General features: G+C 70.5%; 101 protein-coding genes, 8 pseudogenes and 1 riboswitch. Of the genes and pseudogenes, 55 read left to right on the top strand and 54 right to left on the bottom strand.

The genetic code is table 11. The features are described from left to right. The first annotated feature begins 184 nt into the window (after window positions 1–184). Window positions 185–391 (top strand): hypothetical protein, encoded by a 207-nt coding sequence (locus ACFWA7_RS06895; protein WP_385542118.1) that lies wholly within the window; start codon window positions 185–187, stop codon window positions 389–391. Between the two features lie 57 nt (window positions 392–448). Here ACFWA7_RS06895 and ACFWA7_RS06890 read toward each other — a convergent pair whose 3' ends face one another. The 3 genes from ACFWA7_RS06890 to ACFWA7_RS06880 all read right to left on the bottom strand — a co-directional run bounded on the left by ACFWA7_RS06890 (window position 449) and on the right by ACFWA7_RS06880 (window position 3,029). After that, window positions 449–1,609, bottom strand: a complete 1,161-nt coding sequence (locus ACFWA7_RS06890) for an oxygenase MpaB family protein (RefSeq protein ID WP_385542116.1) — start codon at window positions 1,607–1,609, stop codon at window positions 449–451. A 96-nt stretch (window positions 1,610–1,705) separates the two neighbouring features. Continuing rightward, window positions 1,706–2,761: a polyprenyl synthetase family protein gene (locus ACFWA7_RS06885; RefSeq protein ID WP_385542114.1), complete on the bottom strand. Its 1,056-nt coding sequence runs from the start codon at window positions 2,759–2,761 to the stop codon at window positions 1,706–1,708. Beyond that, on the bottom strand, window positions 2,751–3,029 hold the full coding sequence (locus ACFWA7_RS06880) for a polyprenyl synthetase (RefSeq protein ID WP_385821463.1): 279 nt from the start codon (window positions 3,027–3,029) through the stop codon (window positions 2,751–2,753). The genes ACFWA7_RS06885 and ACFWA7_RS06880 overlap by 11 nt, the downstream gene beginning before the upstream one ends. A 397-nt stretch (window positions 3,030–3,426) precedes the next feature. Between ACFWA7_RS06880 and ACFWA7_RS06875 the strand changes: the two are divergent. The 4 genes and pseudogenes from ACFWA7_RS06875 to ACFWA7_RS06860 form a co-directional block, all read left to right on the top strand. Beyond that, window positions 3,427–3,572, top strand: a pseudogene (locus ACFWA7_RS06875) (dienelactone hydrolase family protein); the annotation flags it as partial. 262 nt (window positions 3,573–3,834) lie between these two features. Beyond that, complete coding sequence (locus ACFWA7_RS06870) at window positions 3,835–4,209, top strand: PadR family transcriptional regulator (protein ID WP_037696304.1); 375 nt, start codon at window positions 3,835–3,837, stop codon at window positions 4,207–4,209. Continuing rightward, window positions 4,206–4,802, top strand: a complete 597-nt coding sequence (locus tag ACFWA7_RS06865) for an HAAS signaling domain-containing protein (RefSeq protein WP_385821461.1) — start codon at window positions 4,206–4,208, stop codon at window positions 4,800–4,802. The genes ACFWA7_RS06870 and ACFWA7_RS06865 overlap by 4 nt, the downstream gene beginning before the upstream one ends. Window positions 4,803–5,509: 707 nt before the next feature. Next, window positions 5,510–6,283, top strand: coding sequence for a polysaccharide deacetylase family protein (locus tag ACFWA7_RS06860; protein WP_385821459.1), 774 nt, complete (start codon window positions 5,510–5,512; stop codon window positions 6,281–6,283). A 202-nt stretch (window positions 6,284–6,485) separates the two neighbouring features. On the opposite strand, the gene ACFWA7_RS06855 is transcribed toward ACFWA7_RS06860, so the two are convergent. The 3 genes from ACFWA7_RS06855 to ACFWA7_RS06845 form a co-directional block, all read right to left on the bottom strand. Then, window positions 6,486–7,367: a hypothetical protein gene (locus ACFWA7_RS06855; RefSeq protein ID WP_385821457.1), complete on the bottom strand. Its 882-nt coding sequence runs from the start codon at window positions 7,365–7,367 to the stop codon at window positions 6,486–6,488. Between the two features lie 10 nt (window positions 7,368–7,377). Beyond that, window positions 7,378–7,827 (bottom strand): papain-like cysteine protease family protein, encoded by a 450-nt coding sequence (locus tag ACFWA7_RS06850; protein WP_385542104.1) that lies wholly within the window; start codon window positions 7,825–7,827, stop codon window positions 7,378–7,380. A gap of 349 nt (window positions 7,828–8,176) precedes the next feature. Beyond that, on the bottom strand, window positions 8,177–8,635 hold the full coding sequence (locus ACFWA7_RS06845) for a MarR family winged helix-turn-helix transcriptional regulator (protein WP_385821455.1): 459 nt from the start codon (window positions 8,633–8,635) through the stop codon (window positions 8,177–8,179). Window positions 8,636–8,721: 86 nt separating this feature from the next. Here ACFWA7_RS06845 and ACFWA7_RS06840 point away from each other — a divergent pair, with 86 nt between their 5' ends. After that, window positions 8,722–9,099: a VOC family protein gene (locus ACFWA7_RS06840; RefSeq protein WP_385542100.1), complete on the top strand. Its 378-nt coding sequence runs from the start codon at window positions 8,722–8,724 to the stop codon at window positions 9,097–9,099. A 2-nt stretch (window positions 9,100–9,101) separates the two neighbouring features. After that, the gene (locus tag ACFWA7_RS06835) at window positions 9,102–10,043 is read left to right on the top strand and encodes a DNA-3-methyladenine glycosylase family protein (protein WP_385821453.1); all 942 of its coding nucleotides are present in this window, start codon (window positions 9,102–9,104) and stop codon (window positions 10,041–10,043) included. A gap of 295 nt (window positions 10,044–10,338) precedes the next feature. Here ACFWA7_RS06835 and ACFWA7_RS06830 read toward each other — a convergent pair whose 3' ends face one another. After that, window positions 10,339–10,731: a hypothetical protein gene (locus ACFWA7_RS06830; protein ID WP_385542097.1), complete on the bottom strand. Its 393-nt coding sequence runs from the start codon at window positions 10,729–10,731 to the stop codon at window positions 10,339–10,341. Between the two features lie 497 nt (window positions 10,732–11,228). Between ACFWA7_RS06830 and ACFWA7_RS06825 the strand changes: the two genes are divergently transcribed. Next, window positions 11,229–12,680 (top strand): amidase, encoded by a 1,452-nt coding sequence (locus tag ACFWA7_RS06825; protein WP_385821471.1) that lies wholly within the window; start codon window positions 11,229–11,231, stop codon window positions 12,678–12,680. Window positions 12,681–13,047: 367 nt separating this feature from the next. Here the strand turns inward: ACFWA7_RS06825 and ACFWA7_RS06820 are convergent, their stop codons facing one another. The 3 genes and pseudogenes from ACFWA7_RS06820 to ACFWA7_RS06810 form a co-directional block, all read right to left on the bottom strand. Beyond that, the gene (locus ACFWA7_RS06820) at window positions 13,048–13,596 is read right to left on the bottom strand and encodes a DUF1062 domain-containing protein (protein WP_385821451.1); all 549 of its coding nucleotides are present in this window, start codon (window positions 13,594–13,596) and stop codon (window positions 13,048–13,050) included. 211 nt (window positions 13,597–13,807) lie between these two features. Beyond that, window positions 13,808–14,156 (bottom strand): annotated as a pseudogene (locus tag ACFWA7_RS06815) (IS5/IS1182 family transposase); the annotation flags it as partial. A 234-nt stretch (window positions 14,157–14,390) separates the two neighbouring features. Next, a complete protein-coding gene (locus ACFWA7_RS06810; protein WP_385542094.1) occupies window positions 14,391–15,284 on the bottom strand; it encodes an NADP-dependent oxidoreductase in 894 nt (297 codons plus the stop codon). A 69-nt stretch (window positions 15,285–15,353) separates the two neighbouring features. On the opposite strand from ACFWA7_RS06810, the gene ACFWA7_RS06805 reads away from it, so the two are divergent. Continuing rightward, entirely contained in the window at window positions 15,354–15,941 is a 588-nt protein-coding gene (locus ACFWA7_RS06805) for a TetR/AcrR family transcriptional regulator (protein ID WP_385821449.1), read from the top strand. Here the strand turns inward: ACFWA7_RS06805 and ACFWA7_RS06800 are convergent. The 4 genes and pseudogenes from ACFWA7_RS06800 to ACFWA7_RS06785 form a co-directional block, all read right to left on the bottom strand. Further along, window positions 15,916–16,128 carry a hypothetical protein gene (locus tag ACFWA7_RS06800; RefSeq protein ID WP_385821447.1) on the bottom strand — a complete coding sequence of 71 codons (213 nt, stop codon included), beginning with the start codon at window positions 16,126–16,128 and terminating at the stop codon, window positions 15,916–15,918. The genes ACFWA7_RS06805 and ACFWA7_RS06800 overlap by 26 nt on opposite strands. A 483-nt stretch (window positions 16,129–16,611) precedes the next feature. Continuing rightward, entirely contained in the window at window positions 16,612–17,244 is a 633-nt protein-coding gene (locus tag ACFWA7_RS06795) for a DUF6629 family protein (protein ID WP_385821445.1), read from the bottom strand. Between the two features lie 10 nt (window positions 17,245–17,254). Next, window positions 17,255–17,854, bottom strand: a complete 600-nt coding sequence (locus ACFWA7_RS06790) for a maleylpyruvate isomerase N-terminal domain-containing protein (RefSeq protein WP_385821469.1) — start codon at window positions 17,852–17,854, stop codon at window positions 17,255–17,257. Continuing rightward, a pseudogene (locus ACFWA7_RS06785) lies at window positions 17,828–17,986 on the bottom strand (Tn3 family transposase); the annotation flags it as partial. The gene ACFWA7_RS06790 and the pseudogene ACFWA7_RS06785, both read right to left, overlap by 27 nt. A gap of 328 nt (window positions 17,987–18,314) precedes the next feature. Between ACFWA7_RS06785 and ACFWA7_RS06780 the strand changes: the two are divergent. After that, complete coding sequence (locus tag ACFWA7_RS06780) at window positions 18,315–19,211, top strand: LysR family transcriptional regulator (RefSeq protein WP_385821443.1); 897 nt, start codon at window positions 18,315–18,317, stop codon at window positions 19,209–19,211. Between the two features lie 69 nt (window positions 19,212–19,280). Here the strand turns inward: ACFWA7_RS06780 and ACFWA7_RS06775 are convergent, their stop codons facing one another. Then, the gene (locus ACFWA7_RS06775; RefSeq protein WP_385821441.1) at window positions 19,281–20,051 is read right to left on the bottom strand and encodes an oxidoreductase; all 771 of its coding nucleotides are present in this window, start codon (window positions 20,049–20,051) and stop codon (window positions 19,281–19,283) included. Between the two features lie 285 nt (window positions 20,052–20,336). Between ACFWA7_RS06775 and ACFWA7_RS06770 the strand changes: the two are divergent. Next, window positions 20,337–20,648: pseudogene (locus ACFWA7_RS06770) on the top strand (hypothetical protein); the annotation flags it as partial. Between the two features lie 53 nt (window positions 20,649–20,701). On the opposite strand, the gene ACFWA7_RS06765 reads toward ACFWA7_RS06770, so the two are convergent. From ACFWA7_RS06765 to ACFWA7_RS06755, 3 genes are all read right to left on the bottom strand, one after another. Beyond that, window positions 20,702–23,080 (bottom strand): tetratricopeptide repeat protein, encoded by a 2,379-nt coding sequence (locus tag ACFWA7_RS06765; protein WP_385821439.1) that lies wholly within the window; start codon window positions 23,078–23,080, stop codon window positions 20,702–20,704. A gap of 40 nt (window positions 23,081–23,120) precedes the next feature. Continuing rightward, a complete protein-coding gene (locus ACFWA7_RS06760) occupies window positions 23,121–23,402 on the bottom strand; it encodes a hypothetical protein (protein ID WP_385821437.1) in 282 nt (93 codons plus the stop codon). 358 nt (window positions 23,403–23,760) lie between these two features. Continuing rightward, window positions 23,761–24,789, bottom strand: coding sequence for an NlpC/P60 family protein (locus ACFWA7_RS06755; protein WP_385542086.1), 1,029 nt, complete (start codon window positions 24,787–24,789; stop codon window positions 23,761–23,763). A gap of 443 nt (window positions 24,790–25,232) precedes the next feature. On the opposite strand from ACFWA7_RS06755, the gene ACFWA7_RS06750 reads away from it, so the two are divergent. The 3 genes from ACFWA7_RS06750 to gap all read left to right on the top strand — a co-directional run bounded on the left by ACFWA7_RS06750 (window position 25,233) and on the right by gap (window position 29,083). Beyond that, window positions 25,233–26,564: a DUF6236 family protein gene (locus ACFWA7_RS06750; protein ID WP_385821435.1), complete on the top strand. Its 1,332-nt coding sequence runs from the start codon at window positions 25,233–25,235 to the stop codon at window positions 26,562–26,564. 372 nt (window positions 26,565–26,936) lie between these two features. Next, the gene (locus ACFWA7_RS06745) at window positions 26,937–27,896 is read left to right on the top strand and encodes a GlxA family transcriptional regulator (protein ID WP_385542082.1); all 960 of its coding nucleotides are present in this window, start codon (window positions 26,937–26,939) and stop codon (window positions 27,894–27,896) included. A 188-nt stretch (window positions 27,897–28,084) separates the two neighbouring features. Further along, window positions 28,085–29,083, top strand: a complete 999-nt coding sequence (gap, locus tag ACFWA7_RS06740) for a type I glyceraldehyde-3-phosphate dehydrogenase (RefSeq protein ID WP_371656551.1) — start codon at window positions 28,085–28,087, stop codon at window positions 29,081–29,083. A gap of 327 nt (window positions 29,084–29,410) precedes the next feature. Here the strand turns inward: gap and ACFWA7_RS06735 are convergent, their stop codons facing one another. From ACFWA7_RS06735 to ACFWA7_RS06725, 3 genes are all read right to left on the bottom strand, one after another. Then, window positions 29,411–29,644, bottom strand: a complete 234-nt coding sequence (locus ACFWA7_RS06735; RefSeq protein ID WP_385542079.1) for a hypothetical protein — start codon at window positions 29,642–29,644, stop codon at window positions 29,411–29,413. A gap of 152 nt (window positions 29,645–29,796) precedes the next feature. Next, entirely contained in the window at window positions 29,797–30,183 is a 387-nt protein-coding gene (locus ACFWA7_RS06730) for a (2Fe-2S) ferredoxin domain-containing protein (protein ID WP_385542120.1), read from the bottom strand. A gap of 39 nt (window positions 30,184–30,222) precedes the next feature. Further along, a riboswitch (cobalamin riboswitch) is annotated at window positions 30,223–30,422 on the bottom strand. 331 nt (window positions 30,423–30,753) lie between these two features. Then, complete coding sequence (locus tag ACFWA7_RS06725; protein WP_385821433.1) at window positions 30,754–32,022, bottom strand: MFS transporter; 1,269 nt, start codon at window positions 32,020–32,022, stop codon at window positions 30,754–30,756. 134 nt (window positions 32,023–32,156) lie between these two features. On the opposite strand from ACFWA7_RS06725, the gene ACFWA7_RS06720 reads away from it, so the two are divergent. Continuing rightward, window positions 32,157–33,092 carry a LysR family transcriptional regulator gene (locus ACFWA7_RS06720; RefSeq protein ID WP_385542075.1) on the top strand — a complete coding sequence of 312 codons (936 nt, stop codon included), beginning with the start codon at window positions 32,157–32,159 and terminating at the stop codon, window positions 33,090–33,092. A 136-nt stretch (window positions 33,093–33,228) separates the two neighbouring features. Here ACFWA7_RS06720 and ACFWA7_RS06715 read toward each other — a convergent pair whose 3' ends face one another. From ACFWA7_RS06715 to ACFWA7_RS06700, 4 genes and pseudogenes are all read right to left on the bottom strand, one after another. Next, complete coding sequence (locus ACFWA7_RS06715) at window positions 33,229–33,405, bottom strand: hypothetical protein (protein ID WP_385542124.1); 177 nt, start codon at window positions 33,403–33,405, stop codon at window positions 33,229–33,231. A 189-nt stretch (window positions 33,406–33,594) separates the two neighbouring features. After that, window positions 33,595–33,720: pseudogene (locus tag ACFWA7_RS06710) on the bottom strand (LysR family transcriptional regulator); the annotation flags it as partial. A gap of 414 nt (window positions 33,721–34,134) precedes the next feature. Next, on the bottom strand, window positions 34,135–35,850 hold the full coding sequence (locus tag ACFWA7_RS06705; protein ID WP_385821431.1) for an RICIN domain-containing protein: 1,716 nt from the start codon (window positions 35,848–35,850) through the stop codon (window positions 34,135–34,137). A gap of 629 nt (window positions 35,851–36,479) precedes the next feature. Next, the gene (locus ACFWA7_RS06700) at window positions 36,480–37,616 is read right to left on the bottom strand and encodes an alkene reductase (protein WP_385821429.1); all 1,137 of its coding nucleotides are present in this window, start codon (window positions 37,614–37,616) and stop codon (window positions 36,480–36,482) included. 74 nt (window positions 37,617–37,690) lie between these two features. Between ACFWA7_RS06700 and ACFWA7_RS06695 the strand changes: the two genes are divergently transcribed. The 8 genes from ACFWA7_RS06695 (at window position 37,691) to ACFWA7_RS06660 (ending at window position 46,481) form a co-directional block, all read left to right on the top strand. Continuing rightward, window positions 37,691–38,071: a MerR family transcriptional regulator gene (locus tag ACFWA7_RS06695; protein ID WP_385542067.1), complete on the top strand. Its 381-nt coding sequence runs from the start codon at window positions 37,691–37,693 to the stop codon at window positions 38,069–38,071. 288 nt (window positions 38,072–38,359) lie between these two features. Beyond that, window positions 38,360–38,548 (top strand): hypothetical protein, encoded by a 189-nt coding sequence (locus ACFWA7_RS06690; protein WP_385542065.1) that lies wholly within the window; start codon window positions 38,360–38,362, stop codon window positions 38,546–38,548. A 383-nt stretch (window positions 38,549–38,931) separates the two neighbouring features. After that, window positions 38,932–39,135 carry a cold-shock protein gene (locus tag ACFWA7_RS06685; RefSeq protein WP_032791721.1) on the top strand — a complete coding sequence of 68 codons (204 nt, stop codon included), beginning with the start codon at window positions 38,932–38,934 and terminating at the stop codon, window positions 39,133–39,135. Between the two features lie 366 nt (window positions 39,136–39,501). Next, the gene (locus ACFWA7_RS06680) at window positions 39,502–40,089 is read left to right on the top strand and encodes a hypothetical protein (protein WP_385821426.1); all 588 of its coding nucleotides are present in this window, start codon (window positions 39,502–39,504) and stop codon (window positions 40,087–40,089) included. Between the two features lie 312 nt (window positions 40,090–40,401). Beyond that, the gene (locus ACFWA7_RS06675) at window positions 40,402–41,082 is read left to right on the top strand and encodes a HEAT repeat domain-containing protein (RefSeq protein ID WP_385821424.1); all 681 of its coding nucleotides are present in this window, start codon (window positions 40,402–40,404) and stop codon (window positions 41,080–41,082) included. Beyond that, complete coding sequence (locus tag ACFWA7_RS06670; RefSeq protein WP_385821422.1) at window positions 41,076–42,083, top strand: MerR family transcriptional regulator; 1,008 nt, start codon at window positions 41,076–41,078, stop codon at window positions 42,081–42,083. The genes ACFWA7_RS06675 and ACFWA7_RS06670 overlap by 7 nt, the downstream gene beginning before the upstream one ends. A gap of 704 nt (window positions 42,084–42,787) precedes the next feature. Beyond that, window positions 42,788–43,915, top strand: coding sequence for a glutamate--cysteine ligase (locus tag ACFWA7_RS06665; RefSeq protein ID WP_385821420.1), 1,128 nt, complete (start codon window positions 42,788–42,790; stop codon window positions 43,913–43,915). 283 nt (window positions 43,916–44,198) lie between these two features. Then, window positions 44,199–46,481, top strand: a complete 2,283-nt coding sequence (locus ACFWA7_RS06660; RefSeq protein WP_385821418.1) for a catalase — start codon at window positions 44,199–44,201, stop codon at window positions 46,479–46,481. Between the two features lie 248 nt (window positions 46,482–46,729). Here ACFWA7_RS06660 and ACFWA7_RS06655 read toward each other — a convergent pair whose 3' ends face one another. Then, on the bottom strand, window positions 46,730–47,203 hold the full coding sequence (locus tag ACFWA7_RS06655; RefSeq protein WP_385537332.1) for an SRPBCC family protein: 474 nt from the start codon (window positions 47,201–47,203) through the stop codon (window positions 46,730–46,732). Between the two features lie 554 nt (window positions 47,204–47,757). Between ACFWA7_RS06655 and ACFWA7_RS06650 the strand changes: the two genes are divergently transcribed. The 7 genes and pseudogenes from ACFWA7_RS06650 to ACFWA7_RS06620 all read left to right on the top strand — a co-directional run. Further along, entirely contained in the window at window positions 47,758–49,095 is a 1,338-nt protein-coding gene (locus ACFWA7_RS06650; RefSeq protein ID WP_385821416.1) for an MFS transporter, read from the top strand. A 119-nt stretch (window positions 49,096–49,214) separates the two neighbouring features. After that, on the top strand, window positions 49,215–50,510 hold the full coding sequence (locus tag ACFWA7_RS06645; RefSeq protein WP_385821414.1) for a non-ribosomal peptide synthetase: 1,296 nt from the start codon (window positions 49,215–49,217) through the stop codon (window positions 50,508–50,510). 184 nt (window positions 50,511–50,694) lie between these two features. Next, complete coding sequence (locus tag ACFWA7_RS06640; protein WP_385821412.1) at window positions 50,695–53,847, top strand: amino acid adenylation domain-containing protein; 3,153 nt, start codon at window positions 50,695–50,697, stop codon at window positions 53,845–53,847. After that, entirely contained in the window at window positions 53,847–55,724 is a 1,878-nt protein-coding gene (locus ACFWA7_RS06635) for a non-ribosomal peptide synthetase (RefSeq protein ID WP_385821410.1), read from the top strand. The genes ACFWA7_RS06640 and ACFWA7_RS06635 overlap by 1 nt, the downstream gene beginning before the upstream one ends. Before the next feature lies 1 nt (window position 55,725). Continuing rightward, window positions 55,726–57,585 (top strand): amino acid adenylation domain-containing protein, encoded by a 1,860-nt coding sequence (locus tag ACFWA7_RS06630; protein ID WP_385821407.1) that lies wholly within the window; start codon window positions 55,726–55,728, stop codon window positions 57,583–57,585. Then, the gene (locus ACFWA7_RS06625) at window positions 57,575–60,646 is read left to right on the top strand and encodes a condensation domain-containing protein (RefSeq protein ID WP_385821404.1); all 3,072 of its coding nucleotides are present in this window, start codon (window positions 57,575–57,577) and stop codon (window positions 60,644–60,646) included. Before ACFWA7_RS06630 ends, ACFWA7_RS06625 begins: the two co-directional genes overlap by 11 nt. A 174-nt stretch (window positions 60,647–60,820) precedes the next feature. Continuing rightward, a pseudogene (locus ACFWA7_RS06620) lies at window positions 60,821–60,978 on the top strand (pyridoxamine 5'-phosphate oxidase family protein); the annotation flags it as partial. Window positions 60,979–61,007: 29 nt separating this feature from the next. Here ACFWA7_RS06620 and ACFWA7_RS06615 read toward each other — a convergent pair. The 5 genes from ACFWA7_RS06615 to ACFWA7_RS06595 all read right to left on the bottom strand — a co-directional run bounded on the left by ACFWA7_RS06615 (window position 61,008) and on the right by ACFWA7_RS06595 (window position 66,766). Beyond that, window positions 61,008–61,256, bottom strand: coding sequence for a hypothetical protein (locus tag ACFWA7_RS06615; protein ID WP_385821402.1), 249 nt, complete (start codon window positions 61,254–61,256; stop codon window positions 61,008–61,010). A 5-nt stretch (window positions 61,257–61,261) separates the two neighbouring features. Next, entirely contained in the window at window positions 61,262–61,837 is a 576-nt protein-coding gene (locus ACFWA7_RS06610; RefSeq protein WP_385821400.1) for a DUF5994 family protein, read from the bottom strand. A gap of 578 nt (window positions 61,838–62,415) precedes the next feature. Continuing rightward, on the bottom strand, window positions 62,416–63,528 hold the full coding sequence (locus ACFWA7_RS06605; protein ID WP_385821398.1) for an ABC transporter substrate-binding protein: 1,113 nt from the start codon (window positions 63,526–63,528) through the stop codon (window positions 62,416–62,418). Window positions 63,529–63,787: 259 nt separating this feature from the next. Beyond that, complete coding sequence (lanL, locus tag ACFWA7_RS06600) at window positions 63,788–66,490, bottom strand: class IV lanthionine synthetase LanL (RefSeq protein ID WP_385821395.1); 2,703 nt, start codon at window positions 66,488–66,490, stop codon at window positions 63,788–63,790. 114 nt (window positions 66,491–66,604) lie between these two features. Further along, entirely contained in the window at window positions 66,605–66,766 is a 162-nt protein-coding gene (locus tag ACFWA7_RS06595; protein ID WP_371656518.1) for an SflA family class IV lanthipeptide, read from the bottom strand. A 676-nt stretch (window positions 66,767–67,442) separates the two neighbouring features. Between ACFWA7_RS06595 and ACFWA7_RS06590 the strand changes: the two genes are divergently transcribed. Beyond that, a complete protein-coding gene (locus ACFWA7_RS06590) occupies window positions 67,443–68,342 on the top strand; it encodes an NAD-dependent protein deacetylase (protein ID WP_385821393.1) in 900 nt (299 codons plus the stop codon). 73 nt (window positions 68,343–68,415) lie between these two features. Here the strand turns inward: ACFWA7_RS06590 and ACFWA7_RS06585 are convergent, their stop codons facing one another. Next, the gene (locus ACFWA7_RS06585) at window positions 68,416–69,333 is read right to left on the bottom strand and encodes an endo-beta-N-acetylglucosaminidase H (RefSeq protein ID WP_385537364.1); all 918 of its coding nucleotides are present in this window, start codon (window positions 69,331–69,333) and stop codon (window positions 68,416–68,418) included. A 536-nt stretch (window positions 69,334–69,869) separates the two neighbouring features. On the opposite strand from ACFWA7_RS06585, the gene fabV reads away from it, so the two are divergent. The 3 genes and pseudogenes from fabV to ACFWA7_RS06570 form a co-directional block, all read left to right on the top strand. Beyond that, entirely contained in the window at window positions 69,870–71,078 is a 1,209-nt protein-coding gene (fabV, locus tag ACFWA7_RS06580) for an enoyl-[acyl-carrier-protein] reductase FabV (RefSeq protein WP_385821391.1), read from the top strand. A 133-nt stretch (window positions 71,079–71,211) separates the two neighbouring features. Further along, window positions 71,212–71,556: a hypothetical protein gene (locus tag ACFWA7_RS06575; RefSeq protein WP_385821389.1), complete on the top strand. Its 345-nt coding sequence runs from the start codon at window positions 71,212–71,214 to the stop codon at window positions 71,554–71,556. Between the two features lie 41 nt (window positions 71,557–71,597). Next, a pseudogene (locus ACFWA7_RS06570) lies at window positions 71,598–72,039 on the top strand (IS5/IS1182 family transposase); the annotation flags it as partial. 19 nt (window positions 72,040–72,058) lie between these two features. Here ACFWA7_RS06570 and ACFWA7_RS06565 read toward each other — a convergent pair. The 7 genes from ACFWA7_RS06565 to ACFWA7_RS06535 all read right to left on the bottom strand — a co-directional run bounded on the left by ACFWA7_RS06565 (window position 72,059) and on the right by ACFWA7_RS06535 (window position 78,492). Beyond that, entirely contained in the window at window positions 72,059–72,445 is a 387-nt protein-coding gene (locus ACFWA7_RS06565) for a hypothetical protein (protein WP_385537532.1), read from the bottom strand. A gap of 251 nt (window positions 72,446–72,696) precedes the next feature. Beyond that, window positions 72,697–73,233 (bottom strand): hypothetical protein, encoded by a 537-nt coding sequence (locus ACFWA7_RS06560; RefSeq protein ID WP_385537369.1) that lies wholly within the window; start codon window positions 73,231–73,233, stop codon window positions 72,697–72,699. 151 nt (window positions 73,234–73,384) lie between these two features. Further along, complete coding sequence (locus ACFWA7_RS06555; RefSeq protein ID WP_385821387.1) at window positions 73,385–73,570, bottom strand: hypothetical protein; 186 nt, start codon at window positions 73,568–73,570, stop codon at window positions 73,385–73,387. Between the two features lie 221 nt (window positions 73,571–73,791). Beyond that, the gene (locus tag ACFWA7_RS06550; protein ID WP_385537374.1) at window positions 73,792–75,621 is read right to left on the bottom strand and encodes an alpha/beta hydrolase; all 1,830 of its coding nucleotides are present in this window, start codon (window positions 75,619–75,621) and stop codon (window positions 73,792–73,794) included. A 9-nt stretch (window positions 75,622–75,630) separates the two neighbouring features. Further along, complete coding sequence (locus ACFWA7_RS06545; RefSeq protein WP_385537377.1) at window positions 75,631–76,089, bottom strand: hypothetical protein; 459 nt, start codon at window positions 76,087–76,089, stop codon at window positions 75,631–75,633. A 411-nt stretch (window positions 76,090–76,500) separates the two neighbouring features. Beyond that, window positions 76,501–77,784: an NAD(P)/FAD-dependent oxidoreductase gene (locus ACFWA7_RS06540; protein WP_385821385.1), complete on the bottom strand. Its 1,284-nt coding sequence runs from the start codon at window positions 77,782–77,784 to the stop codon at window positions 76,501–76,503. A 159-nt stretch (window positions 77,785–77,943) separates the two neighbouring features. Further along, window positions 77,944–78,492 carry a GNAT family N-acetyltransferase gene (locus ACFWA7_RS06535; protein WP_385537383.1) on the bottom strand — a complete coding sequence of 183 codons (549 nt, stop codon included), beginning with the start codon at window positions 78,490–78,492 and terminating at the stop codon, window positions 77,944–77,946. 753 nt (window positions 78,493–79,245) lie between these two features. Between ACFWA7_RS06535 and ACFWA7_RS06530 the strand changes: the two genes are divergently transcribed. After that, window positions 79,246–80,007 (top strand): metallophosphoesterase family protein, encoded by a 762-nt coding sequence (locus ACFWA7_RS06530; protein WP_385821383.1) that lies wholly within the window; start codon window positions 79,246–79,248, stop codon window positions 80,005–80,007. Window positions 80,008–80,205: 198 nt separating this feature from the next. Next, a complete protein-coding gene (locus ACFWA7_RS06525; RefSeq protein ID WP_385821381.1) occupies window positions 80,206–80,508 on the top strand; it encodes a hypothetical protein in 303 nt (100 codons plus the stop codon). 525 nt (window positions 80,509–81,033) lie between these two features. Here ACFWA7_RS06525 and ACFWA7_RS06520 read toward each other — a convergent pair. The 4 genes from ACFWA7_RS06520 to ACFWA7_RS06505 form a co-directional block, all read right to left on the bottom strand. After that, entirely contained in the window at window positions 81,034–81,381 is a 348-nt protein-coding gene (locus ACFWA7_RS06520) for a DoxX family protein (RefSeq protein ID WP_385537390.1), read from the bottom strand. Window positions 81,382–81,794: 413 nt separating this feature from the next. Further along, on the bottom strand, window positions 81,795–82,148 hold the full coding sequence (locus ACFWA7_RS06515) for a VOC family protein (protein WP_385537393.1): 354 nt from the start codon (window positions 82,146–82,148) through the stop codon (window positions 81,795–81,797). A 283-nt stretch (window positions 82,149–82,431) separates the two neighbouring features. Further along, on the bottom strand, window positions 82,432–84,726 hold the full coding sequence (locus ACFWA7_RS06510; RefSeq protein ID WP_385821379.1) for a hypothetical protein: 2,295 nt from the start codon (window positions 84,724–84,726) through the stop codon (window positions 82,432–82,434). A 185-nt stretch (window positions 84,727–84,911) separates the two neighbouring features. Further along, entirely contained in the window at window positions 84,912–85,421 is a 510-nt protein-coding gene (locus tag ACFWA7_RS06505) for an RICIN domain-containing protein (RefSeq protein WP_385537399.1), read from the bottom strand. Window positions 85,422–86,289: 868 nt separating this feature from the next. Between ACFWA7_RS06505 and ACFWA7_RS06500 the strand changes: the two genes are divergently transcribed. Further along, a complete protein-coding gene (locus tag ACFWA7_RS06500) occupies window positions 86,290–86,496 on the top strand; it encodes a hypothetical protein (protein ID WP_385821377.1) in 207 nt (68 codons plus the stop codon). Window positions 86,497–86,565: 69 nt separating this feature from the next. On the opposite strand, the gene ACFWA7_RS06495 is transcribed toward ACFWA7_RS06500, so the two are convergent. Then, window positions 86,566–87,222, bottom strand: coding sequence for an NAD(P)H oxidoreductase (locus ACFWA7_RS06495; protein WP_385821375.1), 657 nt, complete (start codon window positions 87,220–87,222; stop codon window positions 86,566–86,568). Further along, the gene (locus tag ACFWA7_RS06490) at window positions 87,219–88,256 is read right to left on the bottom strand and encodes an NADP-dependent oxidoreductase (protein ID WP_385821373.1); all 1,038 of its coding nucleotides are present in this window, start codon (window positions 88,254–88,256) and stop codon (window positions 87,219–87,221) included. Before ACFWA7_RS06490 ends, ACFWA7_RS06495 begins: the two co-directional genes overlap by 4 nt. Here ACFWA7_RS06490 and ACFWA7_RS06485 point away from each other — a divergent pair. After that, window positions 88,231–88,491 (top strand): hypothetical protein, encoded by a 261-nt coding sequence (locus ACFWA7_RS06485; RefSeq protein ID WP_385821371.1) that lies wholly within the window; start codon window positions 88,231–88,233, stop codon window positions 88,489–88,491. The two genes, ACFWA7_RS06490 and ACFWA7_RS06485, sit on opposite strands and share 26 nt — an antisense overlap. 4 nt (window positions 88,492–88,495) lie before the next feature. Then, a complete protein-coding gene (locus ACFWA7_RS06480) occupies window positions 88,496–91,780 on the top strand; it encodes a BTAD domain-containing putative transcriptional regulator (RefSeq protein WP_385821369.1) in 3,285 nt (1,094 codons plus the stop codon). Window positions 91,781–92,141: 361 nt separating this feature from the next. Here ACFWA7_RS06480 and ACFWA7_RS06475 read toward each other — a convergent pair whose 3' ends face one another. Further along, complete coding sequence (locus ACFWA7_RS06475; protein WP_385821367.1) at window positions 92,142–92,369, bottom strand: hypothetical protein; 228 nt, start codon at window positions 92,367–92,369, stop codon at window positions 92,142–92,144. A gap of 70 nt (window positions 92,370–92,439) precedes the next feature. On the opposite strand from ACFWA7_RS06475, the gene ACFWA7_RS06470 reads away from it, so the two are divergent. Together ACFWA7_RS06470 and ACFWA7_RS06465 are read left to right on the top strand one after the other, a co-directional pair. Continuing rightward, window positions 92,440–93,372 carry an alpha/beta hydrolase gene (locus ACFWA7_RS06470; protein ID WP_385537419.1) on the top strand — a complete coding sequence of 311 codons (933 nt, stop codon included), beginning with the start codon at window positions 92,440–92,442 and terminating at the stop codon, window positions 93,370–93,372. A gap of 16 nt (window positions 93,373–93,388) precedes the next feature. Next, window positions 93,389–94,108: a helix-turn-helix transcriptional regulator gene (locus ACFWA7_RS06465; RefSeq protein WP_385537421.1), complete on the top strand. Its 720-nt coding sequence runs from the start codon at window positions 93,389–93,391 to the stop codon at window positions 94,106–94,108. Between the two features lie 445 nt (window positions 94,109–94,553). On the opposite strand, the gene ACFWA7_RS06460 is transcribed toward ACFWA7_RS06465, so the two are convergent. Further along, window positions 94,554–95,600, bottom strand: coding sequence for an ETX/MTX2 family pore-forming toxin (locus ACFWA7_RS06460; protein WP_385821365.1), 1,047 nt, complete (start codon window positions 95,598–95,600; stop codon window positions 94,554–94,556). Continuing rightward, window positions 95,587–96,003, bottom strand: a complete 417-nt coding sequence (locus ACFWA7_RS06455; protein ID WP_385821363.1) for a hypothetical protein — start codon at window positions 96,001–96,003, stop codon at window positions 95,587–95,589. Before ACFWA7_RS06455 ends, ACFWA7_RS06460 begins: the two co-directional genes overlap by 14 nt. 191 nt (window positions 96,004–96,194) lie before the next feature. Here ACFWA7_RS06455 and ACFWA7_RS06450 point away from each other — a divergent pair, with 191 nt between their 5' ends. After that, window positions 96,195–96,641 carry a nuclear transport factor 2 family protein gene (locus ACFWA7_RS06450; RefSeq protein ID WP_385821361.1) on the top strand — a complete coding sequence of 149 codons (447 nt, stop codon included), beginning with the start codon at window positions 96,195–96,197 and terminating at the stop codon, window positions 96,639–96,641. Window positions 96,642–96,813: 172 nt separating this feature from the next. After that, window positions 96,814–96,939, top strand: coding sequence for a hypothetical protein (locus ACFWA7_RS06445; RefSeq protein ID WP_385537432.1), 126 nt, complete (start codon window positions 96,814–96,816; stop codon window positions 96,937–96,939). 1 nt (window position 96,940) lies between these two features. Here ACFWA7_RS06445 and ACFWA7_RS06440 read toward each other — a convergent pair whose 3' ends face one another. Continuing rightward, a complete protein-coding gene (locus ACFWA7_RS06440; RefSeq protein ID WP_385537435.1) occupies window positions 96,941–97,594 on the bottom strand; it encodes a DinB family protein in 654 nt (217 codons plus the stop codon). Between the two features lie 523 nt (window positions 97,595–98,117). Between ACFWA7_RS06440 and ACFWA7_RS06435 the strand changes: the two genes are divergently transcribed. Beyond that, complete coding sequence (locus ACFWA7_RS06435; protein WP_385821360.1) at window positions 98,118–99,518, top strand: condensation domain-containing protein; 1,401 nt, start codon at window positions 98,118–98,120, stop codon at window positions 99,516–99,518. Between the two features lie 55 nt (window positions 99,519–99,573). Next, a complete protein-coding gene (locus ACFWA7_RS06430; protein ID WP_385821358.1) occupies window positions 99,574–101,013 on the top strand; it encodes a condensation domain-containing protein in 1,440 nt (479 codons plus the stop codon). 421 nt (window positions 101,014–101,434) lie between these two features. Here ACFWA7_RS06430 and ACFWA7_RS06425 read toward each other — a convergent pair whose 3' ends face one another. Continuing rightward, window positions 101,435–101,695 (bottom strand): hypothetical protein, encoded by a 261-nt coding sequence (locus ACFWA7_RS06425; RefSeq protein ID WP_385537444.1) that lies wholly within the window; start codon window positions 101,693–101,695, stop codon window positions 101,435–101,437. 35 nt (window positions 101,696–101,730) lie between these two features. Here ACFWA7_RS06425 and ACFWA7_RS06420 point away from each other — a divergent pair, with 35 nt between their 5' ends. Then, window positions 101,731–102,063 (top strand): GNAT family N-acetyltransferase, encoded by a 333-nt coding sequence (locus ACFWA7_RS06420; protein WP_385537527.1) that lies wholly within the window; start codon window positions 101,731–101,733, stop codon window positions 102,061–102,063. A gap of 59 nt (window positions 102,064–102,122) precedes the next feature. Here the strand turns inward: ACFWA7_RS06420 and ACFWA7_RS06415 are convergent, their stop codons facing one another. Next, window positions 102,123–102,773: a TetR/AcrR family transcriptional regulator C-terminal domain-containing protein gene (locus ACFWA7_RS06415; protein WP_385821356.1), complete on the bottom strand. Its 651-nt coding sequence runs from the start codon at window positions 102,771–102,773 to the stop codon at window positions 102,123–102,125. Between the two features lie 92 nt (window positions 102,774–102,865). Here ACFWA7_RS06415 and ACFWA7_RS06410 point away from each other — a divergent pair, with 92 nt between their 5' ends. The 4 genes from ACFWA7_RS06410 to ACFWA7_RS06395 all read left to right on the top strand — a co-directional run bounded on the left by ACFWA7_RS06410 (window position 102,866) and on the right by ACFWA7_RS06395 (window position 105,263). Next, window positions 102,866–103,558, top strand: a complete 693-nt coding sequence (locus ACFWA7_RS06410) for a DUF4386 domain-containing protein (protein ID WP_385821354.1) — start codon at window positions 102,866–102,868, stop codon at window positions 103,556–103,558. 127 nt (window positions 103,559–103,685) lie between these two features. Continuing rightward, window positions 103,686–104,048 (top strand): DUF1304 domain-containing protein, encoded by a 363-nt coding sequence (locus ACFWA7_RS06405; protein ID WP_385537452.1) that lies wholly within the window; start codon window positions 103,686–103,688, stop codon window positions 104,046–104,048. Between the two features lie 5 nt (window positions 104,049–104,053). Further along, window positions 104,054–104,611 carry a TetR/AcrR family transcriptional regulator gene (locus ACFWA7_RS06400; RefSeq protein ID WP_385537455.1) on the top strand — a complete coding sequence of 186 codons (558 nt, stop codon included), beginning with the start codon at window positions 104,054–104,056 and terminating at the stop codon, window positions 104,609–104,611. Between the two features lie 193 nt (window positions 104,612–104,804). Further along, the gene (locus ACFWA7_RS06395; protein WP_385537457.1) at window positions 104,805–105,263 is read left to right on the top strand and encodes a TIGR03618 family F420-dependent PPOX class oxidoreductase; all 459 of its coding nucleotides are present in this window, start codon (window positions 104,805–104,807) and stop codon (window positions 105,261–105,263) included. Between the two features lie 269 nt (window positions 105,264–105,532). Here ACFWA7_RS06395 and ACFWA7_RS06390 read toward each other — a convergent pair whose 3' ends face one another. Next, a complete protein-coding gene (locus ACFWA7_RS06390; RefSeq protein WP_385821352.1) occupies window positions 105,533–106,210 on the bottom strand; it encodes a transcriptional regulator in 678 nt (225 codons plus the stop codon). 67 nt (window positions 106,211–106,277) lie between these two features. Beyond that, a pseudogene (locus ACFWA7_RS06385) lies at window positions 106,278–106,508 on the bottom strand (XRE family transcriptional regulator); the annotation flags it as partial. Between the two features lie 365 nt (window positions 106,509–106,873). Between ACFWA7_RS06385 and ACFWA7_RS06380 the strand changes: the two are divergent. The 5 genes from ACFWA7_RS06380 to ACFWA7_RS06360 all read left to right on the top strand — a co-directional run bounded on the left by ACFWA7_RS06380 (window position 106,874) and on the right by ACFWA7_RS06360 (window position 111,413). Next, on the top strand, window positions 106,874–107,044 hold the full coding sequence (locus ACFWA7_RS06380; RefSeq protein ID WP_358833204.1) for a hypothetical protein: 171 nt from the start codon (window positions 106,874–106,876) through the stop codon (window positions 107,042–107,044). Between the two features lie 92 nt (window positions 107,045–107,136). After that, window positions 107,137–108,270, top strand: a complete 1,134-nt coding sequence (locus ACFWA7_RS06375; protein ID WP_385821350.1) for a hypothetical protein — start codon at window positions 107,137–107,139, stop codon at window positions 108,268–108,270. Window positions 108,271–108,305: 35 nt separating this feature from the next. Continuing rightward, window positions 108,306–109,556, top strand: coding sequence for an MFS transporter (locus ACFWA7_RS06370; protein WP_385537466.1), 1,251 nt, complete (start codon window positions 108,306–108,308; stop codon window positions 109,554–109,556). Beyond that, entirely contained in the window at window positions 109,534–110,490 is a 957-nt protein-coding gene (locus ACFWA7_RS06365; protein ID WP_385821347.1) for a JmjC domain-containing protein, read from the top strand. The genes ACFWA7_RS06370 and ACFWA7_RS06365 overlap by 23 nt, the downstream gene beginning before the upstream one ends. A 53-nt stretch (window positions 110,491–110,543) precedes the next feature. Further along, complete coding sequence (locus ACFWA7_RS06360; protein WP_385821345.1) at window positions 110,544–111,413, top strand: aKG-HExxH-type peptide beta-hydroxylase; 870 nt, start codon at window positions 110,544–110,546, stop codon at window positions 111,411–111,413. Window positions 111,414–111,823: 410 nt separating this feature from the next. Here the strand turns inward: ACFWA7_RS06360 and ACFWA7_RS06355 are convergent, their stop codons facing one another. Then, a complete protein-coding gene (locus tag ACFWA7_RS06355; protein WP_385821342.1) occupies window positions 111,824–112,123 on the bottom strand; it encodes a hypothetical protein in 300 nt (99 codons plus the stop codon). Between the last annotated feature and the right edge of the window lie 388 nt (window positions 112,124–112,511).

Genomic DNA, 112,511 nt, shown 5'->3' with positions numbered 1-112,511 from the left:
CGTCTGCGCCGGGCCGGCGGTCGTCAGCGTCCTGCACTGCTCACGAGCCGTCGCCGGGACTGAAGACGCAGGCGCCGCTCGCCGACCGGTGCCCATCGGTTCCGCTCGTGGTCAGCCGGCTCGGTGGCCTCAACTGGATGCAGCCATCGAGCTGGTCCGGGGCGCCCCGAACATGTACCCGGAAATGTCCACGGCCGACATCGTCTTCGCGGTCCGGCTGGCCATCGCGGAGATCCCGGACCGGGCCCTGTTCGGCTCGCACGCCCCGTACGGCGACCTGGTCCCGGCTCGGGCGAGGGGTGACCACGAGGGCAAGGTGGACCGGGTCACGAGTCCGGGCGAGGTACGCGACCGGGTGCTCGGCGGGACGATCGCCGAGCTGGCGGGCTGAACCGAGGCGGGCCGGACGTCCCCGGGCGCGACCCCGACGGATTGAGCGTGCGGATCGTCAAGAGACGGTGGCGGCCGGTGGGGTCCACCGGTGGGTGCGCGGTACCGCGCTGGCGATGCCGTAGTCCTTCTTGAGTGTTTCGGGGATGGCGTAGTGCATGACGCGTCCTCGGGTCAGGGAGGACAGTTCCAGGACGCTGGTGAGGTGGCCGAGGCGGTCCAGGGCCCAGGCGCCGAGCGGGGAGCGGTCCTCGATGGTCTCCAGAACGCCCAGGAGGTGGGGCACGGCCTTGACGACGGTGTCCCACGGTGTGCTCGGCACCTGGAGCCAGTCGGCACAGGTGTCGCCGACCAGGTAGCGGATGAGGGCGGAGACGATGGGGTCGAAGAAGGTTCCCGGCACCACTTCCTCGTACAGGTCGATCAGCTGCCGGGTCAGGTGCGCTCCCTCCCCGGAAGGCGCCATGTGCCGGATCATGTACAGGTCGAGGAACTGGCGTGCCTCGTCGAGGGTCTTGGGGACGGCGTCCTGGTCGACGCCGAGCATGGCGCCGACGACGCGCCAGGCGTAGTAGTAGGCTTCCGCCCCCTCCGTCGACATGTGGATACCCAGGCGATGCAGGCTGTCCAGCACGAGCATGGAGAAGAACATCTGCCCGCCGATCATGTCCTCCTGGCAGATCGGCGTCCCGTAGGTTTCGGCGTCCCAGCGGCCCTCACGGGTGAGGTGGTGGCGGATGGAGGCGTGCAGGAGGCGGACCTTCTGCGCGGCGGGGATGAAGCGGCTGCCGGCCTCGAAGGCGTCGGGCTGCATCAGGTAGACGGTGAACTGGCCGGTCTCCGCCATCCGTTTGGAGGGGTACTTCAGCCCGTGGGTGGCCGACAGCAGCTTCGCCACGTGTGGAACGACGTAGCAGGCGGGCATGGAGGCGAAGGACAGCGCGGTGGAGATGTGCACGTTGTTGTCGATGAAGAACAGCCGGGCTTTCTCCATCTCCGACCAGTCCACCCAGGCCGGCGGGGTGCGGGTGGCCTCAAGGTACTCGCGCGCGACGTCGGGCAGCCCGTCCGGCAGCGGAGCGCCTGCGGTGGAGACGTAGCGCATCAGGGTGTTGAGCTTGCCCACCTCCCCGCGTTCGAAGAGTGTGGCGACGGTGGCGTCGGCGAGTTCGTCACCGGCGTCCCGCAGAGCGTCCATCGATGCCTCGGTGTAGGTCATGGCAGGGTTCCTCGTCTTCCACGGGGTCGTTCACGGCCGGCGGGAGGGTCCAGTTGCCCAGGGACGCACGGATTCCGCGCCACCTGGGTACGAGAGTCAGAACAGGCGGACCGCCGCCGAATGCGCCAGCGTGGTCAGGGCAGCGGCGGCGTGCGCCGCCGCGTCCAGCTCGTGGAGGGCATCGAGAGCCTCCTCGACCCGTGCCCTGATCATGTCCTCGATGCGGTCGGGCGCTCTGAGCCCGCGCATCACCTCGCGCACGGCGTCCAGCCCCTCCCCGTCCAGGTCACCCCGCCCCAGCAAGGCCCGCAGCAGTTCCCGCTCGCCGTCGCCGGCCAGGCGCCATGTCTCCGCCAGCAGCGCCGTGGGCCGCTGGCCTCGCACATCGTCGGCGTTGGCCTTGCCGGTGCGTTCCGGGTCTCCGAACAGGCCGAGCAGGTCGTCCCGCAACTGGAACGCCTCGCCCAGCGGCAGCCCGTACGCGGAGTAGCCCTCGCGCAGCCGCGCGCCCGCCCCGGCCAGGGCGCCACCGATCAACAGGGGCTGCTCGACGGTGTACTTGGCGGTCTTGTACCGGATCACCTTCAACGACGCCTCGGTGTCCGGACCGGCTCCGGTGCGCAGGATCTCCAGGCACTCCCCCGCGATCAGCTCACGGGCCATCACCGACCACAACGGACGGGCCCGGACGAGATACGCGGCGGGCAGCCCGCTGGTGGCGAACAACTGCCCGGCCAGCGCCATCAGCAGGTCACCCACCAGCATCGCCAGCGAACACGCGGCGGCATCGGCGTCCGGGCAGTGCCCCACGGCGCCGCGCAGGGCGACCTGGGCCGTGGGCCGCCCGTGCCGCAGCGGGCTGTCGTCGATGAGGTCGTCGTGCACGACCGCGGCGGCGTGCACCAGCTCCATGGAGGCCGCCGCCCGCACCAGCGCGTCGCTGTCCGGCTGTCCCACTGCACGCCAGCCCCAGTAACAGAACGCCGCCCGTAGCCGCTTGCCCTCCGTGACCGCCGCTTCCAGCCTCGCGGCCACCGACCCCAGGGCCGGATCGATCGCCTCGAACTCCTCGGCCTCCTGGGCGACGAACCGGCGCAGCACGTCGTCGACGCGTGCCTTGAACGCGTCCGGATCCCACCGGTCAGACGTCATCGACGGCCCTGCGAGCCAGGGCGTGCCGGGCGAGGACCTCCAAGTGGGCCGGGGGCGCGGCCGCGTAGCGGTCCAGCAGCAGGCGCCCACGTGCCATGAGGTCGTGCTCGGCCTCCGACGCCAGCTCCGCGGCGTCCGAGCGGCGCAGCAAACCCCGCACCGTTCCCAGGGCCGAGCCCAGCGTGCTCACCGCCAGATCAGCCAGCCCGGCTGCCAGTAACAGCGCCTGGCCGTCCAAGCTCTTGCATCGTCCCGATTCCTGCGTCATGTCATCTCCCCCACCCGCTGCCCGTCCGGACGGCGCCGGTCACGCGCCCTCCTTCCAAGCATCGGGGCACACCGGGCGCGAGAGCGGAAGAACTCACGATCGAGTGATCACATCGGTCGACCGTACGGATACGGCGAGGTGGATCTTCTCCCGCTGGACGAGTTCGGCCACCTGCCAGGGTCAGTTGAAGTCGGCTCGGCGCAGCCGCCCAAAGCCGCCCTGGCCAAGCCCCGTTCGTACGGAAGACCACCCTGTCGATCTCCCCATAGGACCGGACCGCTGCCCTGCACGGTTCGCCTGCGTCCCTCACCGACGCGGAGCTCATCACGATGCGCGCTGTTCCGCCGAGGGTGAAGACCGGCCCGACCGGGCTCGACGATCAATACGGTCCAGTGTCATGACGACGGTCACCACGCGCACGGTCGAGTGCCCGGCTGACGGCTGGCGATGATCGGGCACCTCGCACTCCCCGCCGGTGTCGACCGCCGGCCCGCGGTCCTGATCGTGCCTGAGGGGCCGGGCCTGAACGACTTCCAGCGCCGTATTGGGCTGCTTGAACAGCCGGAAACATCCGCCTCCAGCTGGGCAGTCCGGCCCCTATAACCAAACCCACCCGGCCGGGCCCAGGACGACCACCCGGCTCGGAGAACCGCCACCCCGCCACCCGCTACGACATGGGCAGGACCGCCGAACGCCCTGCGACACTCACCGCCCTGCGTGATGGCCAATGTTCAGGAACAAGCAAGCCAAGGGGATCCGCGCGCCCGCTTCCCATACACTTGCTCCACCAGGTATCTTGCATCGCATGGAACCAGGTGATTCGACCAAGCAGGCCCGGGCAGCCGCCCAACTGCGCAAGGGGGTCCTGGAGTACTGCGTACTCGCCCTGATGCGGGACCGCCCCCGCTACGGCGTGGAACTCCTCCACGCCCTGGAGGACTCCGGTGCCCTGGCCACCAGCCAGGGCACGGTCTACCCGTTGCTCTCCCGGCTCCGCCGCGACGACCTGGTCACCACCACCTGGCAGGAGTCCGCCTCCGGACCACCCCGTCGCTACTACGCGCTCACCGACAGCGGCCGGGCAGCACTCGACGAGTTCACCCGCGTCTGGCCCGGCTTCCGCAACGCCGTCGACGCCTTCCTGACCACCCCCCACCCCTCCACCGGAGACCTCGCATGAAGACCTCTACCGACCTTGTACGCGACTACCTCTCCGCCGTCGAACGCGAAGCCTCCGCGCTCCCCGCCGACCGCCGCCAGGAACTCCTCGCCGACCTCACCGAACACATCGAGGTGACGCGCGCCGAACGCCCCGATGCCGCGATCGGCGAGGTCCTGGCAGAGCTGGGGGACCCCCGTACGATCGCGGCGACCGCGCTGACCGAGGCGGAAAACGGGGCCGCTGGGGCCCCGGCCCGGAGCGTTGTCGGCGCACCCGCCCGGCGCGGCAAGGTGCACCCCCTGGTCCCGCTCCTGATGCTCACCTTCTCGCTGCCCTTCATCATGATCTTCCCCGGCCACTCCGGACCGCTGATCGGCGTCCTGTTCCGCATCACCGGCGCGGTACTTCTCTGCACCTCAGTGCACTGGACCGCCGTCCAGAAGACCACTGGCGTAATGCTCACCGCCGTCCTGCCAACTGCCGTCGTGACCGCCTGGAACCAGTCCAGCGGCGGCCTGGCGGGCGACACCCCGGCCCTCCTGGCCAACCTGGCGACGGTCGCTCTGCTGGCCGGCACGGCAACCTGGCTCTGGCGGGTCCGCCGCGCCTGAGCGCGGCCACCGCACGGCATCGAGCGGCAGTTCGGCGGCATGGACGCACAGCAGCCGCTCGAAGAGGCCATCCACGCCTTTGACTTCCACAAGGGCTGCCCGCCATGAGCGACGTCAGCGCCCGGTCTTGAGGAGCCGGCGGCCAGAGCGTCTCGTCGCGTGCGGGCATATCCCGCCGGTGCCCTGCGGGAGCAGGACGGTGGTACAGGCGGCCGGGGCGACAGTGTCGACGGCCCGATCGTGCCCGGTGCGTAACCATCACGTACTCACCTGCTCCTGGGCCCGTGGACTTGGCCTGACCGTCAAGACCATCGCCAGGCCGACCCCAAGGGCGCGACCGACTTCGTGCTCGTGCCGCGGCGGTGCACCGTGGAGCGGTCGGGCCAACCCGCGCAATGTGCCGACCTGCCGAAAAGCGGCCGTCGTCAGGTGACGATCCCGCGTCGAGGTACGGAGATTCCCGGTGAACCGCCGTACGCCGACGTAGTCGGTACGGGTGGCCGCGGCCGGTGCGCGCCGGTGCCGGAGGAGGCGCGATCGAGTCAACCGGTGCGGTCCCGGCCGCTGTTCGTGGAGAGTTGTCCGCGAACTCTCCCGGAATTGTCCGTGATCGGTAACAGACGCATCCCCCGGCCGCCGTGCCTCGTCCTGCCAGGTGGTCGCAAGGTGACCGGGATCGGCGAGGGACTGCGCGAAAAGGGGCGGACATGGCACGGCATGGCGGCGGGCGGGGCTGGTACGGCAAGGTGGCCGGGGCGGCGCTCGGGGTGACGATGCTCGCCACCGGCGCCTCGCTGTGGACCGCCCAGGCCGGTACCGCGGGCAACTCGACACCAGAAGCGACCGCGCCGGCCACGCCGAGCAGTGACGTCAAGCCGGTCGCAGCGACCATCGCGCACGCCTCGGAGGCGGGGGCGCGCGGCATCAACATCACCATCGACGACGGCCCCGACCCCGTGTGGACCCCTCAAGTGCTCGACCTGCTGCGCGAGTACGGCGTGAAGGCCACGTTCTGCATGGTGGGTACGCAGGCGCAGGCCCACCCGGACCTCGTGAAGAAAGTGGTCGCGGCCGGACACCGGCTGTGCGACCACTCGGTGTCGCACAACACCGCCATGGACAAACAGCCCCAGGCCTACCAGTCACAGCAGATACTCGACGCCGAACGCATGATCACCAAAGCGTCCGGGGGCGTACGCCCGATGTACTACCGGGCACCCGGCGGGGCCTTCACCCCCTACAGCCGCAACCTCGCCGCTTCCCGGGGCATGCGCCCGCTGGGCTGGAACGTGGACAGCAAGGACTTCGAGCGTCCGGGCACGGACGCCATCGTCGCCACCGTCGAGCGAGAGCTACACAACGGACCGACACTCCTCTTCCACGACGCGGGCGGCGACCGCACCCAGACCGTCCAGGCCCTGCGCCGCCTCCTCCCCCGGCTCAAGGAACAGGGCTACTCCTTCGGCTTCCCGGTCCACTGAGCCCCGGCCATGGCCGGTCCCGGCGTTCGAGGCGCCGGCCCCGGGTCAGCCGTGGGAATGTGCCGACCAGCTGACAAGCGGCCGTCGCCAGTTCCGTGCGTGGGGGAAATCCCTGGTCGAGCGGCGGCGGGTCGGCCGTATGCCCCCTTGCTCCGCCCCGGCTGGCTGCCGTGGCGGAGCAAGGGGGCGTACGGGGTCGGGCTCAGCAGATGCTTGCGCGCCGACGCCGGCGGAGCACGGCGGCCCCACCCGCGAGGACGAGTGCCGCGCCGGAACCGCCGGCGATCAGCGGGATGGAGGACGAGGCGTCGTCCGCCTTGTGCTGGGGGCTGTAGCCGCTGGAATACCCCTTGGTGTCGTACTCCGAGCCGGGCAGCTTGTCGGCGTAGCGGGCCTTGACCAGTTTCTGATAGTCGCTGAGCGACACCGACGCCTGGCCGCCCAGTCCTTGCCGGGCCTGGTCGTTGAGTGGCTCGACGGTGGTGAGCTTGAGCTGGTACCAGCCGCGGATCTGCGGCTCGGTGAAGACCAGCGTGCCCACGGTGGCCTTGGCGGCGTATGCGGCGTCGCTGTCACCGTCGCGCACGGCCGCCAGGTGCCAGCCGCCGCCCTGGGTGGGGGCGAGCATGACGGTGGCGTTGCGGCCGTTGACGGTGGTGTTCAGCGAGGAGACAAGCTGCGTCAGCTTGACCGCCTCGGTGGGCAGTGGCTGGGAGGTGCCCGCGACGAACCCGGGGGTGATCTCGTTCAGCGCCAACGGGTCCTTGATCGTGAAGGCCGGGAGGCCCCGGCACGGCTCGGCCGTCTCGGGGATCGTCTGCACCGGCCCGCCGGTACCGCCGCTGGGCACCGGGGTGCTCAGGAAGCGGCAGACGGCGTTGCGGACGTCGGCGGACTTCACCGCGTTGAGGGCGGCCTGGTAGTCGGGGATATCGGCCGGGAGAGGGTCCTTGGCCGGGGCCGCGTGGGCCGGACCGACGACGGACAGTAATGCGGATGCGCTCAGTGCGAAGACGATGGACAGGCGGGAGAAGCGAGAGTCCACCCGCTTGCTGGACGTTCTGGTGCCGCTGGTGTCGCGCATGTCGCCTGCCTTAGCGGGAGATGCCGATGCGGGAGTGGGTCCACTTGGACGAGCTGTTGCTTACGTAGTCGTTGTAGTTCCACCAGGTGTACGTGGCGGTGTCCGGCCACGGGTCGGCCACAGCGATCGTGGTGTTCGACGTGTCGAAGCCGTAGACCACGTTCATGTGGCCGCCACCGGACGTCCACCCGATGCGGGCACCGATCGGCCGGGCCGCCTTGACGTCGGTGTACACCTGGTTGAACGTGGCCGCGCTGCTCAGGCCCGAGCCGGAGCGGGCCATGCCGAGGCTGCTCCAGCCCCTGGCCATGTCGTCGAGCGTGGCGGGCTGGTTGTTGCAGCCGTAGGCGGGCTGGGCCCGGCTGCAGAAGTCCGTCTGTGTGGAGCCGAACCCCTGGAACTTGGCGATGGTCAGCCCGGAGGCGGCCCAGCACCACTGGGTCTTCTCCTGCTTCAGCATGCCGATGGTGTCCTGACCCGCTTCCGCGTGAGCCGTGCCTCCCGCGGCCGCAAGCGATCCCAAGGCGGCCAGCACGATGGCCGACGCCGTGGTTCCGTACCTGAATCTCCCCATGTTCCTGCCTTCCCCTGATGGGTGCGACGAGATGAGCGGGGCAATCTGACACGAATATGACAGCGCAACATGTCCAAGCTATATAGGGTACTTGCGGAAATTTCACCCCTACTGATTATTTGTCGGTTAATCGCGTAACTTGGGTGGTGGTCCTGGCTGGGAAGGCTGTTCCATCAGCTGGGCGGTGACCAACCCGGGTCCACCAACGCGCCCGCCCATCGAGCTGTAGACCCGTTCACCCACCGAGTGTCTCCGCCATGCGGTCCAGGTCGGCGAGAAGGGCGGCGAGGCGTTTCGGCGGGACGGCGTCGGTCATCTGCTGGTCGATGGCGTAGACGGCAGAGCGTGCCGCGGCGAGGCGGCGATGGCCCTCCTCGGTGAGGTGGGCGGGCAGGGCGCGGCCGTGGTCGGTGGTGGTCGCGCGGATGATCAGGCCGGCGTCCTGCAGTCCGCGCAGGACGACGTTCATGGACTGCCGGGTGACGAAGGCGCCGCGGGCCAGTTCGGCGTTGGACAGCCCGGGTTGCTGGTCGAGTAGTTCGAGGCAGGCGTACTGCGGCACGGTCAGTCCGTACTCGCGCAGGGCCCTGTCCATCGCGCCGCGTAGGGCGGCCGCGGCGCGTTTGAGGCGGTAGCCCAGCCGCTCGGTCACGTCGGTGGTCGGGATCGGGCCGGTGGTTGTCCCATCGCTCATGTCAGGAGTTTGACATACATGAGCGAAGACACCTACCTTCGCGAATGTCAAAGTCCTGACATCGAGCAAGTCTGAGGAGCACCCCCATGACCACCGCCGTTTCCGTCACCGGGCCCGACTTCATCGCACTACAGGTGCGTGACGTCGAGACGGCCGCCGCCTTCTTCGAAACGCAGCTCGGGCTGCGCCGGGCCCCCGCCTCGCCCCCCGGCGCCGTGGTGTTCACCACCGAGCCGGTCGCGTTCGCCGTCCGCGAGCCCCTGCCGGGGGTGGACCTCGACAGCGTGGAGCGGCCCGGCCTCGGCGTCGCCCTGTGGTTCAGGACCAGCGACGCCCAGGCCCTCCACGACCGCCTCCAGGCCGCCGGGACCCCCATCGTCAAGGCACCGCAGGACGGCCCGTTCGGCACGATGTTCACCTTCCTCGGCCCCGAGGGCTACGCCATCACCGCCCACGGGAACTGACCGTGCACGCCTTCACCATCACCCCGCAAGGACCCTTCTCCCTCGCAGCCGCTCTCGGCTTCCTGAAGGGATTCACCCCCGCCAGGTATCACGACACCGCACAAGACCAGGTGCTGCGCCTGGCATTCCCCGCCGACGACGGCCACTCGACCGTCGGCGTCGAAGTGAGGCAGGTGGACGGCCCCCAGGGCATCGTGGAGGCGCAAGCCATCGTGGACACCGGCCTGCCCGGCGAGGGGCGGGCCGGGACGGCCACAGAAACCGAGCCTCCCCCCGGGATGGATACGGTGCGGCAGCAGCTGGCGCGGATCCTGTCACTCGACGTCGACGGCAGCGGCTTTCCCCAACTCGCCAAGGGCGATCCCGTCGTAGCCGAGCTCATCTCGGCATACCCGGGACTGCGGCCGGTGTGCTTCCACTCCCCGTACGAAGCAGCGGCCTGGGCGGTCATCGGCCACCGCATCCGCATCGTCCAGGCCGCCGCTGTCAAGGCCCGCATCGCCGAACACCACGGCCAGCACGTCACCGTCGCCGGCCGCGCCCTGCACGCCTTCCCCACCCCACTGGTCCTGCGCCAACTCGACCGCGTCCCCGGGCTGCCCGACACCAAGGCCGAGCGCCTGCGCCACCTCGCGGACGCGGCCCTCGCCGGCGACCTCAACGCCGGCCGGCTGCGGGCGATGCCGGCCCGGGATGCCCTCGCCCACCTTCAGGCCTTGCCCGGCATTGGCCCGTTCTCCGCCGAGCTGATCCTCATCCGCGGCGCCGGACACCCCGATGTCTTCCCACGCCACGAACCCCGACTGCACGCCGCGATGGCGCGCGCCTACGGCTTGAGCAATCAGGACGCCTCCGACACGAACCGCCTCGCCGACATCAGCAACCACTGGGCGCCCTACCGCAGCTGGGTCGCCCTCCTGTTGCGCACGCACAGTGGGACGTAACCATGCGCCGTCTGGAATCGCCCGACCAGCCGCATCCCCTTCGCGACCCGTGCGGCGCCCGGTTCGAAACAGCCACACGATCGGTTGCCGGGTCTTTCGCCGTCTGCCACAGCCGCGCCAGGTCTTGGCGCATTGGCCACAGCCGCCGTCCCTGAAGTCAGCGCAGCACCCGGGCCGGTGCTCACCTCCCGCCCGGGCGGGAGGTCGCGCCGGGGTGACCGGGCCACGACCCGTGACGTGAGCGCCTGAGCGCCTCGGGTCACAGGTCGCAGCTCACAGGTCACGGGTGTTGAGGCTAGAGGACAGAGATCCAATCGCTGCAGAACCACCAGGCAGGACCGCCTGACTGCTCCGAACACACCTGGTAGGCGGAGACGGGCTGGGGTGTCCACACCTGACCGCCGACGCCCCCGTTGCCATCGGGGTCCTTGATGTAGTCCACTACGCCGTTGATCATCCGGTAGTTCGTCCGGAAGCCGGCGTCGTCGGAGCGCTGGTCATAGGCGAACACCCTCCTGTTGTTGTCGGCCACACCACCATGCCCGCAGTTTTGGTTACGGAGGACGCCGCATCGATTGACATGGGTGTTGCCGTCCCACGCGGACGCAGTCGGGGCCAGCGCCACCCCCGCGAGGCTGAGGCTCAGTGCTACTCCGGCCAGCGTCCCTATTCGCATCTTCTTCTTCATGGGGAACTCCCTTGTTCCTGTGGTCGGGGCGTCGGGGAGCGGCATGCTCCCGCCGCTGAAGCCACTATGGGGACCGGATCAATTGGCCACCCGGCCTTGAAGGGAAACTGCAGATCAGCGGACCGGAGATCGCGGACAACGCGGATTGTCCGCGGACAACGCGGGGCATCGGCCGTCGGACGGGCAGGCGTGATGGCCGGTGAGCCCACACCCCGGCCGTGATCCCCTCCCCGGCGGGCCGCCTGCTTCGCGCGCAGGCCGGTCAACTCCCCGGGCAACTCCCCGGGCGACGCGGTCGGCTTGTCGACGGGAGTCCACGGCGCTCGCGCCGAAGGTCTCCTGAACTCTCCGGCCGAACACCGACCCGCCGCCCGCCATCGGCGGCCGTCGGATCAATGTCCGTGCCCGGAAAGGAACATGATGAGTATTCAGGCATCCATCCCGTTGCGCAAAGCGGCGTTTCATGCCCTGTCCCAGCGGCCCGTACGGTCGGATTCATGGAGTGGAATTTTCAGACGGCCGAACAACTCGCGGCTGCCTTGCGCGCCGGTGAGGTGAGCTCGGCGGAGCTGACCGACCAGGCGATCGCCCGTATCGAGCGGGACGACAAGGCGATCAACGCGATCTGTGTACCGGACTTCGACCGTGCGCGGGCCGCCGCGCGCAGTGCCGACCAGGCGCGCGCCCGCGGTGAGGACCAGCCGCTGCTCGGCATTCCGGTGACGGTCAAAGAGTCCTACAACATCGCCGGCCTGCCCACGAACTGGGGCATGCCGCAACACCGGGACTTCATGCCGGCCGAGGACGCGGTGCAGGTGTCGCGGCTCAAGGCCGCAGGCGCGGTGGTGCTCGGCAAGACCAACGTGCCCGTCGGGCTGCAAGACGTGCAGAGCTTCAACGAGATCTACGGCACCACCAACAACCCGTGGGATCACGGTCGCACGCCGGGTGGGTCCTCCGGCGGATCAGCGGCCGCCCTGGCGTCCGGATTCGGCGCGCTGTCCATCGGCTCCGACATCGCCGGTTCGTTGCGCACCCCCGCACATTTCTGCGGCATCTACGCACACAAGCCGACACTCGGGCTCGCGGCGAACCGCGGTATGGTCCCGCCGGACACGCCGGCATTGCCGGTCGACCTTGACCTCGCCGTGGTCGGTCCGATGGCGCGCACCGCCCGCGACCTCACGCTCCTGCTCGACGTCATGGCCGGACCCGACCCGCTGACGCTCGGTATGGCGCACCACTTGACGCTGCCGCCCGCGCGCCATGAGCGGCTCAGCGACTTCCGGGTCCTGATCCTCGATGAGCATCCCCTCATACCAACCGGGTCCGCCGTGCGGGCAGGCCTGAACCGGGTGGCCGACGCGCTCGTCGACGCCGGCGCCCGCGTGGAGCGGCACAGTCCACTGCTGCCCGACCTGACCGAAGCCGGCATGCTCTACACGCAGTTGCTGTTCTCCAGCGCCGTTGCGCGCTTTCCCGTCGAAGCGTACGAGCAGCTGCGGACCCTCGCCGCCCAACTGAGCGCAGACGACCAGAGCCTCGATGCGGTGCGGCTGCGCGCCATGGTCTTCAGCCACCACGACTGGATCGAGGCGAACAGTCGTCGCGAGCTCCACCGCCACGGCTGGCGGCAGCTCTTCGCCGAGTTCGACGCCGTGGTGTGTCCCATCACGCCCACTCCCGCGTTCCCGCACGACCACAACCCCGATCCACGGCAACGCCGCCTCGACATCGACGGCGTCGAATACCCGTACTTCGACCTGCTCGTCTGGGCCGGTCTGCCCACCATGCCCGGCCTACCCGCCACCGCCATACCAACAGGCTGCTCCCCCGAGGGCCTGCCGGTGGGAGTACAGCTCATCGGTCCGATGTTCGAGGACCGCACCCCGCTGCGGCTGGCCGAACTGCTTGAGCAGGAGATCGGCGGCTTCCAGGTACCGAAGTAGGGCGTACGACCGGGTGTCCGTCGCAGTGCCCGGCCCGGCAGGGTCGGGCACTGCGTCGGTCTAGTGGGGCGAACCGGGCCAGCGGTCGGCGCTCGGCGCTCGGCCGGAGGCTGCGGAGCGTTTCGGAGCGACACGGTTTCCGTCGATGCCGACGAGGGCTACGGGCGGGTGCAGGGGGCTGCGGCGCCCGGGGGCTCAACGCGAGGGACGGCTGGCGGTCGCTCGTCTCAAAGACCATGACGGCCCACCACCGCTGGCCGTCCTCCGCCGTGTCGATGCCGCACGCCGCCACCGGAGGGCGGTCGGCCACCGTGGCCAGGGACTGTCCGGGGGATCGTGCCGGACAGTCCCTGGCCCCGAGGAGGACTCAGCGCTTGAGCGTGAAGGTGAAGTCACCGGAGAGCTTGCCGCTCAGCCGGATTGCCGAAACGAGTTTCCCCTCCGTGATCAGTCTCCCGACCTCAGCACGCGAAAGACCGCAACCTTCAGCGATCAGCCGCACCGGCCGGACGGGGATCCGCGCCGCAAAGCGAACCGAGACATCGATCACCTCGCGGTCCAGGTGATCCGATCCGCCGGTGTCGAGGCGCCAGGCGTTGTCCCAGTCGAGGGCGATGCGATTGCGGCGCCGAACGACCGGATCCTGGAGCAGCTCAGCTGCCAGGCCGGCGTCGTTGTCATGCAGCCGGTCCAGCAGCTCAGGTCGTACGGAGCGCACGTTCATCCGCTCCAGGACCGTGAGCTTTGCCGTGTCCCCGCAAGCGGTACAGAGCGCGAGGAGCCAGGCGTCGATGAGCTTGTGGTTTGCGTTGACGCGAAATTTGCCGTTTGCCCGGAAGCGCTCGGACGCGCAGGCGTGGCAACGGCGGAGAACGGTGGGCAGGCAGGTGGGCATGACCACCCAGTCATTGAGCACAGAAGTACACCGGTTTCAGTGAGAAGTCCGCAGCAAAAAGGAGCGCGGCGCACATGCGCGACGCGCGACACATCAGCTCTCGGGAGGTCTCACAGGGTGTACAACGGGACGTCCTTGCCTGGATGAATTGGATCGGCAGCACGGTAAGGCAGCACAGCGGCGCTGTTCCACTGGTTTTCGAGCGCCTCATCGCCAGGTCCTGTCCGGCGGGTCATGGACAGAGCCAGAGCCGGACCGCGGCGACAGTGACGGTGCCGTGCGAGGCACAGGCCTGCCCGCTTGTCGTACCTCGTGGCCACGGCCCGGAGGTTCTTGAACCTGTTGACCGTCCGCTCGACCTTGCTCGTACGCTCGCAGATCGTCTTGTCGAAGCCGGCGGGCCGGCCCCCGTTGGCGCCCCGGGGCTTGCGGTTGGCCCGCTGGTCCTTCGGCGCGGGATGGTGTGCTCGATGTGGCATCTGCGCGGGTGGCGACGGTTACGGCGGGAGCTGGACTCCTTGTCGCCGAGGTGATCGGGGATCGGGGCGGGTGCGGGGATGCCCGCCGCCCCGGCGGGCAACCCCGTACGTCCCGCTCCCACCCCCGGGTACCGACGCGCGCCAGGACCGCTGGTCGTCCAGGTCGCGGAAGCACGGGCTGAAGTTGTATCCCAGGATCTTGAACAGGCCGAACACTCACGGAGTACCCGGGTGCGGGCCTGAGTGGTAACGGACCCTGGTGGCGGGAGGACGAGAAGCCTCACCGCCGCCAGGGAATTCAGCTTGCCGGTGCAGTGCAACTGCGCGGGGAACGGCTCAGACGACCATGACCCGGCGCCCGCGCGTGTGTCCGGCGTGGCTGTCGATGTGCGCCGCCGCGGCCTCGGCGAGCGTGTACGACTTCTCGACCGGGATGTGGAGCTTCCCCCGCGATATGAGGCCGGCGGCCTCGGCGAGTGCTTGCGGCATGCTCCCGGCCACGCCGGAGAACCGGACACCGAGCTCCGGCGCAGCGAGATCGGCGATGGAGATCACCTTCTGCGGATCCCCGGTCAGCTCGACGAGCTCGCGGATCACGCCCGAGCCGGCCAGATCGAGAGCCGCGTCGACATGGCCGAGCTGCCGCACCCGCTCGACCCAGCCCTCGCCGTACGTCGTGGCGACGGCACCCAGGCTACGCAGATAGTCCTGGTTCGCGGCCCCTGCCGTGCCGATCACCGTGATGCCGCGGTCGCGGGCGATCTGCAGCACCGCCGATCCGACTCCACCGGACGCACCGCTGGCAAGCAACGTCTGTCCGGACCGCACACCGACCTGGCGGATGATGCGCAGCGCGGTCTCCACCACAGAGGGGTACCCGGCAGCCTCTTCGAACGTCAGGCCCTCGGGCATACGGGCCCAGGCCGACAAGACGGCGAACTCGGCGTAGGTGCTTGAGCCTTCGCCGAAGACGTGGTCGCCGACCTCGACCCCTTCGACACCCTGACCGACCTCGTCCACCACCCCGGAGGCGTCCTGCCCGACTCCGGCGGGCAACTCGATCGGATGGACCTTCTGGAACTGGCCTTCACGGATCCTCCAGTCGACGGGGTTCACGCCCGCCGCCCGCACGGCGATGCGTACCTGGCCGGGGCCCGCGTGGGGCTCCTCGGCATCTATGAGTTGCAGAACGTCCGGACCGCCGAACTCGGCGAAGCTCACTTTCTTCATGCGGCGACCGTAACACTAACCGTTAGGGTTTAAAAACGGTTTCGCTTTTGTATCTGGTAGTGTCATGGCATGACCGTGCCGTCCGGACGCCGTGAGCGCAAGAAAGCCGCGACCCGCCAGAAGATCGCCGACACCGCCCTGCGGCTCTTCCTTGAACGCGGGTACGACGCGGTGGGCATCCGAGACGTGGCCGCTGAGGCCGACGTAGCCGTCACCACGCTCTTCTCCCACTTCGCCTCCAAAGAGGCCCTGGTGTTCGAGCAGGACGACGACTTCGAGCAACGCCTCACGCGGGCGGCCACCGACCGGGCACCGCACGAGCCGCTCATCCCCGCACTGCGCCGCGAGATCCAGGCCCTGGTGCAACATTGCACGGCGGACAGCGCCGCCCCGGCCTGGCGCATGATCGACGAATCGTCTGCCCTGCGGGAGTACGAGGAGTCGATGAGGCTGCGTCATGCGGAGTCGCTGGCAACGGCCATCGCCGCCGATCTCGACCTGTCAAGGACCACAACGGCCTGCCGAACGATCGCGAGGTTCGTGATCGACGCCTATTCGCTGGCCCGTGAGGCGGCCGACCCGGAGGCCGCGGTGGACGAGATCTTCCGGATGATCGAGGCGGCCTGGGAAGTCACCTGCCCTTCTCGACCTGCGTGAGGAACTGTTCTTCCAGGTAGAGCAGGAGCCGGTCGGGGACGAGGAGCTTCAGCTTGCCTGTCGGGACGGTCTTGACTTCCCAGACACGGCGCTCGGCGCGCTTGCCCGGGGACCAGCTCCAGCAGCAGTCCGTCGCGCTCTGCTCAGCCTTGGGAAGCCACTCTCCACTGGCGCCTGCCCGACGCACGAGACGAGCCAGCCCGCAGAGTGAAGAGCTGCGAGAGCAACTCGGAAGCGCCACACAGGAAACGACGGCCCGCAGCGGACGCCGCTCGGCCAACCTCTCGAAACCGTGCAACCGTCCGGGCGACACCGTGAACGCCGATCCCGGCCTGTGCCGCTGCCGCGTATGCCACGCGAAATGGCGTTCGGGCCCCACCGCTCCCGTCGCGGTCCCGGCCAGTTCGCCCAGCGGCACCATGACATCCGCCCAGCCGGCCCGCCAGACCGCCACCCACCGTGCGGCCCACTCCGGCTGCGGCTCCGGCTCCTGTTCACCCAGCACCTTCGGAAGCGCCCAGTTCGGGGATGCGGTGCTGGGGCCCTGCCTGGAGCACCGTGCCGACTCTGCGCTCGCTGGCGCTCCTACACCGCCCTTGTGCGGGCTGGCCAAAGAAGGTGCGGACAGAGCCCGATCGGACCGCCGCCGCCTTCACAGTTCGAGACGGCCTCACGGCCGCCGTGGAATTGGCGGACGACGCCTTCCGACCCAGAGCAACAGGACCACCGAACACACCGCGGCGAACGCGCACCACGTCGAGATGTACTCCTGCCGCCACAGGGCGAAGGACGCCGCGGCCCCAACGGCAACCAGGACACCGAACAGGACGAGGCCCCGGTCGCCGGACAGGAGCAGGGAGCCGATGGTGGCGAAGAGGTAGCCGATGACGGTCAGCTCCGCCTGCGGCAGCCCCAGGAAGTACCCGACGGTGTGCCCACGGATCTCGGCCGTCACAGTGCGGGTCGCCAGCGCGTAGGTGAGCGCCGCCGCCGTCGCGGCTCCCACCGCCAGGGGAATGAGCAGGCGGCGACGGGCGCCCGGCGGCGCGGCGCACAGCACGGCCGCCGGTACCCACAGCACCAGCAGCGGGAGCGCGATGACCGCCCAGGCGACAGTGGCGGGCCCGGTGCCCCCGTCGTGGTGCCAGACCGCGGCCTCGATGATCTGATGGCCCCCCAGGAGGAGAGGCAGCGCGGCCAGCGGCAGGTCGCGGGGGCGTCGGGTCGCCAAGGTCACCGAGGCGGCCACCACCGCCATAATGCCCACGCCCGCAACGAGGTCGGCCGTCGCGCTCCAGCACATACCAGCAACGCTACGGCCGCCCTGGTGAGGGAGCGCGCCGGACACTCCTTCGGGGCTCACCGGCCGTGCCCCGAGCGGAGGCGTCGGCCGCGTCCGGGTCCTCGCCGGCAGCGGGGGCGGGCCTCGGGCCGGGCGCGGGGATGCGGGTGGTCCGTGCGCCGTCAGCGGAGAGCGAGAGGCGCCAGGAGCGGCCCTCGGTGGCATGGAAGTCGACGAAAGCGGCCTCGTGCGGCCAGGCGCTCGTCGTTGCGACGCAGGTGGACAGGAAAACCTCGACACCGTCGAGTGCCACCTCGTCCGGCAGCGGCTGCGCGGCACCCAGCGCCAGTTGGGCGTCGTAGGTGTGCACCGCTATCTCCTGGAGCTGGTGCCGGGCGACGGCACCGCAGGTCGGCGGCGACTGCGACGCACCCCACCACGTCCAACAACCGCGCTCCGGGCCGGCCTCCCGCAGCGCGTCCAGCAGCTCCTGCGTCGATGCGGCCAACCAGGCCAGCAGGGCCTCGCGCTCCCGAGGTGCGGCAGGGTCGCCCGATGGCGCGGTGTTCTCATTCTGAGAATAGAGGCATCCGCTGCGGGGCACGGAGTTCGCGCTGTTCCAGTTCTCCACGACCTGGAGCCCGGAGTGGATCTCGCGGCGCAGGTCAGGGCCGGTGAGGTAGTCGCACGCGAAGATCGTGCGCACGGCGCCGCCGAGCTGTTCGAGCGCGGCGTAGGTGGGCTGCTTGGGACCGCCGCGGGTGGCGCCGCGGGTGGCGCCGCGAGCAGCGTGATGCGTACGTCGTCGGCGGTGTCGCGGAAGTCCGAGGGGTACATCTTGATCGCTCGCGCCCCGCCACGCGGCTCCCAGAATCTGCGATCAGTCCGCGAACAGCCCCTCGGGCGGCCCGAGTTTACTCACGTCGTTCAGCTTGCTGATCTCCGTCAGCATGGGCATCCAGGCCGACCGCGCCCGGGTCCCGCTTGAGCAGCACCAACAGCGCGGCGCCGCCCTCGCTCTACTCATTCGACGACGATTACAAGATTACAATGGGGCGATCGCAGTCCAACGCAGGGAGGGACGGGAGTCGATGAGCCTTCGTCAGTTCGAGTACGCCCTGGCTGTTGCCGAGGAGGGTTCGGTGACGGCGGCGGCGGAGCAGCTGCACGTCGCTCAGCCGTCGGTGTCCCAGCAGATCCGCGGCCTGGAGCGGGAACTCGGTGTGAAACTGTTCACCCGCACGCCGACCGGACTGGTGCCCACCGTGGTCGGCCGCGCGTTCCTGCGGGAGGCGGAGGTCGCGGTCAGCGCGTCGCGGCGGGCGAGGGCGACGGCGCGGGCCGGTGCCGATGAGCTGGTGGGCGAGCTGGTGGTCGCGGTGCAGATGGGCTTTGGCACACGGCAGCTGCCGGGCGCGCTGGGCACGCTGCGCCGCCGCTTCCCGCGGTTGGAGGTCACCGTCTTCGAGGAACCGAGCTCCGCCGAGCTGGAGCGGCTGTGCCGCCGGGGCGTGTTGAACCTTGCCCTGATGGCGGCGTGCGAGCGAAGCCCCGCCGACGCCCACCACCTCGGCGACGAGGAGTTCGTCGTGGTGCTGGGTGCCGGGCACCGGCTGCTCGCCGCTGACCGGGTCGAGCTGCGCGAGCTGGAGGGGGAGCCGTGGGTGAGGTTCGACCGCGACAGCGCGCTCGACGGCGTGCTGCTGAACGCGCTGCGGGACAACGATCTGGCCCCGACCACGGTCGCCCGCGTCTCCCAGACGGCGACGGCCGTGCGCTGGGCCGACCACGGGCTGGGGGTGACGCTCGTCCCGGCCTCCGCGGTGCCCCACGGTTACGAGCACCTTGTGCGCCCGGTGTTCCCGGTCATGTCCCAGCCCGTCATTGCCGTGGTCCGGCACGGCGCGGGCCCGGCGGAGGCGGCCCTGCTCGACCTCCTGCGTCAGGAGACCTGGTCCGAGTCCGCTTCCTTCTCACCGGTGTCCTGACGGGCGAGAAGGAAGCGGGCGCCGCTCAATTCCTTGTGTCGAAACTGGTGTTCCGGAATGCCGTCGGTGTCAACCCCTGGGGAATTCACCGCCGTCCACGACGAGATTGCTCCCGGTCAGCCAGCTCGCCCGGTCGGACACGAGGAACATCACCGCGTGGGCGATGTCGTCGGGCTGACCATCTCGCCCCAGCGGCACGGTGGTGTTGTCCTGGCCCGGCCCCGGGGCCAGGCGCGCCCACTGCTCCCGCGTTGCTTCGCCGCCGGGGGTGGCGACTCTGCCGGGAGTCACGGTGTTGACCCGGATTCCGAACGGGGCCAGCTCCAGGGCCAGTCCCCGGCTGTAGTTCTCCAGCGCCGCCTTCGCCGCCGTGTAGTGCAGGAACGGAGGTGGCGTGAGGGGGACCGCGGCCGAGGAGACGTGCACGACCACCCCCGAACGCCGTTCCCGCATCCCCGGTGTCAGCAGCGAGTCCAGCCGCACCGAGGCCAGGTAGTTCAGGTCCAGTTGGTCCTGCCACTCCTCGTCGGGGATGGCCGAGGCGTCCTGGTACGGTCGCGCCCCACCCGCGTTGTCGACCAGGATGTCCACCCCGCCGAGCACCTCCTGCGCGGCCGTGGCGAGCGCCTCCGCTCCAGCCCGTGTCCGTACATCGGCCGCCACGAAGGTGGCCCCCTCCGGCACCGTGCTCGTCGCCGACCTGGCGGTCGTGAGCACCTCGGCGCCCGCGTACAGGAGTTGGCGCACGATGGCCGCTCCTATCCCCCGAGAACCACCTGTGACCAGGGCCCGCTTTCCCGCGAGTTCTCGCGTTCCCGAGCCGTTTTCGATCGTGGTCATGCCACCGGTCCCCTCGATCACGAATTCGTCCGCTCGACGTAAGGAGAATCGACGTGCGCAGAGCGCGAATCTTCGGAGAAATCGCGGTGAGCACCTCGTCGAGCTGTTTGACGGTACGTCCGGAAAAGAATGAGAGGCAAAGACGAAATGTCAGCAGGTGCTATAGGGAATTCCTATGGCACCCCGGTCCCTCGTCCGTGACCGGCGCGGCAGCGGCCCTCGCGAAGGTGGAATTCACACCGTCGCTGAGCGAGGTCGCCGCCCCGTGGGGCGGCGCTCCGGTGCCCGGACCGGCCCTGTCAGGTCAAGGAACCCGGGACGCGGGACTGGGAACGCACGGCCACCCGCTGGCTGCGCGACCTGCTGCCGGCCCGCTACGCCGGCTACTCACCGCTCACCCGCCACCACGTCATCCTCGCCCGGCACGCACAGCTCCAGCTCCAGCACGAGATGCGCGCGGTCCGGGTGGCCCTGCAGACCAGCCGGGCCGAGCTGCCCACACCGGGCGTGGCGGAAGCGGTCATCGAGAACACCATCCGGATGTACGCGACGGAGCTGGACCAGCTGGGCCGCCTCGCGCGCGGAGTCCGCCGGTGACGGACGCGCTGATGGGCGACCACCCGTACCCGGTGCAGCGGCGGCTGACGACATCACGGTAGCGAGCCGGGCGAAGTGTGCCTGTCACCCCGGGAGTTCCACTCCGCGGCTCCGGCCGCGTCGTCTTGGTCGGCGAGGCACTCCGCGTAGCGCCTCAGGATGCGCACGTGCCGCTGCACGCCGGGTTCGCCGTAGGAGGCCCTCAGCGAATGCCGGCTGCGGGTGAGGAGGGCGTCGGCCGACTCGGCGGCCGTGCGGCGCCAGAACAGAGCGAGGGACGGCTCTCCGCGGCCGATTTCGATGTCCGCGAGCGCCGCCGCGGCTCGTGGGTCCCCGCGGTCGGCGGTCTCGTGGAACCAGACTTCGGCCTGCTCTGTCCTGCCCGCCTCCAGCAACATGCGGGCGAGCCCGAGGACTGTATCGGACACTCCATGGTCCTGGGCCTCGCCCGGCCAGGGCCGGTACGCGGCTGGGGAGTCCTGCATGAGTGTCCGCGCACGCTCGGCTCCGCGCCGGTACCACCGCAGGGCCTCGCCCGTGTCCCCACGGTTCTTCAGCAGGTGCGCCAGGTTCTCGATGGCCCCGGGGTGACCGACAACGGCCCCCTGCCGGTTCCAGTGCTCTGCCTGGGTGAGGTCCCCGCGTTGTTCCCACAGGTACCCGAGGTTGGCCATGGCCACCGCCTCACCGAGTCCCGCGGCCCGGCGCAACCAGGTCTCGGCCTCGTCCTGCCGGCCCATGGCGGAAAGGGCGACGCCTAGATCCACCATGGCGGACGCATCCCCCAGGGATGCGGCCTCGCGCAACCAGCGCTCCTCCCCCGCGAAATCTCCCGACCCGTGCAAGCAGCGTGCGAGAGCCCACATCGCGGTGTTGTCGCCCAGGTCGATCGCACGGCGGAACCAGCTCGCGCCCTCAGCGTGGTCCCCGCTACGGGTACAGGACCTGCCGAGCCAGTGCATCGCCCGCAGGTCTCCGGCGTCAGCGGCCCTGCGCCATGCTCGCCGTGCCAGTTCGGTCCTGCCCTCGGCGTCCGCGACGAGCCCGATGTCGCTCCCGGCGTACGGCGAGGCGTGCGCCAGGAGCGTGCTCCACGTGCCTTCGTCGTCAAGCATGGGATGCACGATGCTCCGGGCCGCCGAGTAGGAGTGCTGGAGAAGGATGTCGGAGACCTTGAAGCCCTCCACGACACCCGGTGAGGTCGCCGATCTGCGGAGCGCGCTGATCCTTCCCTCGATCGGGTTCTCGGCCCACGCGATCGCACCGGCCAGCCACTGAGCCGACAGCGGGACACGCGCCTGCGCCGACAGCGCCCTCATGGCCAGTGCTTCCAGCACCTCCATCGGCACGACTTCGGGATGACCGCACCGACGGGCGACGACAGCGGCCGTGATGACGGCTTGGCCGTGGCGGTCGCCCGAATCGAGCGTCCAGCGTTCGATCAGCTCCGGGGCGCCCGCCAGGGTCGCGGTGATCCGCTCGTCCTCCGCGCCGCGCAGCGCGACCTCGATACGAGGGTCGATCGCGGCCAGCGCCTGGGCCCGGGTCCGCTCCTCGGCAGAAAGGCTGCTGTCGACGTGGAAGCGCATGGCGCGTTCCGTCGCCTCACCGCGCGGGGACCAGCGCGCCAGCATTTTGATCACCTCACGGGCGTGACGGCGGCCGATCGCGTCCGAGCCCTCGGGAGCGTCGGTCGACGGCTCGGTGGAGTGCAGCAATCTGTCCAACTCCTCGGTGCGGATGGTGGCCGCCATCAGAACGGGGCCGTGCCGACCCGCAACCAACTGCCGTACCGCCGGGGCCGTCAGCGCCTCGTCACCGAAGAAGTTCTGGAACTCGTCGAGCCAGACGACGGACTGCGGCAGACCGACGCCCTCCCGGACCAGGGCGTTGAGCTGCGCACCCGTCTCTATATGGGGCAACCCCCAGAGGGGGACCTCGGCGCACAGCGCCTCGTACAGGCAACGGGTCTTGCCCGCCGCCGCCTCACCCACCAGCACCACGAGCCCGCCGGTCCGGGTGTGTGCCCTGATCCATGCACGGATGTCGGAGTCGATCCGGCGCGGAATGTATTCCGGCAGGCTGCTCGACAACCCCGGATCGGCGTCGCCAGGCAGGGGGATCGCCGTGTGAATGCTCAACGCCATGCGCTCACGGGAGTCGACGACCCGTTGTGCCGGGCCGAGGAGCGCGTTCCGCGCGGCGGAGCGGCGTACGACTCGTTCGACGGGCTCGGCCAGCCGTGTTCCCAGAGCTTCCACGGCCCTTTTCCCGGTGATGGCCGCACACGCGACGAACGCACCCACGGTGGCCGCTGCCCAGGTCGGCCCCGGGGCCCGCCCGGCGGCGAGCACCACCGAGGTCGCTGCCAGTACGGCGCCCGCAGCGACCGCCCCGGCCGCCGTCCACAGGTCGAATCGCCGATCCCCCATAGAGCGAGGATGCCGCACTTGGGGCCCGGCTGTGGCCGGCTCAGGCGAGTGCCGCTCCCAGGGCCACGAATCCGCAGATCAGCACGAACAGGAGGGCGAGCGCGGGGAGACGAAGTCCCCGCGGCAGCCGACGCCAGGGCGTGTGCTCGTCGGCGGGGAGCACTTGCAGGTTGCCCGCCTCGCACAGCGGGTCCAGGAACGCGAACAGCTCCTCGGGTCGCTTGTCCATGTGCGCCGTGGCCTCCAGAACCACCGGGTCGGCGACCGGCACGGCCGTGCCCGCGCCCGGCAGTTGGAAGCACACGACAGCCGTACGCGTCATGCAGGCGCAATGGGTACCGGTGCAGCCCGCCCGCGGCCGCGACGGCACTCAGCCCACCGTCCTCCTGGTGCTCGGGGCCGGGCACGCGCATGACGGTGCCGCCTGTCCGGGGCCCCTCAACTCGCTCTCACCACCAGCCGTTTCCCCCGTCCCCGGTTCCTGCCCCACGGCGGATCCCGTGCTCGCACCGGCCTCGGCGAGCACGTCGCGGATCACGTGGCGGACGTCGCCTGAACATCCCCGGCAGGATGCAGCCGACCCGTCGAACGGGCCGCAAGCAGGAGGGCCTGGCACACGCAACCGTGGGCTGCCCGTCTGCCGACCGGCTGCCTTACGACGGCCGGGGGCGGGTAGGGGGTCAGATTCTCCGGGCGCCGTAGAAGCTGCCGAGGTAGCTCATCTTCTCGTAGCGGACAAAGGCACCGGGCTTCGGAGCGTGCAGCACCATGCCGTTGCCCGCGTAGATGCCGACGTGCAGAAGGTTGTTGAAGAAGACCAGGTCGCCGGGGGCGAGCTCGTTGAAACTGACCGGGCTGCCGTCGTTGATCTGCGTGTACGTGACCCGCGATATGTGGACGTTCACCTGGGCGAAGGCCCACTGGGTCAGACCCGAGCAGTCGTAGGAGTCGGGGCCTTCGTGGCCGGACTGGTACGGCTTGCCGATCTGCGTCGCGGCGGCCTGCAGTGCGGCGTAGCCGCGCCCGGACCCCGGCTTCTCGTGGCCCAGGTCCACGCGCTCGCCGGCGCCGCGGCTGGCGCGGTTGTCGTCCTGCTTGAGCTTGGCGCGCTCGGCGGCGGTGAGGGTGTTCAGGAGCTCCCGCGCCTCGGCGAGCTTGCCCTGGAATGCCTTCTTCCTCTCACCGGCCGTCTTGCGGACGTCCGCGAGGTCGGCGAGCTTGCGGGCGGCCTCGGCACGCTTCTGCGCCAGGGCCCGCTGCTTGGACTGGATGGTCTCAAGGGCCTGCGCCTGCCTGGCGCCCAACTGGTCGACCGCGGACGCCTTGTCGAGGTAGCTGTCCGGGTCGGCGGAGAGGAAGAGCGAAATGGACGGGTCCAGGCCGCCGGAGCGGTACTGGGCGCTGGCGAGCGAACCGATGCCGTTTCGCAGGACGTTGAGCTCGGCCTGCCCGCGGGCCACCTGGTCCTGGAGGGCCGTCACCTCCTTCTGGAGGGCGGTCTGCTTTTCGTTGGCCCCGTTGTACTCCTCGGTGGCCTTCTCCGCCTGGTGGTAGAGCTCGTCGACCTTCGACTTCACCTCGTCCTTGCTCGGCTTGGCAGGCGCGGCGTTGGCGGCCTGGGAGCTGAGGGCGACGGCTGCAGCGGCGGTCGCCGTGAACACGGTGACACGGGCGCGGCTCGGATGCTTGGGACGACGGTGGGACCCCACGGAAGGCAGCTCCTTCTTCCTGAGAGCCGCCGAACTACGCAGACATGGCGGCCCCTTCGCCGACACCCCGAATGGGTGATCCATCGCGCGAAGGTTCGAGACCTGACCTTAGTGACCAAGTTGTGATCGGTTCAAATCCTCGTGAGAAAAATCTGCCTCATGAAGCACAGTTTTTACACACATCGCACACGTGGTACGCGGGGTCAACGGCATTGCTCACTCCGGGGTGTGGCGGGGCACCAGCGCGTGACGACTCGGGAGGCAACACACTGCCACCGCGGGCAGGCCGCGGTCCGCTGGTCAGCAGTGGACGCCGCCTCGCCCGACTTCCCGGGTAGGGTCAGGATCCTTCAACCACTGCGTGATCTGCGGACGGGCAGGGTTGGCGAGAGCGGGGGCCGACGTCTTTCGCCACTGGGCGGGCACAGGGCATCGTGTTGCCCGTGAGCGACATTGCCCTCTACTTCCCGTACGCCAACCTGCCCGGCGACGCGTGGGTCAAGGCCGCGGCCCTGCACTGGCCGCAGCTCGGGCGCATCCTTCCGGTGGGGTACCGGGGCCTGCGGGACTCGGACACGGTCAAGCGGCTTCGGGACGAGCTCGACTTCCTCGTGGAGGTGAGGCCCGACCGGGGACGGATCCGCGGGTCCTGGGTGAGTGGCGACATCTTGACGAGAGTGGACCCGGGCTTCCTCCCGCGAGATCCATGGCCAAGTACCGAGGATCAAATAGACGCGCTGTTCTTCGACTTCCTCAACCGGTACCAGGATGAACTCATCCCGCGGTACGGCGCCCACGCACTCGGGATCGAGCCCCTGGGCACCCGGGACGTGCACGACGAACTCCTGCCGGTCGACAGCCGGTTGGAGGAGGTGCATCCGACGAAGCTCTCCTATGACCTGACGGTACGGCTGGCGGACGCCGGGCTGCTGGTTTCACAGAACTACCAGTGGCGCCGCGCAGACGACGGAAGAGTCCTCGACGTACACACCTTTGCGATGCACCGAAGCCTGGCCCGCGTCTACTTGACGATCCTGGCGGACGTGGTGGCGAGGGAGAACGGGATGACCCCGGTGACCGACCAGGCGCTGAGCTGTGCCGCCACCTCGGGCTGGACGATCGACGCCATGGCGCACGCCCTGCTCGCCGACGAGACCGGGACGACGGCCGAGGGGCGAATCGACGCCCATCGGACGTTCGCCGTGCTGGCCCTGCAGTCCGTCCTCCCCCGCGATATCGCCGAGGTCCCGGTAGAGCGGATCATCGAAGCACGGCGACGCCTGCTGCCGGAGCTGATGCGGTTCCGCGCGTTCCTCGACTCCCTCGCGCCGGACTTCGTCGAGATCAGCGGGGTGCGGGATGCCGAGGTGAGAGCGGCCAGGCTGCGCAACCATGTGGAGAGGAACATCGCGCAACCGATCGAGACGATGGAGCGTGAACTCGGGCGGCTCGGCATGCAACCCGCCCGGGCAGTGCTGAGCCTTCAAACGCTCGTGCCTCCAACGGCGCTGGGTGTACTGGCCAACACCGTGAACCTGCCGTCCGCCGTCACCGGGGCGGGTGTGGTCGCCGGGTGCCTCGTCGGAGCGACGAAGGGCGCACTCGACCAGCGCAGACAGGCCCTCGCGGGCCACCCCGCCGGATATCTGCTGAACCTGCGCCACGAACTGGGCCCCTCGGAGACCGTCGCGCAGATCCGCTCCGCCATGCGACGGGCCGCACCCCGGCGGCGACGCGGACGGCGGGCCGGACTCCGCGGGCGCCTCGGGCGCTGAACACCGAGTGCGCCGTACGGGACGTACGTCGTACGGGACGGTGGTGCGGCCGTTGCGACGCCGTACGGCTGCTGCTCCGCCTCGACGGCGCCGCTATGCCTCTCGGAGGTGCTGCCGCTCGGGGCCCGGTCCGGCGTCCTGCCTGGCGGAGCACGGCGCCCGCCTCGGCGGGCAGGCTGCCGAGCGCGCCGCTCCACGCCCGCGAACGCCTCCCGGAGGGTGTCAGCGGCCATGCGCCCGGACGGGGTGGGCTCGATGAGCACCGCCCGGCGGTCCCCCGGCAGGGCACCACGGGTGATGTGATCAAGCTGGGCCCCTACGAACCGGGCGGCGCCGGCCGGAAGCATCCCACCGTCCTCGTACGCTTGCCCCGTGCCAGCCTCAACCCCTCTGCGACGCGTCGCCGTCCTCGTGCTCGAAGGCGCGAAGCCGCTCGACGTCGGCATTCCCGCGCAGGTGTTCACGACCCGCGCGAGCATGCCGTACGAGGTACGGGTCTGCGGGGCGGAGCCCGGACTCGTGACCGGTGGTGACGGCCTGTCATACGCCGTCGCCCATGGCCTCGACGCGCTCGCGTGGGCCGACCTCGTATTCGTCCCCGGCTACCGCTTCCCGGGCCGCGAGGACCCGCCGAGGGCCGTCCTCGACGCGCTGGTCGCCGCCCACGGCCGGGGCGCGCGGCTCGCCGCGATCTCCACGGGTGCCTTCGCGCTCGCCGCCACGGGCCTGCTCGACGGCAGGCGCGCGACCACGCACTGGCACTACACGCGGGCACTCGCCGAAAAACACCCCCGCGTACGGGTGGACGCGAACGTCCTGTTCGTGGACGAGGGCAGTGTGCTGACCTCCGCCGGTGCCGCCTCCGGAATCGACCTGTGCCTGCACATCCTGCGCGGCGACCTGGGTGTGGCCGCGTCCAACCACGCGGCCCGGCGCCTGGTCGCGGCGCCCTACCGCAGCGGTGGGCAAGCACAGTACGTGCCGCGCAGCGTGCCCGAACCGCTGGGCGAACGGTTCGCCGCCACCCGCGAGTGGGCACTGCACCGCCTCGACGAACCCCTCACCCTGGAGGCGCTGGCCCGGCACGCGGCGGTGTCCGCGCGCACCTTCTCACGGCGCTTCGTCGAGGACACCGGGTACACGCCGATGCAGTGGGTCATGCGCGCCCGTATCGACATGGCCCGTGAGCTGCTGGAGCGTTCGGAGCGGAGTGTGGAGCAGATCGCGACGGATGTGGGACTGGGGACGGGGGCGAATCTGCGGCTGCATTTCCAGCGGGTACTGGGGACGACGCCGACGGAGTACCGGCGGACGTTCGCGCGAGGGGAGTGAACCCCGGGGGCCTCGATACAGGGCACTCGGCGCAGGGCACTCGGCGCCGGGCTGCGGGGCGACTCGCGCCCCTGCCGCAGTGCCCCGGCCCCTTGGCGAGATCCTTTCGAACCATGGCGCTCACGCCTCTGCCGCTCTCGGGCGTCCCACGCGAGTCTGGAGGCGAACCGAAGGGACGGACATCACCCATGACTCGCATCGCCATCAACGGATTCGGCCGCATCGGACGCAACGTGCTGCGCGCGCTGCTCGAACGAGACAGTGATCTGGAGGTCGTCGCCGTGAACGACCTCACCGAGCCCGCCGCCCTCGCGCGGCTGCTCGCCTTCGACTCGACGGCGGGCCGGCTCGGGCGGCCCGTGACCGTGGACGGGGACACGCTCGTCGTCGACGGCCGCCGCATCAAGGTGCTCGCCGAGCGCGACCCGGCCGACCTGCCGTGGGCCGAGCTGGGCGTCGACCTCGTCCTGGAGGCGACGGGCCGCTTCACCTCGGCGAAGGCCGCCCGCGCCCACCTGGACGCGGGAGCGAAGAAGGTCCTGGTCAGCGCGCCGTCGGAGGGCGCCGACGTCACCCTCGCGTTCGGGGTCAACAACGACGCGTACGACCACGAGGCGCACACGATCGTCTCGAACGCCTCCTGCACCACGAACGCGCTCGCGCCGCTGGCCTCGGTGCTCGACGAACTCGCCGGGATCGAGCACGGGTTCATGACGACCGTGCACGCGTACACCCAGGAGCAGAACCTCCAGGACGGCCCGCACCGCGACCCCCGCCGCGCCCGCGCCGCCGGGGTCAACATCGTGCCGACCACGACGGGCGCGGCCAAGGCGATCGGCCACGTCCTGCCGAACCTCGACGGCAAGCTGTCCGGCGACTCGATCCGGGTGCCCGTGCCGGTGGGCTCGATCGTCGAGCTCAACACCACCGTCGAGCGTGACGTGACGCTCGACGACGTGCTGGCCGCCTACCGCGCGGCGGCGCAGGGGCCGCTCGCGGGCGTGCTGGAGTACTCGGAGGACGCGCTGGTGTCCTCCGACATCACGGGCAACCCGGCCTCGTCCATCTTCGACTCGGCCCTCACCCGGGTGGACGGCCGCCATGTCAAGGTGGTCGCCTGGTACGACAACGAGTGGGGTTTCTCCAACCGGGTGATCGACACACTGGAGCTGCTCGCCGGGCGGTGACAGCCGGGCGTCGGGGCGGTCCGAGCCGCGACATCGGGCACGGGCCGCACGTCGCCACCGCCGCGTGCGGGCTGGTCACCCGCCTCACCCAGCTGGAAACCGGCGTCCCACAACGCCGGACACATACCGAGACCGAAAGCTACGCGGGAGACGTCGTCGTCCAAGCGGAGCGGGCAGCGCCCGCACAGCGGATCGCAGGGGCCGGCGTACGACCAGCTCTACGCCGAGGCCCAGCACCGTAGCGTCCACGGCCCGTCCAGCATGGACACAAGGCGGAGCTGAAGCGGGTGCTGGGCGGAGGTTGACGCACGGGTCCCAGACGCGGCGTCACCCCTGGCTCTTCTCCACCTTGTACAGCTTCAGACTCTTGTTCGCGAACAGGAGCACATAGCCGCAGCTCCAGCAGATCAGCCCGGTTGCCGACTCGTTCGCCCAGCCGAGGTTCATGAACTCCGCCCCGGAGCTGTTGAGTTTCACCTCGCGGTCCCGGAAAACATCGCCCTGGCAGAAGCTGCACCTGATCCAGGTGTCCCCTATCGCGGCACGTACAGGCTTGGCCACGGTCCCCGCTCCCCCTGATTTCGCTGAGTGGCGAACCCCCGTTCGCACACCGTTTGGTGATCAGCGTAGTGGACCACCAAGCGGGCTCCGGTACACGTTTTGGACCAGCCGCCGTTCAGGGACGGGCGCCGGGGCCGGACGGCCAAGCGTGCTCATCGAGCCCTTCGGCGGGGGGTGAAGGCGTAGAGGTCGAGGATGTCGGGGCAGGGCGCGATGCCGGGGCCGCCGGCCTGGACCCAGGCGGCGATGTCGTCCGTGGCGTCGGGATCGTTGACCAAACCGAGCCAGACCGGGCGGGCACCGGCGACGCGTGCGGCACGAGAGGGCTGGACGACGATCACGTTGGCCTGTTCGCAGACGTCGAGGCAGGCGGAGACACGTACGGGCGCGTTCTCGGCAAGGCGCTCTCTCTGCTGCGCGTGGTCGACTCCGGGCACCTTCGCGCTCCCGCAGCAGCAGTCCCTGCACACCACGATCCGGCACGGGGCCGAGTCGGCTGGGGTGCGTCCGGCGCCATCTTCTGGTTGCCGCTCCGGCATACCGCTCACGCTCCTCCTCCGGGGAGATCCGCCCCGGCTTCGTCAAGGAGGCGACGACGTGAGTCTCCTGGCTCTCGGGTCGCCGCTCGCCCCGTCCTTCCCGCCCGTGTCCGGGCAGTGGTCTGTTCGGGGTTCGCTCGCCGATCACAGTGGCGGGACCGCGCCGGAATTCCACCGGCTTCCTCGTTCCGCGTCGCCTTGTCGTCGGGCATCGTCGCACGTCGGGCGGCGGCGCGTCACCACCGTCGCGCGGGGGTGGGCGCTCCGGACGCACTGGCGTTCGCCGCCGGAGAGGGCGCGCCAGGACTGGCTGGCCAAGTCATGCGATCGGTGACGGGGTAGGGGATGAAGGTGGTGGTGTTCTGGCCGATCCGCAGGGAGCGCCCGAGGGGGTGGTGCGGCGCTCTGGGGGGCAGTTGAGGCGTTCGCAGGCGCGGCAGCCATGCTGAGGGATTGGCCGTCGAAGGGCCGGTCAGGGTGAAGCCGTCGGAGCAGACGAGCCGATGAGCGCGTGGCGGGTCTCGCAACAGAGGCCGATGACCAACGAGCGGTGACGGCCGTGGCGGCCCGTCAGGTGCGGCTCGGCGCCGGCTCCGGCTCGGAGAAATGCGCTGCCGCGCGGCGAGGGAGCAGCAGCGGTGTTGCCAGCAGGAGCACGCCGGCCAGGCCGATGGCCGTACGTGGGCCGAGCAGGCTGCCCAGTACGCCCCAGACGGCCGTCAGGAGCGCGGTCGTGGCTTTGGTCGTCACCGCCCAGGCGGACAGGGTGCGGGCGACGCGGTCGGTCGCGGTGCGTTCGAGGCGGTAGGTGGCGTGGACGGGGTTGAAGACCCCGCAGCAGAAGATGAGCCCGAGCTCGACGCCGATCACCAGCAGCAGCCCTGCGGTGCCCGAGCCCAGAAAGGCCAGGCCGACGGGCCAGATCGCGCGCAGCGCCCCGACCACGACCAGGACCTGGTGCTGCCCGAACCGGGTGACGAGCGGTCGGGCCAGCCGTGAACCGAGCAGTCCGGCGATTGAGGGCGCGGCGAAGGCGAGGCCGTACTGCCACGGCGCGAAGCCGAGTCGGCCGAGCATCAGGACGGCCAGCAGCGGCTGGACGGCCATCACCAGGCCGTTGAACAAGGCGGTGTTGAAGAGCAGCGGACGCAGTGTCGTGTCGGCGAGGATGTACCGCCAGCCGTCGAGCAGGTCCCCGGCCCGCAGGCGCGGGCCCTCCGGGCGCTCGGGCCGCGGCTCGTGCCCGCCTGTCGCGCGGATGCCCAGCGCCGAGAGCAGGTAGCTGACCGCGTCGGCCACCACCGTCGCCACCGGACCGAGGAGCCCGATCGCGGCGCCGCCCAGCGGCGGTCCGATGATCGTGGTCGTCCAGGCCGTGGACTCGAATCGGGCGTTGGCGACGAGCAGGTCCTCGGCCGGCAGCAGCGTCTTCAGGTATGCGCCGGAGGCGGCGCGGAAGGTGATGTCGGCTGCTGCTACGACGATGGAGACCAGCAGGAGCTGGAGGAAGGTGAGCATGCCGAGCGCGTACGCGGCGGGGATCGTCAGCAGCGCCGCGAACCGCACCAGGTCCATCGCGATCAGCACCGGCCGCTTGCGGCGGAACTCCACCCACGGGCCGAGCGGCACCGCCACGGCCGCGCCCACCGCAGCCCCCACGGAGGAGAGCGCGGCGACCTCGGCCGGTCCGGCGTGCAGCACCTGGATGGCGATCAGCGGGAACGCGCCGAAGGCGAGCCATGTGCCGAGCGCGCTGGTCCCGTACGCTCCCCAGAGCCAGCCGAACCGCCGCCCCAGCCGATGTCCGCGCAGATGTCCCAGCCGGTGCCCGATTCTCATGCCCGCCACCCCTCGTCACTCACCCGCACAACCGATCCGCGATCGGAAGCATCAAAGCGAGCGCCTCAGCCGGGGGTCAAACAACCGCAGGACCGTCGGGCCACAACCAACGGTTGTACCCGTAAGGTGTCGGCATGGACCTCGACACCGTCCGGACCTTCGTCGCCGCCGCTGACGCAAGGCAGTTCCAGGAGGCCGCCGCCGAGCTGGCGGTCACCCAGCAAGCTGTCTCCAAGCGCATCGCCGCGCTGGAGCGCGACCTCGGGGTACGGCTGTTCACCCGCACCGCGCGCGGCGCCGAGCTCACCATCGACGGGCAGGCGTTCCTGCCCCACGCGCGCGAGCTGCTGCGCGTCGCCGATCGCGCGGTCACCTCCGTGCGCCCCGGCCGCCGTCCGCTGCGCGTAGACGTGATCGCCTCGCGCGTCGCGCCGTCAGGTCTGATGCGCGGCTTCCACCACGCGTACCCCGAGATCGAGCTCGACGTGGTGATGCTGTTCGACATCGAGACGGCCATCGCCGCCGTCCGGTCCGGTGCGATCGACGCGTCCTTCCGCGCCCTCGCCGCGCCCGGCCGGCCCCTTCCCGAGGACATCGAGTCCGTCCGGGTGCTCGACGAGCCGCTCCAACTCCTCACCGGCCCCGCCCACGCGCTGGCGGGCGCCCGGTCGGTGCCCCTCGCCCAGCTCGCCGGGCACCGGATCTGGATGCCCGGCCTCGTCCCCGGTACCGAGTGGAGCGCCTACTACGACGACCTCGTCGCCGAGTTCGGCCTCACCATCGAGGCGACCGGCCCCAACTTCGGCTCCGACGCGCTCCTCGACACCATCGCCGACACCCCGGCCCTGGCCACCTTCATGGGTGAGCAGACCCGCCTCGTCTGGCCCGCCGGCCACGGCCTGCGCCGCGTCCCGGTGACCGACCCGACGCCCGTCTACCCGCACTCGCTCCTGTGGCACCGCGACAACCCCCACCCAGCACTGGCCACCCTCCGCGCCCACCTCGCCGCCACAGCGGCCGGCCACGACGCCACCGGGACCTGGGCGCCGGACTGGGTGATTCCGCGCTGAACGCCGCCGCGCGTCTTCGAGCGTCGTGTCCGGATCGACGGACGGTGACGGACGGTTTCGGCGGCGGGGGTGGCCGTCGGCACACCCCGGCTCCCCCCCACCGTGTGCCTCACATGTCGTGGTGTCTTGGCAGTGATCAAGGCTGCGAACTGCCGATCCGGCCCAGAAACCCCGGACAACCGCTGGTGACGGCGGCAGAGTGGAACGGCGTCAACTGCCCGGCCGTGTCCATGGCGGCGTTGACGAAGAGCAGGCCGAGGGTGCGTTGTGACAGCCGGTCGCGCAGTGCCGAGATCTGCTCGGGGCCGGTCAACTCCAGCGACTCGATGGCCAGTTGCCCGCCGGAGGCTTTGGCCAGGTCGTGGAGCCCGTGCGCCGGCTGCCGCGGACCGTACCGATGACGTCCCAGCCGCGACGAAGATACTCGGCAGCGAGCCCGAGGCCGAGGGTCCGTGAGGCCCCGATGATGACGGCGGTCTCGCGGGTGTCGTTCATGTGATTCCATCGGGTCGGTTCCCTGCGGGAGCTGGAACCAGCGGCGGTCAGCCAGTTCCGCCAGCTTCAAGCCGTGGTGACGGGCCAGCGGATCGTCGGCACGCAGTACCGCACCGACCGGATCTCTGCGCAGCTCGCCCTGGCCGCGTGATCCTCGCCCTCGAACCGCATGAGGTCCCGGGGCGAAGGACCACTTATCGGCGCAGGCCGTGAGCGCCGCTCCCCCTGGACCAATCAGCGGGCTTCGTCTCGTCCCACCGACTGAACCCCAACACCCCACAAACTCCCATCGGCGCATACCAGGCCGAGTACATCCCGCCCGCGGACAGCCGGACAGCCCTTCGGGAAAGCCGCGGGCCACCCACACCGTCTCCTCCGGCAGACCCTCATGGCCTCAGGACGCAACGACACCCTCACCCCCACCCCAAACGCCACGTCGGCCTGCCCCACCAAGGCGGTGGAACAGACCGACGTTACGTCGCGAAGGGCATTCGCCAAGGGTGCCCGGTACGGCCGCCCCTGCGGCGTTCTGGCGACGGGGGTAGGGCTAGAAGCCCTTCACCGCCCAGTCCTGGACGTCAGGAGTGGGGCTGCCCTGGGTCCACAGGGTCAGCCAGACGCCGTTGCCCAGGGAGTTGCCCTTCGGCGTGATGGCCTTGCCGTAGGCGTTGACGGCGCTGCCGTCCGCCGACGGGGCGAACCGCTGGACGTCGCTTGAGGGATTGCACGTCCACAGTGTCAGCAGCGCGCCGTTGGTGTTCGCGCCGTTGGCCTCGGGGGTGATGCACTTGCCGCTGGCCTTGTGGACGATCAGACCGTTCTCGTACTTCCACCGCTGGGCATCCGATCCCGTGCAGCTCCACACGGTGATCGGGGTGCCGTTGGCGGTCGCGTTGCCCTGAGGCGTCGCGCAGACGGAGCCCGCCTGGTGGAAGTTGGTGAGCCAGCTCCATCCGTCGACGGGCTTGCCGGCGTCGGGCTCGACGTTGAACACCACCCGGCGCGGCCCGCTGGAGTCCACCAGCGCCTCGTTGGCGCCCCAGAGCCGCTTGGCGAGGGGGTCCCAGGAGAGGCCCTGGGTCAGCTGCGGTGCCTGGGTGAGGACGTGCGGCGCCTCGCCGGGCTTGGCCACGTGGATGCAGGAGTAGAGCTCGGTGCCACCCGGCCAGTACGTCGGGCAGGTACCGCTCATGTAGTAGTTGGTGCCGTCCGTGGCCGTGCCCTGGATGCCCCACACGGGAGAGGTGTAGCCCGTGGTCTCCGAGGCGACCGTGGTGGGAGTGCCGGCACCGAGGGCCGACAGCGGCCAGCGGACGATGCGGGCGCCGGCGCCGTTCCTGTTCTCCACCGACACCAGGGCCGGCGTCGCGCCGGAGCGGTCGACGCTCAGGCTGCTCAGGCACAGCTCGTCGCGGACGGCCGGGCCGCAGGCGCGGGGGCTGTTGTTGACGTATGCCGTGGAGATGTTGTCGACCGCGGCGGTACTGACGGTGCTGTAGCGGGCGACGAGCGGCATCGCCCAGAGGTGGAAACGAGCGGAGGTCTTGCCCGCAGCCAGACGGGTGAGGGCACTCGTGGTGTCGTTCATGCGCCAGATACGCGTCAGATCGAAGACCTGCAGTTCCGCGCCGTTGGCGACGAACAGCCTGTTGCCGTACCAGGCGACACCGTCCGAGTGTGACGGATACTCAAGCGGCTTGAAGTTGCCGTTGACCGGCTCCACGAGCGCGATGTGCCCGTACTTGACCTGGCCACCGGTCGACTCTGCGATCGAGACCCTCGCGTAGTCCTCGACGGTCGTCGGAGTGCGACCCGAGACATACGTGCCGTGGTACCAGGAGGTGGCCGTCAGGGAGCGGCCCGCGTACAGTCCGTCGGCGGTGGCGGCATGCGAACCGGCGAAGCCCTGTGGCATCCAACCACCCGCGTCATCCGCGTAGTTGGACCTGTCGTCCTCATCGTCCCAACAGAACCCGTCGGGCTTGAGAGCGCCGTTCAGCCCGGTGGCGTGACAGAGGCCCGGGCGTCCCGTACGGGTGCCCAGGACGTCGGTGACGGACGCCTTGGCGACTCCGGCGGCCTCGGCGGAGGTGATGAGGTTGGTCTTGTCCCCGTCCACGCGCGTGAGTTTGAAGTTCGCGGTGAACGGGTCCAGGCCGGAGGCGGCCTGGGCGGACTGGACGGGAAGCAGTACGGAGGCGGCTACGGCCACCCCCAGTGCGAGCTGGGCAAGGCGACTTCTTCGTCCGAACATGAGTTTCATTCGGCCAGGGTAACTGCCGTCGACTTGCCATGATCATCTCCTTCACATGGTCTTCACGCAGGTCAGGACCGCGGGCCGGGCGTCGGTACCGAAACGAAAGTCAGGTCGGCGGCAGGCCGGACCAGCGCATCTCCGCCCCTGGGCCGGCCCTGCTCGATCGCCTGCGCGCTTGAGCCCGGCCGCAGTTCATGGACCGCACACCTGGACCTGCTCCGTCTGATACCCGGGGGCATCAGGGCGACGGTCACCGCCCAGCAGCTGCGCGCACGCGCATGGCCGGGCGATTGATCACGACGACGGCGTGCCGTCCCCGGAGGCCGCGCCATGACTGCACGCCAGGCCCGCATCCCCGTGCCCGGCGACCCCGGCGCTGTCACCTCACCCCCGGCCGGATCCGCACCCAGGTCGCCGCCTGGGCCGTGCACTTGGAGCGGGATCAGCGTGCCGCGATCAAGCTCGTTGCCTACCAGCTCGTCACCAACGCCGGCGTCCACGTCGGCGGGTTGATCACTGTCGGCCTCGATCGCGAGCCGCCTCCCTGTGCGCCCGCGGGATACGGTTGGTCCCGCGGGCGCCGGCGAGTATGTCGGCCAAGCCGGCCGCCTCCCTCACAGCCGACGGCCCCGCCGTCAAGCCGCGCGTCCCGAGGCCAGCACCCGGCCGGCCGCATCGCTCAATGTGGGGTAGTCGGTGTAGCCGGTCGGCCCACCCACGTACATCGTGTACTTGTCCCGCACCGCGTTCAGGGGCGCGCCGGTCCGCAGGCGCTCGACCAGGTCGGGATTGGCGAGGAACGCGCGACCCAGCGCGATCACATCGGCACCCGCCGCCAGCAGGCGTTCTCCGGCTCGCCGCCCGCCGTCTGCGGGCATGGGGGCGGGCCAGCCGAGGTTCGGGTTGGCCATCAGCGTGCCGGGCCAGCTGTTGCGGATCCGGGTGAAGAGCGGCTCCTCCGGATCGGCCAACTCCAGGTGCAGATACGCCAGGCCGGCATCCGCCAGAGCCTCGATGAGCTCGTCGTAGATGCGCGCGGTGTCGCCTTCCTCGATCCCGTTGACGGTGTTCGCCGGGGAGATCCGAAGCCCCGTCCGTTCGGGGCCGATCGCGTCGGCCACGGCCCTGGTCACCTCCACCGCGAAGCGGATGCGGCGCGACACCGGCCCGCCGTAGGCATCACTGCGCTGATTGGTGTTCTCGGCCATGAACTGGTGCAGAAGCATCCCGTTGGCAGCGTGCACCTCGACCCCCTCGAAGCCCGCTTCGACCGCGTTGCGGGCTGCCTGGGCGAAGTCGGCGACGGTGGCGTGGATGTCCTCGACGGTCATGGCACGGGGCACCACGGAAGGCCGCCGTCCAGCGGGCGTGTGGATCGTCTCCGGGAGCGCTATGGGCGAGGGGGCCTGCGGCACCAATCCGCTGTTGTCCGGGTGCCCCACCCGGCCACCGTGCTGGAGCTGGAGGAACATCGCTCCCCCTTCGGCGCGCACCGCGTCGGTGACCTGCCGCCATCCAGCTATCTGTGCCGCGCTGTGGATTCCGGGGATGTTGGGGTAGGTCTGCCCCGCGGCGTTCGGCGTGGTGCCCTCCGCGATGATCAGCCCGGCCGAGGCGCGCTGGGCGTACTGCGTGGCCATCAGGGCCCCTGGAACACCGTCGGCATCCGCCCGGTTCCGGGTCAGCGGCGCCATGACCAGGCGGTTGGGCAGGTGCAGCGGGCCGAGGTGGGCGGGGGTGAAGAGGCTGGAGTTGACTGTTGTGTGCGTCATGACCGTACGGTAGAAGTTGACACCGGTGTCAGGTTCAAGGGGTCGGGGTGATCCCGTCGCGGGCAGGGGGAAAGATGCGGGTCGGAGAACTGGCCGAACGGACGGGCGTGAGCGAACGCTCGTTGCGCTACTACGAGAAGCAGGGCCTGCTGACCGCCGAGCGGACTCCCGGCGGCCACCGTCAGTTCGGCGAGTGGGCGGTCGACCGGGTCATCCGCATTCAGGCCCTGTACGCCGCGGGCCTCAACAGCACCAAGATAGCGGCGCTGTTGCCCTGCATGCGCGACGCGGACGGTGGTCCCTCCGCGCTGGCGACGGAACGGCTGGTCGCCGAACTCGCGCAGGAGCGCCGGCGGATCGACCAGCTCATCGTCGATCTGCTGCGCTCCCGCGACGTCCTGGACGAGGTGATGGAACTCGCCGCAGAGCCACGTCACGCCGCGGCCGCGCAGTAGGAGCCGACACACGTCCGCTGGGCCACCCGTCCCCTCCCTCTCCGGATGCGCGACGAGGCCCTGCCGCACATCGAGGGCGCCGCGCCCGCGACGTGGACCACGAAAACTTCCCAACCATGCAGTCCCCCCACGGGCCGCGCCCGGGTCGGTGGCCCACGAGATGGCCAGGAACCGGCAACAGACTCCCCCTTGGGTGGAGCATTCGATATCGAACGACAACTGCCCTTGTCGCGTGCATGCCTCACCGGATGGAATCACGACAGCCACCCAGTCCCGCGCTGCCCCCCGATGGGGAGCATCCATGCGCAGACCCGTTCCCGGACGAGTGCCGCCACCGCGGCGTTCGGGGCCACCGCCCTGGCGACCGCTGCGGCGCTCGCCGTCCCGCTGACCGGGTGCGCCACCGCCGCACCCACCGCGACCCCGCACACCAGCGCCGTTCCGGCGATCACCGGGCACACCCTGGCCCGGACATGACCACTCCGCCCGGCAGGTACGGCTGCCTGGGGTACGGCTCTCCTTCGGTGGCGTCCCCGCTCAGTGCGCAATCGCAGGGGGCGCGGGTCCTGATGCGGGACCACTACCGAGCAGGTGCTGGCGCGGCATCGCCCACCAAACCGGCCTCCACCCTCCTGTCGGCTCCCGGCCCGCGCCGGTGGGGAGTCTGATGTCACGTGCGAATCATGATTGTTGCTCTCTGGTGGTGCCTGCTTTCACCGTGTAGCGTCACTGTCAGATGTCGTGGTTCGCAGTACCTGCCCGCGCTCCGGTGCGGGCGCCTTGCTGTGCAGTGCGGGACCAGGGCGATCACCTCCGGGCCCGCGTGGTGCGGACCCGATATCAACTGAGAGGCACGCGCAATGGCCAGCGGAACTGTGAAGTGGTTCAACTCGGAAAAGGGCTTCGGCTTCATCGCCCAGGACGGCGGCGGCCCGGACGTCTTCGCCCACTACTCCAACATCAACTCCTCCGGCTTCCGTGAGCTCCAGGAAGGCCAGGCCGTGACCTTCGACATCACGCAGGGCCAGAAGGGCCCGCAGGCGGAGAACATCACCACCGCCTGACCGATACTCAGCGCCACGGAGGGCCTCGGAGCCACACCTGCTCCGTGGCCCTCCGTGGTGGGGTCCGCTCCCACCGCGTCAGGGCAGAGTTCTTCGATCGCAAAACGTCGTCGGGTCGGAACCTCGCGTTCCTCATTGATCGGGTGTTGAGCAACACACTGTGTGAGTACGGCTCCTGCGGCCTGCCCGATGGCGGCGACCACGTGTGCTGACCGCGCCCGGGCGGACTGTATCCGTCGACTTGGCTCAAAGACGCCTTCGCGTCACGGTGCACGCCATCGGCCGCACGTCCGTGCACGGTTCGCTGCCGCTGGTTGGCCAGCACATCAAGATCCGCCTGAAGAACCCCGCCGCCGGTCAGCGGCAGTGAACTTCATCCCCGAGGTCGGCGACATCGCACAGCGCGGAGTCGACGCGCTGACCTACCAGTGGCAGCTCGACGAGCAGGCCCGCATCAACCACGGAATCCAGGAGCAGAACGGCAAGGTCTTCGTCGACCGGGAGGGCCGGCTCAAGCCGCCGGCCCCGCTCCTGCCGGACGGGCAGAAGCTGAAGCGGTCCCCGAAGACCCTCAGCGCCGAGAGCTCCACCTGCTCCGTCTTCGTGGACAAGCAGCAGGCGGTGTACGCCACCGACGACGTGACCGGTGTCGGCACCGATCCGGTCGCCGTGCGGCGCGGCGCCCTGGCGCGGACGGGCAATCCGCAGAAGGCCGCCATCGGGGGCGACGCCCGTATCGCGGACAAGGGCGGTGTCGCGGTCAGCGTCTGCACGTACCAGGGCAGGCGCCAGAAGTTCATGGCCCTGGTTGACCTCGCATCGGAACATGTGGTGCCGAAGCCGACCGCCGACAGCGCTGGAGGAGTTCCCGCGCGCCCATGTGCCAAAGGCCATGGAGGCGAAGGGCTCCCGGAAGTGACTTCTGCTCCCACCGGCTCGTCAAGGCCGTCCTGACCTTGCAGCTCGCTGTCCCCGCATGAGGCTGGGACGGCGCAGCCAAGCGTCGGCAAGGCCGACTCAACCGCATCAAGAGAGAGCGCTGACCACGGCAGGCGTCAGAGTCGCCCGGTGACCGACGATCTTCACCAAAGTCATCCACCAGCGGTTCGGCACGAGTGCCCCGCCCCCGTGACCAGCAACTTCACCACGCACAGCGCTCAATAGGGCACTGTGCGGGACGCGGCAGGTGCCTGGTGATCGCGCAGCGGGCCCCGTTGACCTTGACACGGTGACAGGGCTTTCACTGCTTGCCAAGGAGGTGGTCCGATGACGATCACGAGACAGGACACGGATGCGTTCCGAGCGCTCCAGGGGCTGGAGGACGGCCGCTCGTCCGTGCGACTGCAAGCTGCTCTGGCAGTCGGCACGACGCCTGACCCGCGCTTCGTCGACAAGCTCGTCGAACGATGCGCGGTCGAGCCCGAGTTCTTCGTCCGCGACACGCTGACCTGGGCGCTCACACGCCACCCGGTATCCCTGACGATCCCCGAGCTGATCCGTGCGGTCCGCTCCGAGCATCCGCAGGCACGAAGCCAGGCGCTGCACACGCTGTCCAAGATCGGAGACCGGCAGGCATGGCCGGCGATCACACGGGCACTGTTGTCCGACGCCGACGACGAAGTGGCGCGGAGCGCCTGGCGGGCCGCGGTCGTGCTCGTGCCGGAAGGCGAGGAGTCCGCGTTGGCCGCGGTGTTGGCGACGCAGCTCGGGCGCGGTGAGCGGGAGACGCAGCTGAGTCTCAGCCGGGCGCTGGTCGCGCTGGGTGAAGCGATGGTGCCGGCTCTGCGTGCTGCGACGACGGGCCCTGACCCACGCGTGCGCGCGCACGCGCTCGCCACACAACGGCTGCTGCGCGACCCGGACGCCGGATTCGAGTTCGCGATCGAGGAGGCGAAGCGCGTCGTGGCCCTCGACGGGTCGGCCAGGAGGGACGATGGGACGTGTTGATCGGTGAGGTGGCGCGGCGGTGCGGGGTCAGTGCCCGCATGCTCAGGCATTACGAGTCGCTCGGTCTGGTGCGGCCTTCGGGTCGTACGGGCTCCGGCTATCGGGAGTACTCCGGCGAGGACATCCGGCGGATCTTCCATATCGAGAGCCTGCGGTCGCTGGGGCTGTCGCTGCGTGAGATCGGGCGCGCACTCGACGACCCCGGCTTCGCGCCCTCGGCGCTCGTCGGGGACCTCATCCGTCAGACGCGCGAACGCATCGCGGCGGAGACCGAGCTGCTCACGCGGCTGTGCCGGATCGATGCCGCGGACCCCGGCGGCTGGGAGGACGTCCTCCAGGTCGTTGCGCTCCTCCAGGCGCTGGGGTCGAACAGCGCCGACACGCGCCAGCGCGCGGCCCTTTCCTCGGGCAACGAGGTTCCGGTGCCGGTGGAGGCCCTGGTCGAGGCGGCACTGAGCGAAACGGAGCCGAACGTCGCCGGAGCCCTTCGATGGGCGCTGGCCCGGTCGGGCGACGACGGCGGCTCGGCACTGCTGGCGCAGGGCCTCGGCTCACCGGTGGCCGCGGTGCGGGAACGTGCTGTTCAGGCCCTCGCCGAGCTGCCCGGTGGTGAGGCCACCGGGCAGCTGCGGGACGCTCTCACGAACTCCGACGCCGTGGTACGCGGGTATGCGGCTCTGGCGCTCGGGACACGTGGAATGGCCGATGCGGTCCCGACGCTCATCGACATGATCGTGGAAGGAAAGAACGACACCGATGCAGCCGATGCACTGAGCGTGCTGGCGAGCGACACCGCGACGGCGGATCAGATCGCGACCAGGCTCGTCGACCGCCTCGCCCACGACACCACTGAAGCGCCTGCACGCGGACGGCTGACCCAGTCGCTGGCGGGCATCCCTGGGACGACTGCGTCACGTGCCCTCGTGGAGTTGTCGCACGACGAGGACCGTGCCGTCGCGCTGACCGCGACGTACCTTCTTCAGCTACGCGACGGGCGGTGACGGATCACTCCTGGGGCGTCGCTGACGCGGCCCGCGGGGCGGAAGGTCCCGGACGTATCACCGTCCGCCGGAGGGGGACTGCGGACCTCCTGGCCCGGTCTCCGCAGCGCTGCCGCGACATCGCAGCGTGGGTCGCCTCGACGGCGGCGCAGTCGTCAGGTGCTCTCTTCCGGGGCGGGGCACGGGCAGGCCGAGCCCGTGTGTTGTTGGTTTCCCGGGCCGGGCGGCTCGCCGCTCAGCGGGTCCGTGCCGTGCGCGAGAACACTTCGGCAGCGCTGATCGGGAGCAGCGGCCAATCATCCCGCGCCTTCCACGGCGGCCCGACCATGTGGGACAGCCCAACTGGCCGGAGAGCTCACCTTGTTCAGAATCGATATCCCGGTTGTTCAGAATCGGTATCCCGGCCGGGACCGTGCGTATCGAGCCGAGCGAACCGGAACGCAGCGGCGTCATCCGCTACACCCAGGACGTGTCCCCCCGCCGGGCGGGTGGACTGGCAGGTTCGACGCTCATTCCAGCCGGCGGATCACGGGCGCTGTGGATGCCCCGGAAGTAGGGATCATCCGCTGTCACCGGCCAGGTTCCGCCTTTCGGTTCGTCGATCCCAGAACACGGCCGGTGGCGGCGCCGAAACATGGCCGGCCCCGACATGATCAGCGTGAAGACGGGCACACGGAGGGCTACTGGCAGGCGGTGGAGGCGGTATGCGCAGCGTGGGTGTAGAGGAGGAGCTGCTGCTGGTCGATGCCCGCAGCGGCTTTCCGCAGGCGGTCGCCGGAGCGGTGCTGGCGGCAGCCGAGCGACAGGCCTGGGAAGGACCTGGCGAGGTCACGTCCAGCCATCACCTGGAGAAGGAGCTGCAGAAGGAGCAGTTGGAGTTCGCCACCAAGCCGGTGACGCGGATGGGTGAGCTCCAGGAGGAGATCAGGCGCAGGCGTCATGAGGCCGCCCGGCACGCGGCGACCGCCGGGGCCGTGGTGGCGGCCATCGCGACATCTCCCCTGCCCGTGCGGCCCCTGCTGAACGTCGGCAAGCGCTACAAGTGGATGGGCGAACAGTTCGGGCTGACCGCGCAGGAACAGCTGACGTGCGGCTGCCATGTCCACGTGGCCGTCGAGTCGGACGAGGAAGGAGTGGCGGTCCTGGACCGCATCCGGCCCTGGCTGTCCGTCCTGACGGCGATGAGCGCGAACTCTCCGTTCTGGCAGGGCCAGGACAGTGGGTACGCGAGTTACCGCAGCCGTGTGTGGAACCGGTGGCCCTCGGCCGGACCCGTGGACGTGTTCGGCTCCGCCGACCGCTACCACGAGCAGGTCACGGCGATGGTCGACACCGGAGTGCTGCGCGACAGAGGCATGATCTACTTCGACGCCCGCCTGTCAGCCGTCTACCCCACGGTGGAGATCAGGGTCGCCGACGTCTGTCTGGACCCTGCCACGCCCGTCCTGCTGGCCGCGCTCGCCCGCGGCCTCGTCGAGACAGCCGCACGCGCCTGGCGGGACGGCCGGCCGCCGGCGCGGATCGGCACCAGTCTGCTGCGGCTCGCTTCCTGGCGCGCCGGTCGCTCGGGCCTGGACGGCCCGCTGCTCCACCCCGAGACCATGCGCGAGACGTCCCCCGTGGCAGCGGTGGGCGCCCTCTACCAGCACGTACGGGCGGCGCTCGTGGACCACGACGACGATGAACTCGTCCGGGAGGGCATCGCGAAGCTGGAGCGGCGGGGGAACGGCGCCCAGACGCAGCGCAGGCTCCTGCGCGACGAGGGCGACCTGGCCCGCGTGGTGACCCGGTGCGCGGAGCTGACCACGGGCGGAGAAGACCCGCAGGTGTAGCAGCCCTATGCGCCCACGCGGCCCGGTCTGCCGCACCACGCCCGCCGCCCTCCTGCGGACCGGCCGCGCTCCCCCGCGGGCGGAGCCCGGGCCGTGCGCGCTGCGGCGGTATCCCGGCCGCGTGGTCGAACGGCATCGCCTCCAAGCGGCTTGTGCGGCACTGCGCACGAGGGAGGTCGACATGCCGGTGATCAGCCGCCCCGGACGCGAACGCCTTCGGCGGCGGTTTCAAAAGCGCCCGCACCGGTCATGGCTGTCACTCGCCCGAACGCCTGGAGAAACGATGACCGACAAGCGCTCCATGAAAGCGGCCACGGACAAGGTGGCGCATGTCCCGCGCGGCGGCGCACGGGAGCCCACCGGGCCGGAGGACGGTGTGCCGGGCAAGCCGGGACCGGTCTCCCCCGAGGTACCCGAGCGGACCGAGCCCACCGGACCCCTGCCGCCCAAGGCGGATCAGACGGGCCCGGAGACGGTCGGTCCCACGGGGCAGCCCACCGGTGCGGAGCACGCACGGATGGCGCAGAGCGGCGCGTATCTGACCAACGCGCAGGGCACCCGTTTGTACGACACCGACCACTCGCTCAAGGCCGGCCCGCGCGGGCCGGTGCTGCTGCAGGACCACCACCTGCGCGAGAAGATCATGCACTTCGACCACGAGCGGATCCCGGAGCGCGTGGTGCACGCGCGCGGTGCCGCAGCGCACGGTGTCTTCCAGGCCTACGGCAGCGCCACCGGGGTGACGAAAGCCGCCTTCCTCGCGCAGGGGGCGGAAACCCCGGTCTTCGTACGGTTCTCCACGGTGCTCGGTTCCCGCGGCTCCGCCGACACGGTCCGCGACACACGCGGCTTCGCCACCAAGTTCTACACCGATGAAGGTGTCTTCGACCTGGTCGGCAACAACATGCCGGTCTTCTTCATCCAGGACGCCATCAAGTTCCCGGACATCATCCACGCGGGCAAGCCCCACCCGGACCGGGAGATCCCCCAGGCGCAGAGCGCCCACGACACCTTCTGGGATTTCGTCTCCCTGCACACCGAGGCCACCCATCACACGCTCTGGAACATGTCCGACCGTGGCATCCCGCGCTCCTACCGGATGATGGAGGGCTTCGGCGTCCACACCTTCCGTCTGGTCAACGCCGAAGGCGCCACGACGCTGGTGAAGTTCCACTGGAAGCCCAGGCTCGGCGTGCACTCCCTCGTCTGGGAGGAGGCGCAGCTGATCAACGGAATCGACCCGGACTTCCACCGGCGCGACCTGGCGGACGCCATCGAGGCCGGCGCGTTCCCCCAGTGGGAGCTGGGCATCCAGACGTTCCCCGACACCCCTGAACAGACGTACGAGGGTATCGACCTGCTCGACCCCACCAAGATCGTCCCGGAGGAGCTGGCCCCCGTCCAGCCGATCGGTCTGCTGACGCTCAACGCCAACCCCTCCAACTTCTTCGCCGAGACCGAGCAGGTCGCCTTCCATGTCGGGCACCTCGTCCCGGGTATCGACGTCACCGACGACCCACTGCTGGCCGGGCGCATGTTCTCCTACCTCGATACGCAGATCACCCGGCTGGGCGGACCGAACTTCCCGCAGCTGCCCATCAACCGCACCCACGCGCCCGTCAACGACATGTTCCGCGACGGCATGCACCAGAGCGCGGTGCACCGGGGTGTCGCCCCGTACCACCCCAACAGTCTGGACGGTGGCTGCCCCTTCTTCGCGGGCGCCGACACCGGGGCGTTCATCGAAGTACCCGTCGAAATGCCGGCCGCCCGCAAGGTCCGTGAGGCGCCCGTTTCCTTCTCCGACCACTTCAGCCAGGCCAGGTTGTTCTGGCTCAGCATGAGCGAGGTCGAACGCGAGCACACCATCGCGGCCTACACCTTCGAGCTCTCCAAGTGCTACGAGCAGCCCATCCGCGAACGCATGCTGACCGTGCTCGCCAACATCGACACCGAACTGGCTGCCCAGGTCGCCGCGGGGCTCGGCCTGCCTGCGCCGTCCGCCACCGAGCCCCACGCCCAGCCCGACCCCAGCCCCGCCCTGTCGCAGGTGGGAGGCTCCTGGCCGGTGGACGGGCGCAGCGTGGGCATCATCACCGGTCCGGAAGGGGACCTGGAAAGCGTGGCCCGGGTACGCCAGGCCGTCCTCGACGCGGGCATGGTGCCCCTCGTCGTCGCGCCGGTGGGGGGTGTCCTCGGGAGCGGGGACGGCGCGGTCACCGTCCAGCGGACGTTCGCCGCAGCGCGGTCGGTGGAGTTCGACGCGCTGCTGTGCGCCGGGACACCCGCCCCGGGCTCCGATGCCTACGGCGCCCGGGACGCGAAGGCGGGTCTCCCCGAGCCGGGCCCCATCGACCCTCGGGTCCAGGCCCTGTTCCTTGAGGCCTATCGGCACGGCAAAGCCATCGGCGGCTGGAACGACGCCCGTCAGCTCTTCCACACTCTCGGCCTGACCGCGGACACCCCCGGCGTCGTCCTGGGCGAGGACGCCGGGGGTGTCCTGGAGCAGGTGACCACGCTTCTGGGCAGCCACCGCGTCTGGCAGCGGTTCCCCGCCGCTGTCTGAGACCGGCTGGCCTACGGCTCCCCCATCAGGTGGAGCGGGCTCATGGCCCCGGCGGAGTACGCCGACGGCTGCTTCCCAGCAACCGTCGGCAGGCGGTGTTCGTGCCGGTCCGGCCCGGCTGTGGGTCCGGACCGGCCGCCTGTCCCGTCGCTGTGCGGCCGTCGTCGGCGGCCCGGCTTCAACGGCTCGGGCATGGGGTCCACCGCTGGGGCCGGATCAGTGCGGGTGGGTGATCGGTCAGAGACCGGTCAGAGAGTCTCGCCCGGGTTTCCGGGCCGGATGCGCCCGCGCCAGCCACCGCTGTCGCCACCGCTCTCGACGTAGTCCTTGTACCGGCGCATGTCTCCCTTCACACGCCGACCGATCACACCCAGCGCGTCCGCGCCCTTCTCAACGACCCCGGTGGGCTCGACCTCCATCGTCAACTCCACCCTGGTGCGGGTGTCGTCCAGCCGCTCGAATTGGACCGATCCCCGCTGCTGGGTGTCACCGCCGACGGAACGCCAGGTGATCCGGTCGTCAGGCAACTGGTCCACGATCTCCGTGTCGAACTCACGCCGCACCCCACCGATGCTGGTGGTCCAGTGGTTGTGCCGGTCGTCGAGCTGCCTGACCTCCTCGACGCCCTCCATGAACTTGGGGAATTCCTCGAACTGCGTCCACTGGTTGTACGCCTCGCGGATCGGAACCTCCACGTCGACCGCTTCCTTGACCGTGCTCATGAATTCCTCCTTATCGTCTCTGACGGGAACCGCCACAGGCGTGCCGACTCCCGTCCGTGCGTGCATGGCGCCGGGTACCCGGGACAACATCGCGGAAACCGTCCCTCCACCGGTGCGGGAGGGCTGCGGCCGACGTGGCGGGAACGCGCGAGGAGCCCTCACTCGCTCCATCGGATGACGGAAGAGAGCGGTGGGCTGAGCGGCCTGCGCCCTCGACGGCCCGTGGCACCACCGCGCGGGGGGAGCAACACCGCATACGCCCTGTAACTGACGGAATTGACGATTCCGCAACAACATGATCGTGAGTGGTCATTTTCAGTCAGGATCGAACCCGTCACTCCACGTGCCGGGCCCCCATCCCCCCTCCCGGGCCTCGCCTGCCCGCATCAACCCACGCCGGTCCCGCCATGCACACCGAGTGGCAGGCATTCATGCGGAGTTACCGCGAGTTCGGCGAAAATTCTTCCGACTTCCCGGCAAGTGGAGACAAGACTCGACCGAAACTGGCCGTGATCCTTTGACTCCCGATCGACCATTCGGTGAAGGTCGTTCACATGTCCGTCACAACCGGAGCCTCCACGGGTAGCCCGATACGCCGACGCGACTTCCGGCTGCTGCTCGCGGGAGCGGCCGCCGGACAACTCGGCGCTCAGGTCACGCTGGTGGCCCTTCCCCTCGTAGCTGTCCTCGAACTCAACGCCTCCGCCCTCCAAGTGGGCCTGCTCACCGCCGCGGAGACCGCCGCCTTCCTGCTCGTCGGGCTGCCCGCCGGGGCCCTCACCGACCGCATGCGCAAGCGCCCCCTGATGGTCCGCGCGGACCTGGTGCGCGCCGTGGCGATGGCCAGCATCCCCGCCGCCGCGGTCGCCGACGCCCTGACGATGGCCCAGCTCTACGTCGTCGCGCTCATCACCGGAGTGGCGACCGTGTTCTTCGACGTCGCGCACCAGAGCTACCTGCCGCAGATCCTGCCGCGCGAGGAGCTCATGGCCGGCAACGGCGCGCTGGAGACGGTCCGTTCCACCGCTCAGGTGGCCGGACCGGGGGCCGGAGGCGGGCTGGTCCAGCTCGTCGGAGCGCACCTCGCCGTCCTCACCGACGCCCTCGGCTACGTGCTGTCCGCCCTGGTCCTCCTGCGCATCAAGCAGCCGGAACAACCGCCCCAGGCCCCCTCCGACGCCTCCCTGCGCAAGGACATCGGCGAAGGCATCCGCTTCGTCACCGGCCATCCACTGCTCCGTGTCATCGCCCTGACCACCGGACTCGGCAACCTGTGCATGGCCGTCCTCATGGCAACCCAGACCGTGCATCTCGTACGCGTCGTCGGACTTGAGCCGGGCGCCCTGGGACTGGTGCTGTCCGCGTCAGCGGTCGGCGGGCTCCTGGGCGCCCTGTGCTCCGCGCGGCTCGCCGCCCGGTGGGGGCAGGCCCGGCTCATCCTGTGGTCCGTCCTCCTCAGCGGACCGTTCGCCGTGCTGTGGCCGCTGTCCGGGCACGGCACCCTGGGCGCGGTCCTGTTCGCCACCGGATCGGCGGGCATCTCCTTCGGCGCCGTCGTCTACAACATCGCCCAGGTCAGCTTCCGCCAGGGACTGTGCCCGCCGCGGCTGCTCGGCCGGATGAACGCCACCTTGCGCTTCCTCATGTGGGGCACCCTGCCGCTCGGCGCGCTCCTCGGCGGCGCCCTCGCCCAGTCCTTCGGGCCGCGCACCGCACTCGCCTGCTGCGCCGCCGGTTTCCTCCTCGTACCGCTGCCGCTGCTGTTCTCCCCGCTGCGCCGCATGCGGGACCTGCCGGGACCCGAGGGCCTCTTGGACGCCACCCCCGAGACCCCCAGGGAGGACACCGCCGCGGACGGCGAGGGACAGCCCGCCCCCACGCCCTCCCGCTGAACCAACCATCGCGGCCGCGCACGCAGCCTGCGCCGCGGCCCGTTCCGCGCCCCCGCGCCCCGACATACCCGGACAGACCACAAGCAGACCACGACCACGCCACGACAGAAGAGGACTCCGTGCCCAGCATCACGAGCCAGTACCTGGCCCGCTACCGGCGTATCACCGCCGGCGACGGGCCCAGCGCCCTGCTGCCCGTCACCGGGGCACAGCGCCGCTTCGCACTGGTGCGCTCGCTGGACCCAGCTGGGCGCCCCGACGTGGTGCCGATGTTCTTCGCCTTCCCGCACGGCACCGTCGACCCCGCTCGCCTGCAAGCGGCGGCCCGCCGACTCGCCGCGCGGCACACCGCCCTGCGCTCGCGGCCCGCCGTCGTACGCGGGACCCCCGTCCTGCACACCGGAGAACCGGACATCCGTGTGACCCGCCCGGCTCCCGCGCCGGGCGAGCGCCCCGCCGACACCCTGCGCCGCGCACTGGTTTCCTGGGATCCGCAGGGCCCTCCCCTGCGCCTGTTCCTCGCCCGTGACGACGAGCACCGCACCGACGACATCCTCGCCATCGCCCTGGACCACGCCGTCTGCGACGGCCGGTCGCTGGCGCGGATCGCCGAAGAACTCGGCGCCGCATACGCCGAGGACACCGCCGAGCCCCCCGCCGCGCCCGAGGAGACGGAGGCCGAACTCGCCGCCTACCGGGAGGCGGTGCTGCTCCAACTCGCCGCCGAGGAACGCGCGGACACGCCCGAGGCAGCCGCCTACTGGGCGGACCGGCTGCGCGCCGTGCGCACCCACGCCCCTCTGCCTCGTCCGGAACGCGTGCCCGCCGGCACGCTCCCCAGCGGCTCGGCCGAGGCCCGGCTGCCCGCGCACGACGACGGCGTCCCCTTCCCCGGACTGCTCGACGCCTGCCGCGCCGCGGCGAGCGCGCTGTACGGCCCGGATCACGTCGTTCCGCTCGGCTACCCGTGGGGCGGCCGCCCCGCCGGTGCGCAGCCGGTCGTCGGCTGCTTCCTCAACACCGTCGTCTTCCCGGCCGTCACCGGCCACGGGCCCGGACCGGAGGCGACGGCCGACGCCTGGTGGGACGACCTCGACCGGGCCGACATGCCTTTCGACGCGGTGGTGGCCGCCGCACGGTCCGCCGGCCCTGGCTGGAACGGCGCGCTGGACGGACTGCTGACCGTGGACGACGACAGCCGCCGCCCGCCCCTGGTTCTGGCCGGTGTTCAGGGCCGGGAGGTCCACATCGACGGCAGACCGGTGCGCGGTCCCTTCGCCGTCTCCGTCACCCAGGGGGCGGAGATCCGCCTGCGGATGGTGTGGGACCGCGCGGTGCTCGACGACGCCACCGCGCACCGGGCGTTCGACGCGCTCAGCCAGGCGCTGCGACCGGCGGCGCACACCGCGGGCTGACCCCGCCGCCGGGAGCACACCACGGCAGCGCAGACGCCAGGCATCACCCACCTCCCCTGCCCATGCCCACGTTTCTCCGGCGCGGCCCCGCGCGACCCGCGAAGCCGCCCGTACGACCCAAAAAACCCGGCCACGACCGTGACCGGGCCCCGGAAAACCGCCCCGACGACCTCAGGGACCGACCATGCTTCCGCTCTCCGCCTCGCAGGAGATCGTCTGGCTGCACGAACAGATGCAGCCCGGCAGCCGTGCCTACAACTTCACCGCCGCACTCGACCTGTGGGGCTCCCTGGACACCGAGGCCCTGCACGAGGGTCTGAGCGCCACCCTGGCACGCCACCCCGGCCTGCGGCTCGAACTCGTCGCCCTGCCCGGGTCCGTACCCGGGCAGCGGGTCGCCCAGCAGTGCCGACCCAGGCTGCACACCGTCGACCTCACCGGAAAGGACGACCCCGAGGCGGCCTTCCAGGACCTGCTGCGCGCCGAGGCCGAGACACCGCTCGACACCTTCGAGGCACCGCTGATCCGCTGGACACTCGTACGGCTCGCCGAGCACCACCACCGCCTCGTCCACGTCGAGCACCACCTGATCCACGACGGGCACTCCTTCGCGATCCTGCTCGACGACGTCTTCCGCGTCTACCGCGCCCGCGTCATGGGCGAAACCCTCACGCTCCCGCCCGCCCCCTCGTACGCGGACCACATCCAGGCCCAGACCGAGACCGCCTACGCCCCTGAGTCCCTGGACTTCTGGAAGGCCGAACTGCGCGACCAGCCCCACGACTTGCCGCTGCCCGGCCTCGCCCGACCCGGTGCCCGCCGCAGGCACCACGGCGGACAGCTGCGGCAGACGATCGGCGCCGATCTCGCCGAGCGGCTGCGCGAGCACACCCGTGAGCGCGGCCTCACCCCCTTCGCCACGCTCCTGGGGCTGTTCGCCGAACTCCTGCGCCGGCACAGCGGCCGCTCCCGGATGGTCATCGGCACCGCCGTCGGCAACCGGCCCCTGGGCTACGAGGACGCCGTCGGCATGTTCGTCAACACCATCCCCCTGCCGCTCGCCCTGGACGCCACCGCCCCGGCCCAGGACACCATGGACGACGTCACCGACACCCTCATCCGCGCCCTGCCGCACCAGGACGTACCGGTCCAGGAGCTGACGCGGGCGCTCGGCCTGCACACCTCCGGCGCCGACAACCCGCTGTTCTCCGTCATGTTCAGCGCCCACGACGCTCCGCTGCCCGAGATCGACCTGCCGGGCCTGGACATCACCCTCTTCGAGGGGTTCAACACCGGCACCACCCGCTTCGACCTGGACGTGGTGCTGCTGCCGGACGACCGGCGCGGCGTCACTCCGCGCCACGGCGCGCCCGGAATGACGCTGGTGTGGGACTACGACGCCGACCTGTTCGGCGAGGACGTCGCCCGGCTGCTCTCCGGCCGCTTCCTTGACCTGCTGCGCGCCTACCTCGACACTCCCGAGGCCCCGCTGGCCGACCTCGCCCCGGCCGCGGTGGAGGCGGCCGCCGAGGCCGTGCCCGTCCCGACCGGCCGCGATCTGCTGGATCCGGTGGCCGCCCACCACCCGTCGCTGCCCGCCCTGCTGTGCGGCGCACGCCGTGTGACGTACGGCGAACTCAACGAGCGCGTCGCCTCGCTCTCCGAGCGGCTGCGCGCGGCGGGCATCACGCCGGGCCGGCCGGTGGCCGTCGTCCTGCCCCGGGGAGCCGACTCGGTCGTCGCCCTGCTGGCCTGTCTGCGCACCGGCGCCGTCTACTGCCCGCTGTCGCCCGCCGATCCGCCGGCCCGTATCGCCCTCTTGCTCGAACGGCTCGCCCCGGCACTGGTCCTCATCGGCGAGGGCGGCCCGGCCCTGCCGGAATCCCTGCCCACCGCCCGGATCGACGCGCCCGTGCTTCCCCGCGCCCACGCCGCCGACGTCCTTGCCACCACGACCTACGTCATCCACACCTCCGGCTCCACCGGGACCCCCAAGCCGGTCGCCGTCGGCCGCGCGGCGCTGGAGCACCATCTGACCGCGACCGCCGACCGGTTCGCCCTCACCAGCGCCGACCGGGTCCTCATGTTCGCCCAGCCGTCCTTCGACGTGGCGCTGGAGGAGGTGCTGCCGACCCTGCACGCGGGGGCGTGCCTGGTGGTGCCCGAGCACGAGGTGCCCACCGGGCCGGAGCTCGCCGAGCTGCTCGCCTCCGCCCGGGTCACCGTCGCCAACCTGCCCACCAGCTACTTCCTCTCCACCCGCGAGGAGCTGCGGCCCGCACTGCGCGACGAGCGCTGGGCCCCCAGGCTCCTGGTCCTGGGCGGCGAGCGCCTTCCCGCCGAGACCCTGCGCGGCATCCTCGCCGACACCGACGCCACCGTCCTCAACGCGTACGGCGTCACCGAGGCGGCCATCAGCTCCACCGTCCACGAGATATCCCGCGACGCCCTGGCCGAAGGCGCCGAGATCCCCCTGGGCACCGAACTGCCGGGCGAACGCGTCCATATCCTGGACGCGCACCACCGCCCGCTGCCCGCCGGCGCCGTCGGTGAACTCGCCATCGCCGGGCCCGGCCTGGCCGAGGGCTACCCCGGCAACGCTGAGGTGACGGCCGCCCGGTTCATCGCCGTGGACGCGCTCGGCGGCCGGCGCGTCTACCTCACCGGCGACCTCGGCTACCGCGGCCTGGACGGCCTGCTGTACTTCCTGGGGCGGCGCGACAACCAGGTCAAGCTGCGTGGTCACCGCATCGAGCTGGAAGAGATCGAGGCGGCGGCGTCCGCGGCGCTCGGCGGCCGCTCCTGCGCCGTCGTCCTGGACCGTGACAGCCCGGCCGCGCCCCGGCTCGTCGGCTTCTTCGAGGACGGCGCCGACCTCTCCGACGTCGACGAGAAGGCCCTGCACACCGAGTTGAGCCACCGGCTGCCCGGGCCCCTGGTGCCCGCCCGGTGGGCACGGCTGCAGACCATGCCGACCCTCGCCGGCGGCAAGCCCGACCGTACGGTCCTGGCCCGCCGCGCCGCCGCCCTCGACCCCGTCGCCCCGGCGGCGCCCGAGGCCGTATCCGGGCACGAGCAGGCTGCCCCTGTGCCGGACGATCCGATGACCGCGCTGCTCGTGAACGGCTGGCGTGAGGTTCTCGGCCACAGCCGCTTCGACACCGCCTCCCACTTCTTCCACATCGGGGGCCACTCGCTGCTGGCCGCCGAGCTCGCGGCCTGGCTGGAGCCCCATCTGGGCACGCGCCCGCCGCTGAAGGTGCTCTTCCGCAACCCCGTGCTCGCCGACCAGGCCGACGCCCTCGCCGCCACCGCCCCTGCCTCCACGGAGTCGTGATGATCCAGTCCCCCTCTCTCGCCGACACCACCACCACGGTGGCGAGCATCGCCCACGGCCCCGACGCCGAACCGACCACCGTCCTCGCCCGCTTCGAGGACCATGTCCGGCTCACTCCGCAGGCCCCCGCCGTCATCGACGGCGCGCGGACCTGGACGTACGAGGAACTCGACACCGCCGCCGAGCGCGTCGCCGCCGCCCTGCGCGACCGCGTACGTCCCGGGGACCTGGTCGGCGTCTGCCTCGACCGTTCCACCGCCCTGGTGGTGACCGCCGTCGCGCTCGCCCGGATCGGCGCCGTCTATCTGCCACTGGGCCCGCGCCCCGGTGAGCGCCGCACCCAGGCCGTCACCGAGGACCTCGACGTCGCCTGCCTCATCGGCGACCCCGGTGTCCTGCCCGCGGCCCACCGCGACGGCGAGCACACCCCGCTGCCGCTGCCCATCGCCGGCGTGAACGCCCCGGCCGGCGCGGTGGCCGCGTTCGCCGCCCGCCCGCAGGGCGGACGGCGCGCCCCCGAGGGTGCCCTGTACGCCGTCCTCACCTCCGGATCCACCGGCCGCCCCAAGGCGGTCGCCGTGGCCGAGGCCTCGCTGTCCGTCGCCCTCGACTGGTACCGGGCAGCCACCGGTCTGGCGCCGGGTGACCGGCAGTCCCTGCTCATCGGCGTCGCCTTCGACCCGCACCTGCTGGAGCTGTGGGCCGGGCTGACCTCCGGTGCCGCCCTGGTCCCGGCCCCCGACGACACCCGCTGGGACGCGGCCGTGCTCACCGACTGGTGGCGCGATGCCGCCGTCACCGTCTGCGTGGCGGCGACCCCCACCGTCGAACCACTCCTGGACCGGCCCTGGCCCCAGGACCTGAAACTGCGTCACCTGGTGGTCGGCGGCGACCGCATGCGCCGCCGCCCCGGCCCGGACGTCACGGCCACCGTCCACAACGCCTACGGTCCGGCCGAAGCCACCGTCGTCACCACCACCTACGCGATGCGTGCCGCCGACACGGCCGCAGGCGACGTGTCCCCGCCGCCGATCGGCACCCCGCTGCCGGGTGTCACCGTCGTCGTCACCGACCCCGACGGCCTGCCCGTCGCCCGTGGGCAGGCCGGCGAACTGCGCATCGGCGGCCACTGCCTGGCGCTCGGCTACCTCGACCCCGAGCTCACCGCCCAGCGCTTCACCGCCCCGCCCCAGCACCCGGCGCTGGAAGACGTCGACCGCCTGTACCGCACCGGCGACCGGGTCCGCATGGGCGCCGACGGCAGCCTGGAGTTCCTCGGCCGCCTCGACAACCAGGTCAAGATCAGCGGGGTGCGGATCGAACTCGCCGAGGTGGAAGCCGCCTTCGAGCAGGACGCCCGCGTGCGCACGGCCGTCGTCACCGTGCAGCGCGACGGCTCGGGTCTGGCCCGTCTGGTCGCGCACGTCAAACCCGCCGAGGGTACGAAGCCCGCGCCAGGCGACCTGCTCACCGCGGTCCGCGCCTGGCTCCCCGAACAGGCCGTCCCCGCCGCCGTGCACTTCGTCGACACCTACCCGCTCGACGCCAACGGCAAGGTGGACCGGGCCTCCCTGGCCACCCACGCCCCCGCCCCCGCGGCGCCCGCCGCGCTCGTGGACGACCCGGCCGACGCCACCCCTGGCGAGCAACTGGTCCTGGCGACCGTACGCGAACTCCTCGGGCGGCCCGCGACCGTACTCGGCGACAACTTCACCGACATCGGCGGCACCTCCGTCGTCGCCGCGCGGCTGCTCGCGGTCATCGAGCGCGAGACCGGCATCCGCCCGCGCGCCCACGAACTGCTGCGCAGCACCGACCTGCGCGCCTTCGCCGCCCTCCTCGACCAGCGCCGGACCCCGCGACCGGCAGGAGCCTGACATGACACCCACCACGCCTCAGCCCGCCCACACCACGCAGCCCACAGCCGAGGTCCGGCCCGGCTCCCCGGCGCACCCGACGACGCTGCCGGACCTCGTGGCCCGGCACGCCGAACGCACCCCCGACGCCCTGGCCGTCGTCGACGGCGACACCACCCTCACCTACGGCCGGCTCGACCAGGCCGGCCGCGCCCTCGCCGCACACCTGCGCGAGCACCAGGTGGCACCCGGCGACCGGGTGGCGCTGCTGACCACCCGCTCCGCCCGCACCGTCATCGCGCAACTCGCGCTGTGGCGGGCCGGAGCCGTGTGCGTACCGCTCGACCCCGCACAGCCCCGGCCCCGCACCGAAGCGATGATCGCCGACGCGGGCGTCACCCTCACCGTCGGCGACGCCAAGCTGCTGGACGCGGCCGCGCTCACCGGCCCCGTACTCGCCCTGCCCGAAGAGCCCCTGAACGGCGGCCCGTTGGCGGGTGGCGCCGCGCCGGACAGCCCGGCCTTCATCATGTTCACCTCCGGCTCCACCGGCCGTCCCAAAGGCGTCACGCTCGCGCACCGGGCCATCGCCGAACTGGTCACCGCACCCGACTACCTCACCGTCACCGCCCGCGACCGCGTCCTGTTCCACTCCCCCATGACCTTCGACGCCTCGACCTTCGAGGTGTGGGCCGCGCTCGCCAACGGCGCCGCGGTCGTCGTGTGCACCGTGCCGCGGCCCTCCCTGGAGGATCTGGCCCGCCACGTCGAACGCCACGGCGTGACGGTGGCGTTCTTCACCACGGCGCTCTTCCACCAGCTCGCCGCCCGCCGCTCCCGCGTCTTCGCCCAGCTCCGCTCGGTCATCGTGGGCGGCGAGGCCATGGCCGCCAGCCACGCCCGTGACGTGCTGACCGCCTTCCCCTGGCTGGAGCTCGTCAACGGCTACGGACCCACCGAGACCACCACCTTCGCCACCGCCCACACCGTCACCGAGCCCGACTGTGACGCACCGCTGCCGATCGGCCGCCCCATCGCCGGGGCCACCGTCCACGTCCTGGACGCCGACGGCAACCCGGTCCCCGACGGCGACCGGGGCGAACTGTGGGTCGGCGGCGCCCGGCTCGCCCACGGCTACGCGGGCCAGCCCCAGCTCACCGCCGAGCGGTTCGTCGACCACCCCACCGCCGGACGCCTCTACCGCACGGGGGACATCGTCTCCGCCCGCCACGACGGCACCCTGGACTTCCACGGCCGCAACGACGACCAGGTCAAGGTCCGCGGGTTCCGCATCGAACCCGCCGAGGTCGAACATGCCCTGCGCCAGCAGCCGGACGTGGACGACACCGCCGTGACAGTCGACGGCGCGGGCTCGCCCGAGGCGCGCCTGGTGGCGTTCGTCGTCGCCGCCCCCGGGCCCGTACCCGCCGCCTCGGCGCTGCGCGAGCGGCTCACCGCCGTCCTGCCCGCCCACCTGGTGCCCGACACGATCACCCTGGTGGAGCGTCTTCCCCTGACCCCGTCCGGCAAGGTCGACCGGCGCGCGCTGAGCGGTCGCGTCCAGGCCGCCGCCCAGGACGCGACCGCCACGCCCGCCCCGGCGATGGGCCCGCTGGAGGAGGCCGTCGCCGAGGTGTGGAGCCGGAACCTGGGCAGCGAGGTCACCCATGGCGACGCCGACTTCCTCGCCCTGGGCGGCCACTCCCTCCTCGCCCTCGCCGTCACCGACGATCTGCGCGAGGAACTCGGCGTCGAGCTCGCTCTCGCCGACTTCTTCGCCGCCCCGACCGTCGCCGCCCAGGCCTCCCTCATCGAACGTGCCCTGCTGGCCGCCCACAGCGACCTCCACCCCCAGACCCCGGAGCACAGCGATGTCCACTGACGCCGACTCCACGGCGCAGGCCGATCAGCAGCGGCTCCAGCACGAACTGCTGCGCCGGGCCCGCGCCACCGCCGCCCGGCGCGCCCCGGCCGCCCCGGACGCCCACGCCGCCCCGGACACCGGCGGGCAGGCAGCGAGCGATGCCGCCCAGCCCGGCACCGCCTCGACGCCCGGCCGCCTGCCCCTGTCACGGGCCCAGCGCCGCATGTGGCTGATGGAACGGCTCGGCGGCGCGGGCGACTCCTACCACGTCCCCTTCGCCACCCGGGTGCGCGGCCCGTTCGACCCGGCCGCGCTCGCCACCGCCCTGACCTCACTGGTGGCCCGGCACACGATCCTGCGCACCTGCTACGCCGACCAGGACGGCGAGCCCTTCCAGGAAGTGCTCCCGGCCCCGCACACGATGGCCGTGCCCGTCGTCGACACCGCCACGACAAACGCCCCGGCGCTGCTGCGCCAAGAGGCGGCCCGGCCGTTCGACCTCACGGCAGGTGAGGCGGTACGCGCCCGCGTTCTGCGCCACGGACCGCAGGACCACACCGTTTTGCTGACGCTCCATCACATCGCCGTCGACGGCCGCTCCCTGGACACCCTGGCCGAGGAACTCGCCGCCCTCTACACCACGGCCGTCGACGGCTCCGGCCGCCCCGTCCTCGCCGTACCGCCGCAGTACGCCGACTACGCGCGCCGCGAGCACGACGAGATCCCCGGGCTCCAGCCGGAACTGGACCGCTGGAGCGGCCTGCTGGCCGACGCCACCCCGCCCCGCCTGCCCCCGCCCCGCCTGCCCCCGCCGGCGACGCTCGCGCCACGCACCACCGACCCGTCGGCAGCCGTACACACCGTCCCTCTCCCACCCGCGCTGCCCCACGCCCTGCGGACGCTGGGCGCCGAGCGACGCGCCACGCTCTTCGCGGTGTCACTCACCGCCGCCTTCGCCGCGCTGCACCGCCTCACCGGCGACGACGACCTCGTCATCGGCGTGGCGGGCACCCACCGCAGCGGCACCGCCATGCGCGGCCTGGTCGGCCTGTGCGTCAACACGCTGCCCGTCCGCGTCGACGCCGGCGGCGACCCGTCCTTCGCCCAGCTGCTGCACCGCGTACGCGACGCGCTCCTGGAGGCCCAGCGCCACCGGCACCTCCCCTTCGACCTCGTCCTGGAACGCCTCGGCGCCACGGCACGCGGCGCCGACGGCACCGCGCTGGTCCGCGTCACATCCGACGTGCTGGGCGAGCCCACGGTGCTCCGACTGCCCGGCACCTCAGCCGAGTACGTCGACGTGCCCACCGGCGGCGCGAAGTTCACCCTGTCCTACGGCCTGAGCCTGGGCGACGCCGAACAGCCCACGGCGCTGGTCCAGTTCGACCGCAGCGCGCTGGACGACGCCGCGGCGAAGGCGACCGTACGCGACTACGCCGCCTTCCTCGACGCGGCGGCGGCCAGCCCGGAGCTCGCACTGAGCAAGCTGCCCGGCCTCAGCACACCTCGCCCGTCCGCCGCCCGGCGCTCGGACTCGGGCACACCGCACGCCCCCGGCGCGCAGGCCTCGCCGGAAGGTCATGCGGACGCGGCGATCCCGTCCGCCGGGGACAGCGCGCCGGACAGCGCCGATCACCCGGCGGCCCATGCCCTGCGCGCCCACCCGCAGGTCGCCGACGCCCTCGTCGTCCAGCCCGTCCAGGGGCCGCCCGTTGCCTACGCCGTCCTCAACGACAGCGTCGGACCCTCCGGCAACGAACTGCTCGCTCTGCTGCGCCGCTCGCTCGCACCCGAGTCCGTGCCCGCCGCGGTCACGCTGCTGGACGCGCTGCCCGAGACGACCGCCGGGACCCCCGACACCACCCGGCTGCCCGGCCCCGCCACGGCGAGCAACCCGTCCAACACGCGAGCCGGAACCGTCACCGAGGCCTTCACCTCGCTGCTCGGCCTCACGCCGTCGCCCGACGACGACTTCTTCGCCCTCGGCGGCCACTCCCTCATCGCCGTACAGCTCGCCGAACGTCTGCGCACCGGGCTCGGCCTGCCGCTCACCGGCCTCGACGTGCTCCAGGCCCGCACGCCCCGGGCGCTCACCGCGCTCCTCGACGAGCGGGCGGCCCAGCAGGCCGCCGCGAAGACCACGAGCAAGCCCGCCCGTGCCCGGGCCGTCCGCCCGGGCACGGTGCTGGTCACCGGCGCGACCGGCGGCGTCGGCGCGTTCATCCTGCGGGAACTGGCCGCCCAGGGCCGCCCCGTGCTGGCCCTGGCCCGGCCCGAGTCCGCCCATCTGATCGCCACCGAGGGCGTCGACGTCGTCGCGGGCGACCTCACCGACCTGGCCGGACTGCGCAACGCCGTCACGGAAGCGGACGCGATCATCCACGCCGCCTGCACCTTCACCCGGCCCGAAGTGGACCTGGCGGCCATGGAGACGATGGTCGACGCCTGGAGCCGCGGACCGTTCGTCTTCGTCAGCAGCGTCGACGCCTACGGACACCCCCACACGGACCAGGTCCCGGAGGAGTCGGCACCCCGCGAGCCCATCAGCCTGTACGGCCGGGCGAAAATCGACTGCGAGGCCATGGTGCTGCGCGCGGCGGGCACCAACGGACGCGGCGGAGCGAGTGCCGTGCGGTCACCGATCGTGTGGGGCGCGCACGAGCGGCTGCGCGAACAGCTGCGCTGGGGCGCCCTCGGCACGCTGTACCAGGCCGCGCGCCAAGGCGAACCGATCGAGCTGCCCCGTCCCGGCGCCGGCGGACACCCCTGGTACGGAGCCGCCTGGGTCCACGCGGCCGCCCTGGCCCGCGCGGTGACCGAGTGCCTGGACCGCCCCGTCCACGGCGTCGCCAACGCCGTGAGCGGCCATGTGTCCTGGCACGACCTCGCCCACGACCTCACGGAACTGCTCGGCTCCCGCGGTGACGTCCGCGAGACCGACGACGTCGCGCAAGATCTCGACCACCGCTGGCACTACGACAGCCGCCGCCTGGCCCGTACGCTCCGGGCAGAACCGGGCGAGGACCGGCGGAGCGTACTGGCCGAGATGATCGACGGCATGACGGGCGACCACGCTTGACGACCCGTGTGGGTGCTCCGGAGGCTGACCGCACACCACCCAGGTGACGCGGCCCTCAGGTCCTGGCGCCCCGCCGACTCACGCGCGGCGATGATTTCGCTACCGGCAGCCGGTCGTTATGGGCAGCGAAAGGCTCTCCTTCTCCACCGGTGCGGGCGAGCAGAAGGCGCGGAGAAATACGGGGCGCACATCACCTCACCCGAGGGCACCTTCCACGGGCTCGGGGACGCGTTCCGCACGGGCGACGCCGTCGTGTACGCGGTGGCCCCGGCCACCGCGTACGGCTTCGGGCGGGACGAGGGACGTACACCCATACACGGTGGACGTTCTGAGCAACGTGCCCCAGCCCTGGGGCACGGAGTCAGCGAGTGGGGCGCCGTGGAGCCCCACTCGCCGCTCCGGTCGGAGGAGCGCCTGTTCCTCGCCGGTCGGCATCCGTGTGGTGGGCTCGACGGCCGGTGTCGTCCGGCTGGCCGGGAGGCCTCGGCAGGGGGGCGCTGAAGTGGAAGGCGGCGATACGCGCGTCGTGCTGTGCGTTGAGCAGATGGATCAGGCCCATTCCGACAACGGTCGCGAGGATGATCGCCGCGACGATGACGAACGTCTCCATGCTGCTCACCTCCAGGTGTTGCCGGGCACCGGGAGGGCGCGGCTGCCCATCGGGTTCCCGATGGGGGACATACAGGCCCCGCCATCGCTTTCCCAGATGGCTTGCCGGCGTCGGGCGTCCCGGATGTCGCGCCCGATGGCGGCTTCGTCGGCCATCAGGACGCCCGCGGTGAGGACGCTGCCGGGGATCGTTGCGGCGGCCATCAGGCGGGCAGCGGCTGCGGGCTCGGTCTCGGGTGGGATCACCAGCAGGTCCCAGCGGCCGACGGTGTAGGAGAGCAGGATCAGCTTGTCGGGGTGCTGTTCGGTGAACCAGCCCACATGGACGGTGTGCCCGGCCACGGGAACCATGCGCGGGATGACGGGCCAAAGCGTGGGGTTCACGGTGACGCGGGTGATGCGTCCCCAGGGCTCGTCGAGTGCGGCCGCGAGCGGCGGAAGCTCGATTTCGAGGTCGCGCGAGTAGGGCCACCAGGCCCCGTCGAGCTGCCCCGCGAGGGTGGTCTTCGGGGTGAGGGACAAGCGTGCCGGGAACTCTACGGCGAGGTCGCGGGGTGCGGTCCGGTCAAGGACGGTGGTCATGGTGCGGACCTGCCCCCGGGCTGCCCGTCGGCAGCCCGGCTTTCGTGATCGCCGGAAATGACACCCACATTGAAGCCGGTGTGCGAAGTACTCCCGGTACTTTCACTGTACGCCGGTTCGACGGAATCTGACCGGTTTGACCAGGTATTTTCCTGCGGGCGGCGGAGCGGGTGTGCTGTGGCGAGCGGCGCCAGTGCCGCGGAACGACGGCTGACGCACGCACGTCGCCGACCCGGGCGCCTGCGTCCATGCCGTCCGCAAGGCAATGGCCGGGTGCCGTCCGGGCCGACAACGCCACCCGGGCCGCTCAGATCTTCCCCGCCACCGCACTCGAACCGGCAGACGGCGACACCGCCCCGCGCAGCCTGATCCTGAAACCTCAGCGGCCGAGGTGCCGCGGGACCGATGCCGGGCCCGGGCGCCCTGCGGTGTCCGCCCGGGCCCGGGCGCCCTGCGGTGTCCGTATCCGGCCGTGCCGCTTCTGGGCGGAGGCCGCCGCCCGGGCCCCCCGGCATCGCCACCGTGACCACTGCGGCCACCGCGCCCCGCCTTCACCGCAGTCGGACCTCCGTGCTCTCTCAGCCGGTGTGAAGGATCCGAAAGCGATCGGGTTCCGCCGGATCCCGATCAACGACTTGGACGGGCGCCCAAGCCCATTGCCACACGCTGATGCCCGGCGTACGGGAGAACCGGATCTGCCCCCGGGTGCCTTCGACTGCGATGCCCGGCCACGATGCGGCCGTGCGCGCCCGGTCCACTCCGTGCGAACGCAGCACATCGGCGAGGACGGCGACCGTGTCGTAGCCCTCGAAGGCGACGAAGGAGGGTGCTTGGGCCAGCCGCTCGCGCAGGGCCGTCTCGACTCGTACACCGAGCGGGCCGAGGCGCTCGGGCAGGTAGCGCAAGAACGGGATCGCGGCGCCGTCGTCGCCCAGCAACGCCGCCCATTGGGCGAACTCCGGTTGCCCGGCCGGAGCACCGATCACGATCTCGGCCAGGCGCTGGTCGCGGCGGACAGCTTTGACGACCGGCACTGCGGGCTCCGGGTGGCCGACCAGAAGGAGGAGGGCTGTTGCACGATGGTCGACGAGTGCGTCGCACACGGCGGTGGGGGTGAGCGCGCGCATGTCGAGTTCGATGACGGTGCCGCCGCGTGGAGCGAGGTGGTCCCGCAGAATGCGGGTCCCGGATGCCCAGTAGACACTCGGCTCGGCCGCCACGGCGATGCGGCTGTGGCCCGCGCCCAGGAGAAAGTCCGCGTAGATCTGCCAGCCGTGGGACTGTGCCGGGGCGAGGCGCGCGACCCAATCCGTCGGCTGATCGGTGAGCGCGTCGAGAACCGCCGACGAGCAGAGGAACGGCAGGCCGAGGGCGTCGGCCCTGGCGGCAGCGGCGCGGGCGACGACGCTGTGATACTCCCCCGCCATGGCGGCCACGCCCAGGCGGGCCAGTTCGTCCACGGCCGCTGCGGCCCTGTCCGGGTCGGCCGCGCTGTCCCGGACCACCAGCTCAAGTGGCCTTCCGACGATCCCGCCGGCGTCATTGACGTCGCCAACCGCCAGCTCAAGTCCAGCCAGCAAGTGCCGGCCCGCCTCCACCCAGCCGGGCCGAGTCAGCGGAACGAGAGCGCCGATCCGGACGGATGATCCGTCAGTCCGCTCCGCTCCCAGTGGGGATGGTGGCGTATTCATGTGTCGGCGTCTCCCTCTCGCTTTCGGTTGCAAAGCCCTCCGGGAGTGATAACACGCACTGCCGTCACTGCGGCAACTGCATCAACAGCGGTGAGCGCACCAAGATCGACAAGATTCTCTGGCCGGACGAAACGGTATGGGTGCCGGGGGCTGCGGACTACTACCTCGGTACGCGGGGAGGGCTGTCCAGAAGTCCTCGGCGATCCCACGAATGGCCCGCGTGAGCCCGCAGGAAAACGTAGGAAAACGTAGGACAGGCTCAGTCTCCCGAGGGGGGTTGCGCGGGGGCCGGTGCGCTGTCGCTCCACAGGCGCGGGCCGCCGTGGTCGCGCAGGCGGCGCAGGAAGGACAGGACGCCCGCGCTGCCGGTGGCCCACCCCGGTCCCGAAGCGGCCAGGGTGTTGTCGGGGAACAGCGGCCGACGCAGGGTGCCACCGCTGCGGGACAGGATCAGCCCCAACACGTCCTCGGCGGCGCGGTGCAGCTTGCCGTCGCCGGTGACGGCCTCGGCGTCGATGAGCAGTTCACCGACGCCGGCCAGCCCGCAGCACTGGGACACCGGACTCATCCGGGGCGCGAGGTCACGGCAAGCCCAGGCGCACCGCACCCCCAGGTCCGTCAGGCGCGGGTCCCCCTCGTGGCCGCCCGCCTCGATCAGCAGGGTTCCGATCCCGGCGAGTCCGCGGCACCAGGACCCGTAGCGCCGGTGGGCCTCGGGGCGGGCGGCCAGCGCCAGCAGGCGGGGTGTGTGTACGGCGAGTTCGTCCAGTCCCGAGCGGGCGGCCGCGCCGGCGGCCGGGTCCCCGGTGAAGCGGTGGTAGGCGTGCAGGAAGTGGATGACGCCCGCCCTGCCGTGGGCAAAGCCGAACGGGAACGCCGCCTCGGACGCCGCCGCCGAACGCTGCGGCTCCGGACGCTCCCGCCCGCCCTCCGCGGCCAGCAGGGTGCGGACACACTCTCCCGCTGCGGCCAGCCGCGCGCCGGCCTCCTCGTCCCGCCCCGCCGCGTGCGCGCGCCGGGCCAGCGCCAACAGCCCGGTCCCGGCGCCCGCCGCACCGCCGATCTGGTCACCGGTGTCGTCGTACGGGCACAGGCTCGGCGGGGGGACGAACGCCTCGGCTGTGCCGGTCAGTACGGCGGCGTCGAGGAAGAGGTCGACGCCGGTGCGGCCGGTGTACAGCGCGGCGGTCAGCCCCGGCAGGGCGGTGTGGCGGGCGGTGCGACGGGCGAGGCCGGCCACGGCCTGGGGGACGCCCGGCTGTTCCCGGTGGTGCAGCAGTTCCAGGCCCACGCCGGCCGCACCGTCGTAGAGGGTCAGCCCGAAGTGCTGTTGCCCGTGCCGGGGCTGTGGTCCCGCGGGCAGTTCGCCGGCGGCGGTCGTGCAGGTCGCGACGGTGTGCGCGATCAGGTCGTCCAGCAGGCCGCGGGTAACCCTTGGCGGTGACGGGAGTTGGCGCCCGGTGGCCACCGGTGCGGGCTGCCCGCGCCACCGCCGTGCACAGGCGGCACGCCGTAGAGGGTCGGGGTCCACAAGCCCGGCGACGAGTTCGCGTACCGGCCGGTGCGCCGCGTCCGGGAGCACGGCGGCCAGACAAGCGAGGGTGCGGTCCTGGTTGACGGCCTCGTCGCGGTCGACGACCACCGGGTCCATGCCGGTCAGCGCGAAGTGCAGGGACGCGCCGAGCGCGTACAGGTCGTCGGCCGGCCCGGGCGGTTCGCCCGCGCGGTACACCGGCATCGAGTAGCCCGGCGTCGCACCGGCGGGCCGGTCACCGTGCAGCGCGCTGACGCCGAAGTCCACGAGGTAGGCGGTGCCGTCCTCGCCGAGCACCACATTGGACGGCTTGAGATCACTCATCACGACGCCGCGGGCGTGCACGGCGTCGAGCACGGCCAGCAAACGGCGTGCCAACGCGGCGATTTCGCGGTTGTCCGCTGTCGCGTCGCCGACTGCCCCGGAGCCAGCGGGCGCGGGTTCAGCGGGCGCGGGTTCAGCAGGCACGAGTTCAGCAGGCACGGGTTCAGCGGCGGGCGCGTACGGTCCGTGGCCGAGTACATCGCGGCGCAGGTCACGGGGCCCACAGTCGGTGCTGATCAGATACTCGTCGTCGCCGTGCCGGAGATGGTCGCGAACCTGGGGGACGCCTTCGACGCCCGCGAGGGCTCGCAGAACGGCGTGCTCGTGCCGCAGGCGGCCACGGGCATCGACACCGTCGGGGCCCTCGCCGACGTAGGCCCTGGCCTGTTTGACGATCACGCGCTCGCCGGAGGCGGTGTCCACGGCGCGGTAGACGTCGCCGTGCGGGGAACGGGAGATACCCGTGGTGAGCCGGTATCTCCCGCCGATCATGCGGGCAGGACGGCTCACGGGCGGCGTGGCGGCCCGGAACGGGTCGGCGGCCCACGGTGGCTGGCGGTAGCGAGTCCCCGCGCGCCCACGGAAGCGCACCCCGTCGGGGCCGGTCATGACGAGCGCGGCATCGTCGGTGCCCGTGGCCCGGAACGGGCCGTAGCGGTAGTAGACGGGGGCATCGGAGCGGATCTGCCGGTCGCTGAGCACCCGGGGACCCGGCCGGCCGGCCAGGAGATCCGCGAGTTCACCGCCCAGCGCCGTCACCTCCTCCGGTCGCGGATAGACGGTGACCGCCTTCCCGACGAGCGCGGCATCGAGCGCTCCACTGTTCATCAGGCCCAACACCGCGGCGTCGCGGGCGAATTTGGCGTCGCAGACATAGCGCAGCAGCACAGGGACGACCAGGTCCGCGACCCGCGACAGGTCGTCCGCGCGGGCGGACACGTGCAGTTTCCAACCATGGCCGGGGAGCTCACTTGCCCAAGGGTGGGGAGCGAACAGGCAGAGCCACTGATCGTCCGCGACGAGACGCCGCTCGCATCCGACGAGCAGGTTCCCGAGTTGCTCGTCGAGGCTGTGCTCCGGGCCCGTCCGGCCGGACCGGGGCACCGAAGTCTCTCGCCCGCGCGACGCGTGGGAGCCCGTGCGGTGCACGCCAGTGGCGGCCGTCCCGGACCTGTCCTCACCGGCCGAGGCCGGTCCGGCCGCCACTCGCGTCCTCGCCTAGTCGCAGGCGAAGCGGGTCGTCGCCGTCACCCAGGGATCTGCCAGACACGCCTGGAGACCACGGCTGGGGTCTGTCTGTTCCTCGAACGGGATCTCTTCTTCCTCCACGGCCACGTCGAGTGGGCCGGCGTCACGGATCTGCAGTGCCAGAGGGCTCATGGCGGTCCTTTCTGTGCACAGAAGGGGAAGGTTCGGTGGAGAGATTGTCAAGCGCATGCCAGTTTCACCGACGCCGAACGAACCGGCAAGAGGGAGGACCTGAGGTCTCATCCGCATACCCCGGGCCGCGGGATCGCCGGAGGTGGAGCGGGCCGCTCGCAGCGGGGAGGACGAGCCGGGGGAGGACGAGCGTGGGCAGCGTTCCCACCACGGCCTGGTTTCGGTCGTCGCCTGGAGCGCGCCGACCGGTCAGCCCTCCTGACGGAACCGGATGCCCCAGTTCCACCAGGGCTGGGCCGGATCGGCCGATCAGGCAACCCACCGCGCACAGCGGGAACGCAGCGCCTCGGGGGGCGTCCGACGCGCCGCCGATGAAGGCGTGTACGGCGATGGGGTCGGACAGCAGGTCTGCGCGCATGCGTGGCCGCTGACGGGTCTACGGACGCTCCCACCCCCGCCGTCCGAGGAGCAACTGGAGAAGCTCCCCCTCACCCTCACCCTCACCCCTCCCAACGCAGGGCGCGGGCCGGTGGGCACACTCGTAAGCCTCGTCCGGCCACGGTACGGGCCCTCCTCGCGTCCGCCCGGCGGCCTGCTCGGGCGGGGTGCGCTCGGTGTGGCCACCCGTACAGGACGGCCCTGTGCCGGTGCCCTGCCCGTTTCGTACGCTGGTCGCATGCGCATGCGCCCCACGCTGAGCTGGACCCCCGACGCGAGCCCGCCGCCCGGCACCACGGACCTGGGACAGGTCGCCGACGCTTTGAGCAGCGGCGGTGTGCTGGTGCTCAGCGGAGCCGGCCTCTCCACGGAGTCGGGCATCCCCGACTACCGGGGCGAGGGCGGAAGCCTCAGCCGGCACACGCCGATGACCTACCAGGACTTCACCGCCAGCGCCCAGGCCCGGCGCCGGTACTGGGCGCGCAGTCACCTCGGCCGGCGCACCTTCGGCCGCGCCCGGCCCAACGCGGGACACCGGGCCGTGGCCGCGTTCGGGCGGCACGGCCTGCTCAGCGGTGTGATCACCCAGAACGTCGACAGACTGCACCAGGCCGCGGGCAGCGACAGCGTGGTGGAACTCCACGGAAGCCTGGACCAGGTCGTCTGCCTCTCCTGCGGCGACATCAGCCCGCGCCACGAGCTCGCCCGGCGGCTGGAGGAGGCCAACGCGGGTTTCGCGCCGGTGGCCGCCGCCATCAACCCCGACGGCGACGCCGACCTCACCGACGAACAGGTCGGGGACTTCCACGTGATGCCCTGCACCGTCTGCGGCGGCATCCTCAAACCGGACGTGGTGTTCTTCGGTGAAACCGTTCCGCCCCAGCGGGTCGCGCACTGCCGCGCACTGGTGGACGGGGCGACCTCCCTGCTGGTCCTGGGCTCTTCGCTCACCGTGATGTCCGGACTGCGTTTCGTACGCCAGGCCGCCCGGGCCGGGACCCCGGTGGTGATCGTCAACCGGGACCCCACCCGGGGCGACCAGCACGCCGTCACCCGGGTCGCGCTCCCCCTGGGAACGGCCCTCACCACCGTCGCCGAGCACCTGGGCATCCCCGTGGACGACCCGGCGACGGTCTGACCGAGGGCAAGCACCGCTGAAGCCCTGCGCCGCCCGGCCGACACCCGGCGCACCGGTGGCCGGCCCCCGCGCCTCAGGGGGTGTACACGGCGTCGCTTCCGTACAGCTGCCGGGTGAAGGTGGAAACATAGGTGTGCCGGTCGGAGGCGTCCAGGTTGTACGTCAAGTAGACGCCGTAGCCCTCGCTGACGGTCCGCCTGGCCAGGCTCGCCGCAGTGGTCGAGGACGTCGATCCGAAGTCGATGGCCGCCGGTGACAGGTTGGCCTTCGGCAGGGCGATTCCGGGCACACCCCAGGTGCCGTAGTACGGGTTCCAGGCGTAGTTGAACTTCGACGAGATGTTCACGCCGCCGTAGGACAGTCTCGTCGCCGACGGGCCGATGTTGTAGAGCGAGATCAGCTTGTTCGGCATGTTGTCGCGCAGCGCGGAGACCAGGTGGACGAACGAGCTGTCATTGGGCTGGCCGGTGCCGTTCCTGCCGTACTCGGCGTACTCGTCGTCGAAGTCGATGCCGTCGAGGCCGTACCTGCTGACGGCGTCGGACAGCTGCTTGGCGAACGCCGAAGCGGCTGCCCTGGAAGGCAAGTTCGCGAACCCGGCGCCCTGGTGGTTGCCGAGCACCGACAGCATGACCTTGATGCCCTTCGCCTGCAGCGGGCGGATCTGGGTCGCCGCGTTGTCGAGGACGCGCTGCACATTGGGGTTGAAGTACAGGTACGCCGACTTCTTGGCGGTGTCGTAGTTGATGTTGGCGGCGAACACCACGGCGATGTCGAAGACGTTGCCACCGCCGTTGGCCAGGCTGTACTTGCCGACGTTGAGCATGCTGTTGCTGTTCACCTCGATGTAGGCCACCGAGGTCGGCCCCTGCTTCTTCGCCGCGGGTTCCCCCGCCGCAGAGGTGGTCGCCGTCGCGCCGACCGCGAGTGCCGCGGCGGCCAGGAGTGCGAGTGCCGTCGTCCGTGCTGTGCTCCGGCCTGATGTGCGCATTGCCGATCAGCCTCCCGTCGCATGGCTTGTGCGGTTTCTCCACCAGCGGCAGGCGCGGTCCACGCCTGCCGCGCGGAAGCGGACGGCTGGTGTCGTACGAGCCGCCCGCTCCGGCCGGACCGGAGCCTGCCATACCGCGGGGCGCCTGGATAGGGTGCCTCGGGCACGCGATGCCGCACCTCCGCTCCCACCACGCGGTCTCCCTCGTCGAGCGCTCCCGACGCGAAGCGCCGGGGCCGAGGGCATGGCGCCTCCGAAGGACCCTCCCGGGCACTCTGACCCATGGCCGCCGCGTGTTCGCACGTTTTACCGAGACGCTCCTGCCGGTCGGCCTGTTCGGCCCGTACCCTGCGGGATGGGGCTTGGGTGCCGCCAGCGGTCCCCGCCAGAGCTAGTTGGAACCCTCCAATCCCGGCTGGACATCGTTGTGCCGGTCATGATCACCGGGTTCACCCGCACGGCCGCAGACTTGCAGGACGAGGTGGCCGACGCGGCCGCCGCGTCCTTGTCCGTGACGACACCTGGGACACCACACCGTGAGCGAACGCGTCATTGCGCCCAAGAGCCGGGGCTTCCTGTTCCTCGACTCCCATCCCGGCGGTTGCCGACAGCTGGTGGACGAGATGTGGGAGGCCGTCCCCGCCCCGGTCACCACCGAGGGCGAAGGACCGGTGGCTCTGGTCATCGGCTCGTCCGCCGGGTACGGCCTGGCCGCTACGATCGCGGGCCTGGCCCGTGTCGGCATCCGCGGCATCGGCGTGTGCTTCGAGAAGGCGCCCGCCCGCCGCACCGGCACGGCCGGCTGGTATCGCACCGCCGCCACCGCCCGGCTCGCCCAACAGCACGGGCGGGACATGGTCTTCCTCAACGGCGATGCGTTCAGCGACGCGATGAAGGAGCAGGTCGCCGACCTCCTCGCCGAGCGGTTCGGCGGACGGCTCGACTTCCTGATCTACTCGGTGGCCGCGCCTCGCCGCACCGACCCGGACACCGGCGACGTGTACGCCTCGGTCCTCAAGCCGATCGGCTCGCCGAACACCACCAAGACCCTCGTCTTCGACGAGTACGGCGCCCCGGAGGTCAAAGAGGTCACCACCGAGCCGTCCGAAGGCGACGACATCGAGCAGACCGTGGCGGTGATGGGCGGCACCGACTGGGAACGGTGGATCACGTTCCTGGCCGACCGGTCCCTGCTCGCCGACGGCTTCACCACCGCCGCCCTGTCCTACATCGGCTCGCCACTCACCGCGGCGATCTACCGGCAGGGCACCATCGGCGCCGCGAAGGCCCATCTCGAAGCCACCGCACGCACGTTGGACGAGCGCCTCGGCAAGACCTTGGGCGGCCGGGCCGTGACGTCGGTCAACGCCGCTGCCGTCACCCAGTCCTCCACCGCCATCCCCGGCATCGCCCTGTACGTCGGGCTGCTGCGCGGCGTCCTCGGCGACGCCATGGTGGCCCCGATCGGTCAACTGGTGGAGCTGTGGGACCAGCTGACCGGCGCCCGCCCCCTCGACCTCGACGACGAGGGCCGGATCCGCCTCGACACCTGGGAACTCCACCCCGCCGTGCAGAACACCGTCGCCGAACGCTGGTCCACCGCCAGCAGCGACACCATCACCGAACTCGCCGATCTCGACTGGTTCAGCGACGAAGTCCGCCGCCTCTACGGCTTCTCCGTCCCCGGCGTCGACTACACCGCCGCCGTCGAAACCGATGTCCCCTGGCCCACTCCCACCGTCTGACCCGCGCCACGAATGGCGCCGAACGCGTCGGTAAAGTCGCCGGGTGGAGTCGAGGAGGTCGAACGGGCGCCCGTTGCACGGCGCCGGAGTGCGTCCTGACTACCTGGGCGGGCGGCGTCTTGAACGCGTGGGCGTGTCCTGGCACCTGTACGGTACGGAGCCGCCGTCCGGCCCGTTGGACGTGTGGCTGATCGACAGCGCAGAGGTCTCCACCCATGTGACGACCGGGTCGGACTGGTGCCTGACCGTGGAACCGTCGCCCCCCTACGAGGGGTACGGGATGGCGGAGATGGGCCGCGTCGAGGTGGCGCCGATCAACGGCGAGACCCGGTTCGCGGACCACCTCGGCGAGACGGTCCTGGCGGTACGCGAAGAAGCGGACCCGGACACCGGTCGGCTCGCGCTGGAGATCACCTTCGGCTCCGGCCGCGTCCGGTGCGACGCCTGGGCCGGGGATCTCCGCCTGTCCGGCAAGTGATCGGCGCGCCAGTACCCGCGGAACCGTGTGAGGTTCTCGCCGTGGCTGGTGTGATCAAGGCTTCCCAGCCGTCCTGGACAGCCCCGTTCCCGCTCGGCCCGCGGTGTTTCGGCAAGTTGGTGACGATGCTACGGCGTGAAGGGGCGGACGCTTCCGCCGAGGCGGCCGGAGGAGTCTGCCGGCTGGAGGACCGGGTGCCGCTGGTCGCGGCGTACTGAGGCGAGTTGGCGCAGCGTCACGTCGATGTGCCCCGCCGTTCGGCGTCTCGAAGTCCGCGGCCGACCACATCATCAACCACCTCGGCCGGCCGGCGGTCCGCAAGGGCACCGTGCACATCGCGGACGGCACCCTGGTGCCCACCCGCGGCCACACCGCGGCCGAACGAACTACCGCTACCCACGACCCTGGGAGGAGTCCGGGTGCCAAGGCCGCCGTCGGAAGAAAATGACCATCGCCGACGGCGGCTGGTGGGGTGCGACCTTGCCGTCCTCAGGACGTCCGGTTATGGCCGGTCGAAGGTCTCGCAGTTCAAGGAATTGCGGGTGTCTTCGAGGCAGATGTACACGTAGTCGGCCCCGCCGACCGTGTCCGCGGGGACGGTTACGGAGATGTCGACCGACTTGCCGCACACCGGCTTGGTGGTGCGTTCGCTCAGCCGGGTGTAGTTGGGGCCGCCGTCGGAACGGTACGCCGCGATGTAGGTCTTGCGGCAGCTCGATGCGCTGACCGACTTCTGCTCCCCGGTGAGCTGGACGGACCTGTTGTACCAGGTCAGAGTCCCCTTGGTGTAGGTCTGCCCGTAGGAGACCGCGTACTTGCTCGGTGGGGAGGAAGCCGCGTTCGCGTGGCCTGCGGGCAACAGGGTCAGGGCTGCGGCTGCCAGTCCCATGGAGACACACCTTTTCGCGGCCAGGGCCATTGAATCCTCCGTGAAGTCGTCAGTGGGGCGAGTATCGGAGCTTTCGGGGGTGAGTCTGGCACGGCAGGTCGCGGCTTCGGACGATCGCAGCCCGCTGGGCTTCGTCGAGTCGGCCCTCGTAGCCGTGCCACCCCCTCAATGCCGTACGTGCCCGTTTGGCCCGCTCCGTCCGCTCGGCCGCCAGTCAGCAGCGTCGCGGCAGTTGGGCCAAGTAGGCCACGTCAGTCTCCGTCGGAGCGGGAGAGCGCTTCGGTGATCAGGCGGGTGGCGAAGTCACGGTCGTCGGTGATGCGGTTGATGTGCTCCGCGAGCAGAAAGGCGGTGACTTCCAGGGCAGTCATCTCCTGCTCAGTCCAGTCTCCGTACTGTTGGCGCCACAGGCTGGGGCTCAGGCCGGTGCCCGCGGCGATGACCAGGCCGGCCATGGTGGGAACGGCCTCGGGGCGGACACTCCTGGGCATCATCCGCATCGCGGCCACAAGGTTGGGCACCACGTATTCGATGACTTCCTTGCCGTGCTCCTCGTGGGCCTTCCGCAGCCACGTCATGAACATGTAGATGAGCGTGCAGGCGCCGTCCAGTAAGTCATTGGCTCCCTTCGAACCCAGTGATGCGATGAACTGGTCGATCAGCGCCTCTTGTTCGGCGTCGGTCCCGGTCTTGCCGCTATAGATCTGCTTGAGCCGAGAGTCGATGATCATCAGAGCCGCGCTCACATCGCCGGCAGGAGCATGCTGGGGACCATAACGCGATACCAACGGGTTCCTCCTCGGGCGGCCGCGATGGGCAGGGCGGCGTATTCGTACCGTAGAGGACCGAGGAGGCGGGGGTCCGGCAATCCCGTGAAGAGCCTGCGGCGGCCCCCTCGCCCACGGGGCTTCAGCCTGCCCACGACCTGCTCACCTGGCATCACTGCAGCACAATGTCCACGTAGTCGATTTCGGTGAACTCCACGAACAGGCCTTGCGCACGACGGCCGTGGTCGGTACAGCCCACCGCGACCACCTCCAGGGGAGGCATGACGAGCCTTTCGCCGCCGCTCAGTTGGGCGATCCTGCGGCGGTATTCGGTGAACTGGTCGATCCTGCACTGCAATTCGATGTCAATGCGGTCGATATCAACTGGAGCCTGACGCCAATGGGTTGGGCATCTCAAGGCGCGCGCCGCCAGGCCTGTGGCGGTCCCGGCTCAGGGGTGCTCGACCGTCTGCCCCCTCGGGTACCCGGCAGCAGCCGGCCGTGACCTCGATGCCGATGCTCGGGCCCGGCGGGTCGGTGACGGTGCCGCGCGCGGCGGCACCGTCCGGGAGCGCCACGCTACCGGGGAGCAGTGACGTCTCCGTACCTGCCGACCACGACCAGCGCCTGGTTCTTCAGCGCGGTCGTGCCCGGGGCCCAGTAGTGGCTGTGCCCCTGCGAACTCTTGAAATGCTCCGGGCCGTTGTTCTCGGCGCGGGTGTTCATCTGGTTCGCCCCGAAGACGTCGTCGCTGGGGATGATGAAGGTTCCGCCGCCGATTCTCCACTGGCTGCCACCGAGACCATAACGGCCGACGTCGGGCACCTTGTCACCGTCGGCCTCCTCGTTCCACACATGCCCCTTCGGTACGTCCATCTGCCCGGCCGAACCGACCTTGACCCCCGGGCTTCCGGCGAAAATCACGTCGTCGGCGTTGAGATCGCCCTTCTGTGCCGCGGCCCCGATGAGAGTGCTGCCGTACGAGTGACCGATGGCCGTCCGGTGCGGTTCCCCGGGGCCGTTGTGGGAGGCGTCGAGGCCGTCCATGAAACGGCGGTAGGCCGGGGCGCCGTCGTAGGCGTAGTGCTCGAAGGGGGCGTCCTTGACGGGGTCATGGGGAGCGTCGTAGCCCAGCCAGGTGATGGTCGACACGGAGGCGCCCGGGGACGCCTGGTGGGTCTGGCGCCAAAGGTCGTTCATCTCGTGGATTTTGCCCGCGATGTTGGCCAGGTCGGACCCCGTGCCCGGCACGTACACAGCCTGGTGCTGCGCCGTGTCCGGGTTCCCGGTCGCGACGATGGCGCGGCCGCGCCCGTCGGGGCTGAAGCCGAGCAGGTACGCCTCGGGCAGCCCTCCGGTGCCGGTGATGTCGAAACGGTTCTGGATGGATTCCATGCCTTTGAGGGAGGCGGTGAGGTGGCGGTAGTCGTCGCCGTACTTCCGGTCCCAGTTCGACCACGCGTCGGTATGGGTCTTGGCGGCCCCGGCGCGGGTCATCACATAGGTCCACTCGTTGGCGGGCGGTTTCGGGATCGCGTCCAGCCTGATCCGGTACTCGGCCTGCTTCTCGTCGAACACCATCCGGTTGGCCTCGTCCCTGACCTCGGCGGGCAGACCGTCGAGCCTGCCCACGAGGTCGGGGCTGAGGGAGAGGTACGCCTCCTGTTCCTGGGGGGTGAGACCCTTCCACCAGTCGGCGTTCTGCGCGGGAGTGGCGTCCTTCGGGGGTCCGCCGATGGAGTCCAGGTATCGCTGGCCGGCCTCCCGTACGCCTCCCATGTCCGACTGGGCGTCGGCGAGGTCGTGGGCAGAGACGGTGAGGTCGTCGTCGGCCTTCAGCGCCCGTATTCTCGGCGCCCACTTGGCGTCCGCCTCCGCCGCCTCTCTGAGGGCGGCGGCGATACGGTCCGCGAGGGCGACCGCCTCGGCGCGGTGGGGGTTGGGATCGGGGCCCAGGCGGGCGACGGCGGACTGGGCGCCGGGGGCCTGCGGCGCCGCGCCCGCGGCGACAGTGCCGCCGGGGGGCGGCAACTCGACGCTGTTGCGCGACTGCCCGGCCGGGTAGGTGACGCTGCCGTCGGCGCCGACCGTGAACCTGAACGTCTCCGCGTCGCCGAGCGCGGACAGGAGCTTGCCGCGGGCCACGTCCATGTCGTGGACGAACCCGTTCAGCGCGGCGCTCACCAGCCCGCACTCGATCTGCGTGTAGTGGAAGTTGGCCGACAGCTGCTTCAGCTCCGCGAGTGCGGCGTCCCGGGCCACCCCGCTGAGAGAACCGCGTATGCCGGCTGCGACGACGTTGTCGATGTGATCCTTGGCCGCGGCGGCCATGTTGCTGCTCGCGCGGTAACCGTCAGCCGCCTGTGCGAATTCGGACGGCTTCAGTGCCTTGAGCGTCGCGAGATCCACGGCAGCCCGTCACCGCCCCGGGCTCTGGCCACCGACAGCGGGTGTGTCGGCGTACCGGCTGTCGATGGCACCGAACGCGTCCCTCACGGCGTCGTCGGTCAGGAGGAGGTCGTGCCCGGCTCTCTCCAGCGCCTCCTTGACACTGCCGCAGCGCTCATCGACGCTCGTGAGGTACCGGGACCAGGAGTCGTACACGTCCTTCTGGGCCCCCGCGGTCAGGCATCCCGCGGCGTCGGCGCCCTGCTGCCCGTCGGCCAGCTGGGTCAGGGCCTTGCCCAGCCCTTCCTTCAGCCCTCCGACGCCCTCACCCGCCTTGTTCCACACCTGCTGGGTGGACTGCAGGCCCCCGGTGACACTGCTTGTCGCCGGAGCGGTCCCGTCACCGGACGGGTAATGGTTGAGCCGCGTCTGCGACCCGTGCCGCTGGGCGGCGTCCTGCTTCAGCTGTTCCCACTCGTCCCACGCCATGCGTGGTCTCCTCCCCCGTGACCCCCGGACGTGCCCCGGGGTGTGTGGTCCCGCTGTGCCGCGCCCCATGAGAGGGCCGCCGCGGACCGTACGGACGGGAGCCCCACCCACCCTGGTGCCCTCACCGAGTGGCCCGATGTCTCCGCACCTGGCCGCAGCGTGGCCCACCCTGGCACACCGCTTGAGACCGGCGCGGCTCAAATTGATCGCCCCGGACGGAGTCCCTCCGCACCGTCCGGGCAGCTCGGACCCTGTGGTGCCATGGAGGCGAATGACGCTTTGTGGTACGGAAATTGGCCTGATGGGCCTCCAGGGAAGCCAGGGTCTCCCATATGGCCCCCTCCACAGGCCCCCGGAGCAGCTCCTCTCTGCGGACGCTTCCGCGAGCGAGTGGAGTGGGAGGGGAGCTGGTCATGCCCCTGTGTGCGACAGGGGCGCGGGTGGCACAGCCGTCCCGCGGTGCTTGAGGTTGACGGCCGAAGCCTTGGCCAGTGCCACGGGGTTCAAGAAACGCAGCGGCCCGATCAGGCGGGATGCGAACCGATGCATGTGCCGCGCCACCGACTCGTCGCGCGCTGCCGCCGAATACATCAGCCGCTCCATGGGATTGAACGGACGGGCCTTGGCGAAGTCGGCGGCCAGGTACTGGTGACCGCCCAGCCGGCGCCGGTGTCTGCGGGCGTACACCACGAGCGACCTGTCGAGGTCGCCCCGACCGGTTGCGGCCGAGGCGACCGCCTCTGCCAGCCATTGCGCGGACTGCAGAGCCCACCCGCATCCCACGCCCCACAGGGGATCGCCGGTCAGGGCGGCGTCGCCGATGAGCGCAACGCCCGGTGCGGTCGGCTTGCGGCTGTGCAGCGGGTAGTTGACAGTGCCGGTGATCTTCGTGATGCGCTCGGCGGAGTCGAAGGGCGGGGCGTCGGGCAGGGCGCGGACGAATTCGGAGAAACTGCCCTCCAGGTCTTCCCGGAAGGCCGGCAGGTGTTTCTTGTGCGGGAGCACCGCGACGACCGTCACCCCGTCGTCGTTCGGAAACGCGTACGCCATGTCGGGTTCGAGGAACCAGGCGTGACTGATCCCGCCGTGCAGCGGAAGATCGCGGAAGTGCGCGAGATAGCCGAACCGCGCGTTCTCGTACCGCCGGGCAGGCACCCCGGCGAACTTCGCCACGGCCGAGTCCTTGCCATCGGCGCCGACCACCAGGCGGGCCCGGATCTCACGCTCGCCCTGTGGAGTCGACGCGCGCACCCCCACGGTTCGCCCGGCTTCCCGGACCAGCCCGGTCACGTGATGACCGAGGAGCAGATCGACGCCAGGGGTCTCCGCCGCATGGGACCTGATCAACGGATCGAGGGTGCTGCGCCGAATGTTGTACGCGTACGGCAGCTCGGGGCCCGCCGGCGCGGCCCTCGGCTCGATCCACCCCCAGCGGGTGTACCAGCGGGCGTAGTTGCGGACGGCTCCGGCCTCCTCAAGAACGGGGATGAGGCCGAGTTCGTCCAGCACCGGGTAGGCGTTGGCCGTGAGGGAGTGGGTGCAGAGCGTCTTGTACGCTTCGGGGTCCGAGCGGCGTTCCAGCAGTGCGACGCGGACTCCGCGTCGAGCGAGCAGGACCGCCGCGGCGCTGCCGGCGAGGCTGGCTCCGCTGATGACGACGTCGTAGTCGTATCCCGCGCTCTGAGGCTTGGTCATGCGCTGATCGCTCCGTTCGGAGTGTGTGGTGCCGATCGTGGAGTGGTGCAGTGCCACTGCTGTCAGGTGCATGAACGGTGGTCAAGAGTCCAGACTGTGCGGCCCCCCTCGTGCCACCGCCCGACCAGGACCCTCACCATGTCCGCCGAGACCGTAGAGCTACTCGGCCTGGATCGCGTCTGCCGGGACCTCGAAGACGATCTCCAGCCCGTCGCGCTCGTTCCCCTGCTCGCCGACTCGCGTGAAACCGAAGCCCGCGATCGTGGCCAGGGAGGCGTTGTTGTCGGATCTGATGGTGGCTCGCACGGTCCTGACACCGGGTTCGGCCGCGGCCCTGACGAGCAGCGCCCTCAGCATGGCGCGGGCATAGCCCTGGCGGCGGTACCCGGGCACGACGGTGTAGCCGACCTCGACCATGCCGGCCTCGTCCGGCGGCCCGTGGAACCCGGCGTCGCCGACGACCACCCCGTCCGGCTCGGACACGGCGGCGCGTGCGATCCAGGGCGCGGCAGAGGGGTCCTTGGCGAGCTGGTCAGCGCGATGGCCGAAGATCCCGCGGGCCCGGTCGCAGACGAAGTGTTCGTCAAGGGCGACCCCGGCCTCGGCGCTGCCGCCGGCGAGGTCACCGTCGGCAAGCGCCCGCAGCGCCTTTGCGCTGAGCTCGACGAGGCGGACGCGTTTGGGGGTGGCGAGAGGTTCGATATTCATCGCGGCGATGCTCGCCCAGCACCGAAGGACTGTCCACCGCTTTTCGGCCTCGGCGGACAGGGTGATCGTCCCGGTCGGGCCGTGACAAGAAGGACCGTACGGACGCCGCGATACCTACGCCGAGACCCGCCCCGCGATCGCCCCACTCGCCTACGGGTCCCCGAGTTGACGACAGCGAGGCCCTGCGCGCCGCGGCCCCCACGAGCAGGCACGGCGACCACCCGCCCGACGGCACCGGATCGTCCCGTACCGAGTGCGACTCGCGCCCGCACACCCACGCCACCCCTGTCGCGGACCCGGACCCTGCAACTCCTGCTCCCACAGGGCCTTGCAGAGCCGGTCCAGTCCTGGCGCAGATGACGCCGGCAGGTACCGTACGGAAGGCCCGGACGACGGGCGGCGGCCTCCTGGGCGGGCGCGCCGGAGAAGTAGGCGGCCGTCAGGGCCTCACGGGCACGCACTCCGCGCGGGTCACGGGCCAGGTCGTCGACCGCCCGGCGCAGCAGAGCCCGCAGATCCTCGACAGGGTCCGCGAAGGCCCACCGCCAGGCGGGTGCGCAGCAGAGTACAGGCGGCGAAGGTGTCGGGGTATCGCGCCAGGGCGGCAGGGCCTCGCGCGCGGTTTGGTCCAACGCGGTGCGCGAGAAGCCGGAGGGCGCCCGGCGACCACGCGCGCTGAAACCACCCCGCCCCGCGCTACGCGCCAAGCGAAAGATCTCACCGCTCGGCTGTCTTCACCCCACAGTGGTGACCATGCTGAACCGAGTAGCCGTCCTGTCCGATATTCACGGAGTCCTGCCGGCCCTGGAGGCAGTACTCGCCGAACCAGACGTCAGCACCGCCGATCACATCGTGCTCACCGGCGACATCACCGCCGGCCCGCAACCGACCCAGGTGCTCGACCTGCTGACCGGCCTCGGCCACCGCGTCAGCTGGATCAGCGGCAACGCCGACCGCGAGCTCCTTGAATACCGCCTGGGGCAACGCGACACGATCTCGGACCCGATCGCCCCGTGGGCAGCCGCACAGCTCCGCCAGGACCATCTCGACCTTCTCAGCTCTTTGCCGCGATCACTCTCCCTGTCCGTAAGCGGCCTGGGAAAGGTGCTGTTCTGCCATGCCACCCCACGTGACGACGAGGAGGTCGTCCTGGTCGACTCCCGCCTCGACCGCTGGAAAGAAGTCTTCACCGGGCTCGATACCGACATCCGCACGGTGGTCTGCGGCCACACCCACATGCCGTTCGTCCGCCTCGCCCACGGCCGACTTGTCGTCAACCCGGGCAGCATCGGGATGCCCTACGGACGAACCGGAGCACACTGGGCCCTCCTGGGCCCGGGCGTCGAACTCCGCACCACGAACTTCGACACCGAGGCCGCCGTCACTCAGCTCGTCCAGGACTCCTCCTATCCCGAAATCGCCGAGTGGGCCGACTACTTCCTGCACGCTCGCGCCACCGACACCGACGCCCTCACAACCTTCGCCCCACGGGACGGACGCGACCACAGCCCGTGACACCCGCCTCCTTCGACAACGGCAGGTATCCGAACACCGACTTCATGAACAACAGCGCCCACCCTCCCAAGGGCCACCATCACCCTCCCGAGGTCCAACCGAGGTGTTGTCACGGCCAGTTGCGATGCACTCCGCGAAAGCACACCCGCTTGCGGCTGCGCGTCCACTCGCCCAACGGCAGCCGTGAGGCAGCGGACATTGCGCGATGATCCAAGCGCCGGAACGGCCGCCGCCGGTGGCAACGGCCAGCAGGTGACGGTGTCGACCCGCTGGTCCGACCAGATCAGGATCTGCGGCCGCAACCAGGCCGACGAACAGTCATGCACCGGCTGGATCGCCACCCCCAACGCCTGGACTCCGCTGCCCGGTTGGTGGTGGAAGGGCGAGCTGGTGATCCAGGGCTACCAGCAGGAGAACGGGGAGTACCGCGTCGGCTACTGCGACGTGCCGCCCTCGCAGTCCGATGACTGGACGAAGTGCAACCTCTACGGCACACTCTGACGGCTTTCCTGAAGGACTCTGCCGATTCGGGCCGCTGAACCGCCCATCCGGGACCGCGCCGCCCTCTGTCCAGGCCGCCGTGTGAAGGCAACCCGTCACGGGCTGAGCGGCGGGCAGGACAGACCGGAGCCGCTGACGGCCACAGCACCAAGCAGCCACCCGACCGTAACGGTCGGGTGGCTGCGCCGCGCGTGCACCCGGTAGGGACAGCAGCGGCGACAGGTGCGCCGGCTGCGCCGGAATCCGGATCCGGATCCGGATCCGGATCCGGATCCGGTGACGGACCGCACCTGGACGGCGCCTGCCGGGCCGGGCGCGAGGCGTCGGCGCCGGGCAAGTGCGGGCTGTCTGCGGTCTCGACGCCGCAGGCACCCCGCGATCGCTACTGCGCGATCGAGGTGACGGTGGTCCGGACGGGCGGGCAGGTCGTGGGGCGTGACGAATCCACTCCTCGGCCACGGCCGACGGGCGGTCCGCAGGCGCTTGTTCGTGTCCGGCACGATGGGCTCGGCCGGCGGTGGCGGGTCAGGCGGCGTAGCCGAGGCTCAGGGTGGCCACGATGGGCGCGAGGTACAGGACGGGGAAGGCGACGGTCTTGTAGGAGCGTGCCCGCAGCACGGTGACGACCGCGCCCAGGAAGTACAGCACCAGGGCGACCCCTGCCGCGATACCGATCGCCGGGACCGCCAGGCCGACCAGCAGGCCCACCGCGCCGGCCGCTTTGGCCACCCCCAGCAGGGTCCACCAGGCACGCGGGACGCCGTACTCGATCAGCGGCTGCGTCACGAAGTCAGCCCGGCGCAGGAGAGAGAATCCCGAGAAGCCGACCCAGGCCGAGGTGAGAACGGCGACGATGATGTATGCCAGGGACATCGGATACTCCTATGAGGGTTGCTTCAGCGGACGATCTGGAGCGAAGGCCACGCATCGCTGCGCGACCCCCACACCTCGCTGAACCGCGGCAACGCCCATGTGTGACACCGTCGGCATGGAAATCTGAAAGATGTTCGGCCTGTACCGCCGAAGCGACGACCGCGACTGAACCGCCCCGCCCCGCTCCACCTCAGCCGCTGGAGCTGGGACTGGCGAGACACCGCAATGCGGCGCCGACCGTCTCCGCGACGATGCTCTGTGGGTTGGCGTAGACGTGGGCAGCTGCGGACAGAACGACAACGCCGGTACCCTCGGGAGGACGCAAAAGGACCGGGTCACACCAGCCTGACCAAGGTTCACACCTCGACGGCCCAGTGCTCCACCAGCACGTCACCGCCTGTGTGAGGACACGGTCAGGCGGGCTGCCACAGCTCGATCCGGTTGCCCTCGGGATCGGTGACCCAGCCGAATCGACCGACACCTGCCATGTCCTGCGTCTCCTTGGCCACGTCCGCTCCCTTGGCGCGCAATTGCGCGAGCATCGCATCCAGGTCGCGGACCCGGAAGTTGAGCATGCTCTGCTGGGTGCGGGAGCCGAAGTAGTCGGTCGCGGACTCGAACGTCGCGAACACCGTCGGCCCGGCTCCCTGATGCCACAGGCCGTTCTCCTCGGCGTCCAGTCCCAGGCAATCGCGATACCACGCACCCAGGGCCGCCGGGTCGGCAGCCCGCAGGAAATATCCACCGATTCCAAGCACACGTTCCATGCCGCCATCTTGCCAGGACGGCAACCAGCGCCACGCTGCGCCGCACCTCGTCGAAACGCGGCTCGATTCGTTGACGAACCCTGTAGCCCCCCGAAAGGGGGCCGCCCTGGTCCGGCGGACGGGCCAGCACGCCGCACGTGCGGCCCCTGCCCAGTGATCCCCACGCGCGGCTACGATGCGCGGGATTTTTGGATCTGACACAGCACCCCAAGGCACATATGACGGGGCGCAAGGGAATGGGGCGGGGGGACCCTGCCCCGCCCCATTCCCGCGGACCAACCGGTTACGAACCGGTGATGTCCAGCGCCCCGGACACCCGGAGGGACGGTCCCTGGCCGTCAGCGGGGGCGGCCGTAAGGGACCAGGTGTAGCCACCGGCGACAGCGGTACCGTCCGCGACGGCGCCGTTCCAGGACACCGGTACGGTGCCGCGCGTCGCAGCGCCGGTCCAGGTACGCACGACGGTGCCGGTGTCCCGGCTGCGCAGGGTCAGCTTCCAGGAGGCGGCGGGCTTGGACAGCCACCAGTGGGCCTGCCAGACAGCCTCGTCGCCGGGCCGGAAGGCCGCCGGAACGGAACTGTCGGCGACCGCCAGCGCCGAGACGGCACGCTGCACCGCGGTGACATGGACGGTGTCGTCCCTGTCGACGAAGGCGATCTTGCCCGCGTGCCGGTCGACCGTCCAGGTCACACCGCGGCTGTCGTCCGTCACCGCGTCCTTGACACCGCTGACGGCGCCCAGGCCGGCGGTGGTGCCGTCTTCGTTCAGCCCGGTGAGGCGGACGGTGTCGCCGCCCGCCACGCGCTGGGCGAGGAACCCGTCGCCGAGCAGCACGTCATGGGCCGGTGCGGGGTACGCGACGTCGGCCGCCGCGTCGTACACCCCCGCCCGGTCCTGGCCGGTGCAGCTCCAGTAGACGAGCCTGCCGTTGGACTGCAGTTCGTCGGGGACGCAGCCCGACTGGAGGGCGATGGCACCGCGCTGCTCGCCGGTCCGCAGATCGGTGGCGATCAGCGTGCCGGAGCTGTTCGGCTGCGCGGTCCAGAGCGTGGAGTGGTCCAGGGAGGCGGCCGCCTGCGCGGGCTGTTCCTGGACGATCCTGTCGCGGGCGGTGTCGACGACGTAGTTCTTGCCGTCGGCGCCGGGCGCCCGGTAGAGCAGGAACTCGGGCGAGACGTCCACGATACGGCCGCCCGCGGCGGGCAGCGGCAGACGGTCCCCGGACTTGGCGGGGTCGTCTCCGGTCACCAGGACGTCCTTGCCGGTGTCCGGATCGGCGACCAGCCGGGCCAGGCCCTCGTCGCCGCCGTCGGCGAACCGTCCCGGCGCGGCGGAGTCGAATACGGGCAGATCCGTTGCGGCGACCGGGTCGAGGCCGGTGCCGACGTCCTTGCCGTACAGCCGCACCGAGTCCGGCAGCGCGTCGGCGAACCGGACGGTTCCCCGGTCCAGGCCGAGCGCCCGCACCGAGCCGTCCGCCTTCTTGACCGGCTTCAGCACGCGCAGCGGCACATCGAAGACGAGTCCGCTGCCGTCCACGGTGAACAGATGGATGGCGCGGGCGCCGTCCACGGTCCGGCCGAGAGCGGTCAGCATGCTGTCGGACCGTTCCAGGCCCTGTTCGAACTCCGTGAGCAGCACCCGGGAAGTCTCCGCGCCGTCGATCGGCGTCAGTTTCAGGGCACTCTTGCGCCCCTCCGTCCACAGGACGTTCCGGCCCACGACGTACGCGGTGACCTCACTGTCATCGGACTTCAACGCCAGCTCCACGACCTTGGGCGCGTCGCCGGGCCGCTCGCGCGACAGCACCCGCACCCCCTGCCCGCCCTGACGCGTGAACCAGGTGACCACGTCGCGGGTGATGCGGAAGCTGCTCGCCTCGCCCGTGACCGGCAGCGCGCTGACAGCGCCGGAGATGCCGTTGAGGATGCCGTAACCGTAGGTCGAGCCGATGCGGTAACGGATGACGAGCGAGGTGGACTCACCGCCGAACAGCACCGGCTCGGCCTCTGCGACGGCCCCCGCCGGCAGCCGTACCGCGATGTCGTACGGCGTGCTCGTGCCGCTGGGCCGCAGCACCCGCAGGTCGTATCCGCCGTCCTCCGTCACCCGGGTGGCGAGGACGAAGCCCCCGGAGATCCGCGGATGGGTGTAGCCCTGCGGCAGGGTCAGGTCCGTCTTCGTGTTCTTCTCGACGTTGACCAGCGTGACGGTGGTGGCGTCGCCCACCGTGGTGGCGTACGCGGCTCGGTCGTACTCGTCGTGCTGCGTGAGGATTGCTTCCCGGTCCACGCCGTCCAGCGCCGTCACCGGGACGGTCCGGCGGTTGTAGGTATTGGTCCACAGATAGCTCGCGGCGCCCTCCTCCTGGTGCAGCACCCCGTTGTTGCTGGTGGAGAGCAGCGTGTCGGCGAGGTCTGCGTAGGCGTCGGGCGCCGGTATGAGGACCCCGGCGGAGTCGGCCGCCTGAGCGGTCACCGGCGCGGCCAGAACCACGCTTGAGGTGAGCGCGAGAACCCCTAAGGCGAGAGCCGCGCCGCGTCTGCCGTACCCCGGGCGCTTTCTCGGGACGAACATTGATCTACCCCCTCGTTGACGGACCGGTGGCGGCATGGATGGTGCCGGACACCGGACGCGTGCAGGCCAGATGATCTTGCAGGCCCAGGAAAGAATATGATCAAGTAGTCGCCGATTGGCGGGATTTCAACATCTTGCAAGTGAGAGTGGTGGCGGGGTGCGGATGAGCCATCCGGTCCTGCCTGCTACTGCTGATGCCACCTGTAGTACTGGTTGGAGGGATCGCAGACGGTCGTCTGCAGGAGGGTGCCGTTGCGTACGCTGGGCGTCGAGAGGCAGAGCCCGCTCGATGCGTTCTGCCACACCTGGTACCAGCCTGACGGCGGCCCGTTGGGGTTGTCCGCATAGAAGACACGCCACTGCTGGGTGGGATCGGCCGCGTTGCAGAACTCCACCGTGACCGTGCCAGAGCCCGAGGCCGGTGCGGTGATGCACCGTCCCGTGCGCTGGTTGGTGAAGGTGAACAGGTATGTCTGTGTGTTGAACCCTTCGAGCCACTTCTGCTCGGAGCCACCCGAGCACGACCACATGTGGAGCTTCGCGGAGTTTTCGGTGGCATTGTCGAGGCAGTGGGTCGAGTTCCAGACGTTGATCGGGCTGAAGCCTGCGGCCTGGGCAGGTGTGCCGACCACTCCGAGGGTCAGCATCGCCAGCACCCCGGTGAACAGCGCGAGCAGGCTGCGTCTCTTGGACATGAGTCTTCTCCGGGTTTCTCACTAGAGATTCTTGGAGCCTGAACGACACACGGCACGTGGAGAGAGGTGGTCCAAGCCCCGTGAGTCGTGGGGCTGCCCACGGAGACGGCGGCGCATTTCTCCGGTCAGGCGCCCCGAGTCTCACACCACGGTTTGTTTCCGGCAACGCGCTCGTGACCCAATGTCCGATTTTCGCGGTGAGTTGATCGCTGAGGGATCGCCATCGGGAGTGACTGGCGGTCGTTGAGCGTCTGGAGTGGGCCACGAGGATTACGCGCAGCTGAAGGAGGAGGGCACTGGCCCTGCCCACGCATCTGGTCTTCGACCAGCTCAAGGCTGTGACGCCGCCTTCATTGACGACAGAGTTGCAGATGGGGCGAGGCCTGCGCGCAGGGCGTCGCGTACGTGGACCGTGGCGCCGCGAGCAGCACTTCCAGACACGGAACCATCCCGCAGAAGCAGGCGCTCGGGACGGAACTCGGCCATCCGGTGCCGGTGCCGGCAGCGGTTCGGTCCTCGTGCACGGTGTGAACTTGGTGCCCTCGCCCGCGTACAGGGTGGTCGTCTGCCGACTGAACGGGACCGTCGTCGAGCCCGTCGACCGGTAGACGTACGTGCCGCTCAGGCCGTAGGCGCTCAGGTCGGGGCGTTGGTCGCCGGTGACGTCGGCGGCGCCACCGAGCCGGGAGAAGCGGTTCCAGCCTCCGATCTTGACACGGGAGGTGAAGTTGCCCGCGCCGTCGCCCTGGTAGAGCCACAGGACGCCCGAGGAGTCACGGGCGATGAGGTCGCCCGCCGAGTCGCCCGCAAGGGTCCCCGCGGCCTCGATCTGGTTGTAGGCCTGCCAACCGGCACGGTCTTCGTCCGCTTGGCGGCGGCGACCTGGCTGCCCGACGGCCAGTCGAAGAGGTCGTCCCGCCACAGCGCACCCGAGGCGTCCCGCGCGAGGACGTCCGTCGAGCCGTTGTCGTCGAAGTCGTGCGGGTTGGCCAGGAGCGAGGCCTGGAAGCTCCCGGATGCGGTCTCCGCAGCGCCGGCGCCGCTGGCCGGGGTGGCGGTGATCTGCCAGGTGTAGGCGCCGTTGGGGGCGTTGATGCCGCCCAGGACGCCGTCCCAGGCTGCCGTTGATGAAACACTCCCCGGTTCACAGTCGCCTGGCATGGGGCAGTCGTGCGAGGTTCGCGCCGGCCAGCCGGACCGCGCGGGGAGGTTCGACAGCTGCCCCGAGGAACGCGGCGAGCGCGCTGTCCGCCGCGGCGAGTCCCTGGGAGCCGACGCTCAGGGAGTCGTGGACGAACTCCACCGAAGTGTCCTTGATGCCGCAGAACTCGGATACTCCGACACGGAGTTGACGCTCTATCAGAGTGTCCCAGCCGAGCTCGGCGAACTGCTCGCGCGGGTAACTGGACAGCCCGAGCCAGAGCATCCGCTTGGTGCCCAGGCGGGGGCGGCTGCGGCCGTATGCGAAACCGTAGTTCCATACCCTGTCGATCCAGCCCTTGAGGATGGCCGGGAGCCCGAACCACCAGAGGGGGAAGACCACGACGATGGTGTCAGCGGTGTCGATCCGGTCCATGTGGGACCGGACCTCGGGCGAGTACTCCTTGTCCCGGTCCGCCCAGTCCGGCTCGTCTTCGGGGCCGGTGCGGGGATCGAAGTCCTCGGCGTACAGGTCGAGCAGGTCGACGGTGTATCCGGCGTCCACCAGACGTTCGCGGGCGCGGTGGGCGATCTGGGCGGTGAGGGAGTCGCCGCGGGGATGGGCGAGGACCAGCAGAGCGTGCTGTGCCACCGCCGTCATCCGTCCAGCCGGACGAGCATCTTGCCGGTGTTGGCGCCGCGCATCATACCGAGGAAGGCGGCCGGGGCCCGGTCGATGCCCTCGAACACGGTGTGTTCCGTGCGCAGCGTGCCGTCGGCGAGCCAGCCCGCGGCGCGCCCGATCCACTCCGGGAAGAGGTGGAAGTAGCTGCTGACCAGCATGCCGCGCAGGTTCAGCTCCTTGGCGGCTGCCTGGAAGAGGTTATCGGGGCCGGCGGCCGGCTCGGTGGCGTTGTAGTCGCCGATGGCGCCGACCAGTGCGATCCGGCCACCGGTGCGCATCGCGCCGATGGCTGCCCGCAGGTGGCCGCCGCCCACGCTGTCGAGGTATACGTCGACGCCCTGCGGCGCGGCCTGGGCCAGTTGTTCCTCCAGTGAGCCCGCGCGGTAGTCGATGGCAGCGTCGTACCCGAAGTCCGTCACCAGCTTCCTCGCCTTCTCGGGCCCGCCGGCCGAACCGATCACCTTGGAGGCCCCGAGCTTGCGGGCCAGCTGTCCCGCGACGCTGCCCACCGCCCCGGCGGCGGCGGAGATGAACACCACGTCGCCTTCACGCACCGGTGCCACCTCGGTCAGCGCCGCGTAGGCGGTCAGGCCAGTGGTGCCCAAGGCGCCCAAGTACGCCTGCGCCGGAGCCAGGTCGGTGTCGATGACGGTCGCGGCGGCGGCGTCCAGCACGGCGTACTCACGCCAGCCCAGGAAGTGGGAGACGGTCGCGCCGACCGGCACGGCGTCGGACCGCGAGGCGACCACCACGCCTACCGCACTGCCCTCCAGCGCGGCGCCGAGGGGGAAGGGCGGGATGTACGACGGCACGTCGTCCATCCGGCCGCGCATGTACGGGTCCACCGACATCCAGGTGTTGCGGACGATGATCTCGCCCTCGGCCGGCTCCGGCACGTCGGTGCGGACCAGGTCAAAGCTGCCCGCGGTGGGCTCGCCGACCGGGCGCGAAGCGAGCCGGATCTCGCCGGAGACGAAGTTCGTCGTGTTCATCGTGTTCGTCGTGCTCATCGTGGTCGTCGTGCTCATCGCGCTCGCCGGGTTCTCCGCGTTCATTGTGGTCTCCGTGTTCACTGTGGTCGTCGGGTTCGTCAGGTTCGACATGGTGGGTTTCCTCTTCCGTTCAGTGGTGCCGTTCTCGTTCACAGGAACCACCTTGCCGAGGGCCGCGCACGATCTGCTGACGGTCCACGCACGGGCACGCATGGGCCACGCACGGGCCGGAACAGGGCGGGCGCTAGCGTGACGCCATGCGTTTCGAAGTGCTGGGCCCGCTGCAGGTCCGTACCGACGAGGGGGCCCCGGTCACGGTCCGCGAGCCGAAGGTCCGCGCCCTGCTGGCCGATCTGCTGGCGCACCACGGTCAGCCGGTCTCGACGGACCGCCTGGTCGACGATCTGTGGGGCGAGGCGGTGCCCAAGAACCCGGCCAATACGCTCCAGACCAAGGTCTCGCAGCTGCGCCGGACGCTGGAACTGGCCGAACCCGGTGGCCGGGAGTTGGTCGTACACCGCCCGGCCGGCTACCTACTGCGGGTGCCGGATGATGGGGTGGACTCCGGTCGGTTCGCCGCGCTGACGGCGCAGGCCCGCCGCACAGAGCACCCACACGACCGAGTGCCGCTGCTTTCGGGTGCCCTGGCGCTGTGGCGCGGACCGGCCTTCGCCGATTTCCGCGACCACGCCTTCGCGCAGGCGGTGGCCACCAGGCTGGACGAACAGCGGCTGACCGTGGTGGAGGAACTGGCCGGCATACGCTTGGAACGCGGCGAACACCGCCCACTCGCCGACGAGTTGAGTCAACTCGTGAAGCAGCATCCGCTGCGGGACGGGCTGCGGGCCATACACATGCGCTCGCTCTACCTCTCAGGCCGGCAGGCGGAGGCACTGGACAGCTACCGCGATCTGACGGAGCGTCTGTCCGAGGAGCTGGGGCTCGACCCCGGCCCCGAGCTGGTCGCCCTGCAGCAGGCGATCCTTCGCCAGGACCCGGCGCTGGCACCCACCCCGGCCGCCGTTCCCATCGCCCCCGCGCATCGCCCGCCCTCCCCGGTCCCTGCCACAGCTGCCCCCCGCACGAACCTGCCGGCCCGCCCGAGCGACCTCATCGGGCGCCGCCAGGACGTCGCCCACGTACGATCGCTGCTCCAAGCCGGTCGGCTGGTCACACTCACCGGGCCCGGTGGTGTGGGCAAGACCCGCCTCGCGCTGGAGGCCGCCGCGCCACCGGCCGACGCCTTCCCCGACGGAGTCTGGCTGGTCGAACTCGCCGCCAAGACCGCAGGCAGCGGCGATGCCGACGAAGTGGCCTCGGCGGTGGCCGCCGCGCTGGACATCCGTGATCACGCAGGCGCCCAACTGCCGACCGGGCGCGCGGCGGACCGGCTCGCCCACGCGCTCGGCCCCCGACGCATGCTGCTCGTCCTGGACAACTGCGAGCACCTGATCCAGCAGGTCGCCGAACTGGCCGGGCAACTGCTGGGCCACGCACCCGGCCTGCGCATCCTGGCCACCAGCCGGGAGCCACTGGCGATCTCGGGCGAAACGCTGTACGCGGTCGAGCCGCTGCGGGAGTCCGACGCCGTGCAGCTCTTCGCGGCGCGGGCGGCGGCGGCCGCCCCGGGATTCGCCCTTGGCCCTGCCAACGCCGACGCCGTGGCACTCCTGTGCGAGCGACTCGACGGGATTCCGCTCGCGCTGGAGCTCGCCGCCGCCCGGGTACGGGCCCTGGGCGTTCATGAGCTGGCCGAGCGCCTGAGCGACCGCTTCCGTCTGCTGAACGCGGGGCGCCGGGACGCACCCGCCCGGCAGCGGACCCTGCGCGCGGTGATCGACTGGAGCTGGGGGCTGCTGACCGGACCCGAGCGCGCCGTTCTGCGCCGACTGGCCGTCTTCGCCGGTGGATGCACACTGCCCGCCGCCGAGGAGGTCTGTGCCGCACCGGACGTACCCGCCGACGCCGTCCTCGATGTGGTCACCCGCCTGGTGGACCGCTCACTGGTCACCGTGCTGGACGGCGAGGACGGCCCCCGGTACCGGATGCTGGAGTCGGTCGCCGCCTACAGCCTCGAACGGCTCCAGGAGGCCGGTGAGTCGCGTCTCGCCCGCCGACGGCACCGGGTCCACTACACCGAGCTGGCCGAGCGGTCGGAGCCGTGGCTGTACGGCCCCGACCAGCGCCGGTGGCTGCGACGGCTCGACAGCGACAGCGCCAACCTGCGCTCCGCACTCGCCGACGCCGCGGCGGGCCCCGACGCGGACGGCGGCGCCGACCTGGCGGTGCGCCAGGTCAACGCGCTGACCTGGTACTGGTTCCTACGCGGCCGCCTCGGCGAGGCCCGGCGGTCGTTCGACATGGCGCTGAGTTGCGGCGCCCCCGGCGACGACGTCCCCGCCCGCGACCCGCGCTCCCGTGCGGCCCGCAGCAGCGCGCTGGCCCGGCAGGCCGCGTTCACACTCCTGGCCGGCGACGACGCGCAACCGAAGCAACCGACGGACGGGGAGTACGACGAGGCAGACGCCAGGGCCCGTTGGTTCCTGGCGCTCGCCCGGTGCGGGTTCGCCGACCCGTCGGTCGAGGGTCAAACCGCCGCTCTGCTGGCCGAGTTCCGCGTCGGCGACGACCGCTGGGGCATGGCCGCGACGCAGAGTACCCGCGCCACCGAGGCCATGTACCGGGGCGACCTCGACGGCCTCAAGCGCCACGCCGTCGACAGCGCGGCACGCTTCGCCGAGCTCGGCGACAGGTGGGGCCAGCTGAGGGCCGCCGAACAGCTGGGCGTACTGGCCGAGATCGCCGGGGACTACGACGAGGCCGCCCGTCTGCACCGCGACGGTGTGCGCATCGCGGAGGAACTCCAGCTCTGGACGGACGTCTCGTTCCGGTTGTCCAGACTGGGCAGGATCGCGCTGCTCACCGGCGAGTACGCGTCCGCGGCAGAGCTCCACGAGCGGGCGCGGCGGCTCGCCGCCGAGCAATCCCACCGGCCCGCCGAGCAGTTCGCCGCGACCGGACTCGCCCTCGGAGCCCGCAGACAGGGCGACCTGGACGCCGCCGAGGTGCATCTGCGCCCCTGGCTGGAGTGGAACCGCAGGCAGGGCGTGGATTCCGGGACGGCCCTGATCCTCGCGGAGCTCGGCTTCGTCGCCGAGCAGCACGGAGATGCCCTCCAGGCACAGGCGCTGCACCTGGAGGGCATGACCGCAGCACGCAGGACAGGAGATCCCCGGGCGGTCGCGCTCGCGCTCGAAGGGCTGGCGGGCGCGCAGGCACTCGCGGGACGGCCCCGCCACGCCGCCCGGCTGCTCGGCACGGCCGCCACCGTACGGGAGTCGGTCGGCGCACCACTCCCCCGGGCCGAACGCGGCGACGTCGACCGCGTCACCGAGCGCGCGAGAGGAGCCCTGGGCGAGGAAGCCTTCGCCACCGCTTTCCAGCAGGGCCGCGACCTGCAACCCGACGACCACCTGCGGGACTTGCCGCCGCCGGCCGCGTCCGACCTGAGCACCGGAACAACACACCTGCCTGGTCACTGACTTCGCATACCTGCTGTCGGGCAGGTCGGTGGGCAGGTACGGGCGCCGGCAGCCGCTGATGAACATGATGAACACGCCGCCGCAGCGAAGGGTGGGAGTGGCCCATCTCTGCGAGGCTCGGGACGCAGTCGCACCCTCGTCCGGGGCCGCCCCTGTGGTAGTCACTCCCACGCGGACGCCCGGGTGCGCGTACGGTTCAGCGGCGATGCACAACGGGTGGCGGGCGTATGGGACCGGTACCCCGTTGTGGGGATGGCGGGGCCGGGCCGCCCGTGCCAGCGCGGGCGGATCAACCGGGCGGTGTGCGATGGCAGACGCCGCCGGCCTCGTACCGCACGCGAAAGCTGCCTGAGCGGAGCCCTCACTCGCACGGCCAGACAGACCCTCGTAACCCTACGGAACGGGGGGCGCCGCCCGCGCCCTGCAGCTCGCCCGGCCAGGCGCGGCAGCGCAGCATCTCCAGCGGCGGGTTGGCGAGAAGGCCTGCCCAGAAGTGCTCGCCGAACTCACGGATGCCCGCTTCGGACACCTGCGGCGGAACCCACTCCACCCCACTGAACCCGGCCGCCCCTGTCGAGTTGTGCTTCACGACGCCATGACGCAGCTCACAGGGAAAGGGTGACAGGGCGTTGTCGCGGGGAGCTGCGAATGTCGGCGGCATGACGATCACAGATGAGGACTGCCTCCCCGAGACCCTGGCGTTCAACGAGCAGTTCGAGGCTGCCGCCGCGGGCCGTCCGGTTCGAGGGCAGGCGCCGAGTGCAGCCACGCTGGCGCTCCTGCGGGGCAACCGGCTCGGCGGTGACACGCCACCGGTAAGACTGCCGTACGGCCGGGACCGCGTCGTTGAGGGCGGAGTGAACGTGCGGGTCTTCGTGCCGGACCATGTCGACGGCGTGTACCTGCACATCCACGGCGGCGGCTGGGTGTTCGGGTCCGCCGATGGGCAGGACGAGCGGCTCTGGCGGCTCGCCGAGCAGGCGCGGCTGGCCGTGGTGAGCGTGGGGTACCGTCTCGCGCCGGAACACCCCTTCCCCGCCGGGCCCGACGACTGCGAAGCGGCTGCCCGGTGGCTGGTGGAGCACGCTGAGGCCGAGTTCGGTACGGAACGGCTGCTGATCGGCGGCGAATCGGCCGGTGCCCACCTCAGCGTCGTGACGCTGCTGCGTCTTCGCGACCGGCATGGCATCACCGGCGCGTTCCGGGCGGCCCACCTGCTCTTCGGCCCCTACGACCTGTCGATGACACCAAGCCAGCGGTTGTTCGGCTCCCGGCAGCTCCTGAGCAACACCGATTCGATGCGGGGCAGTTGTGAGCTGTTCACGCCAGGGTTGGGGCCGGAGCAGCGCCGCGATCCCGAGGTGTCGCCCCTGTTCGCGAGCCTGACCGGGTTGCCGCCCGCCCGGATCGTCGTCGGCACCGAGGATCCGCTGCTGGACGACTCGCTGTTCCTGGCCCAACGGTGGCAGGCGGCGGGTGCGCCTGTGGAGCTCGGCGTCGTCGCCGGCGCGATGCACGGGTTCACCCTGTTCCCCCTGACCATCACCGAGCGGGAACTGCGGCGCCAGCGGGACTTCCTGGCCACCGCGTGACGGTAGCGTCAGCGGCATGAACCGAACTGCCCGGCTGTACGCCCTGGTGGAAGAGCTGCGCGCGGCGGCGCCGCGGCCGTTGACGGTCGCGGCGCTCGCCACTCGGTTCGACGTCAGCACGCGCACGGTGCAGCGTGACCTGCAAACCCTGATGGAGACCGGTGTCCCGGTGCGCTCCATACCCGGGCGAGGCGGCGGCTGGTCGATCGACCCGCAGATGACCCTGCCCCCGATCCACCTCACCGCCGAAGAAGCCTCGGCGCTGACCGCCGCGCTCGCCGCCGCCGACGCCTCCACCCCCTACGCCGGCGCTGCCCGCACCGCAGCCCAGAAGATCACAGCCTCGATGACCGGCCCCGCCTCGGCGGCGGCCCAACAACTCGCCGCACAGATCGTTACGCTGCCCGCACGAACCGACTCCACCATCCGTTCTGCGGTGGAGCAGGCCCTCGCCAACAACATGGTGCTACGACTCTCCTACACCGACGCGGCAGGACACGAAAGCGACCGCGTCGTGGAACCGGCCGGACTGCTCACCGCCGACGGCCGCTGGTACCTCATCGCCTGGTGCCGCACCCGCCGGGCCGGCCGGGGCTTCCGGCTGGACCGGATCGCGGCAGCGGCTCCCACCGGCGAGGAAGCCCACACCCATGACCTGACCGAACTACTACTCGGCTCGGCCGCCGCCAGTGCGGTGCGACCCGCGGCGCTCGCCTCGCTCACACCCCGGCCATGAGAATCCGAAGGCGCCGGCCCGGCGAACCTTTCCGGCCGCGGTGCTCGCAGGGCTTGGTCGGGGGGGGCCCGAGGTGGTGGGTGTCTCGGCCACGGCCACCGCGCAACCCGAGGACGCCCGGCCGTGCACCCCGGACTACACCGGCCGGGGTGCACGGCCGGTCCCGGCCCACCCCCAAGCCGGCCCGGAGGGTGAAGAGCCTGGCCATCGCGGCCGACAGATCTTTCGCGCGGCCGGTGCGGTGGAGGGAGGGTTCACGGGCCGGCAGCGGCCGAAGCCGGCGCAGAGGCTGTTCGCGCCGGTCCCGGCCGACCCACCGACGGGCAGCCACCCGGTGGTCGCAGCAGGGGCCTTCACCACGCGCCCTCAGCGTGCGCCTTCACCACGCGTCCGCTGCGGTGTCGAGCGCGATGCAGGCTGTAGGCGGCGCTGGTTGTACACCTGGTCACCGAGGAGGTGCAGCAGCCTTCTGAGCAGGCACCGTATAGGAGTACGAGCGCGATGCGGCGGGGGCCGGGGCAGATGCGCCAGGGGCCGGGGCGGGCTGCTGCGGCGCGTAGCTGACCTCGACGCCGAACTGCGAGCCGTTCTCGGCGGTATACGTGCCCAGGCCCGGAACCGCGACCGTATGATGACCGCTGAGATACATGCCCGGCGGCAGAGGAACGGCGGCCAGGGCCGTGTCGTACACCGATTCCGTGCTGCTCCGGACGGTGTGGCCGGGGGCGCAGCCACCGCCGTCGTTGCAGTCCGTGCGGATCAAGGACCTGGTGAAGCTTCCGTCCAAGTCGCCCAGGAGTTTCACGGCGCCCGTACTCTTCGTCTGCTTGAGCACGACCTTGACGACGGCGGTGGTGTGCGGCGGCACCGGGACCGACTGGGACGAAGCGGTGTAGGTCTCCTCTACGGATGACGTCTTGGTGTCGGTCTCGCCCCAGGTCCACGTGGCGGTGAACTCGTCGCCGCCACTGATGAAGTCACCGAGCTTCACCTGCGCCGATATCTTGTGCGATGTGGAGAGCTGTTTGGTGACCGCGGTCGACACGGTGTCCGTCACCTTCCTGCTGAACCCCTGGGTCGTCAGCGTCATCTCCCTGTCGGTGGTGTTTGTCATGGACGCGCTGCCCACATACCAGGTGGCCCCGGGGCTCGTGGTTGCCGGACCGTCCGGAGTCACCTGAAGGTTGGAGAAGGTGACACCTGAGGCGTCGTTGCGGGTCGACACATGGCTGGTCGTCGGAATGTTGCTCCGGCCCCACTGGTACGTCCAGTGGCGGTTGTCCCACACGGACGCGTAATGCCGCTCGCCGTTCGTGGTGGCGGAATCTCCGTACTGCACGAAGTCGTTGAGCAGGCCGTCGAGGTCGGCGGGGTACGCCGGGGCACTGTGGGTGGCGGCGGAGGCATCGCCGGGCGCCGCCAGAGCGGCGAGGGCCGCGATGGCGGTGACCGGCACCACGAAACGGGCAACGCTCTTCTTACGTATGGACAACTTCACTGTCTCTCTCTCGGTCGCTCGGCCCCGCCCGGATCGCCTGGGATGCCTGTCGGCGTGGACCAGTCACAGCCAACCCCCACCTAAAGGGAAAAACCGGGCTCATTGACGCCTCCGATACGTTTCCACGGTCCGCCTTGACGAATTTCTTGCGTGGCGCGGCCGGTTCTACCGGGGGGTTGTCCCGCAACCAGGCCAGAACCTGGCCGGCGTGCTCGTTCGGCGGGAAGACCGGATAGAAGACGTGCTCGATCACGCCATCGCGGATGATCAGGGTCAGCGGCTTGTAGAGCGTCAGCCCACTGCTCTGGAACGTGGGCAGCCAGGAGGCCGCAGACGCGGTCGGCGAGATCGGCTGGGAGCCCCCCAGCCAACCAACCAACCAGAGATGATTCGTCAAGGGCGTGGACCGGCCGCTGCGCACCTTCCGGGTGCCGGCGCGGTCGTCTGCGGCCAGGGCCTGTTGCGCAGGTGGATCTTGACGCTCCGTGCCGTTACCTGGGAGGTAATCGCGCCGATCTGTCGGCGCTGGCGAGAATGCTGATCTCGCCGCGTCAGTCGGACGCGGATGTCGGATCGGAGTGATGAGTCGTGTCCATAGCCGCACCCGCGACCACCCGCAGTGTCGTGGAGGAACTGTTGCGCCGGATCGGCGAGGGCGATCCCGCGCGCGTCGCTGAGATGTATGCCGAGCGGGGCGATTGGAAGCTGGACTGGCCGGAGGCCGAGCACGGCCGTCCCGCCACCCCATGGATACGTCACCGATCCACCCGCGCCGATGCCGCCGCCCACTACCGCGAGCTTGCCGAGCACCATGTGCCTGGGCAGGCAGCGACCGAGATCGAGCGTATCCTCGTCGATGGCCGCGACGCAGTCGTACTCGGCGAGATCCGCCAGACCGCCCGCTCCACCGGACGTGCTTACCGCGCTCGGTTCGCTTTGCACCTCTCCGTCCAAGACGGCCTTGTCACCCGGCACCATGTCTACGAAGACAGCCTTGCCGTCGCCCAGGCGTTCGACACGAGGGGAACCGAATGAGACTTGCTGAGATATCCGTGAAGTTCACGGCCACAGCCACTCGTTGAGGACTGCGATCAGCACGGCCACCTCGTAGCGAACAGCAAGTTCGTCGTATCTGGTGGCAACAGCCCGGCGGCGCTTGAGCCGGTTGATCCCGGACTCGACCGCATGGCGTTCGCGGTAGTCGGTCGTGCCGGACTTCGGCGCCCGACCACCGGCTGGGTCGCTGGACGTGCCGGTGCAGCCGGCTCGGCCCGTCGTAGACGCGCTCCAGCAGCTCTTCGGGAACTACTACGTACCCGTGATCGGCCAGTGAGTCAGTTGCGGCCGAGCGGTGCGCCATACCAGCGCCAGTTCGTCCGGCGGGGGCGATCAGGTGTCTCGATGCGTCCGGTGGCCCACAGAAGAGTCGACCATGGGGTGTCGATGACGGAGACGTCGGGAAACAGGCGCGCGAGGACTCGCTCACTCAGATCCTGCGGGGGCTCCGAGAAGCGGCTCAGACTCTGGGCGATGTCGTGGGTATGGACGAGGGTCTCGACGATACCCATCGCTGCGAAGCCCTCCGGGTCGGACGCGCCGAAGACGTGCGGGGCCAAGGTGCTCGCGTCGGCGGTGTCGACGATGGCCGCGAGCAGTCCGCCGCAGGCCTCCACGACGGTCAGGAGTCCCCGGGGTCCTGCCTCGCGGTCTCCGAAGATGACGTTGGCCGGTCCGTCCGGTCGATCACTGGAGATACGCAGCGGGACGCGCGGTACGGCGATGGGCTGCGTGAGCCCGAACCGCAGCGCGTACGTGAGCAGGTCGTCCGCGAGGTGCTCAAGGGTCTCCCAGCACGTCCACTCCAAGCCGCCGGCCCGGACGTGCCATTGGGCAGCGGGGACGCCTTCGAGGACGTCGACGCAGTAGGCAACGGCCTGGCGCACGTGCTGCCCGCTCACCGGCATGTGCGGTTCCCCGAGTTGTGGCATGCGAGGAGCCTACCGGAGCGATGCGATCGGCCTGGCGCATTCCACCGCGTTGGCCGCCGCGGCCAGTTGGACGGCCGGGCCGCGTCGGCCTCCGGCGCAACAAGTCGTACGAGGCGCCAACACGGGCATCATCCGCCACCAGCTTCCGCGATCCAGATTCTGTCCGAACTCGGGCAGAATGCCTGAGAGTTGTTCAGCCGGGAGTCCTGTCGGGCGGCCGGCTCGCAGGGCACGCTCAGCGTCGGCCGTCGCCCGGCGCGAGCAGGCAGTGGGCGCGGCGGCGCCGGCTTCCCACGCAGACCATGGAATCGCCCGCGGCCGTCGCCGAAGCCCGCGCTGTCCGGCCTCGTGGTGGCGCTACGTGCCACGCGGGGCGCGCCGTCACCGCGTGCTGTCCGGCTCGTTACAGGTACATGAACCCGGTGCGGCGCGCCCAGGGGCGGAGTGGTCCGCCGTCAGTCTTCGTCCGCGTCCACGACCTCGGATCCGCGAGCGATATGACGACCGATCAGGAAGGCTCCCCGTGCTGCAACTTCCCGTCGAGGAGATGGAGATGGCGCCCGGACACGCCATGGAATGGACGGTGTCCGCCGCAGGAACCGCCGGGCTGCCCCAGGGCTCCGATCCGGGTGCCCTCGCCTCCTACAACCAGAAGGACCACTTCTCCGTCGCCCAGAACCTCCGTGCGGCCGACTTCGGTTACGCCTCGTACATCGGCGGCTCCTTCGAGATCCGCGGGAGCGTCGACCGCGTAGCACTGGAGGCCGCCCTGCTCCATCTCGTGTGCCGTCACGAGGTGTTGCGCTGTGTTTTCAGCGCGGGTACGGATGGGCCTGCGCTGGAGGTCGTCCCGCCGCAGGATGTGAAGCTCGAACGCGTCGATATCGGGCGGATCGATTCTCCGGCCGAGGCTCGCGCCTACGTACGACAGTTCCTCCAGGGCACCGACACGCTGCGGGGTCCCTGGATCGTCATGGGCGCGATGATCCGGGAGGAGTCCACCACCGTCTACTTCGCCTGCGACCACCTCCTGACCGACGGGGTGTCGACCCCCGTCGCCGTCCACGACATCGCCACGGCCTACGCGGCGTACGCCGACGGCCGGGAGCCGTCCCTTCCCGAGGCGCGCAGCTTCCTCGACCACGGCGGCGCCGAGCGGCGCCGCGGCGCGGCGATGGGCCCCGGCGACGCGCTGCTGGACCACTGGAAGGAGTTCGTCGCGCGCAACGGCGGACAGCTCTTCCCGCGTTTCCCCCTGGACCTGGGGATCGAGCCGGGAGTGGCGTACCGCGCCGTCAACGAGGCGGACGTGCTGCTGCCTTCAGGCCGCCTCGACGCGATGGAGGCCCGCTGCCGTTCGGTGGGCGGCAGGACGTCGGCCGGTGTCCTGGCCGCCCTCGGCGTCAGCCTCAGGCGGGAAGGCGGCCCGGAGGTCTTCCGTGCCCTCGTGCCGGTCAGCACGCGCGGCCAGGGTCCCTACGAACACAGCATGGGCTGGTTCGTCAACACACTCCCGGTCGAGTTCCCGGTGGCCGACGACACCGACTTCGCGGGCATCATGGCGGGCGCCCAAGGTGCCCTTCAAGCGATGCGGCCGTACGCCGACGCTCCGTTCGTCCGCGTCTTCGATCTGCTGACGGCCAATCAGACGGGGCCCCGAGTCTGGCCGTTCGCCGTCAGCTTCTTCTCCTACCTGGACTTCAGGAGGACTCCGGGTGCGCACAGCCACGTGGCGTGGAAGGCGCGCAAGTACGTCTCCACGACACACAGCAACGGCATCTTCTTCTGGTTCCACCGCGACCACACCGGGCTCCACCTGAACTCCATCTTCGTGGACACCTCCGAGGCCCGCCGTACCAAGGCGGCCCTCGTCAAGACCCTCGTACAGACGCTGGACAGCATCGCCCGCACCGGCCGGTTCTGATGGCCGTCCGCTCCTGCGACGAGCGGCGCACACTTACGGAAAGGGGCGCCCACCGGTGCTTCAACTCCCCAGCTCGGAGCTGGTCATCGCACCCGGGCGCGCCGTCGAATGGCGCGTGCACGCCGCAACCGGCGCCGCCACCGCGCGGCACGCGGCAACCGGGTCCGCCGCCCCGGAGCCGTACCACCCCATGCCCTCCTACAACCAGGAGTACCACTTCGGCGCGTCCTCGCCTTCCGCAGCTGAGGCCGAGGATGAGGACCGGGGCCAGCACCCCCGCACCGACTGCTTCGCCGGAACCTTCGAGATCCGCGGCCGGCTCAACCGCCCGGCGCTCGAAGCCGCGCTGCTCCACTGCGTACGGCGCCACGAGGTACTGCGCTGCGAGTTCCGCGCGTCGTCCGGCGGCCTCGCACTCCGGGTCGCCGCGCCGCAGGACGTCAAACTGGAACCGGTCGACCACGGGCCCATGGCCTCACCCGCCGAGGCCCGCGCCTACGTGGAGCGGTTCCTGCAGACCACCGACACGCGCCGTGGGCCCTGGTTCGCCATGGGCGCGATGATCCGCTCGGAGTCCACCACGGTCCACTTCGCCTGCGACCACCTGGTGACCGACGGCACGTCGATGATGATCGTCCTGAACGACATCGCCACCGCCTACGAGGCCTTCTCGTGCGGCCGGGAACCGGACCTTCCCGCAGCGGGCGGCTTCCTGGACCACGGCCGCGAGGAGCGGCGCGGGGCAGCGGCGACCGGTCCCGACGACAGCAGGCTGGACCACTGGAAGGGGTTTATGGCCCGCAACGGCGGCCCCTTCCCGAGGTTCCCGCTGGATCTCGGGGTCGAGCCCGGCGCAGGCTGCCGTGCACTCAACACGACCGACACGCTGCTGGACCGCTCCGGCACGGCGGCCCTGGAGGCCCGCTGCCAAGACGTCGGCGCGGGCGTGCCCACCGCAGCCCTCGCCGCCGTCGGCGTCAGCCTCAGGAAGGAGGGCGGCCCCGACGTCCACCGTGCTCTGGTGCCGGTGGGCACCCGCGGCCGCGGCCGCCACGCACACAGCACGGGTTGGTTCGTCAACCTGCTCCCGGTCGAGTTCCCGGTGGCGGAAGGGGCGGACTTCGCGCAGACCGTGACCGCCGCCCGGGACGCGTCGACGCGGATGATCAGAGGTGGCCGGGTCCCCTTCGTCGTCGTGCTGCGCCTGCTCGCCCCCGAGCTCTACGCACGCCCCTGGCCCCACGCGGTCAACTTCTTCTCGTACATGGACTTCAGGGACGTCCCAGGCGCGGCGCGTCACGCCGACTGGCAGGCCGACATGTACACCTCGGTCCCCGCGACCAACGGCATGTTCCTCTGGTTGCACCGCACCCACGAGGGGATCCACCTCAACTCCGTCCATGTGGACACCCCGCAGGCGCGGCGCACCAAGGCGGCACTCGTGGGGACTCTGATCCGAACGATGGAGGACATGGCCTGTCACGGGACACTCTGACCGCCGGACGGTGATCCAGCGCGGGAGGCAGGGGTCTGCGTCGTGGCCGCTGCCGGGGCCATCGGGCCCGGTCACAGCGTGGTGCGGAGGTGGCGATCGAGGTGTCCGGCGGCGAGTTCGGCCAGTTGCGGCCCGGTGTCCTCGTACGCCAGGGGGCCAGGTCGGGCGGGGGAACATAGCCGTCGGGCATGGCGGCATAGGCGTGCTCCATCATCCGCAGGTACGCCTCGCTCAGCGCCTCGGGCCAGCTGCCGGTGAGAGCCGGGCGTATGCGGGCCTCCGCAGCGAGCGCCGCATGATGGGAGGCAGCCTCAACGGCGGCCTGCTCGCGGGTGTAGTCGCTGATCAACGGTCGGCACGGGACCCACGGCCGCAGCAGGTCCGGCCATACCGCACCAGCGGGAGCGGCTGGGGCGAGGAGCTACAGGGAAGCCCGTACTCGTCCCCCAGCCTCCGTGATCGCGGTGAACGCCGCGTCGTCCAGGCGGGAGGACACCGCGTTCAGGAGCATGTACGTGCCCGCACCGAAGCCGTCCCCCGCCGGGGACGCTCCCGCTGCAGCGTGCACCTGCTCGCGCCAGGACGGCCACATGGCCGCCGCCTCGACGGCCGACCGAAGGCGCAACCGCCCATGCCGGGTACGCACAGCGGCCGGGGTCACCTCGCCCAGCACACCGAGCATCGCCCCGGCCGCCCGCGAAGCCCCGCCCCAACCACATCTTCGGCATGTGTGCGACCCGCCGCGGCGCCGAACCGCAGGGCTGGATGATGGGGTACCGGCTGCACCCCGGCGCCACCGGCCGGGGCATCGCCACGAGAGCGACGGCAGCCCTGGTGAGCGAGGTGTTCGCTCTGCCGGACGTGGCGTACCTGGAAATCGCGCACGACCTCGCCAACATCTCCAGCGGCGCGATACCACCCCGATTGGGCTTCGCCGAAGTCCGACGTGAGCAGGTGGCACCACCCGCAGCCCCCTCGGACAGCGGGATCGACGTGATCTGGCGCCTGAACCGCCCTCCGGCGCACCTTCTGGGCACTGTCCATCCCTGAACACCTCCCGTCAGCCCTGCCCCCGGTTCCGCGAATCCACAGGTCGACAGGTCGACAGGTCAACTGCGCGCCGGCGGCGACCACCCCCGCGCGCGGAGCCGCTCGAAACCGTCCAGCAGCAGATCCAGCGCGAACTCGAACTCGAACTGGTCGTCACAGCCCCCGCCCACCACGGAATCCCCGTCGTGCGCGGCCGCCGCCAGCTCCGCGATGCGCGGGTAGCGCGACGCCAGCGCGGGGTCCGGGGGCTCGGCTCCCCCTGAAGCGTCGAACAACTCCTGGCTGAACCCCAGCAGACGGCTCCCCATCGCGTGCATCACATGGTGCGTGAGGTCGACGGAGAGTCCGCCGTCCCGGAACACCCCGATCATCGAATCCAGGTACTCCAGTACCGCCGGGGTCGGGCCGGTCCGCGACTCGATCACCCGGTACGCCCAGCGGTGACGCAGCAGGACCCGCCGGGCGGAGAGGATTCGCTGCCGCACGACGCCCCGCCAGTCGGAGCCGGGCGCCGGGGGGTCGATCTCGCCGACGACGGCGTCCACCATGCCGTCGAGGAGCTGCTCCTTGTTGGCCACGTGCTTGTAGAGCGCCATCGGTACGACGTCCAGCTCCTGCGCGAGCCTGCGCATGCTGAGCGACTCGATCCCGCTCTCGTCGGCGAGCGCGACGGCGGCGCGCAGGACCCGTTCCCGGTTCAGTCGCGTCATCCAGGCCTCCCATTCCCTTGACGAGTGTACGGCGTACACCTATGGTCCCAGCAAGGTGTACGCCGTACACCTGTTCCTGGGAGGGACCGCAGATGAGCACGGACGCAGGCGCCGCAGCCCATGCAGGCACCGCAGTCAACGCAGAAAGAAGGGCGGCGGTTGTCGCGGGGGTGCTGTTCCTGGTGACCGAGGTCGCCGCCATCGCGGGAGCCGCCCTATACCGCCCCTTGCTCGGCGGCGGGCCAGGGGCCGACAACCGGGCGCTGATCGGGGCGTTGTGCGAGCTGGTCCTGGTCGCCGCCGTCGCCGGTACCGGCGTGACGCTGTTCCCGGTCGTCAAGCGGTGGGGCGAGGGGCTCGCGCTCGGGTACCTCTGCGCCCGACTCCTGGAGGCCGCTGTCATCCTCCTCGGCATCGTCGCCGTACTGGCTCTCACCACCGTGCGACGCGAGGCGGCACAGCCGGGCGCGACCGCCGCCGACGCCGCCCTGGTCGCCGTGCACGACTGGACGTTCCTGGTCGGCCCCAACATCATCCTCGGGTTGAATACGGCCCTGCTGGCCTGGCTGATGTACCGCTCACGGCTCGTACCCAGACCCATCGCCGTACTCGGTCTGGTCGGCGGCCCGCTGATCTGCGCTTCGGCTGCCGCCGTGATGTTCGGGCTCTACGCGCAGCTCTCCGTGCCCGGGTCGCTGGCCGCGCTCCCGGTCTTCGCGTGGGAGGTGGCTCTCGCCGTACGGCTCATCGTGCGGGGGTTCGGGCGCACACGTGGAAGTGACTGATCCGCCAGGCGTGCGCCGGAGAAGTCGGACCGCGCCGCGCCGCTTGGTCTTCCCCCACCGGCGATGCTGGACACTCGTCCATGTATTCTGGACACCTGTCCATGAAAGGTGAGGGGTGAGTACATCGATGGAGACGACCGCGATGGTGCTGGTCGGCCTGGTGGCCGTGCTGCACGCGTACATCCTGGTTCTGGAGATGTTCCTGTGGGAGAAGAAGCCCGGCCGTGAGCTCTCCGGCTTCGACGCCGCCATGGCCCGTGCCACCGCCCCGCTCGCCGCGAACCAGGGTCTCTACAACGGCTTCCTGGCGGCCGGGCTGGTCTGGGGTCTGATCGCCGGGAATCCGACCGGGTTCCGGGTCCAGGTCTTCTTCCTCGCCTGCGTGGTCGTCGCCGGGCTGTACGGGGGCTTCACCGCCAACCGCCGCATCCTGATCGCCCAGGCGCTGCCCGGCGCACTCGCGCTCGGCGCCGTCCTGCTCACACGGTGACCGCGGTGCACGAAGATCCCCGTGCGGCACGGACCCGGGCCAAGCTGCGCCAGGCGCTGCTGGAGGAGTGCTCCAGTCACCCGCTGGCGGAGGTCAGTGTCGCCGCGCTGGTGCGCAGGGCGAAGGTCGGCCGCGCCACGTTCTATCTCCACTACGCCGACCTGGAAGCGGTCGCCGTCGACGCCTGCGCCGATGTCGTCCGCGAGGCTGTGGACGCCCTGCACGCCTGGCGCGGCACACCCGACCCCGTCACCCCGCCGCCCGCCCTGCTCGCCTTCTTCGACCGTCTCACCCCGCACGCCGGGCTCTACCGCGAGCTTCTGAGCCCGGGCGGCGGCGGTCCGCTCGGCCGCACACTCCATGAGGATCTGCGGGCCCGCAGTCGCACCGAACGCGCCCTGGCCGGTGCGCCGGAGCCCGACTTGGTCGCCTCGGCCGTCGCCGCGACCTTCGCCGGGGTGCTCGCCGACTGGCTGCACGGCCTCATCGAGGCCACTCCCGCAGGAATCGCGCAGCGGGTCTGGCGTCTGCTCGTCACCCTGCACCGCACGCCCCTGACCTGACGAACCGATCTGCCCCGCCCCGCGAGCGACAGCCGACCAGGAACACAGCCGCGCGGCGCCGGCCCATCTCACCTACTCGCCACAGCGCGCGTTTCACTGCTCGCGCGGGTCCTGTGCCCCTCGGGCACGCTTCACTCCCCGCTTCTGGGTGGCGGGGTGGAATGCCCAGGCACACAAGGAAGTTGAGTACGTCATGACTCAAGGTCCAGCACCCCGCGCCCTGTCCGACGATGCCCTCTCCGAACTGCTGAGCACCCAGCAGTTCGGCACCCTCGCCACCAATAAGAGCAGTGGCCATCCTCATCTCACCACCATGCTCTACACCTGGGACGCCGAAGCGCGCATCGTACGGTTCTCCACCACCGCCGACCGCATCAAGGTCAAGCAGCTCCGGCGTGACCGGCGCGCGGCCGTGCATGTTCCGGGTGCCGATGTATGGTCGTTCGCCGTGGCCGAGGGCGAGGCCGAGGTCTCCGAGATCACGACCACACCAGGTGATGCGACCGGGCGAGAGCTGCTCGCGATGGTGCCAGAGGCCGCGAAGCCGCAGGATGAAGATGCGTTCCTGGAGCAGTTGGTCGCCGAGCGCCGGGTGGTCATCCGGCTGAAGGTATCTCGGTTGTACGGGACGGCACTCGACATCAACGGCTGAGACCGGTCACCCGGTCACCGTCACAGCCATCCGTCCCTCAGAACCGGGCTCACCTCGCGCACGGTCGACAACCTCACCCTCACACTCCGCACGACGCCTTCATCGGCCACGACCAGGAGGCACTGGAGCAGATGCTCGCGAGCTGCGACCCGTAAGGTGCCGCGGCTGCGGGCCTCTGTACGGCGCCACCTGCACGGTGAGTCCCGGCCGATGCAGGCCGGGGCCGCGACCGGGGCCGCGACCGCGACAAGCCGAACTCACGGCTCATCTCACCGGCCGCCACCGGTCCGCAGTCCCGTGGCCAGCACGCCGGCGGGTCCGCGTTGCCGGCAGCGGTCGATGAGGTCCTCGATCAGCCGAGCCGTCGCCGGACTGTCCGGTGTGTAGATCCACAGCTTGGTATCGGGGGCGGAAGCCGTCGCGAAGCTGGACGCGTTCACCGTGATCCTGTCACCGTCGACGGTGAAGATGGACTTGCTGCGCGGGGTCGGCCAGGCGACCTCCTGCCTGGCCCACATCGCCGCGAAACGCGGGCTCGCGGCGGAGAGTCGCCGGAGGAACTCGGTCCAGTGAGGGGCGTTGGCGCGGTGGCCGAACTCGGCCCGCAGTTGAGCGACCATGAAGGAGACCTCGCGTTCCCGGTCGACAAGTGGCTGCACGTGCTCGTCCGTGGTGAACAGGTGCCACAACACATCTCGCTCGGAGTTTGGCAGCAGCGCCATAGCCGGGTCGAGCGCCGCGTATGCCTCGTTGAACGCGAGGACGTCGTAGCGGATCGTCGTGATGGTCGCCGGGAGCGGGGTCAAGGCGTCCAGGATGACCTGGTTCTCCGCAGGCTGCGGATACGTCGACGCACTCGATGGTGCACGGGGGCTCTCGACGAGCCGGTAGAGGTGGTTGTGCTCGGTCGAGTCCAGCCGCAGGGTCCTGGCGATCGCGTCGAGCACCTGGACGCTCGGGTTGATGGGCCGCCCCCTGCTCCAGCCAGGTGTACCAGACCACCCCGACCCCGGCGAGCTCCGCGACCCCCTCTCGGCGCAGTCCGGGCGTGCGACGCCGGCCTCTGTTCGGCAGGCCGGCCTCTTCCGGGGTGAGGCGTTCACGGCGAGCCCTCAAGAAGGCGGCCAGTTCGGTACGTCGCGGGGCATTGGAGTCGATCAACGTCACACCGCAATGCTCGTAGCCGGAGGCCTCTTGGTCAGCGCCCTGACGGCACTGCTGCTGGCGCGCAGGGCCCGCCGCCATCACCGACTGCGTCAAACAGGCTGACAAGTCAGCGGAGTCGGCCCCTCTCTCACGCGTCATGCCGGCTGTGTGGCCCACATCCGGAGTAGCCGTGCACCTCGCCTCCGCGTACGTGCTCGCGCCATTCCCGCCCACGAAATCCGCACCGGAGTGCTGCTCAAGCCACGCTTGAGTCACGCTTGAGTCATGTGCCGAGGGCGGAGGCCACTGCCCGCATTGGTGTGGAATGCGGCGAGTCGGCAGTCGTTGCCAAATACCCCAACTCAGCGACAACAAACGGTAGTTGAACGACGCGCCCATGTTGACCTTACGTGGCCATGCCACATAGCATCACGCCGAAAGCTATTGGCTGAGAGGAGTGCAAGATGGCACAGACTTACACCCCAGCAATCGGCACCACCACTGAACCAGCCACCTATGAATCCCTGGTCGAGGACGCGCTGCGCGAACTCGGCGCAGCCGAATCGGCCGAGGTCCTCGAACCGGTCGGCAGTGGCGAAGAAGGCCCGCTCATGGCCTGGTTCGTAGCCACCTGATCAATCCTGCAGGGCTCTTGAGAGTTCCAGCCGCACCAGATCCCGCGGCTGGAACTCTTATGGAAACGACCACAGGCCAGGGGGAACAAGTCTTGAGCGTTGTGCAGTCGAGCCGCGAACTGCGGGATGGAGTCGATTCGCTCCTCGACCGGTACGTCGAAATCTCCAACCGCGATCACTGCATCGTTGCCTTCTCCCCGGACAGCCGGGAGGCGGCCGCCTGGCTGATGGCCGGCCTGAAGCAGCGAAATGTCGGCACAAAGATCGTGGGCATGCGGCCGCTCGTGGATTACGAGTTCGCCGGACGCCTGAACTCCGCCGTATCGGAGGCCGACCCCGCCACTGGCCGGCTCATCATATTCACTCTCGAACGAGACACCATGTCTCACTTCTCGCCCCTCCTCGACGTGCTGCAACGGTTCGGCGGTGACCGGTGCATGGTGGTGCGCATCATCAGCGCGTCACGGGAGTTCTTCGAGAAGGCCCTCAACCTCGGACCGGACGAACTCAGTGCCCGCAATGCCGCACTGCTGACACGCCTGACCAAGGCGCGTAGCGTCAGGATCCGCACGCGCAGTGGTACCGACCTCCGCATCAGCCTCGATTCCGATCGATTCGAATGGATCAGCAATCGCGGCGTGTGGCGACCGGGCGGCTTCACCATTCTTCCGGCGGGTGAGATTGCCACGTACCCCGCCAGGATCGACGGCCGGCTGGTAGCGGATGGCGCGCTCAATTGCAACGTCATCACTCGGATCGACACCAGGCTGGCGGCTCACCCGTTGACGGTCGACATTGAAGACGGGCGCGCCACAAGCTTCACGTGCGCGGATGACGATGTCCGTGAGTTGGTGGACCTCTGCTTCAAGCAGCCGCACGGCACCCGAGTGGGCGAGCTGGGCTTCGGAACCAACTCGGGAATCGACCAGTTCATCTCGGCCAACTCCCATATCAATGAACGGCGAGTCGGCGTACACATCGGATTCGGACAGCACAATCAGGACCGTTCCGTGGTCAGGTACGAGGAGAAGGTGCATCTCGACCTCATTACCGATGGCGCGGAGCTTCTTCTTGACGAGGAGGCAGTACCTATCGACCTGGACGACATCCGGTTGGTCGGGGACGAGCACCCGGCGCTGGTGAGGGACGAGGACATCACGGGCGACTGCTGCGGGTTCGGCTACGGCCAGTTGACCGATCCTGCTACGGCGGCTCCGATCGGCTGAGCATGCCTATCCTGAGCAAAGTGCCTGCCTCGCGTATGGCCAACAGCGCCATGGGACTGCGCGACTTCCGGTTCCTCTGGGCCGGGCAAGCGGTCAGTGCCGTGGGAGACCAGCTTTTCACCATAGCCGTGTCCCTCCGGGTGATCGAGGTCGGCGGTGATGCCGGCGACGTCGGGCTGGTGATCGGCGGCCGAATGCTCGCCATGGTCCTGTTCGTGCTCGTCGGCGGTGTCTGGGCAGATCGTGTGCCGCGGCGAAGGGCGATGATCGTCGCTGATGGATTCCGGCTGGCGGCCATCACCGTCGTCGTGCTGGGAGCGTTCGACACGGCAACACTTCCGCTCGCCGTCATGACCTTCCTCGTGGGCAGCGGTGAGGCGTTCTTCCGCCCCGCATATGGCGGTCTGGTGCCTTCGGTCGTCCCCGAGGAGCGGTTGCTCAGCGCGAATGTATGGCGAGGCGGCATGGAGAGCGCCGCGGCTGTGGTGGGGCCGGCGCTCGGCGGGCTACTGGTGGCCACCGCCGGGACCCGGTTGGCTTTCGCCATCAACGGGGCCACGTTCGCCGTCAGTCTGGTGTGCGTCCTAGCGGTCGCCGAACCGCCGATGCGAAGGCTGGGGCCCCGTTCCTCCATCGTCCGCGAGAGTCGAGAAGGACTGGCGGCGGTGCGCCGCGTTCGCTGGACGTCAGCCGTTCTCGTGATGACCGCGGTGCAGACCATGTTCGTTGTCGCGCCTCACATGGTGCTGCTGCCAGTCATCACGCAGGAAGAGTTCGGGGGGGCCTCGGCCTACGGTCTGGTGCTCGCCGCGTTCAGCCTCAGCGGCCTCGTCGGCACGATCGTCATCGGGCGAATTCAGTTGAGGCGCCCCGGAACGAGTGCGATCGTCTTCAACGCGCTCTTCGCCACCGTTCCACTCGTATTGCTCACCCCGTTCTCCTTGGGGTGGGTGATGGGCGGATACATCATCGCAGGACTCGCGATGATGCCCTTCAACACCCTCTTGCACACCGCGCTGCAGCGCCAGTTCTCCCCGTCACTTCTCGGCCGGGTGACTGCGGTCGACTCGCTGTGCAGCCTTGCCTTGCTGCCGATCGGCCTCGCGAGCGCCGGGCCACTGGCGGACGCGCTGGGCCGTACGACAGTGCTCGGCGTCGCCGCGGCCGTACAACTCACCGCCGCAGCACTGGTGCTAGCCGTGCCCGGAGTACGCGATTTCCATCAGGACGAACGGTCGGATATCGAGAATTCGGAGGTAGAAGATGGCGCTGGAAGAAGTTCTTGATGACCCGTCGATGCTGGCATCCATTCGGGACAGGAAGCCACACGTCAGCCGGAGTCTGGGCAAGCTGGACCATGTCTTCTCGACGGAGATCGCGCAGACACTCCTCTTTGATCGAGGACTGCGCGCCCCCTACATCAGGCTATGGCGCCAGGGCCAGGACATCGGAGTCCGGGACGCCACCAGGACCAAGGGCGGATCCGACGAGCGCAGGGTACTGTCCGGGCTCGTAGACCCTCAGTACGCAGTGTCCGAGATACGGGCAGGAGCGACGCTCGTTTTTCAGGCGATGTCCACGTACTGCCCCGAGGTGGCATCATTCTGCTCGGACCTGGCCGAAGACGTCGGCTGTCCCGTCGCCGCCAATGCCTTCCTGACTCCGCCACACGCGCAGGGTGCGCCGGTGCACTACGACATGGCGAGCGTCTTCATACGGCAGTTGGCGGGCTCCAAGACATGGCGTCTTCATGAACCGCCGGGTACCTGGCCCATCAGGCGCTCGAAGCCGGGCGACAAGCCGAAAACCCCGCTGGCTCATGAAATCACTCTCCATCCCGGTGACTGCCTCTATCTGCCGCGCGGTTACTACCATGAGGGGATCACGGGAGAAGACGGATCCGTTCACATCACGTTCTCCGACGGAGTGGAGGATCATTGGGTGGAGGTCCTGCATGACGTGCTGGACCTGGTGGCCGAGCGGACCGAATCGCTGCGAGGCCGCTTGCCCGGCAGGGCCGAGGCGTTGAACGGCCAATCGAGGGAAGTTTGGCAATCGGTCCGGGAGGATGTGATTCGCGCGCTGGACGGTCTGGGCGACGAGATGATATCCGCACTGATTGTACGGCGTCTTCAGGCACGCGAAGAAGAACTTTCGAGGTCGGAACCGGCCCGGCTTGCCGAGATTCTGTCAGTGGAGTCGAAACCGGGTGACGTGTAATGGGAACCGGCCGGGACGAAGCAATCCGGGTCGGGATAACTTCAACTGGCACCATGAGCTTGGTCCGCAGCCACCACAGGGCAGTCTTGCGAAACCTCAAGCCACATCTTGAGGATGGGCAGGAGCCCTCCTGCCTGCACCCCGGCCTGGTGTGGGAGGCAGCGCGGACATCCACCGCGGTGGACACCGGGCGCATCGCGGACCTGATCCGCAGCTTGGACACCGCGGGTCTCATGCCTCCGATTGAGCACCTCGCACTGGATGCACCCATGTGCCCCGACTGGTGCCGATGGGGCATCCAGCAACTCCTGACAGACATTCAGCGCACACGTGGCACAGATGACACCGAATTCAGCGCACCGCACATGAAAGAGGGAATCGCACACCTGGAAGACGCCCGGGAGACCCTGCGAAGAGTGTGGCCGGAAGCCGCCCTGGAAATGGATCTACTGATCCGCGCCATCGTGTACGTGCAGGGTGGCGCCTTCCGTTCCGGCACGCTTCGACAGACCTTCGGGGCCATCTACCTCGGTACGGCCAGCGTCGAAAGTACTCCTGCCGCTTTCGAGGCGCTCCTGCACGAAACCGGTCACCATGCCCTCTACCTGCGCAACCACTTCGAGACGTTCGTGACGAACGGTGACGCCATGGTCAGCCACGCACTGCGTCCCGATCCACGACCAGTCGCCGGTGCCGTGCACGCTGCACATGTCCTGGCACGCATGACGTACGGACTCGCCCGCTGGGCGGGTGAGCCGGCAGCGCCGCCCGAGGTCTCCGAGCGGCGCGACCAAGCCCTGCGACGACTCAAGGAAACCATCGCGGCACTGGAACCGGTCGCCGAGTGGACGGAGAGGGGCCGGTTGTACTTCGACGATCTGCTCAAGTGGGAACAGGAACTGACGGGTACTCACCCAGGCTGATAACGGTGGCGACCGCCCCGGTCCGGCCACCTGAGAGGTGGTCGGACCGGGGGCCTTCCTCTTCGTTTCGGATTCGCCGACAGCGTCGGCCTTGGGGCTGGGCGAGGGCGCCCTGACCGCCCGGTCCGGGCCGCACTGGACCCGGGCACCGCGCTCGGCGGGCTGCGTGTGCGCGGCGCCGGCCGTGGCCGACCTGGTGACGTCGGGGGCAGGAAAGGCTGAGGCAGATGCCGGACCGGACGCCGTGAGTGATCCTCAGCGCGGACACCACCCCCGGACGCCTCCGGGCCGGTCTACGTGATGGAGTGCACCCCGTGCCTCGACGCCTCTCCCGGACTCCGACACGAGGGATGGGACCGAGAGTGGGCGAACCGGGCACACAGCACGGCACAGGGCGGAGAGCGCCGAGCTCAGTCCACGACCGGGCCGGCTGCGGAGAAGCGCTGGCCCGAGGGCCTTTGGTGGCCGCAGTCCAGGAGCGTGCCGTCGGCATCAACCACTGTGTAGCCGACCAGCACTTGGGCGGGATCTCCGTCCTCGTAGAGCCACAAGGTGATGCAGTCCTTCGAAACGGAGGCCTCGAACCAGACGTCGATGCCTGAGGACTCCGGTCCCACGGTGAAGACCTCTCCAGGCTTCAGCCAGTAGTCCTCGCCCAGCGGCTCGATGAAGAGGCAGAGGTCGCTCTTGCCCTCGTTGCCCACAGGCATCTTGCTGCGTCCCACAAGTCCCCCAAAGATCGCCGTTTCACGAACCTCCACAGGCTGACCGCGGCGGTCTCCCGTGCTGCCCTCTCCCAAAAACCGCAGACAGCAGGGTACGCCGAACCCTCTCGGAGCACCTGTTGATGCTGCGCTCGCCCGTCATCCAACGCGTCGCGGTGTGGTCGCTCTGCGGGCAGACTCCCTGCCCGCCCCAGCCCTCCTGGAACGCCCGCTACTCCGCTCCCCCCAGCACGTGATACGACCTCTGGCGCGCCCGGATTCGCAGGAGAGGCGGGCCGGGGGGGGGGGGGCGCCCCCCCCCGCCCGCCGGGCGAAAAAAAAAAACCGGAGGGATTCGTGGTGTGGGTGGGGCTGAAAACAAAAGGCCCCAGAC

This window comes from Streptomyces sp. NPDC059994 (assembly GCF_042737755.1).
Classification (GTDB): Bacteria; Actinomycetota; Actinomycetes; order Streptomycetales; family Streptomycetaceae; genus Streptomyces.
This window is presented reverse-complemented; position numbering and strand designations above follow the sequence as displayed.

Coding starts and splice junctions, on each gene's coding strand:
- ACFWA7_RS06405 (WP_385537452.1), top strand. CDS start 103,686: ATGGAGACGACCGCGATGGTGCTGGTCGGCCTGGTGGCCGTGCTGCAC.
- ACFWA7_RS06540 (WP_385821385.1), bottom strand. CDS start 77,784: ATGACCAAGCCTCAGAGCGCGGGATACGACTACGACGTCGTCATCAGC.
- ACFWA7_RS06695 (WP_385542067.1), top strand. CDS start 37,691: ATGCGGGTCGGAGAACTGGCCGAACGGACGGGCGTGAGCGAACGCTCG.
- ACFWA7_RS06780 (WP_385821443.1), top strand. CDS start 18,315: ATGAGCCTTCGTCAGTTCGAGTACGCCCTGGCTGTTGCCGAGGAGGGT.
- ACFWA7_RS06410 (WP_385821354.1), top strand. CDS start 102,866: ATGAGCACGGACGCAGGCGCCGCAGCCCATGCAGGCACCGCAGTCAAC.
- ACFWA7_RS06360 (WP_385821345.1), top strand. CDS start 110,544: ATGAGCTTGGTCCGCAGCCACCACAGGGCAGTCTTGCGAAACCTCAAG.
- ACFWA7_RS06700 (WP_385821429.1), bottom strand. CDS start 37,616: ATGACGCACACAACAGTCAACTCCAGCCTCTTCACCCCCGCCCACCTC.
- ACFWA7_RS06655 (WP_385537332.1), bottom strand. CDS start 47,203: ATGAGCACGGTCAAGGAAGCGGTCGACGTGGAGGTTCCGATCCGCGAG.
- ACFWA7_RS06415 (WP_385821356.1), bottom strand. CDS start 102,773: ATGACGCGACTGAACCGGGAACGGGTCCTGCGCGCCGCCGTCGCGCTC.
- ACFWA7_RS06535 (WP_385537383.1), bottom strand. CDS start 78,492: ATGAATATCGAACCTCTCGCCACCCCCAAACGCGTCCGCCTCGTCGAG.
- ACFWA7_RS06545 (WP_385537377.1), bottom strand. CDS start 76,089: ATGGCGTGGGACGAGTGGGAACAGCTGAAGCAGGACGCCGCCCAGCGG.
- ACFWA7_RS06760 (WP_385821437.1), bottom strand. CDS start 23,402: ATGACGCGTACGGCTGTCGTGTGCTTCCAACTGCCGGGCGCGGGCACG.
- ACFWA7_RS06720 (WP_385542075.1), top strand. CDS start 32,157: ATGGACCTCGACACCGTCCGGACCTTCGTCGCCGCCGCTGACGCAAGG.
- ACFWA7_RS06825 (WP_385821471.1), top strand. CDS start 11,229: ATGGAGTGGAATTTTCAGACGGCCGAACAACTCGCGGCTGCCTTGCGC.
- ACFWA7_RS06635 (WP_385821410.1), top strand. CDS start 53,847: ATGATCCAGTCCCCCTCTCTCGCCGACACCACCACCACGGTGGCGAGC.
- ACFWA7_RS06840 (WP_385542100.1), top strand. CDS start 8,722: ATGACCACCGCCGTTTCCGTCACCGGGCCCGACTTCATCGCACTACAG.
- ACFWA7_RS06465 (WP_385537421.1), top strand. CDS start 93,389: ATGAACCGAACTGCCCGGCTGTACGCCCTGGTGGAAGAGCTGCGCGCG.
- ACFWA7_RS06590 (WP_385821393.1), top strand. CDS start 67,443: ATGCGCATGCGCCCCACGCTGAGCTGGACCCCCGACGCGAGCCCGCCG.
- ACFWA7_RS06855 (WP_385821457.1), bottom strand. CDS start 7,367: ATGCGCGACACCAGCGGCACCAGAACGTCCAGCAAGCGGGTGGACTCT.
- ACFWA7_RS06890 (WP_385542116.1), bottom strand. CDS start 1,609: ATGACCTACACCGAGGCATCGATGGACGCTCTGCGGGACGCCGGTGAC.
- ACFWA7_RS06805 (WP_385821449.1), top strand. CDS start 15,354: ATGACCGTGCCGTCCGGACGCCGTGAGCGCAAGAAAGCCGCGACCCGC.
- ACFWA7_RS06705 (WP_385821431.1), bottom strand. CDS start 35,850: ATGAAACTCATGTTCGGACGAAGAAGTCGCCTTGCCCAGCTCGCACTG.
- ACFWA7_RS06685 (WP_032791721.1), top strand. CDS start 38,932: ATGGCCAGCGGAACTGTGAAGTGGTTCAACTCGGAAAAGGGCTTCGGC.
- ACFWA7_RS06610 (WP_385821400.1), bottom strand. CDS start 61,837: ATGACCACCGTCCTTGACCGGACCGCACCCCGCGACCTCGCCGTAGAG.
- ACFWA7_RS06775 (WP_385821441.1), bottom strand. CDS start 20,051: ATGACCACGATCGAAAACGGCTCGGGAACGCGAGAACTCGCGGGAAAG.
- ACFWA7_RS06510 (WP_385821379.1), bottom strand. CDS start 84,726: ATGTTCGTCCCGAGAAAGCGCCCGGGGTACGGCAGACGCGGCGCGGCT.
- ACFWA7_RS06795 (WP_385821445.1), bottom strand. CDS start 17,244: ATGTGCTGGAGCGCGACGGCCGACCTCGTTGCGGGCGTGGGCATTATG.
- ACFWA7_RS06605 (WP_385821398.1), bottom strand. CDS start 63,528: ATGAATACGCCACCATCCCCACTGGGAGCGGAGCGGACTGACGGATCA.
- ACFWA7_RS06640 (WP_385821412.1), top strand. CDS start 50,695: ATGCTTCCGCTCTCCGCCTCGCAGGAGATCGTCTGGCTGCACGAACAG.
- ACFWA7_RS06810 (WP_385542094.1), bottom strand. CDS start 15,284: ATGAAGAAAGTGAGCTTCGCCGAGTTCGGCGGTCCGGACGTTCTGCAA.
- ACFWA7_RS06520 (WP_385537390.1), bottom strand. CDS start 81,381: ATGTCCCTGGCATACATCATCGTCGCCGTTCTCACCTCGGCCTGGGTC.
- ACFWA7_RS06515 (WP_385537393.1), bottom strand. CDS start 82,148: ATGGAACGTGTGCTTGGAATCGGTGGATATTTCCTGCGGGCTGCCGAC.
- ACFWA7_RS06380 (WP_358833204.1), top strand. CDS start 106,874: ATGGCACAGACTTACACCCCAGCAATCGGCACCACCACTGAACCAGCC.
- ACFWA7_RS06530 (WP_385821383.1), top strand. CDS start 79,246: ATGCTGAACCGAGTAGCCGTCCTGTCCGATATTCACGGAGTCCTGCCG.
- ACFWA7_RS06615 (WP_385821402.1), bottom strand. CDS start 61,256: ATGGAGACGTTCGTCATCGTCGCGGCGATCATCCTCGCGACCGTTGTC.
- ACFWA7_RS06625 (WP_385821404.1), top strand. CDS start 57,575: ATGTCCACTGACGCCGACTCCACGGCGCAGGCCGATCAGCAGCGGCTC.
- ACFWA7_RS06480 (WP_385821369.1), top strand. CDS start 88,496: ATGCGTTTCGAAGTGCTGGGCCCGCTGCAGGTCCGTACCGACGAGGGG.
- ACFWA7_RS06690 (WP_385542065.1), top strand. CDS start 38,360: ATGGGGAGCATCCATGCGCAGACCCGTTCCCGGACGAGTGCCGCCACC.
- ACFWA7_RS06765 (WP_385821439.1), bottom strand. CDS start 23,080: ATGGGGGATCGGCGATTCGACCTGTGGACGGCGGCCGGGGCGGTCGCT.
- ACFWA7_RS06495 (WP_385821375.1), bottom strand. CDS start 87,222: ATGACGGCGGTGGCACAGCACGCTCTGCTGGTCCTCGCCCATCCCCGC.
- ACFWA7_RS06880 (WP_385821463.1), bottom strand. CDS start 3,029: ATGACGCAGGAATCGGGACGATGCAAGAGCTTGGACGGCCAGGCGCTG.
- ACFWA7_RS06595 (WP_371656518.1), bottom strand. CDS start 66,766: ATGAGCCCTCTGGCACTGCAGATCCGTGACGCCGGCCCACTCGACGTG.
- ACFWA7_RS06425 (WP_385537444.1), bottom strand. CDS start 101,695: ATGCTCGGTGTGCTGGGCGAGGTGACCCCGGCCGCTGTGCGTACCCGG.
- ACFWA7_RS06665 (WP_385821420.1), top strand. CDS start 42,788: ATGCGCAGCGTGGGTGTAGAGGAGGAGCTGCTGCTGGTCGATGCCCGC.
- ACFWA7_RS06565 (WP_385537532.1), bottom strand. CDS start 72,445: ATGGGACTGGCAGCCGCAGCCCTGACCCTGTTGCCCGCAGGCCACGCG.
- ACFWA7_RS06865 (WP_385821461.1), top strand. CDS start 4,206: ATGAAGACCTCTACCGACCTTGTACGCGACTACCTCTCCGCCGTCGAA.
- ACFWA7_RS06850 (WP_385542104.1), bottom strand. CDS start 7,827: ATGCTGAAGCAGGAGAAGACCCAGTGGTGCTGGGCCGCCTCCGGGCTG.
- ACFWA7_RS06870 (WP_037696304.1), top strand. CDS start 3,835: ATGGAACCAGGTGATTCGACCAAGCAGGCCCGGGCAGCCGCCCAACTG.
- ACFWA7_RS06370 (WP_385537466.1), top strand. CDS start 108,306: ATGGCCAACAGCGCCATGGGACTGCGCGACTTCCGGTTCCTCTGGGCC.
- ACFWA7_RS06675 (WP_385821424.1), top strand. CDS start 40,402: ATGACGATCACGAGACAGGACACGGATGCGTTCCGAGCGCTCCAGGGG.
- ACFWA7_RS06470 (WP_385537419.1), top strand. CDS start 92,440: ATGACGATCACAGATGAGGACTGCCTCCCCGAGACCCTGGCGTTCAAC.
- ACFWA7_RS06725 (WP_385821433.1), bottom strand. CDS start 32,022: ATGAGAATCGGGCACCGGCTGGGACATCTGCGCGGACATCGGCTGGGG.
- ACFWA7_RS06650 (WP_385821416.1), top strand. CDS start 47,758: ATGTCCGTCACAACCGGAGCCTCCACGGGTAGCCCGATACGCCGACGC.
- ACFWA7_RS06365 (WP_385821347.1), top strand. CDS start 109,534: ATGGCGCTGGAAGAAGTTCTTGATGACCCGTCGATGCTGGCATCCATT.
- gap (WP_371656551.1), top strand. CDS start 28,085: ATGACTCGCATCGCCATCAACGGATTCGGCCGCATCGGACGCAACGTG.
- ACFWA7_RS06585 (WP_385537364.1), bottom strand. CDS start 69,333: ATGCGCACATCAGGCCGGAGCACAGCACGGACGACGGCACTCGCACTC.
- ACFWA7_RS06895 (WP_385542118.1), top strand. CDS start 185: ATGTCCACGGCCGACATCGTCTTCGCGGTCCGGCTGGCCATCGCGGAG.
- ACFWA7_RS06395 (WP_385537457.1), top strand. CDS start 104,805: ATGACTCAAGGTCCAGCACCCCGCGCCCTGTCCGACGATGCCCTCTCC.
- ACFWA7_RS06660 (WP_385821418.1), top strand. CDS start 44,199: ATGACCGACAAGCGCTCCATGAAAGCGGCCACGGACAAGGTGGCGCAT.
- ACFWA7_RS06885 (WP_385542114.1), bottom strand. CDS start 2,761: ATGACGTCTGACCGGTGGGATCCGGACGCGTTCAAGGCACGCGTCGAC.
- ACFWA7_RS06730 (WP_385542120.1), bottom strand. CDS start 30,183: ATGCCGGAGCGGCAACCAGAAGATGGCGCCGGACGCACCCCAGCCGAC.
- ACFWA7_RS06440 (WP_385537435.1), bottom strand. CDS start 97,594: ATGCCACAACTCGGGGAACCGCACATGCCGGTGAGCGGGCAGCACGTG.
- ACFWA7_RS06630 (WP_385821407.1), top strand. CDS start 55,726: ATGACACCCACCACGCCTCAGCCCGCCCACACCACGCAGCCCACAGCC.
- ACFWA7_RS06505 (WP_385537399.1), bottom strand. CDS start 85,421: ATGTCCAAGAGACGCAGCCTGCTCGCGCTGTTCACCGGGGTGCTGGCG.
- ACFWA7_RS06490 (WP_385821373.1), bottom strand. CDS start 88,256: ATGAGCACGACGAACACGATGAACACGACGAACTTCGTCTCCGGCGAG.
- ACFWA7_RS06355 (WP_385821342.1), bottom strand. CDS start 112,123: ATGCCTGTGGGCAACGAGGGCAAGAGCGACCTCTGCCTCTTCATCGAG.
- ACFWA7_RS06860 (WP_385821459.1), top strand. CDS start 5,510: ATGGCACGGCATGGCGGCGGGCGGGGCTGGTACGGCAAGGTGGCCGGG.
- ACFWA7_RS06830 (WP_385542097.1), bottom strand. CDS start 10,731: ATGAAGAAGAAGATGCGAATAGGGACGCTGGCCGGAGTAGCACTGAGC.
- ACFWA7_RS06845 (WP_385821455.1), bottom strand. CDS start 8,635: ATGAGCGATGGGACAACCACCGGCCCGATCCCGACCACCGACGTGACC.